Annotated in this window: 106 protein-coding genes and 7 pseudogenes; 49 read left to right on the top strand and 64 right to left on the bottom strand. The window is 63.6% G+C overall.

All coding sequences use genetic code 11. The annotated features are described in order from the left end of the window. Positions 1-83: 83 nt before the first annotated feature. Positions 84-355: pseudogene (locus tag AC0L3L_RS22510) on the bottom strand (GIY-YIG nuclease family protein). A gap of 608 nt (positions 356-963) precedes the next feature. Between AC0L3L_RS22510 and deoC the strand changes: the two are divergent. From deoC to AC0L3L_RS22490, 4 genes are all read left to right on the top strand, one after another. Beyond that, the gene (gene deoC / locus AC0L3L_RS22505) at positions 964-2028 is read left to right on the top strand and encodes a deoxyribose-phosphate aldolase (protein ID WP_473639139.1); all 1065 of its coding nucleotides are present in this window, start codon (positions 964-966) and stop codon (positions 2026-2028) included. A 232-nt stretch (positions 2029-2260) separates the two neighbouring features. Continuing rightward, positions 2261-4633 carry an aldehyde dehydrogenase family protein gene (locus AC0L3L_RS22500; RefSeq protein WP_473639138.1) on the top strand — a complete coding sequence of 791 codons (2373 nt, stop codon included), beginning with the start codon at positions 2261-2263 and terminating at the stop codon, positions 4631-4633. A gap of 352 nt (positions 4634-4985) precedes the next feature. After that, positions 4986-5717 carry an SDR family oxidoreductase gene (locus tag AC0L3L_RS22495; RefSeq protein WP_473529319.1) on the top strand — a complete coding sequence of 244 codons (732 nt, stop codon included), beginning with the start codon at positions 4986-4988 and terminating at the stop codon, positions 5715-5717. Positions 5718-5884: 167 nt separating this feature from the next. Continuing rightward, a complete protein-coding gene (locus AC0L3L_RS22490; RefSeq protein ID WP_473639137.1) occupies positions 5885-6730 on the top strand; it encodes a fumarylacetoacetate hydrolase family protein in 846 nt (281 codons plus the stop codon). A gap of 167 nt (positions 6731-6897) precedes the next feature. On the opposite strand, the gene AC0L3L_RS22485 is transcribed toward AC0L3L_RS22490, so the two are convergent. The 6 genes from AC0L3L_RS22485 to AC0L3L_RS22460 form a co-directional block, all read right to left on the bottom strand. Then, positions 6898-7896 carry an ABC transporter ATP-binding protein gene (locus AC0L3L_RS22485; protein ID WP_123146060.1) on the bottom strand — a complete coding sequence of 333 codons (999 nt, stop codon included), beginning with the start codon at positions 7894-7896 and terminating at the stop codon, positions 6898-6900. A 31-nt stretch (positions 7897-7927) separates the two neighbouring features. Then, positions 7928-8989, bottom strand: coding sequence for a Gfo/Idh/MocA family protein (locus AC0L3L_RS22480; RefSeq protein WP_473639136.1), 1062 nt, complete (start codon positions 8987-8989; stop codon positions 7928-7930). Next, positions 8986-9825, bottom strand: coding sequence for a carbohydrate ABC transporter permease (locus AC0L3L_RS22475; protein WP_254017701.1), 840 nt, complete (start codon positions 9823-9825; stop codon positions 8986-8988). Before AC0L3L_RS22475 ends, AC0L3L_RS22480 begins: the two co-directional genes overlap by 4 nt. An 8-nt stretch (positions 9826-9833) precedes the next feature. Beyond that, on the bottom strand, positions 9834-10757 hold the full coding sequence (locus AC0L3L_RS22470) for a carbohydrate ABC transporter permease (RefSeq protein WP_473485651.1): 924 nt from the start codon (positions 10755-10757) through the stop codon (positions 9834-9836). A gap of 241 nt (positions 10758-10998) precedes the next feature. Further along, positions 10999-12258: an ABC transporter substrate-binding protein gene (locus tag AC0L3L_RS22465; protein ID WP_473639135.1), complete on the bottom strand. Its 1260-nt coding sequence runs from the start codon at positions 12256-12258 to the stop codon at positions 10999-11001. Positions 12259-12260: 2 nt separating this feature from the next. Further along, complete coding sequence (locus AC0L3L_RS22460; RefSeq protein WP_473639134.1) at positions 12261-13217, bottom strand: N-acetylmuramic acid 6-phosphate etherase; 957 nt, start codon at positions 13215-13217, stop codon at positions 12261-12263. 200 nt (positions 13218-13417) lie between these two features. On the opposite strand from AC0L3L_RS22460, the gene AC0L3L_RS22455 reads away from it, so the two are divergent. From AC0L3L_RS22455 to nagA, 4 genes are read left to right on the top strand one after another with little or no spacing between them, the layout of a single operon-like run. After that, entirely contained in the window at positions 13418-14299 is an 882-nt protein-coding gene (locus AC0L3L_RS22455; RefSeq protein ID WP_473639133.1) for a glucosamine kinase nucleotide-binding domain-containing protein, read from the top strand. Beyond that, on the top strand, positions 14296-15078 hold the full coding sequence (locus AC0L3L_RS22450) for a GntR family transcriptional regulator (protein ID WP_473639132.1): 783 nt from the start codon (positions 14296-14298) through the stop codon (positions 15076-15078). The genes AC0L3L_RS22455 and AC0L3L_RS22450 overlap by 4 nt, the downstream gene beginning before the upstream one ends. Then, positions 15075-16106, top strand: a complete 1032-nt coding sequence (locus AC0L3L_RS22445) for an SIS domain-containing protein (protein WP_473639131.1) — start codon at positions 15075-15077, stop codon at positions 16104-16106. The genes AC0L3L_RS22450 and AC0L3L_RS22445 overlap by 4 nt, the downstream gene beginning before the upstream one ends. Next, entirely contained in the window at positions 16103-17281 is a 1179-nt protein-coding gene (gene nagA, locus AC0L3L_RS22440) for an N-acetylglucosamine-6-phosphate deacetylase (protein ID WP_473529326.1), read from the top strand. The genes AC0L3L_RS22445 and nagA overlap by 4 nt, the downstream gene beginning before the upstream one ends. A gap of 42 nt (positions 17282-17323) precedes the next feature. Here the strand turns inward: nagA and AC0L3L_RS22435 are convergent, their stop codons facing one another. The 5 genes from AC0L3L_RS22435 to AC0L3L_RS22415 form a co-directional block, all read right to left on the bottom strand. Next, positions 17324-18703 (bottom strand): malonyl-CoA decarboxylase, encoded by a 1380-nt coding sequence (locus AC0L3L_RS22435; RefSeq protein ID WP_473639130.1) that lies wholly within the window; start codon positions 18701-18703, stop codon positions 17324-17326. A gap of 163 nt (positions 18704-18866) precedes the next feature. Further along, on the bottom strand, positions 18867-19544 hold the full coding sequence (rpe, locus tag AC0L3L_RS22430; protein WP_473485658.1) for a ribulose-phosphate 3-epimerase: 678 nt from the start codon (positions 19542-19544) through the stop codon (positions 18867-18869). Positions 19545-19789: 245 nt separating this feature from the next. Next, entirely contained in the window at positions 19790-21748 is a 1959-nt protein-coding gene (locus AC0L3L_RS22425; protein WP_473639129.1) for an EB domain-containing protein, read from the bottom strand. A gap of 165 nt (positions 21749-21913) precedes the next feature. Then, a complete protein-coding gene (locus tag AC0L3L_RS22420; RefSeq protein WP_473639128.1) occupies positions 21914-25297 on the bottom strand; it encodes a DUF7929 domain-containing protein in 3384 nt (1127 codons plus the stop codon). Between the two features lie 45 nt (positions 25298-25342). After that, positions 25343-27286: a hypothetical protein gene (locus AC0L3L_RS22415; protein WP_473639127.1), complete on the bottom strand. Its 1944-nt coding sequence runs from the start codon at positions 27284-27286 to the stop codon at positions 25343-25345. 587 nt (positions 27287-27873) lie between these two features. On the opposite strand from AC0L3L_RS22415, the gene dnaK reads away from it, so the two are divergent. From dnaK to AC0L3L_RS22385, 6 genes are all read left to right on the top strand, one after another. Then, on the top strand, positions 27874-29790 hold the full coding sequence (dnaK, locus tag AC0L3L_RS22410) for a molecular chaperone DnaK (RefSeq protein ID WP_123147317.1): 1917 nt from the start codon (positions 27874-27876) through the stop codon (positions 29788-29790). A gap of 211 nt (positions 29791-30001) precedes the next feature. Then, positions 30002-31132, top strand: a complete 1131-nt coding sequence (gene dnaJ, locus AC0L3L_RS22405; protein WP_473639126.1) for a molecular chaperone DnaJ — start codon at positions 30002-30004, stop codon at positions 31130-31132. A 143-nt stretch (positions 31133-31275) separates the two neighbouring features. Beyond that, positions 31276-31881 carry a phospholipid N-methyltransferase PmtA gene (pmtA, locus tag AC0L3L_RS22400; protein WP_473639125.1) on the top strand — a complete coding sequence of 202 codons (606 nt, stop codon included), beginning with the start codon at positions 31276-31278 and terminating at the stop codon, positions 31879-31881. A 264-nt stretch (positions 31882-32145) separates the two neighbouring features. Then, on the top strand, positions 32146-32742 hold the full coding sequence (locus tag AC0L3L_RS22395; protein WP_473639124.1) for an NADPH-dependent FMN reductase: 597 nt from the start codon (positions 32146-32148) through the stop codon (positions 32740-32742). Between the two features lie 20 nt (positions 32743-32762). Continuing rightward, complete coding sequence (gene pyrF, locus AC0L3L_RS22390; protein ID WP_473639162.1) at positions 32763-33446, top strand: orotidine-5'-phosphate decarboxylase; 684 nt, start codon at positions 32763-32765, stop codon at positions 33444-33446. Between the two features lie 269 nt (positions 33447-33715). After that, positions 33716-34003 carry a DUF1330 domain-containing protein gene (locus tag AC0L3L_RS22385; protein WP_095491289.1) on the top strand — a complete coding sequence of 96 codons (288 nt, stop codon included), beginning with the start codon at positions 33716-33718 and terminating at the stop codon, positions 34001-34003. A 23-nt stretch (positions 34004-34026) separates the two neighbouring features. Here AC0L3L_RS22385 and AC0L3L_RS22380 read toward each other — a convergent pair whose 3' ends face one another. From AC0L3L_RS22380 to AC0L3L_RS22350, 7 genes and pseudogenes are all read right to left on the bottom strand, one after another. Beyond that, a complete protein-coding gene (locus tag AC0L3L_RS22380) occupies positions 34027-34308 on the bottom strand; it encodes a cupin domain-containing protein (RefSeq protein WP_473639123.1) in 282 nt (93 codons plus the stop codon). 96 nt (positions 34309-34404) lie between these two features. Continuing rightward, positions 34405-34828: pseudogene (locus AC0L3L_RS22375) on the bottom strand (FAD-dependent oxidoreductase); the annotation flags it as partial. 44 nt (positions 34829-34872) lie between these two features. Continuing rightward, entirely contained in the window at positions 34873-35943 is a 1071-nt protein-coding gene (locus AC0L3L_RS22370) for a D-alanine--D-alanine ligase family protein (protein ID WP_473639122.1), read from the bottom strand. A 178-nt stretch (positions 35944-36121) separates the two neighbouring features. Then, positions 36122-37003, bottom strand: a complete 882-nt coding sequence (locus tag AC0L3L_RS22365) for an SMP-30/gluconolactonase/LRE family protein (protein ID WP_473639121.1) — start codon at positions 37001-37003, stop codon at positions 36122-36124. Further along, on the bottom strand, positions 37000-37641 hold the full coding sequence (locus AC0L3L_RS22360) for a 2-dehydro-3-deoxy-6-phosphogalactonate aldolase (RefSeq protein ID WP_473639120.1): 642 nt from the start codon (positions 37639-37641) through the stop codon (positions 37000-37002). The genes AC0L3L_RS22365 and AC0L3L_RS22360 overlap by 4 nt, the downstream gene beginning before the upstream one ends. Next, positions 37638-38570, bottom strand: coding sequence for a 2-dehydro-3-deoxygalactonokinase (locus tag AC0L3L_RS22355; RefSeq protein WP_473639119.1), 933 nt, complete (start codon positions 38568-38570; stop codon positions 37638-37640). Before AC0L3L_RS22355 ends, AC0L3L_RS22360 begins: the two co-directional genes overlap by 4 nt. A 14-nt stretch (positions 38571-38584) precedes the next feature. After that, on the bottom strand, positions 38585-39352 hold the full coding sequence (locus tag AC0L3L_RS22350; RefSeq protein ID WP_473639118.1) for an SDR family NAD(P)-dependent oxidoreductase: 768 nt from the start codon (positions 39350-39352) through the stop codon (positions 38585-38587). A gap of 400 nt (positions 39353-39752) precedes the next feature. On the opposite strand from AC0L3L_RS22350, the gene gshB reads away from it, so the two are divergent. The 3 genes and pseudogenes from gshB to AC0L3L_RS22335 all read left to right on the top strand — a co-directional run bounded on the left by gshB (position 39753) and on the right by AC0L3L_RS22335 (position 42560). Beyond that, entirely contained in the window at positions 39753-40694 is a 942-nt protein-coding gene (gene gshB, locus AC0L3L_RS22345; RefSeq protein WP_473639117.1) for a glutathione synthase, read from the top strand. Between the two features lie 180 nt (positions 40695-40874). Continuing rightward, positions 40875-41516: pseudogene (locus AC0L3L_RS22340) on the top strand (magnesium chelatase domain-containing protein); the annotation flags it as partial. Between the two features lie 93 nt (positions 41517-41609). Beyond that, the gene (locus AC0L3L_RS22335) at positions 41610-42560 is read left to right on the top strand and encodes an HNH endonuclease family protein (protein WP_473639116.1); all 951 of its coding nucleotides are present in this window, start codon (positions 41610-41612) and stop codon (positions 42558-42560) included. Positions 42561-42706: 146 nt separating this feature from the next. On the opposite strand, the gene AC0L3L_RS22330 is transcribed toward AC0L3L_RS22335, so the two are convergent. From AC0L3L_RS22330 to AC0L3L_RS22320, 3 genes are all read right to left on the bottom strand, one after another. Further along, positions 42707-43480 carry a ParB N-terminal domain-containing protein gene (locus AC0L3L_RS22330; RefSeq protein ID WP_473639115.1) on the bottom strand — a complete coding sequence of 258 codons (774 nt, stop codon included), beginning with the start codon at positions 43478-43480 and terminating at the stop codon, positions 42707-42709. Next, positions 43477-44055: a hypothetical protein gene (locus AC0L3L_RS22325; RefSeq protein WP_473639114.1), complete on the bottom strand. Its 579-nt coding sequence runs from the start codon at positions 44053-44055 to the stop codon at positions 43477-43479. The genes AC0L3L_RS22330 and AC0L3L_RS22325 overlap by 4 nt, the downstream gene beginning before the upstream one ends. 231 nt (positions 44056-44286) lie before the next feature. Next, positions 44287-44934, bottom strand: a complete 648-nt coding sequence (locus AC0L3L_RS22320; protein WP_473639113.1) for a recombinase family protein — start codon at positions 44932-44934, stop codon at positions 44287-44289. Positions 44935-45407: 473 nt separating this feature from the next. Here AC0L3L_RS22320 and AC0L3L_RS22315 point away from each other — a divergent pair, with 473 nt between their 5' ends. Beyond that, entirely contained in the window at positions 45408-45953 is a 546-nt protein-coding gene (locus AC0L3L_RS22315) for a hypothetical protein (RefSeq protein ID WP_473639112.1), read from the top strand. Positions 45954-45975: 22 nt separating this feature from the next. Here AC0L3L_RS22315 and AC0L3L_RS22310 read toward each other — a convergent pair whose 3' ends face one another. The 3 genes from AC0L3L_RS22310 to AC0L3L_RS22300 are packed head-to-tail and all read right to left on the bottom strand — an operon-like array spanning position 45976 to position 48028. Beyond that, the gene (locus tag AC0L3L_RS22310; protein ID WP_473639111.1) at positions 45976-46692 is read right to left on the bottom strand and encodes a nickel/cobalt transporter; all 717 of its coding nucleotides are present in this window, start codon (positions 46690-46692) and stop codon (positions 45976-45978) included. Positions 46693-46697: 5 nt separating this feature from the next. Next, entirely contained in the window at positions 46698-47744 is a 1047-nt protein-coding gene (locus AC0L3L_RS22305) for a cation diffusion facilitator family transporter (protein ID WP_473639110.1), read from the bottom strand. Between the two features lie 23 nt (positions 47745-47767). After that, positions 47768-48028 (bottom strand): metal-sensing transcriptional repressor, encoded by a 261-nt coding sequence (locus AC0L3L_RS22300; protein WP_473639109.1) that lies wholly within the window; start codon positions 48026-48028, stop codon positions 47768-47770. Between the two features lie 176 nt (positions 48029-48204). On the opposite strand from AC0L3L_RS22300, the gene AC0L3L_RS22295 reads away from it, so the two are divergent. Next, entirely contained in the window at positions 48205-49017 is an 813-nt protein-coding gene (locus AC0L3L_RS22295; protein WP_473639108.1) for a thermonuclease family protein, read from the top strand. Positions 49018-49032: 15 nt separating this feature from the next. Beyond that, a complete protein-coding gene (locus AC0L3L_RS22290) occupies positions 49033-50343 on the top strand; it encodes a hypothetical protein (protein ID WP_473639107.1) in 1311 nt (436 codons plus the stop codon). A gap of 18 nt (positions 50344-50361) precedes the next feature. Here AC0L3L_RS22290 and AC0L3L_RS22285 read toward each other — a convergent pair whose 3' ends face one another. Beyond that, the gene (locus tag AC0L3L_RS22285; protein ID WP_473639106.1) at positions 50362-51924 is read right to left on the bottom strand and encodes a recombinase family protein; all 1563 of its coding nucleotides are present in this window, start codon (positions 51922-51924) and stop codon (positions 50362-50364) included. Between the two features lie 4 nt (positions 51925-51928). Between AC0L3L_RS22285 and AC0L3L_RS22280 the strand changes: the two are divergent. After that, a pseudogene (locus AC0L3L_RS22280) lies at positions 51929-52861 on the top strand (YifB family Mg chelatase-like AAA ATPase); the annotation flags it as partial. 266 nt (positions 52862-53127) lie between these two features. Here AC0L3L_RS22280 and AC0L3L_RS22275 read toward each other — a convergent pair. The 7 genes from AC0L3L_RS22275 to lepA form a co-directional block, all read right to left on the bottom strand. Then, positions 53128-55299 carry a malate synthase G gene (locus AC0L3L_RS22275; protein ID WP_473639105.1) on the bottom strand — a complete coding sequence of 724 codons (2172 nt, stop codon included), beginning with the start codon at positions 55297-55299 and terminating at the stop codon, positions 53128-53130. 256 nt (positions 55300-55555) lie between these two features. Next, entirely contained in the window at positions 55556-57577 is a 2022-nt protein-coding gene (locus tag AC0L3L_RS22270; protein ID WP_473639104.1) for a hydantoinase/oxoprolinase N-terminal domain-containing protein, read from the bottom strand. A 254-nt stretch (positions 57578-57831) separates the two neighbouring features. Continuing rightward, on the bottom strand, positions 57832-58203 hold the full coding sequence (locus AC0L3L_RS22265; protein WP_473529343.1) for a hypothetical protein: 372 nt from the start codon (positions 58201-58203) through the stop codon (positions 57832-57834). 275 nt (positions 58204-58478) lie between these two features. Beyond that, complete coding sequence (locus AC0L3L_RS22260; RefSeq protein ID WP_473485673.1) at positions 58479-58988, bottom strand: hypothetical protein; 510 nt, start codon at positions 58986-58988, stop codon at positions 58479-58481. Positions 58989-58995: 7 nt separating this feature from the next. Beyond that, positions 58996-59520 carry a hypothetical protein gene (locus AC0L3L_RS22255; RefSeq protein ID WP_473639103.1) on the bottom strand — a complete coding sequence of 175 codons (525 nt, stop codon included), beginning with the start codon at positions 59518-59520 and terminating at the stop codon, positions 58996-58998. Positions 59521-59702: 182 nt separating this feature from the next. Then, a complete protein-coding gene (locus AC0L3L_RS22250; protein WP_473639102.1) occupies positions 59703-60386 on the bottom strand; it encodes a hypothetical protein in 684 nt (227 codons plus the stop codon). 211 nt (positions 60387-60597) lie between these two features. Then, positions 60598-62403 carry a translation elongation factor 4 gene (lepA, locus tag AC0L3L_RS22245; RefSeq protein WP_473485676.1) on the bottom strand — a complete coding sequence of 602 codons (1806 nt, stop codon included), beginning with the start codon at positions 62401-62403 and terminating at the stop codon, positions 60598-60600. Positions 62404-62633: 230 nt separating this feature from the next. Between lepA and AC0L3L_RS22240 the strand changes: the two genes are divergently transcribed. The 4 genes from AC0L3L_RS22240 (at position 62634) to msrA (ending at position 64910) form a co-directional block, all read left to right on the top strand. Then, positions 62634-62795, top strand: coding sequence for a hypothetical protein (locus AC0L3L_RS22240; protein ID WP_473639101.1), 162 nt, complete (start codon positions 62634-62636; stop codon positions 62793-62795). 134 nt (positions 62796-62929) lie between these two features. Then, the gene (locus AC0L3L_RS22235) at positions 62930-63655 is read left to right on the top strand and encodes a DUF1223 domain-containing protein (RefSeq protein WP_473639100.1); all 726 of its coding nucleotides are present in this window, start codon (positions 62930-62932) and stop codon (positions 63653-63655) included. 80 nt (positions 63656-63735) lie between these two features. Then, positions 63736-64017 carry a hypothetical protein gene (locus AC0L3L_RS22230; protein WP_473485679.1) on the top strand — a complete coding sequence of 94 codons (282 nt, stop codon included), beginning with the start codon at positions 63736-63738 and terminating at the stop codon, positions 64015-64017. Between the two features lie 152 nt (positions 64018-64169). After that, positions 64170-64910, top strand: a complete 741-nt coding sequence (gene msrA, locus AC0L3L_RS22225) for a peptide-methionine (S)-S-oxide reductase MsrA (protein ID WP_473485680.1) — start codon at positions 64170-64172, stop codon at positions 64908-64910. Between the two features lie 45 nt (positions 64911-64955). Here msrA and AC0L3L_RS22220 read toward each other — a convergent pair whose 3' ends face one another. The 7 genes from AC0L3L_RS22220 to AC0L3L_RS22190 all read right to left on the bottom strand — a co-directional run bounded on the left by AC0L3L_RS22220 (position 64956) and on the right by AC0L3L_RS22190 (position 70634). After that, on the bottom strand, positions 64956-65681 hold the full coding sequence (locus AC0L3L_RS22220; RefSeq protein ID WP_473485681.1) for an amino acid ABC transporter ATP-binding protein: 726 nt from the start codon (positions 65679-65681) through the stop codon (positions 64956-64958). Then, the gene (locus tag AC0L3L_RS22215) at positions 65659-66318 is read right to left on the bottom strand and encodes an amino acid ABC transporter permease (protein WP_473639099.1); all 660 of its coding nucleotides are present in this window, start codon (positions 66316-66318) and stop codon (positions 65659-65661) included. The genes AC0L3L_RS22220 and AC0L3L_RS22215 overlap by 23 nt, the downstream gene beginning before the upstream one ends. Positions 66319-66328: 10 nt before the next feature. Next, on the bottom strand, positions 66329-67000 hold the full coding sequence (locus tag AC0L3L_RS22210; protein WP_123146027.1) for an amino acid ABC transporter permease: 672 nt from the start codon (positions 66998-67000) through the stop codon (positions 66329-66331). A gap of 40 nt (positions 67001-67040) precedes the next feature. Continuing rightward, positions 67041-67835 carry a transporter substrate-binding domain-containing protein gene (locus tag AC0L3L_RS22205; protein ID WP_473485817.1) on the bottom strand — a complete coding sequence of 265 codons (795 nt, stop codon included), beginning with the start codon at positions 67833-67835 and terminating at the stop codon, positions 67041-67043. A 180-nt stretch (positions 67836-68015) separates the two neighbouring features. Further along, entirely contained in the window at positions 68016-69020 is a 1005-nt protein-coding gene (locus AC0L3L_RS22200) for a cytochrome d ubiquinol oxidase subunit II (RefSeq protein WP_473485683.1), read from the bottom strand. A gap of 11 nt (positions 69021-69031) precedes the next feature. Beyond that, complete coding sequence (locus AC0L3L_RS22195; RefSeq protein WP_473485684.1) at positions 69032-70390, bottom strand: cytochrome ubiquinol oxidase subunit I; 1359 nt, start codon at positions 70388-70390, stop codon at positions 69032-69034. Between the two features lie 118 nt (positions 70391-70508). Beyond that, on the bottom strand, positions 70509-70634 hold the full coding sequence (locus tag AC0L3L_RS22190; RefSeq protein WP_473528337.1) for a hypothetical protein: 126 nt from the start codon (positions 70632-70634) through the stop codon (positions 70509-70511). Between AC0L3L_RS22190 and AC0L3L_RS22185 the strand changes: the two genes are divergently transcribed. The 4 genes from AC0L3L_RS22185 (at position 70621) to AC0L3L_RS22170 (ending at position 73636) form a co-directional block, all read left to right on the top strand. Continuing rightward, the gene (locus tag AC0L3L_RS22185) at positions 70621-71547 is read left to right on the top strand and encodes an ABC transporter ATP-binding protein (protein WP_123146025.1); all 927 of its coding nucleotides are present in this window, start codon (positions 70621-70623) and stop codon (positions 71545-71547) included. The genes AC0L3L_RS22190 and AC0L3L_RS22185 overlap by 14 nt on opposite strands. Beyond that, positions 71544-72305, top strand: coding sequence for an ABC transporter permease (locus AC0L3L_RS22180; RefSeq protein WP_473528336.1), 762 nt, complete (start codon positions 71544-71546; stop codon positions 72303-72305). The genes AC0L3L_RS22185 and AC0L3L_RS22180 overlap by 4 nt, the downstream gene beginning before the upstream one ends. A 162-nt stretch (positions 72306-72467) precedes the next feature. Next, positions 72468-72959 carry a MarR family winged helix-turn-helix transcriptional regulator gene (locus AC0L3L_RS22175; RefSeq protein ID WP_473485687.1) on the top strand — a complete coding sequence of 164 codons (492 nt, stop codon included), beginning with the start codon at positions 72468-72470 and terminating at the stop codon, positions 72957-72959. Beyond that, positions 72956-73636: a GNAT family N-acetyltransferase gene (locus AC0L3L_RS22170; RefSeq protein ID WP_473639098.1), complete on the top strand. Its 681-nt coding sequence runs from the start codon at positions 72956-72958 to the stop codon at positions 73634-73636. The genes AC0L3L_RS22175 and AC0L3L_RS22170 overlap by 4 nt, the downstream gene beginning before the upstream one ends. Positions 73637-73726: 90 nt before the next feature. Here the strand turns inward: AC0L3L_RS22170 and AC0L3L_RS22165 are convergent, their stop codons facing one another. Then, positions 73727-75745 (bottom strand): PhoX family protein, encoded by a 2019-nt coding sequence (locus tag AC0L3L_RS22165; RefSeq protein ID WP_473639097.1) that lies wholly within the window; start codon positions 75743-75745, stop codon positions 73727-73729. 205 nt (positions 75746-75950) lie between these two features. Here AC0L3L_RS22165 and AC0L3L_RS22160 point away from each other — a divergent pair, with 205 nt between their 5' ends. The 3 genes from AC0L3L_RS22160 (at position 75951) to AC0L3L_RS22150 (ending at position 77719) form a co-directional block, all read left to right on the top strand. Then, positions 75951-76289 carry a hypothetical protein gene (locus tag AC0L3L_RS22160; RefSeq protein ID WP_473485690.1) on the top strand — a complete coding sequence of 113 codons (339 nt, stop codon included), beginning with the start codon at positions 75951-75953 and terminating at the stop codon, positions 76287-76289. 117 nt (positions 76290-76406) lie between these two features. Beyond that, positions 76407-77108 carry a phosphatase PAP2 family protein gene (locus tag AC0L3L_RS22155; RefSeq protein WP_473485691.1) on the top strand — a complete coding sequence of 234 codons (702 nt, stop codon included), beginning with the start codon at positions 76407-76409 and terminating at the stop codon, positions 77106-77108. Between the two features lie 341 nt (positions 77109-77449). Further along, a complete protein-coding gene (locus AC0L3L_RS22150; RefSeq protein WP_473485692.1) occupies positions 77450-77719 on the top strand; it encodes a helix-turn-helix domain-containing protein in 270 nt (89 codons plus the stop codon). Between the two features lie 183 nt (positions 77720-77902). Here AC0L3L_RS22150 and AC0L3L_RS22145 read toward each other — a convergent pair whose 3' ends face one another. Both AC0L3L_RS22145 and AC0L3L_RS22140 read right to left on the bottom strand, forming a co-directional pair. After that, positions 77903-78850 (bottom strand): CHAD domain-containing protein, encoded by a 948-nt coding sequence (locus AC0L3L_RS22145; protein ID WP_473639096.1) that lies wholly within the window; start codon positions 78848-78850, stop codon positions 77903-77905. Continuing rightward, positions 78847-79320 (bottom strand): CYTH domain-containing protein, encoded by a 474-nt coding sequence (locus tag AC0L3L_RS22140; RefSeq protein ID WP_473485694.1) that lies wholly within the window; start codon positions 79318-79320, stop codon positions 78847-78849. The genes AC0L3L_RS22145 and AC0L3L_RS22140 overlap by 4 nt, the downstream gene beginning before the upstream one ends. A gap of 89 nt (positions 79321-79409) precedes the next feature. Between AC0L3L_RS22140 and AC0L3L_RS22135 the strand changes: the two genes are divergently transcribed. The 4 genes from AC0L3L_RS22135 to AC0L3L_RS22120 are packed head-to-tail and all read left to right on the top strand — an operon-like array spanning position 79410 to position 83105. After that, complete coding sequence (locus AC0L3L_RS22135; protein ID WP_473528333.1) at positions 79410-80093, top strand: CerR family C-terminal domain-containing protein; 684 nt, start codon at positions 79410-79412, stop codon at positions 80091-80093. Next, complete coding sequence (locus AC0L3L_RS22130; protein ID WP_473528332.1) at positions 80090-81043, top strand: HlyD family secretion protein; 954 nt, start codon at positions 80090-80092, stop codon at positions 81041-81043. The genes AC0L3L_RS22135 and AC0L3L_RS22130 overlap by 4 nt, the downstream gene beginning before the upstream one ends. Continuing rightward, positions 81040-81960 carry an ABC transporter ATP-binding protein gene (locus AC0L3L_RS22125; protein ID WP_473485697.1) on the top strand — a complete coding sequence of 307 codons (921 nt, stop codon included), beginning with the start codon at positions 81040-81042 and terminating at the stop codon, positions 81958-81960. The genes AC0L3L_RS22130 and AC0L3L_RS22125 overlap by 4 nt, the downstream gene beginning before the upstream one ends. An 8-nt stretch (positions 81961-81968) precedes the next feature. Beyond that, positions 81969-83105: an ABC transporter permease gene (locus AC0L3L_RS22120; protein ID WP_473528340.1), complete on the top strand. Its 1137-nt coding sequence runs from the start codon at positions 81969-81971 to the stop codon at positions 83103-83105. A 113-nt stretch (positions 83106-83218) separates the two neighbouring features. Here the strand turns inward: AC0L3L_RS22120 and AC0L3L_RS22115 are convergent, their stop codons facing one another. The 6 genes and pseudogenes from AC0L3L_RS22115 to AC0L3L_RS22090 form a co-directional block, all read right to left on the bottom strand. After that, complete coding sequence (locus AC0L3L_RS22115; protein WP_473639095.1) at positions 83219-83473, bottom strand: hypothetical protein; 255 nt, start codon at positions 83471-83473, stop codon at positions 83219-83221. Then, on the bottom strand, positions 83431-84273 hold the full coding sequence (locus tag AC0L3L_RS22110) for an NAD(P)/FAD-dependent oxidoreductase (protein ID WP_473639094.1): 843 nt from the start codon (positions 84271-84273) through the stop codon (positions 83431-83433). The genes AC0L3L_RS22115 and AC0L3L_RS22110 overlap by 43 nt, the downstream gene beginning before the upstream one ends. Positions 84274-84611: 338 nt before the next feature. Beyond that, positions 84612-84887: pseudogene (locus AC0L3L_RS22105) on the bottom strand (cyclic nucleotide-binding domain-containing protein); the annotation flags it as partial. Between the two features lie 132 nt (positions 84888-85019). Beyond that, the gene (locus tag AC0L3L_RS22100; RefSeq protein ID WP_473639093.1) at positions 85020-85682 is read right to left on the bottom strand and encodes a glutathione S-transferase family protein; all 663 of its coding nucleotides are present in this window, start codon (positions 85680-85682) and stop codon (positions 85020-85022) included. Between the two features lie 41 nt (positions 85683-85723). Then, a complete protein-coding gene (locus AC0L3L_RS22095; RefSeq protein ID WP_473485700.1) occupies positions 85724-86701 on the bottom strand; it encodes a threonine/serine dehydratase in 978 nt (325 codons plus the stop codon). A gap of 228 nt (positions 86702-86929) precedes the next feature. Then, entirely contained in the window at positions 86930-87253 is a 324-nt protein-coding gene (locus tag AC0L3L_RS22090; protein ID WP_123146013.1) for a hypothetical protein, read from the bottom strand. Between the two features lie 178 nt (positions 87254-87431). Here AC0L3L_RS22090 and mbfA point away from each other — a divergent pair, with 178 nt between their 5' ends. Further along, positions 87432-88415 (top strand): iron exporter MbfA, encoded by a 984-nt coding sequence (gene mbfA / locus AC0L3L_RS22085; RefSeq protein ID WP_473485701.1) that lies wholly within the window; start codon positions 87432-87434, stop codon positions 88413-88415. 6 nt (positions 88416-88421) lie between these two features. Here mbfA and AC0L3L_RS22080 read toward each other — a convergent pair whose 3' ends face one another. From AC0L3L_RS22080 to AC0L3L_RS22070, 3 genes are all read right to left on the bottom strand, one after another. Beyond that, entirely contained in the window at positions 88422-88766 is a 345-nt protein-coding gene (locus tag AC0L3L_RS22080; protein WP_473485702.1) for an antibiotic biosynthesis monooxygenase family protein, read from the bottom strand. After that, a complete protein-coding gene (locus tag AC0L3L_RS22075) occupies positions 88763-89095 on the bottom strand; it encodes an NIPSNAP family protein (RefSeq protein ID WP_473639092.1) in 333 nt (110 codons plus the stop codon). The genes AC0L3L_RS22080 and AC0L3L_RS22075 overlap by 4 nt, the downstream gene beginning before the upstream one ends. A gap of 97 nt (positions 89096-89192) precedes the next feature. Next, positions 89193-89405: a DUF1127 domain-containing protein gene (locus AC0L3L_RS22070; protein WP_473639091.1), complete on the bottom strand. Its 213-nt coding sequence runs from the start codon at positions 89403-89405 to the stop codon at positions 89193-89195. Between the two features lie 68 nt (positions 89406-89473). Between AC0L3L_RS22070 and AC0L3L_RS22065 the strand changes: the two genes are divergently transcribed. After that, positions 89474-90148 (top strand): ArsR/SmtB family transcription factor, encoded by a 675-nt coding sequence (locus AC0L3L_RS22065; protein ID WP_473639090.1) that lies wholly within the window; start codon positions 89474-89476, stop codon positions 90146-90148. Positions 90149-90156: 8 nt separating this feature from the next. Here the strand turns inward: AC0L3L_RS22065 and ligD are convergent. The 3 genes and pseudogenes from ligD to AC0L3L_RS22050 form a co-directional block, all read right to left on the bottom strand. After that, positions 90157-92721: pseudogene (ligD, locus tag AC0L3L_RS22060) on the bottom strand (DNA ligase D). Positions 92722-92884: 163 nt separating this feature from the next. Then, complete coding sequence (locus tag AC0L3L_RS22055; protein WP_473485707.1) at positions 92885-93391, bottom strand: YciE/YciF ferroxidase family protein; 507 nt, start codon at positions 93389-93391, stop codon at positions 92885-92887. 100 nt (positions 93392-93491) lie between these two features. Beyond that, the gene (locus AC0L3L_RS22050; protein WP_473639089.1) at positions 93492-93650 is read right to left on the bottom strand and encodes a hypothetical protein; all 159 of its coding nucleotides are present in this window, start codon (positions 93648-93650) and stop codon (positions 93492-93494) included. Between the two features lie 149 nt (positions 93651-93799). Between AC0L3L_RS22050 and AC0L3L_RS22045 the strand changes: the two genes are divergently transcribed. From AC0L3L_RS22045 to AC0L3L_RS22035, 3 genes and pseudogenes are all read left to right on the top strand, one after another. Then, positions 93800-93946, top strand: coding sequence for a hypothetical protein (locus AC0L3L_RS22045; protein WP_123146006.1), 147 nt, complete (start codon positions 93800-93802; stop codon positions 93944-93946). 302 nt (positions 93947-94248) lie between these two features. Continuing rightward, positions 94249-94586, top strand: a pseudogene (locus AC0L3L_RS22040) (thiol-disulfide oxidoreductase DCC family protein). A 69-nt stretch (positions 94587-94655) separates the two neighbouring features. Then, a complete protein-coding gene (locus AC0L3L_RS22035; protein WP_473639088.1) occupies positions 94656-96377 on the top strand; it encodes a DUF4166 domain-containing protein in 1722 nt (573 codons plus the stop codon). On the opposite strand, the gene AC0L3L_RS22030 is transcribed toward AC0L3L_RS22035, so the two are convergent. The 3 genes from AC0L3L_RS22030 to AC0L3L_RS22020 form a co-directional block, all read right to left on the bottom strand. Continuing rightward, a complete protein-coding gene (locus AC0L3L_RS22030; RefSeq protein ID WP_473639087.1) occupies positions 96296-96673 on the bottom strand; it encodes a DUF1850 domain-containing protein in 378 nt (125 codons plus the stop codon). The genes AC0L3L_RS22035 and AC0L3L_RS22030 overlap by 82 nt on opposite strands. Beyond that, on the bottom strand, positions 96670-98760 hold the full coding sequence (locus AC0L3L_RS22025; RefSeq protein ID WP_473528325.1) for a TRAP transporter permease: 2091 nt from the start codon (positions 98758-98760) through the stop codon (positions 96670-96672). The genes AC0L3L_RS22030 and AC0L3L_RS22025 overlap by 4 nt, the downstream gene beginning before the upstream one ends. Positions 98761-98920: 160 nt before the next feature. Next, positions 98921-99880 carry a TAXI family TRAP transporter solute-binding subunit gene (locus tag AC0L3L_RS22020; protein WP_473528324.1) on the bottom strand — a complete coding sequence of 320 codons (960 nt, stop codon included), beginning with the start codon at positions 99878-99880 and terminating at the stop codon, positions 98921-98923. 241 nt (positions 99881-100121) lie between these two features. Here AC0L3L_RS22020 and AC0L3L_RS22015 point away from each other — a divergent pair, with 241 nt between their 5' ends. Next, positions 100122-100475 carry a YciI family protein gene (locus AC0L3L_RS22015; RefSeq protein ID WP_473528323.1) on the top strand — a complete coding sequence of 118 codons (354 nt, stop codon included), beginning with the start codon at positions 100122-100124 and terminating at the stop codon, positions 100473-100475. After that, entirely contained in the window at positions 100475-101725 is a 1251-nt protein-coding gene (locus AC0L3L_RS22010; protein ID WP_473639161.1) for an RNA polymerase sigma factor, read from the top strand. The genes AC0L3L_RS22015 and AC0L3L_RS22010 overlap by 1 nt, the downstream gene beginning before the upstream one ends. Positions 101726-101977: 252 nt before the next feature. Here the strand turns inward: AC0L3L_RS22010 and cysK are convergent, their stop codons facing one another. The 4 genes from cysK to hrcA all read right to left on the bottom strand — a co-directional run bounded on the left by cysK (position 101978) and on the right by hrcA (position 105418). Then, positions 101978-102958 (bottom strand): cysteine synthase A, encoded by a 981-nt coding sequence (cysK, locus tag AC0L3L_RS22005; protein WP_473528322.1) that lies wholly within the window; start codon positions 102956-102958, stop codon positions 101978-101980. 186 nt (positions 102959-103144) lie between these two features. Further along, complete coding sequence (locus AC0L3L_RS22000; protein WP_473639086.1) at positions 103145-103762, bottom strand: LysE family translocator; 618 nt, start codon at positions 103760-103762, stop codon at positions 103145-103147. Positions 103763-103968: 206 nt separating this feature from the next. Next, positions 103969-104166 carry a hypothetical protein gene (locus AC0L3L_RS21995; RefSeq protein ID WP_029347942.1) on the bottom strand — a complete coding sequence of 66 codons (198 nt, stop codon included), beginning with the start codon at positions 104164-104166 and terminating at the stop codon, positions 103969-103971. A gap of 136 nt (positions 104167-104302) precedes the next feature. Beyond that, a complete protein-coding gene (gene hrcA, locus AC0L3L_RS21990) occupies positions 104303-105418 on the bottom strand; it encodes a heat-inducible transcriptional repressor HrcA (RefSeq protein WP_095495919.1) in 1116 nt (371 codons plus the stop codon). A gap of 134 nt (positions 105419-105552) precedes the next feature. Between hrcA and rph the strand changes: the two genes are divergently transcribed. The 4 genes from rph to hemW are packed head-to-tail and all read left to right on the top strand — an operon-like array spanning position 105553 to position 108523. Further along, positions 105553-106269, top strand: coding sequence for a ribonuclease PH (gene rph / locus AC0L3L_RS21985; RefSeq protein ID WP_292183601.1), 717 nt, complete (start codon positions 105553-105555; stop codon positions 106267-106269). Positions 106270-106305: 36 nt separating this feature from the next. Beyond that, entirely contained in the window at positions 106306-106701 is a 396-nt protein-coding gene (locus tag AC0L3L_RS21980) for a VOC family protein (protein ID WP_473639160.1), read from the top strand. Then, the gene (rdgB, locus tag AC0L3L_RS21975) at positions 106701-107363 is read left to right on the top strand and encodes an RdgB/HAM1 family non-canonical purine NTP pyrophosphatase (RefSeq protein ID WP_473485715.1); all 663 of its coding nucleotides are present in this window, start codon (positions 106701-106703) and stop codon (positions 107361-107363) included. The genes AC0L3L_RS21980 and rdgB overlap by 1 nt, the downstream gene beginning before the upstream one ends. Further along, on the top strand, positions 107360-108523 hold the full coding sequence (gene hemW, locus AC0L3L_RS21970) for a radical SAM family heme chaperone HemW (RefSeq protein ID WP_473528320.1): 1164 nt from the start codon (positions 107360-107362) through the stop codon (positions 108521-108523). The genes rdgB and hemW overlap by 4 nt, the downstream gene beginning before the upstream one ends. A 283-nt stretch (positions 108524-108806) precedes the next feature. Here the strand turns inward: hemW and AC0L3L_RS21965 are convergent, their stop codons facing one another. Continuing rightward, positions 108807-109004, bottom strand: coding sequence for a hypothetical protein (locus AC0L3L_RS21965; protein ID WP_123145992.1), 198 nt, complete (start codon positions 109002-109004; stop codon positions 108807-108809). A gap of 187 nt (positions 109005-109191) precedes the next feature. Here AC0L3L_RS21965 and rsmI point away from each other — a divergent pair, with 187 nt between their 5' ends. Continuing rightward, positions 109192-110121, top strand: a complete 930-nt coding sequence (gene rsmI / locus AC0L3L_RS21960) for a 16S rRNA (cytidine(1402)-2'-O)-methyltransferase (protein WP_473639085.1) — start codon at positions 109192-109194, stop codon at positions 110119-110121. Further along, positions 110114-110491 carry a YraN family protein gene (locus AC0L3L_RS21955; protein ID WP_123145990.1) on the top strand — a complete coding sequence of 126 codons (378 nt, stop codon included), beginning with the start codon at positions 110114-110116 and terminating at the stop codon, positions 110489-110491. Before rsmI ends, AC0L3L_RS21955 begins: the two co-directional genes overlap by 8 nt. Positions 110492-110546: 55 nt before the next feature. Here AC0L3L_RS21955 and AC0L3L_RS21950 read toward each other — a convergent pair whose 3' ends face one another. Then, positions 110547-111485, bottom strand: a complete 939-nt coding sequence (locus AC0L3L_RS21950) for a LysR family transcriptional regulator (protein ID WP_473485718.1) — start codon at positions 111483-111485, stop codon at positions 110547-110549. Positions 111486-111738 lie beyond the last annotated feature (253 nt).

Here is a 111738-nt window from a genome sequence, read left to right as displayed (position 1 = left end):
GCAAGGAGCGAAGCGACGCGGCGCAGACCCTGGGATCCATGCCGTGACATCAGCCGAAGAATGCAGCGGACCAGACCCGAACGCTACCACCCCGTTCCGCGAAAAAGCTCGAACCACTCTGGATTGCACTTCTCGATCAGCTCGATCTTCCACTGGCGCGGCCAGCGCTTCAGCGACTTCTCGCGCTGGATGGCGTCTCGAATGTCGAAGTGCTCCTCGTACCAGACCAGACGCTGCACGCCGTAGCGGCTGGTGAAGCGCGAGCCTTCGCCAGATTTGTGCTCCGGCATGCGGCGGTGCCAAGATCATTGGTGACGCCGATGGAGATCGTGCCGCGCTTCTGGCGCGCGGTCATCTAGGCATAGCCGATCATGGTTGAAGGGTAGCTGGCAGCGTTGCGGATACAAGCGCCATTCTGAGCCGCTGCATTCTTCGGCCTGGGTAACGGCATGGATCCTAGGGTCTGCGCCGCGTCGCTTCGCTCCTTGCTCCGCCCTAGGATGACGAAGTGGAGGGGTGTTTCGGCCAATCTCCAACCTCTGCGATATGCCACTGAGATTCGCTGCTGAAAGGGGCTGTGGACCTTCGCTGCCGGCCGGTCGGCAGCCAAATCTCCAACGCTGGCGATTGGCCAAATCCCACCACGCCTTCGTCATCCTAGGGCAAGCAAGGAGCGGAGCGACGCGGCGCAGACCCTAGGATCCATGCCGTTACCCAGGCCGAAGAATGCTACGGCTCAGAATGGCGCTTGCACGCGCAACCGTGCTCGTTACGCTTCCGCGTCGCTTCGCTCCTGCTCCGCCCTGGGATGACGAAGGCATGGTGGCCTGTGGCTAATCTCCAGCGCCGCGCTCTTCGGCTGATGTCACAGCAGGCTTTTTCCGCTATGACCGCCTGAAGGACTCGTGAAGCGCTGCTTCACGGTCTATCTTCGGCATAAGTCGTCGAACGAAAGGGCAGGAGATGAGCAGCACAATCCGCGAAGCCGATCTTAGTGCCGACAGATTGGGACCTTCCAAGATCACGCCGCTGCCGGCGCGCTCCGCCGCCAACGCGCCGGCGCCGCAAGCGCACGGCATTGCCCGCAACCCCGGCATGAAGCTCGATCTCGGCTTCATGGAATCGATGCGCAGCGTCAACCGCTCGGCGCTGGAACGGCGTGTCGCCAGCCTGACCAAGCGGCGCTCGATCAAGGCCGACAACCAGGCAGCCTGGCTGCTGCGCGCCGTCGCCTGCATGGACCTGACCACGCTCAACTCGAACGATACCGAGGAGCGCGTCCGCCGGCTCTGCGCCAAGGCGGTCAATCCGTTCCGCCGCGACATCGTCGAAGGCCTCGGCATTACGGGTGAAAAGATCCGCCCGGCGGCGGTCTGCGTCTATCATCCCTTCGTCGCCACCGCCGTCGATGCGCTGCGCGGCAGCGGCATCCATGTCGCCGCCGTATCCACCGCTTTCCCGCACGGCCTCACTCCGCTTTCGACGCGCCTGCAGGAGATCGAAGCCTCGGTGAAGGACGGCGCCGACGAGATCGACGTCGTCATTCCGCGCGGGCTGGTTTTCGCCGCGAAATGGCAGGAACTCTATAACGAGATCGTCTCGATGCGCGCCGCCTGCGGCGAGGCGCATCTCAAGGTCATCCTCGGCACCGGCGACCTCGCCACGCTGCGCAACGTCATGCTGGCGTCGATAGTGGCGATGATGGCGGGCGCCGATTTCATCAAGACCTCGACCGGCAAGGAAAGCGTCAATGCGACGCTGCCGGTCGGCCTCGCCATGGTGCGCGCCATCCGCGCCTATTTCGAGGAGACCGGCTACCTCATCGGCTTCAAGCCGGCCGGCGGCATTTCGACCGCCAAGGCTTCGCTCGACTGGCTGGTGCTGATGAAGGAAGAGCTCGGCCGGCGGTGGCTGGAGCCAGATCTGTTCCGCTTCGGCGCGTCGAGCCTTTTGACCGACATCGAGCGCCAGCTCGAACACCATCTGACCGGTCACTATTCGGCCAACCATCGCCACGCGATGGCGTGAGGCGGGTGAAGGCCGTGAACGTCGAGTTCCGTGGCGCCCCCCTCTGTCCTGCCGGACATCTCCCCCACTTGTGGGGAGATTGGCTGTCATCGGCGATTTCGCCAACCATCAACGTTGCAGAATGGCCGCAGCCAAACATGAAGTCCGATCTCCCCCCTTGTGGGGGAGATGTCCGGCAGGACAGAGGGGGGCGCGACGGAACGCCCACCAAGACGACTATCGGGAGCGCTCCATGAACATTCTCGAACGCTATCATGCCATGGATTACGGCCCGGCGCCGGAGGCCCGCAACGAGGCCGATGCCTGGCTTGCCGCGCGCGATTTTTCGAAAGCCCTGTTCATCGGCGGCGACTGGAAGGCAGCCGCCGGCGGCAGGACCTTCGACACCAGCGATCCATCTTCGGGAAAATTGCTGGCCAAGGTGTCGGATGCCGGAGCTGCCGATATCGACGCCGCGGTTTCGGCCGCGACAAAGGCGTTGCCGAAATGGAGCGCCAGCTCCGGCTACAGCCGGGCCAAGGTGCTCTACGCCATCGGCCGTGCCATGCAGCGCCACCAGCGCCTGTTCGCGGTGCTGGAATCGATCGACAACGGCAAGCCGATCCGCGAAAGCCGCGACATCGACGTGCCGCTGGCCATCCGCCATTTCATCCATCATGCCGGCTGGGCGCAGGCGCTGGACAAGGATTTTCCGGATCAGAAGGGTGTCGGCGTCGTCGGCCAGATCATCCCGTGGAACTTTCCGCTTTTGATGCTGGCCTGGAAGATCGCGCCGGCGCTCGCCGCCGGCTGCGCGATAGTGCTCAAGCCGGCCGAGTTCACGCCGCTCACCGCCATCCTGTTCGCCGAGATCTGCGAACGATCAGGCGTGCCGAAGGGTGTCGTCAACATCGTCCAGGGCGGGCCGGAGGCGGGCGCGGCAATCGTCAATCATTCCGGCGTCCAGAAGATCGCCTTCACCGGTTCGTCCGAGGTCGGCAAGATCATCCGCAAAGCCACCGCCGGCTCGGGCAAGAAACTGTCGCTGGAACTTGGCGGCAAATCGGCCTTCGTCGTCTTCGAGGACGCCGATCTCGACAGCGCCGTCGAGGGTCTGGTCGACGGCATCTGGTTCAACCAGGGCCAGGTCTGCTGTGCCGGCTCGCGGCTGCTGGTGCAGGAAGGCGTCGCCGAAGCCTTTATCGCCAAGGTCAAGACACGGATGAGCCGGCTGCGCGTCGGCAGCCCGCTCGACAAGAACACCGATATCGGCCCGCTGGTCGACCTGACCCAGCTCGATCGCGTCAGGGGTCTGGTCGCCGCAGGCGCCAAACAGGGCGCCATCTGCTGGCAGCCTGATGTGGCGCTGCCGGCTTCCGGCTATTATCACCTGCCGACGCTGGCGACAGGCGTTTCGCCGGCCAACATCCTGGCGCAGGAGGAGGTGTTCGGGCCGGTGTTGGCGACCATGACCTTCCGCAACACCGAAGAAGCGATCGAGCTCGCCAACAACACGCGCTACGGCCTGGCCGCTTCGGTGTGGAGCGAGAACGTCAACCTCGCCCTGCACGTGGCGCCGCAATTGAAGGCCGGCGTCGTCTGGGTCAACGGCACCAACATGTTCGACGCCGCCTGCGGCTTCGGCGGCTACCGCGAGAGCGGTTTTGGCCGCGAAGGCGGGCGCGAGGGCATGTTCGAATATCTCTCGGCGAAACTGCCGCTCGGCCCGGTCGTCAAGCCGGCACCGGCTTCGACACAACCCGTCGAGCAGGCCGAAGGCGACGCCATCGATCGCACGGCAAAACTGTTCATCGGCGGCAAGCAGGTGCGGCCGGACGGCAATTATTCGCTTGCCGTCGCCACCGCCAAGGGCAAGCTTGCCGGCGAGGTCGGTCTCGGCAGCCGCAAGGATATCCGCGACGCCGTTGCGGCCGCACGTGCCTGCAAAGGCTGGCCGGAGGCCACCGCCTATAATCGCAGCCAGGTGCTCTACTATCTGGCCGAGAACCTGTCCGGCCGTGCCGACGAATTTGCCGCCCGCCTCACGGAGCTGACCGGCGCCACCGCCAAGGCCGCGCGCGAAGAGGTCGAGCTGTCGATCGAGCGGCTGTTTCTCTATGCCGGCTTGGCCGACAAGTTCGAGGGCCGCGTCCATCAGCCGCCGGCCCGCGCCGTCACGCTGGCACTGCACGAGCCGGTCGGCGTCGTCGGCGTCGTCGCATCCGACAATGCGCCGCTGCTCGGCCTGATCTCGCTGGTGGCGCCGGCGCTGGCCATGGGCAACACCGTGGTCGCGGTGCCTTCCGAAAAATATCCGCTGCTCGCCACCGACCTCTACCAGGTCATCGAATATTCGGACGTTCCGGCCGGCGCCATCAACATCGTCACCGGGCGCACTGCCGAGCTCACCGGCGTGCTGGCCAAACACGACGATGTCGACGGGCTCTGGGTGTTTGCCGATGCCGAGACCTGCGCCAAGGCGGAAGCCGAGTCCATCGGCAATCTCAAGCGCGTCTGGACCGGCAACGGCCGCAGCCTGGACTGGGCGTCGGCGGGGGCCGCCGGCGATGCCTTCCTGCGCCGTGCCGTCGAGGTCAAGAACGTCTGGGTGCCTTACGGCGACTGAGCCCGTGTGTAGATTGCAATTGTCGACGTCGGCGTCGCCCCTCATTGCCCTGCCCGTCCTCCGCAGCAGCTGCGGAGGGTGGACCGGGCATTTCTCCCCGTATAGTGACGGGGAGAAAGAAGCTGGCCGCAGCCTCGGCGCACATACTGCAATGTTGGAGGGGCAGCGCCAAGGCCCGGGTGAGGGATACCCAAGAGATCTCCGGGCTTGACGGGCCAAAAGATGTTCTTTACCGAGAAAAAACATTTGCCCCTAAGCGAACAGCAATACAGGAGGCATGATAGTGCCTATCTGGCACATTGCGCCTTGGCCGCGGGCCGGTAAAAGCCGGGCGGCCACAGAGGAGAAAAGCATGGCGGATCTGGCAGGCAAGATCGTTGTCGTCACGGCGGCGGCGCAGGGCATCGGCCGGGCGAGCGCCCTGGCTTTCGCCAGGGCGGGCGCTGTTGTCCACGCCACCGACATCAACGAGGTGATGCTCGCCGAACTTGGCAAGACTGCTGGCATCAAGACCCGCAAGCTCGACGTGCTGAACGACGAGGCGGTTGAAACCGCCTTCGCCGAGATCGGCGCCGTCGATGTGCTGTTCAACTGCGCCGGCTTCGTCCACTCCGGCTCGATCCTCGAGATGAAGGACGCCGATCTCGACTTTGCCTATGACCTCAACGTCCGCTCGATGATCCGTACCATCCGCGCCGTGCTGCCCGGCATGCTGGAGCGCGGCGACGGCTCGATCATCAACATGGCGTCGCTGGCCGGCTCGACCAAGGGCGTGCCCAACCGCTTCGTCTATGGGCTGACCAAGGCTGCGGTCATCGGCCTGACCAAATCTGTTGCCGCCGACTATGTCGGCAAGGGCATACGCTGCAATGCCATCTGCCCGGGCACGGTCGAAAGCCCGTCGCTGGAGGACCGCATGCATGCGCAGGGCGACTACGAGGCTGCCCGCGCCGCCTTCATCGCCCGCCAGCCGATGGGCCGCCTCGGCACGCCCGAGGAAATCGCCGATCTCGCCGTCTATCTGGCCGGTGCGACCTATACGTCGGGACAGGCTTATAATATCGACGGTGGCTGGTCGATCTAAGAGGCCATTTGAAAACTCTGATCCATCGGGCGCTGACGCGGTTTTCTGCGCTTGCCCAGGCTCTCGTACTTTAAGTACGCTCCGCTCCGGTTTCTCGAAACCACGCCATTCGCCTCAGCGGAGCGAATTTGCAAACGGCCTCTGGTCGCAACTGGGAGAAAAATTCTATGAAACTGCTGCGCTATGGCGAGGCGGGGAGCGAACGCCCCGGCCTGCTCGATGCGGATGGGACAATCCGAGACCTCTCCGCCCATGTCACCGACATTGCCGGCAAGGCGCTCGACCCGGCATCGCTCGAGACGTTGGCAAAGCTCGATCCGAAATCGCTGCCGGCAGTTTCCGGCAAGCCGCGCATCGGCGCCTGCGTCGCCGGCACCGGCAAATTCATCTGCATCGGCCTGAACTATTCCGACCATGCCGCCGAGACCGGCGCGATCGTGCCGCCGGAGCCGATCATCTTCATGAAGGCAAGCTCGGCCATCGTCGGGCCTGATGACGACGTGCTGATCCCGCGCGGCTCGGTCAAGACCGACTGGGAGGTCGAGCTTGGCGTGGTCATCGGCAGAAAAGCCAAATACGTCACCGAGGCCGAGGCGCTGGATTATGTCGCCGGCTATTGCGTCGCGCACGACGTTTCCGAGCGCGCCTTCCAGGCAGAGCGGCAAGGCCAGTGGACCAAGGGCAAGTCCTGCGACACGTTCGGGCCGATCGGCCCGTGGCTGGTCACCAAGGACGAGGTCAAGGACCCGCAAAACATTCCGATGTGGCTGAAGGTCAACGGCAAGACGATGCAGAACGGCTCGACCAAGACCATGGTCTATGGCGTCGCCTACCTCGTCTCCTATCTCAGCCAGTTCATGTCGCTGCATCCGGGCGACATCATCTCGACCGGCACGCCGCCCGGCGTCGGCCTCGGCATGAAGCCGCCGGTGTTCCTGAAGCCCGGCGACGTCGTCGAGCTCGGCATCGAAGGGCTGGGCATGCAGAGGCAGACGTTCAAGGCGGACGAGTAGGCGCTTCACTTTGGCAAGTTTGCGCCGCCCCTCATCTGCCTGCCGGCATCTTCTCCCCGTATAGTGGCGGGGAGAAGGACGAAGCTGCAGCGCTGACGCCCCCCTCTCCCCGTCTCTATACGGGGAGAGGGTAAGGGTGAGGGGCAGCGCCAACCTTTGCCGCAACCCTACTTCAGCACCTTGCCATCCGCTCCGAACCGATAAGTCCTTGCCGGATCCGGCGTTGCGTAGAGCGTGGCACCGGGTTCGGCATTGTAGACGCCGAAGATGCGCACGGTGATCAGCCCGGCCTTCTCGCAGTCGAGATAGAGGTTGGTGTCGGCGCCGAGATGCTCGGCATGGACGACCGTGCCTTTCCAGGCGCCGGATTTCGCATCGACGGTCAGGTGCTCGGGACGGACGCCGATGGTCCTGGCCGTCTCGCCAAGCCTGGCGCCATCGACGAAATTCATCTTCGGCGAGCCGATGAAGCCGGCGACGAATTCATTCGCCGGCGAATTGTAGAGTTCCATCGGCCCACCGATCTGTTCGATCTTTCCCGCGTTGAGCACGACGATCTTGTCGGCCAGCGTCATCGCCTCGACCTGGTCGTGGGTGACATAGATCATCGTCGCCTTCAGCCGGCGATGCAGTTGCGCGATCTCCAGCCTGGTGTTGACGCGCAGCGCGGCATCGAGATTGGACAGCGGCTCGTCGAACAGAAAAAGCTTGGGTTCACGCACCACGGCGCGGCCGATGGCGACGCGCTGGCGCTGGCCGCCGGAGAGCTCGGCCGGGCGCCTGGCGAGATAGGGCTCCAGCGACAGCATCGACGAGGCGATGCCGATGCGGCGGTCGATCTCGGCCGCCGGCGTGCCCGCCTGCTTGAGGCCGAGGCCCATATTGTTCTTCACCGTCAGATGCGGGTAGAGCGCATAGGTCTGGAACACCATGGCGATGCCGCGTTTGGCCGGCGGCGTTGCGGAGACGTCCGCTCCGTCGATGACCACACGCCCCGAGGTCGAATCCTCCAATCCGGCGATGACCCTGAGCAAGGTCGACTTGCCGCAGCCGGAGGGGCCGACGAAGACGACGAATTCGCCGTCGGTCACTTCGAGGTTGATGCCCTTCAGCACCTCGACCGGCCCGAAGGCTTTTTTCACATTCTCGATGTTCAGCGAGCCCACGGCTTCGTTCCTGTTCTAGAGTTTGACTGGTCTAGAGTCTGATTGGGGCGCCGCTGCGCACGCTCTCATCGGCGGCAAGGCAGACGGCGAGCGACTTCACCGCGTCGTCCATGTGGCGGGAAAGATCAATATCCTCGCGGACCGCCTTGAGCAGAAAAACCTGTTCGCGGTCGCAGAGATCCTGATGGCCGGGTTCGCCTTCCATCGACAGCATCTCATCCGCTTTGGCGAACTTGCCGTCCGCGCCGGTCGCCGCGCTGTGCAGGCGGAGGGTCGAGGTCTTGGTATGGGTGTCGATGTCGTCGGATCTGACACCCTCTTTCATGACGATCGACACGCAGCCCTTGGGCGAGATCACGTCCTTCACGAAGAACGCCGTCTCCGAGATCATCGGCCCCCAGCCGGCCTCGTACCAGCCGACCGAACCGTCATCGAACAGCACCTGCAGATGACCGTAATTGTACATCGAGGGCGCGATTTCCTCGGTCAGCCTCAGCCCTATGCCGCGCACCTCGACCGGCCTGGCATCGGTGATCTGCAGCATCACGTCGAGATAATGCACGCCGCAATCGACGATCGGCGACGTCGTCTGCATCAACTGCTTGTGCGTCTCCCAGTTATGGCCTGAGGATTGCTGGTTGAGGTTCATGCGGAACACGTACGGACCGCCCAGTTTTCGCGCCTCGGCGATCAGCCTGATCCAGGACGGGTGATGGCGCAGGATGTAGCCGATCACCAGTTTTTTGCCGTTGGCCTTGGCCGCAGCGACGACGCGTTCCGCATCCGCCACCGTCGTCGCCAGCGGCTTTTCGACAAAGACGTGGCAGCCGGCCTCGAACGCCTTGACCGCATAGTCTGCATGGCTGTCGGAATAGGTGGCGATGCAGGCGACATCGGGTTTTTCGTCGCGCAGCGCCTCGTCGAAGGAACGCCTGATGCCATAGCCGGAAAGCCCGGCCGGCAACGGCACATCCGAGCGGTTGACAAGTGCGGCGATCTGGAAGCCCGGGTTGGTGTGATAGGCCAGCGCATGGCTACGGCCCATATTGCCGAGGCCGGCGACGACGACGCGAAGGGGTTTTTGCGAGCTCACTTGACCGCTCCCGAGGTGATGCCGCGGATCAGTTGCCGCGAGAAGATGACGTAGAGGATCAGCACCGGCATGATCGCCAGCGACAGCGCCGCCAGAATCGCGTTCCAGTTGGTGACGAACTGGCCGAGGAACAGCTGGGCGCCGAGCGTCACCGTCTTGGTTTCCTCCGACGGCGCCAGGATCAGCGGAAACCACAGATCGTTCCAGATCGGGATCATGGTGAAGACGGCGACAGTCGCCATTGATGGCCTGACCAGCGGCAGCACCAGCCGGAAGAAGATGGTGTATTCGGACAGGCCGTCGATGCGTCCGGCATTCTTCAGATCGTCGGACACCTGTTTCATGAATTCCGACAGGATGAAGACGGCGAGTGGCAGGCCTTGCGCCGTATAAACCAGGATCAGCGCCGTCAGCGTGTTGACCAGTCCGCTCGCCACCATCAGCTGCAGGATGGCGACGGTGCCGAGGCGGATCGGGATCATGATGCCGAGCGCCAGATAAAGCCCCATCAGCGAATTGCCGCGAAAGCGGTATTCCGACAGCGCGAAGGCGGCCATCGCACCGAACAGCAGCACGAAGAACAGCGAGGCGACGGTGACGACAAGGCTGTTCTGGAAATAGTGGATGAAGTCGCCCTGGCCGATGACGGTGGTGTAGCCGATCAGGTCGAAGGTTTTCGGGGTTGGCGGCGTCAGCGGCGCGCCGAAGATGCCCGCGCGGGACTTAAACGAATTCATGATGACGATGATCACCGGAAACAGCGCGATCACCGTGTAGGTCAACAGCACCGCATGGGCGCCGATGGTGCGGGGCAGGGAGCGGGTAGCCGTGCTCATCTCGGGCCTCAGAACTGGTAGCGACGCAGGCGCGTCTGGACGAGGAAGAGATAGACGCAGACGCCGCCAAGGATGATCAGGAACATCATCGTGGCGATCGCCGCGCCCATGTTGGGATCGCCGATTTGCAGCTGGAAACCGAAGAAGGCGCGGTAAAGGAAGGTGCCGAGGATATCGGTCGAATAATTCGGCCCGGCCAGCGCGCCTTGCGCGGTGTAGATCAGGTCGAAGGCGTTGAAATTGCCGACGAAGGTCAGGATCGAGATGATGCCGATCGACGGCAGGATCAGCGGCAGCTTGATCTTCCAGAACTGCGACATGCCGGTGATGCCGTCGCATTCGGCCGCTTCGATCACCTCGTCGGGGATCGACAGCAGCGCCGCATAGATCAGCATCATCGGAATGCCGATGAACTGCCACACCGAGATCAGGCTGAGTGTGGTCAGCGCATATTGCTCCTTGCCCAGCCACGGTGTGAACAGACTTTTCAGGCCGACAAGATCCATAAGGTTTGGCGCCACGCCCCATAGCGGCGACAGGATCAGCTTCCAGGCGAAGCCGACGATGACGAAGGACAGGATCGTCGGCACGAAGATGGCTGTCCGGTAGAAGGCGGAGAATCTCAACCGCGGGCTTGAGAGAAGCGCCGCCAAAAGGACGCCGATCGGGTTCTGCACCAGCATATGAATGATGAAGAACCAGACATTGTTCCTCAGCGCATTCCAGAAACCCACGGACCAGTTAGGATCGCCGAACAGCGTGCGGAAGTTTGCCAGTCCCACGAAGACTTGGGACTGGTCTATGTTGCGGAACAAGGAGAGCTGCAGCGTGCCGGCCAGCGGCAGGATCATGATCGCCGTATAGACCAGCACTGCCGGCGCCAGAAAGACGCCGATGTGCCAGCGGAACGGTCGTTTCGGTGCTGCGGCCATGCGTTCGGTCCCCGCCGATCAGGTTCTTGCAATTGCCGCCAAAGGGCGCGGCGCCTCCCTCCCCCTCGAGGGGAGGGTGCCTCGCGAAGCGAGGCGGGTGGGGTCGCCCGAGCAGTGCGCCATCGTGTTTTCGATCGCGCCTTCCGGCAACGACGAAGCCGCGGCCTCCCTCAACCGACCCCCTCTGTCGCCTCCGGCGACATCTCCCCCTCGAGGGGGGAGATAGCTGTCCGCCGCGCTCTTACTTCGCCGGCTTATACCAGCTGTCGAGGCCGTCCTGCAGCTTCTTTGCGGCAGCTTCCGGCGTGACGGTGCCGTTGATGACGTTGGCCGATTCAACCCAGGTCTCGTTCTCGAGGTTCGGCGTGCCGCGCCCCAGGATCTGGTAGGTCGAGCGGATCGTCGACTTGCACTTGTCGCGCCAGGAGACGAATTCCTGGGCCAGCGGGTCTTCCATCTTCACCGGCGTGTTGTTCAGGCTGAAGAAGCCCGGCAGCGCGTTGGCGTAGATAGTGGCGAAGTCCGGCGAGGCGACCCAGGACAGGAAGGTCTTGGCTGCATCGGCATTCTTCGACGCCGCATTCAGACCCATGCCGATATCGGTGTGGTCGGAGATGTAGCAGGTGTCGCCGGCCTTCTGCACCGGCGGCGGGAAGGCGCCCATCTTGAACTGGGCTTGGGTGTTGAACAGCGCGATCTCCCACGAGCCGGCAGGGTAGATGGCGGCGCGGCCAAGCGTGAACAGGTTCTGGCTGTCCGGATAGGTCTGTGCCTCAAAGCCGTCGCCGAGATAGGGCTTCCATTTGGCGAGTTCGGCAAAGGGCGCGACCCACTGCGGGTCGGTCAGTTTTTGCTCGCCCTTGATCAGCGCGGTGCGGCCTTCCTCGCCCTTCCAATAGTTCGGGCCGATGTTCTGGTAGCCCATGGTCGCGGCTTCCCAGAGGTCCTTGGTGCCCATCGCCATCGGGATGTAGGTGCCGTCGGCCTTGATCTTGTCGAGCGCGGCGTAGAACTCCTCATTGGTGGTCGGCACCTTGATGCCGAGCTGGTCGAAGGCGTCCTTGTTGTAGATGAAGCCGTGGATGACCGAAGCCATCGGCACGCAGAAGGTCGCCTTGCCGTCGTCGGTCTGCCAGGCGGCCTTGGCGACGTCGGAAAAATTCTCCATGCCCGGCAGCGCCGACAGATTGGCGAGGTTGCCCTTCTTGAAAAGTTCCAGCGACTTGTCGAACGGGCGGCAGGTGATCAGGTCGCCGGCCGAGCCGGCGGCGAGCTTGGCGCCGAGTGCGGCGTCATATTCGGTCGGTGCCGACGGCGCGAACACCACCTTGATGCCGGGGTTCTTGGCTTCAAAAGCCGGGATCAGCTTGTCCTTCCAGATGGCAAGGTCGTCGCCGCGCCAGCTTTCGATGTTGAGCGTTACGTCCTGGGCATAGGCCATTCCGGCGGAGCCGAGAATGCTGGTGCCGAGAAGCAGTGCCGTCAGTAGTTTCGTTGTCATGCTCAGTCTCCCTGTTGACCTTTTTCAGGTTCGGTTTTGAGAACAGAGGCTTTCTGCCTCATGCTCCCCTCAATCGCGGAAAGGGCCGGGCGCAGCTTCTGGCCGGTCCCTTCCAGTATCTTCTCGGCCGCATCGGCATTGGCGGCGCCGGCGGCGAGGAGAATGGCGGTCTTGACGGCGCCGCCGCTCTTTTCGAGCAGGCGCGCCGCATCCTCCTTGTCGCGTCCGCTGATGACGGCGACGATGCGTGTTGCGCGGTCGCGCAGCTTGATGTTGTCAGCCATGAGGTTGACCATATAGCCGTCATGGACATGGCCAAGATGGATGGCGGCCAGCGTCGACAGCATGTTGAGCGCGATCTTCTGGGCGGTCCCGGCGCCCATGCGCGTCGAGCCGGCGATCAGCTCCGGCGGCGTTTCGAGCAATATGGCGATATCGGCCAGCCGAAGCAGCGGCGCATCCTTGTTGTTGGCGATGGCGATGGTCGCCGCACCCCGGCGCCTGGCGTCCTCGATCGCCGTGACCGCATAGGGCGTCGAGCCGCTGGCCGAGACCGCGATCAGGCAGTCGCCCTCGCCGATGCCGGCAGCGGCAACCGCCGCCGAGGCTTCTTCGGTGTCGTCCTCCGGCCCTCCGGCCAGTGTCTTGAAGGCATCGTCGCCGCCGGCGATCAGGATGGCGATACGGTCGCGCTGAATGCCGAAGGTACCCGGCAGTTCCAGCGCATCGGCCAGCGCCATCAGGCCCGAGCTGCCGGCCGCCGCGTAAGCGAGCTTGCCGCCGCTGTTCAGCCGGCTGGCGATGATTTCGGCTGCCTTGGCAATGGCGGGAATGGCGCCGCGCACCGCCTTGGCGGCCTCGATCTGCGCGCTGGCCAAAGAGGAAAGGATTGCGTCCGGAGCCTGGATGTCCAGCCCCTCGGCATTCTGGTGAAGCGCTTCGGTGCGCGTTTCGGCCATCCGCTTTCCCTCCAATCCAGAAAACAATACCAAAAAAATACCACTTGTCCACACGCATTAGCGACTTCCCTGCCCTGAAATCGCCGTTCAGGCAAAATATGGTGGTTTTTCAATCAACTACGCCTTAATCTTTTTGAAACGGAAATTAATCCTTGGCTATTGGTATTTTATTGGTATTATCCGCCCGGAGGAGAAATCGTGTGAAATTCGTGCTTGGCATCGATGGCGGCGGCACCAGCTGCAGGGCGGCCCTTGCAACAGCGGACGGCACCGTCATTGGCCGCGCCAAGAGCGGCGCCGCCAACATCCGCACCGATCTAACCGGCGCCAGGGCCAACATCGTCGACGCGGCGCGGCAGGCCTTTGTCGCCGCCGGACAAGACCCCGAACTGATCCCGCAGACCCCGGCCATCCTCGGCCTCGCCGGCGCCAATGTCGGCACCTACAGGCAGCAGCTCGAAGCGATCCTGCCGTTCAGCATCAGCCGCGTCGAGACCGACGCCGAGATCGCGCTGGAAGGCGCGGTCGGCTCCGGTGACGGTGCCATGGCCATCCTCGGCACCGGCACCGCCTATATGGCGCGCAGACAAGGCAAGTCGCGCGCCATCGGCGGCTGGGGTTTCCAGGTCGGCGACCAGGGCAGCGGCGCCCGCATCGGCCGCGACCTGCTCGAACAGACGCTGCTTGCCTATGACGGCATCCGCCAGGGGTCGCCGCTGACGCAGGCCATGCTCGCCATCTTCCGCGACAATCCCGAGGATTTGGTCGAGTTCACCACCAACGCAAAACCCGGCGATTTCGGCGGCTTCGCGCCAAAGGTGTTCGACCATGCCGAAAAGGGCGACGCCGTCGCCAACTGGATCCTCGACAAGGCGGTCGCCGACGTCGAGGCAGCACTTGGCGTGCTCGATCTCGGCGACGACGATCCGCTCTGCCTGCTTGGCGGGCTGGCGCCGTTTTACGCGCCGCGCCTGTCGTCGCGCTACCGGGCGCTGCTGAAGCCGCCGCTCGACGATGCGCTGGGCGGCGCGGTGCAGATGGCGGTCCGTGTCTTCGCCAAAGCGGCGGAGGCAACGCGATGAGCGAGGCCGCCGACCAGATTTTCGCCACGCTGAAACAGTCGTCGCAAAGCGGCGCGCCACTCTATCTGCAGCTCAGGAAGAGCATCGAGGACGCGGTCAATCGCGGCCTGATCGGGCCGGGCGACGCGCTGCCGTCCGAGCGCGACATCGCCAGCAAAGCCGACATTTCGCGCGTCACCGTGCGCAAGGCGGTGCAGGATCTGGTCAAGGGCGGCATCCTCGTCCAACGCCACGGCTCCGGCACCTTCGTCGCGCCGCGAATGGAACGCGTCGAGCAGTCGCTGTCGCGGCTGACATCCTTCACTGAGGACATGGCGCGGCGCGGCATGGCTGTGCGTTCGGCCTGGCTCGACCGCGGCCTCTACGCGCCCTCGCCGGACGAGATGATGGTGCTCGGCCTGTCGTCGAACGAACTGGTGGCGCGGGTGGCGCGCCTGCGCATTGCCAACGACACGCCGCTGGCGATCGAGCGCGCCGCCCTCTCGGCCAGCGTGCTGCCCGACCCGGCGGCGATCGGTTCGTCGCTCTACGCGGCGCTGGAAACGACGGGGCTGCGGCCGGTGCGGGCGGTGCAGCGCATTTCCGCCGCCAATCTCGGTGACGACGACGCGCGCCTGCTCGAAGTGCCGCCTGGCATTGCCGCCCTGCACATCGAGCGTATTTCCTATCTGGCGAGCGGCAAGGTGATCGAATTCACCCGCTCGATCTACAGGGGCGACGCCTATGATTTCGTCGCCGAACTCCGGCTGAGCGGGCCGGGCGAAGAGGGCCGGCCATGAGCGCGACAATTACCCATATGCGGCGCGAGATCGAGGAGATCCCGGAGGCGACCGCACGCCTGCTCGACGGCTCGGCAGCGGTGCTGACCGAGGCCGGGCGCGGCATCCGCGAGCGCGATCCGCAGTTCGTCGTCACCGTGGCGCGCGGCTCGTCCGACCATGCCGCCACCTTCATGAAATATGCCGTCGAGCTGACCGCCGGCCTTGCTGTTGCGTCGGTCGGCCCGTCGATCGCTTCGATCTACGGCGCCAAGCTCAAGCTGGCCGGCTCAGCCTGCCTGGCGATCTCGCAATCGGGCAAGAGCCCGGACATTGTCGCCATGGCGCAAACCGCGAGAGCCGGCGGTGCCCTGACCGTCGCCATCACCAACACCGCCGATTCGCCGCTGGCGCGCGCCTCCGATTATGCGATCGACATCCTGGCCGGCCCGGAACGCAGCGTTGCGGCGACCAAGACCTTCGTCAATTCGGCTGTCGCCGGCCTCGGCTTGATGGCGCATAGCACCGGCGACGATAAGCTTCTGGCAGCACTTGCCCGCTTGCCGGAGCATTTTCGCAAGGCGATCGCCTGCGACTGGATGGCGCTGGCCGGTGCGTTGGAGACGCCGAAATCGCTGTTCATCCTCGGTCGCGGTCCGTCCGCTGCGATCGCCAATGAAGCGGCGCTGAAGTTCAAGGAAACCTGCGCCATGCATGCCGAGGCCTATAGTGCTGCCGAAGTGATGCATGGCCCGCTGGCACTGGTCGGGCCGGATTTTCCGGTGCTGGCGCTCGCCGCCCGCGATGCTTCCGAGCCATCGATCGCAGAGGCCGCCGACAGCCTGGCGGCCAAGGGTGCGGCCGTCTTCGTGACTTCGGACCAGGCGAAAAGCGCTCAGCACCTGACGCATGTCGCCACCGGCCATCCGTTGACCGACCCACTGGCGCTGATCGTGTCCTTCTATGGCTTCGTCGAGGCCTTTGCCCGTCATCGCGGTCTCGATCCGGACACGCCGCCCCATCTTCGCAAGGTGACGGAAACCATATGAGCGACCGTTTTGCCCTGACTGGCGCCCGGATTTTCGACGGCGACGACTGGCACGATAACGCCGCCCTAGTCGTCCGCGACGGTTTGGTCGAGGCCATCGTTGCCGCCGGCGCCGTTCCATCCGGCGTTGCGCGTATCGAGATCGACGGCGGCATGCTTGCGCCGGGCTTCATCGACCTGCAGGTCAATGGCGGCGGTGGCGTCATGCTCAACGATCATCCCGACGTCGCCTCGATCGAAGCCATCTGCCGGGCGCATGCGCCTTTCGGCACGACGGCACTGTTGCCGACGCTGATCACCGACACGCCTGAGATCACCGCCGCCGCGGTCGCCGCCGGAGCGGAGGCCGCGCAGCAGAAGGTGCCGGGCTTTTTGGGTCTGCATCTCGAAGGCCCGCATCTATCGGTCGCCCGCAAGGGTGCGCATGACCCGGCGCTGATCCGGCCAATGTCAGATGCCGACCAGGCGATGCTGATTGCGGCGCGGAAAAACCTGCCAGTGCTGCTGACCACGATCGCGCCGGAATCCGTCGACACCGTGCGCGTTTCGGCGCTCGTCGAGGCCGGCATCGTGGTCAGCCTCGGCCATTCCGACACCGGCTATGCCAAGGCGCGCGCGTTCGCCGATGCCGGCGCAACAATGGTCACCCATCTGTTCAACGCAATGAGCCAGATCGGCAATCGTGAGCCGGGTCTGGCGGGTGCCGCCATCGATACAGCCACATTGTTTGCCGGCATCATCGCTGACGGCATCCATGTCGATCCCGCCACCATGGCCATCGCGCTGCGCGCCAAGCAGGGCCCGGCAAAAATTTTCCTGGTCACCGACGCCATGGCGACGATCGGCACCGATATGACCTCGTTCACGCTGAACGGCCGCACCATCTATCGCAAGGACGGCAGCCTGCGGCTTGCCGACGGGACGCTGGCGGGCGCCGATCTCGACATGATCTCCGCCGTGCGCTTCGTCCACCGAGTTGTCGGACTGGAGCTTTCGGAGGCGCTGCGCATGGCTTCGCTCTATCCGGCGCAGGCGATCGGCCAGTCGCACCGGCTCGGGCGGTTCGCCAACGGCACCTCCGCCGATATCGTTGCGCTGTCGGACGAATTGGACGTCAAGGGCGTCTGGATAGAAGGCGACAGGGTTTTCGAGGCCGGTGTCGCAAGGGGCGCCTAAGGTATCAGCTGTTCGGCCCGCAGCCTGAAGCGGGTGGGTTGCTCATATGTCCCTCTTGTCCTCAATCCCCTGAGCTTGCGCCGGAAGCCGCGGCGCGGCCCGGTCTCGCCGGTTCGGCAGCAGGCGGCGCACGGCGGGCGCGGCCGCCACATCGTTCCTGGCGGCGAACAGCTCGTGGTTCTTCTCTATATCGTCAAGCTTGTAGCGATAATTGACCATCAGGCCATGCGCCTGACGCAAGGCGCGGAGCGACAGGTCGCCGAAAAGATCGATGCGCTCCAGCCGCGCGCCATTGCCGAGATGGAACCGGGCGACCGGGTCGATCACCTTGCCGGAGGCGGTGCGGGCTTCGAGGAAATACTGCGCCGCAAGAGGAAGCAGGGCCTGGCCTACGCGGTCGCGCGCGGCAGCGTCCGCATGCCAGCCCTCGTCGGCGACGAGGTCTAACACTTCGGCGGCGGAGGGTATGGTTTCAGTCTGCTCAGCCAGCCAACGGGCAAAGCCCGGCACCGGGGACAGCGTGACGAAATCGGTCAAGCCGGGAAGGTCGCGGCGCAGATCCTCGACCACCTGCTTGATCAGAAAATTGCCGAAGGAAATGCCGCGTAAGCCCTCCTGGCAGTTGGAGATGGAATAGAACACCGCTGTCGTGGCCTGCCGTGGCTGCACCAGCGGCCGCTCGTCGGCAAGCAGCTCGGCGATCGTCGTCGGCATCGCCCGGGTGAGCGCGACCTCGACGAAGATCAGCGGCTCGTCGCCGAGCTGCGGATGAAAGAACGCATAGCAGAGCCGGTCGTCGGGTTCGATCCGGCGGCGCAGATCGTCCCAGGTGTGGATGGCGTGCACCGCCTCATAGCGGATGATTTTTTCCAATATGTTGGCCGGTGTCGACCAGTCGATCCGCCGCAGCACCAGGAAGCCGCGGTTGAACCACGACGACAGGAGGTGCGTGAAATCGGCATCGACGATGGCGAGATCGGGCGATGTGGGCAGCCGGGCAAGCAGATCCTCGCGCATGCGCACCAGCGTCTCGATGCCGCCGGGCGCCAGGTTCAGGCGGCGCAGGAGCTCCTGCCTGGCCGGCTCGGCGGCGTCGTGCAGGGCAAGTGCCGAGCGATCGTCGGGCTCGGCGCGATAGGCATCCACCGCGGCGGCAAGCCTGGCGTGATCAGTGCCGAAACGATCGCGCAGCACATGCAGGAAAGCCAGCCTTCCGTCGGCGCCGAGGATGCGCCAGCGCTCCAGGATTTCCCTTGCATAGGCGACACCCGATGCCTCGCCCTGGCTGGAAAGCAGACGGGCGCACAGACGCCCCAGGCTGTCGGCCGAGACCGGCTCGTCACCGCGCACGAGGTTCAGCATCATCCGGCCGCGATCGGCGATGGTGTTCAGCAAATCAGCGAAGAAAGGGCTGCGGTTCATCAATCCGACCGTCGAAGAGGAGCCTGCGGGAGGGTCCGGAGAGGCATGAGGGTGAGACAGAGCATATGGGGCCGCATGTCACGAGCACAAGCGCACCGGCGTCGGCCAACGAATTCCTGACCGGCTGAAGAGACGGCGCGTTCTGGTAACGACGCCGGCAGCGTCAACCGGCCGCCTGGTCGGCCGCTGTCCTGATCGCCTCGATGTTCGCCCGATAGGCTTCGACGCTGCCGCCCTTGAAGATGGATGCACCGGCGACCAGCACGCTGGCGCCGGCGGCGGTGACCAAAGGTGCTGTTTGCGGCGAGATGCCGCCGTCGATCTCGATCCGGATCGGCCGATTGCCGATCAGCGCTTTCACCCGCTTCACCTTGTCGACGACCCCCGGAATGAAGGCCTGGCCGCCAAAACCCGGATTGACGGTCATGATAAGGATCAGATCGAGCCGGTCGAGCACATATTCGATCGCCGTTTCCGGCGTCGCCGGGTTGAGCGACACGCCGGCCTTCTTGCCGAGGTCCCTGATCGTCTGCAGCGAACGGTCGAGATGCGGCCCGGCCTCGGCATGCACCGTCATGCCGTCGCAGCCGGCTTCGGCGAAGGCCTCCAGATAGGGATCGGCCGGCGCGATCATCAGATGGCAGTCGAAGAAGGCCTTGGTGCGGTTGCGGATCGCCTTGATCACCGGCGGACCGAAGGTGATGTTGGGCACGAAGTGCCCGTCCATGACGTCGAGATGGATCCAGTCGGCGCCGGCCGCCGCTACCGCCTCGACCTCGTCGCCGAGCTTCGAAAAATCCGACGCCAGCAAAGATGGCGCGATCAGGATCTTGTGAGCCATGTTCGCTTCCCGTTCTTGAGCCCGCCTTCGCCTACCGCATCGGCCCGATAATCGGAATCCAATTTGCGGAAAGCACGAAGCGAAGATTCAAAGCCTTGAGACGCGTACTTTGACGTCGCTCTAATCGTCTCAGCGCCGCTTGTCGACAGGAATCCGGCGCCGGTGGCTGTTGCACAAAGATGGGTTGTTGCACAAAGGAGAGAGGCAGCGTCGGCCACCTCTCTCCCTGTTCAAGCGTCGCGATTTCAGTTCACCGGATGCCGCGGCCTGGCCAGTCGTGGCAGTAAGACCCTGCCGCTGCCTTGCTTCACTTTTTGCAGATTGGGCTTTTTCACAGGTTGCTTGGGCACGCAGTGTCCACGCACCAGTTTTTCGGTTGCCCGGCAGGCGGTGATGATCAGCGGGTTCTTAACGCATGCCTTGCCGACCAGATGATAGCCGCGCTTGCAGTCGATAATGATGGGGGTATTGCGCACGCATCTCCCGTCGATGCGTTGTTCGTTGCGCTTGCACCTGTCGGCGATCACTGCATTGCGCACGCATTTCAGGCCGACCTGATGGTAACCGGGCAGGCAGTGGATGCTGACCCCAACGCACTTGCCGTTGACACGCTTTTCGGTGCTGCGGCAGGCAGCCACGAGCGGCCTGTCGACGCATTTGCCACGGATCAGCCTCTGGCTCGGCAGGCATGTGCGGCCGGCATCGATGACGACCGGCGGAAGTTGCGGTTTGCCGGGATTGGGTCGCGTATCGACCGCCAGACCATCGCCATTCGGATCAAAATTGCGCTTGATACAGGTAAAATCCTCGCTGCTGTTGTCGACGGTGGCGATCGAACCGTTCTGCTTGATCTCCTGCAGGGTGCACTGGATCGAGCGGGTTCTGACGATGCTGAGCTCGTGTGCGGCACTCGCCTTGAACACACCGCCATCGTTGAAGGCGGCCGTCGTGCCGGTGAAGAATGCGCCGTTCGAGCAGCTGATGCGGTAGTGAAACGCACCCGGCGCATCGCGCTCAACTTGGAACGCCACCTGACCCTTGCGTGGGCAGAGTTTTTTGAAGCCAGCGCTGTCCGAGACAGTGACCTCTCCCTGCCAGTCCGAATGCGCCGGCGGGTTTTCGGGGTTGTCCTGACGTGCGTCGGTGAAGCCGCCCCCGCCCGCGCCGGTGCAATGGACGGTGATGTCCTTCCAGCCGTCAAATGGTTCGAACGGACCGATGCCGATGATCTCGGTCTTGTATTGGAAGTAGGCGGTGGCGCCGACATCCTCCCATTTCTCGTAGGTGCCGAAATAGCCATTCTTGGTAGCGTCGTATGACGCCCACGCCTGCTGCACCTCGGAGGTGATCGGCCCGTCGTTCTTCTGGCGCCAGATGCGCATCGACACAGGCCCGGCCTGGTTAGCCTGCGCCCGGCTCGTGACCTTCAACGACGGGCAGACCGTACCGAGCGTCGAGCCGGTCTGGTTCGACTGGTAGGTGGTCAGGAACAGCTTGACGTTGCCCACGTCGAATTCGCCGAAATCATTGGCGACGTCCTGAACCGGCGGCTTGATGACGGGGTCGCAGACAACCTGGACGTCGAACGATACGTGCTCGGCATAGTGCGAGTCGTACAGCGGATGGGGCCAGCTGCCGCCCTGGGCCTCGCTGACCGCATTGTCCATATCGAGCGCCGTGTCGGTCAGTGCCGAGAAGCTCGCATGGAAGCTGTGCGTGAACGAGTAAGACTTTGTCGGCCCATCGGGCTGGAGGTGCTGGTTGCACCTGGCAATGATCTGGTCGCCGTAAGGCACGACGGCGATACCGGTGTCCGACGACAGCGGTATTATGGAGGGATCGAAGTAGAAATTTTCCTGATGATCGTAGTCGCGGCTGACAGGTGACGTGCTCCAGATCGGCGGAAACGCGCCGCACTGGCCCGGTCCACAAACGCCGAGCGCCACGCCGACATCCTGCACATAACCTGGCCACCATGTGTTGAGCTTCATGTGGCCCCAGAACTGGACGTTGCCGCTCTTAAGCGTGTCCCATTTTTGCTTGTCGCTGGAGCCGACATGGATCGTCGTGTTGGCGCTTTCGGTGTTGAACGACATTGACTTGATGTTCGCCTGCTTGGCGAAGGCCGGTGTGGTGGCGAGCGCGGCTGCGATCAGGGCGACGGTCGCCGCCGTGTTGCGAAAAATATGCTTGGTTGAAGACATCTTCTCTCTCCCTGAAATGTTCCTTCAGGGAGTTTGTCGCCGACTGCAGCGATTAGGTTCACGCAGCGGCTGAAACACGTCCGACCAACGAAAAACCCTGCCGGATTGCTCCCGCGAGGTCTTGGTATTGCGGTCCAATGTGACGGACTGTTGCGCGCCGGGTCCCTACTGGAGAGCCCGCGGCCTGCGCCTCGGCTGCTGTAGGATGTTCGGGTTCAGCAACAGGTTCGGATTGATCTGCAGCGTCGGCGCCCTGCGAATCCGAGCGCAGTCCGGATACTGTCCGACTGTCCCGACCGGACAGCGCCGCTTGACGATCGGCTGGCACCGGCCGTTGATCAGCCGTGAGCCAGGCGCACACTCCACCTGCGGCCTGCGGCATGCCCCTCTGATCACCTCGGTCCCGCGCGGGCAGACACAGGCGCCGTTCTTGGTGCGGATCTGGCCGCGCAGCAGCTTGCACTGTTCCACTAGGGGCGGCTTTTTCCGGATCGGCCGGCAGGCGTCGCCCCTTAGTTCCGTCCCTCTCGGGCAGATGCAATCACCATCCTGGGTACGGATCTGGCCCTTGAGCAGCAGGCAGCGCTCCTTCGGCTTCGGTATGATGACCGTGCCGCCACCGGACGAGCACTGGCCATTGCGGAAGGTTGTGCCTTCCGGGCAGACACACCGGCCGGCGTCGTTCATGACGAGGCCTGCCGAGCACCCCTTCTTCACCTCATGCCTGATGGTGAAGGGATGGCAGGCATAGGCCTTGCCGCGATCGCCCTGCATGCTGGTCAGGTCGCGGGAGAGCACGTCGCCCGCACCTCGCACCGGCGTTTCGGGAGACAGCACGCCGACGCAGTTCTGGCCGCTGACGGTGCCCTGCAGATCGGCCAGGTGGCCGTCGTCGGGAATGATCACGGTTACACGGTGAACGTGGCTTTCCTCGGCGCCGAGCGTCAGGTTGGCGATGCAGGACGCAGGCAAGGTCGCCGGTTCCGGCGCGCAGCCGAAGGGCGGGTCGATCGAGGTGATCGCAACGCCTTCCAGCCGGCCAAGGCCTTCGACGCCGATCGCATCACCGATGCGAACCGGACCGGACAAGGCGTTTTGCCCATCATTCGCGATGGTGATCTCGAATGAGCAAGGCTGGCCCATCCGGCACTCGGCATCGCCGGTCTTCTCGACACGGATGGTCGATGCGCCGCCACCCTTGGCGCAGGCCCTACCGATCGGATAGACGATGTCGTCTCCTGGCGCCGGGCCGTAGAAGCCGCGCGCGCAGTTCTCGAACACGCCATTGCCGGCAATCGTCACATCGAAGTGGCGGCTGGTTCCGGGCGTCATGATGGCGCCGGGAATCTGGCACGACAGCGCATTGGCTGGAACCGGTCCGCACGCCCATTCCGCGCCGTCAGGGGTGATAGTCTGGATCGGGACGGGGGCGCCTCCGACCACCAGCGTGGCGGCATCGCTGACCCGCACCGGACCGGTGGGAGCAGTGGTGCCGGTGCTGATGACGGTGATGCGGCAGGTGATGGCCGCAGCGCCGGCCAGCGAGCCGCTGCACAGCTTGGTGATGCGCAGGGCCGGCTTGCCGCCATCACGGATGCGTTGCTTGGCGCAGGCGCGGTTGTTCGTGAGGTCGCTCTCGCCGGGGATGGCCTTCACCTCGGCGCAGTTCTCGACGGTGTCCGGGCGATAGCCGGCCGGCATCACCGCCTTGACGAAAATCGGCGTCGAGGCGCCCGGCGAGAGCACGATGCCGGCATTGTCGCAACGGAACTGGCCGGGGCCGTTCGGTCCGCATGTCCAGGGCGGGGTTGGGCCGAAGCTCGACGATGCCGGCGCGCCGCCCGGATAGGTGTCGGTGACCGTCAGCGGCCCGTCATAGAGGACGCTGCCGTTGTTGATGATGTCGATCACGAAGGTGCAGACGCCATCGGCCGTGCAGACCGGGGTGCGGGCACGTTTCTTCAGGATCAGATCGACATTCTTTTCCACCGGCGGCCGGCAGTCGCGGTCACGGTCGCCACGCCGGCAGATCGGGATCGAGGCGCAGCCGCGGTCGTTTTGCTGGCTGCCGAACAGCGGCTTGCCGCTGGCCCCATAATTATAGGCGGCGCAGTTGCGCAAGATGCGGCCCTTCCAACCTCCGGCCGGCTTGAAGCCGAGCTTGAGGTCGACGGAGGCACCCGGGTTGAGCGTGGTCACTGGATGGGTGCACATCATCGGGGTGGCCGCCGGCGCACAGGCCCAGGGCGCATTCGGTCCTGAATCGAGAGTGCAGCCGGCCGGCAGCGTTACTTCGTCGATAACGATCTTGCCGTGATACGGCCCGTCGCCGACATTGGTGACCCTGATGGTGAAGTCGCAGTCGCCACCCATCGTGCAACGCGGAACGTCGGCGCGTTTTTCGACTTTCAGATCCGGCTCCCTGTCCTTGGGCGGACACCTCTGGTCGCGCGGAATGACGATTTCGATCGTCTGCGTGCAGCACAGGCCCCAGCCCTCTTCCGGGCCGGCATAGGTTTCGATTCCGGTGACGATGAGGTGGATGACCTCGCCAGGTGAGGCACCGACGATCTCCCAGTCGAGCACACCGCCGCCCGCCGGCACCAATTGCGTGTCGGGGATGACGGTGATGCCGGGTGTCGTCGTCGAAAGTTGCACCCATTTGCCGCCCATCTCGGCGCCGACCGGCATGTGGTAGATGAAGGCGCCGCCGCCGGGTACGCAATCGACCGTGCCGCGTTCCACCTTGAAGCATTCCCGGTCGCCGGGAGGTGGAGGCGGCGGGTTGCATTTGGTCAAGTCGATCTTGATCGAGGTTTTTTCGCCGGTGAGGAAATTGCCGTCGTCCGGCTTGGCCGGATCCTGCGACGGGATGATGGTCCCGGTGCCGGGTCCGACCGTCAGCTTGATCATGCCCTGATTGTCGACGATCGCCGGCGAGGCAAACGCCGCATGGTCGATCCTGGCGGTGATCTGCAAGGCAATGACGCGCTCGTTCGGAGCGCCGACGCCATCAAGATCGGAGGCGGAGAGCCGGAAATCGGAAACATCAGCCGTGTCGTTGGGATTTGCCGCCGTGCTGATCGAGGCCCCGGGCAGCGGTCCGCCGGACGCATCCGTGCCGTCGCCGGACACATGCACGCCGACGATCCGCAGGCCATTCGGAAGCTGGTCCTTGAAGTCGATCTTGACCTTTTCCAGCGCGGCCGCGAGGCTCGGGCTGGCAAAAGCTTGCGGGTTGCCGCGCAGGCCAAAGCTCAGCGAATATACGACAAAGTCGCAGCCTCGTTGCCTGCCTTTCTTGGTGAAGAAAGGCACAACCCGGCCGGGCCGCGGATTGACGATGCGCGGATTGTCCAGGTCGAGTCCGAAATCCGGACTGGCGGTTACGAGCGGACCGGGATCGGCGGGCTTGTCGAGGTCGACCTGGCTGGTCTGGGCCGGAACAAGGTCCTGGGCGAAGCCTTGCGCCGGGGCCAGCATGGCAACCGCGATCCCGGCCGCCATCAGCCAGCGCGCGCTGCGCCTGGCGAGTGACAGCGGTTTCATGCTCGTCGCAAGCGGGGAAATGCTGAAATGCTCACCTTCCCCTCCTCAACGTTCGCAGCTGACGGCTGGGGTTCTGAGCGACACGGTCATCTTGCAGCAAGGGAAGTAGCCGCCCTTCTCGCGGTCGGACTGCCTGTAGAAGCAGAGCCCGACATCGATCGTGTCGCCAGGATAATGGCCGGTGATGCCGATCGTGTGGCGCGCGCCGGGAGCATGCGAGAGGGGTGAAGTCACGCCGACGCCTGATGTCCTGGACAGAGCCTTGATCGAATCGCCGCCAAAGCCGGCAGGGTCGCGGAGATAGAGTTCGGCCTCGAGACCGGAGGGCGTGCAGAAATACCTGACATCCTCAAGGTCGAGGCAAGGAGGCACGCCGCCGGGCGGCGGAAAATCAGGCGGATAGAAAGGTGGCAGGTAACCGCCGCCCGGTATCTGCTCGTAGTAGCCGGCACGGCCTTCGCAGGGGTGCCAGACCTCGACGTCGCCGACATGACCTTCAACCTCGGGGTCCTCGAAATAACCGTCGAAGTCGACGAACCACGAGCCGAAGGGGGGCACGTTGGCCGGCTTGACCAATGCCGCCGGCGTGATTTGCACGCCGTGCAAGGCGAGCGGCCCGCCGCCGGCGAGCTGTTCGGCAAGCGCCGGATTGTTGCGCAATTTGTCGCCGGTCTTGACCAGCGTTTCGGTGCAGACGCTCGCGTCGAGATTGCCGTCGGCGCCATAGCCATATTGCAGGTCGAGGCCGCCGGCCGACTGCCGGTTGTCTTGCGGGAAACCGACCGGATAGTCCTGCGGCATTTCCACCCAGATTGATTCCGTCGCCGGATCGTCCGGGTTTTCGCGCCAATAGCGGATGACCTCTCCTTTGCCGGAATCGGCGAACTGGCTGTAGTCGTAGCGGCTTTCCACCGGGCCGCGCTGGGCCAGGTACATGAAGCCGCTGATATCGAAAGCGATGTCGGTGACGGCGTGGTCCTTGTCGGCCTTGACCGTCAGCTCCCAGCGCGGGTCGCCGGCAAATCTGCCGTCGCGGGCAACGCCCACCGACCAGATCTCGGCCTTTTCACCAACCGAATAATAGAGTCGGCCGCCATGATAGGCGACGGACCAGACGCGGCGCTCATCCTGCGTGTAGCCCCAGCTGTCGGGGTCTTCGCTGTCGAAGGCAGCGTCTTCGATGTCCATCCCCGTCCCATCGTCGGCAAGCGGGGCCAACTGGTGCGCCGGACGCCCGGCAATGCCGTGGTCGAACATGTCGACCAGGGCGCCGTTGGCATCGATGCGATGGATGAGACCGGTGTCGAGGTCGCTGGCGAAGAGCTGGCGGTGGATGGTGTCGAAGGTGACGTCGCCGATGCCGGGACCGCTGTTGGTGTCGATGTCGGCGAATTTGCTCACTTGGCCGGTGATGCCGTCGATCTTCCAGATCGTGCCCGGTCCGCCACCGTTCTCGGTGCCGAATTGGCCGTCCATGAAGGTGGCGCCGGCAGCACCGCGACGCTGCCGCTCGGGACGACCGTCCGCATCTTCGTCTGACGTGACGATGCGGATGCCGTGCAACGAGGTGGCGCCGGCATAGAGGTTCGGAATGCCTGAGGGAGCGCCGTCGCGGACACCGTCGTCATAGGTGATGGCGAACACCTGGCCGATCTGCCCGGCCGCCACTTCGAAGGGCGGCGGCGTGAAGATGAGCTGGCCGGAGGCCGGCCCGCCTAGGCTTGAAACATCGAAAACGCGCAAGGTTGCGCGCGTCGTGTCGATGAAGGTTTCGTCGACAGGGTCGACGCCGGGCGGGAGGCCCTCTTCGAATTTGGGGCCTTCTTCGAGAGTGGGATCCTGTTCGAAATCGGGAATGACGGTGCCGGAAAATCCGGTCACCGCCATCGAGCCTGGATAGATGATCTGCGTTTGCTGCGCCTGGGCGGCACCGCCAAACCACAGGGTGGTGGCGAGCGCCAGCGCCAGAAAGCCACTGGTTTGTTGCATCGCACAACGCGAACGGCCAGCACGAGTGCGCACGAACGCGCCGTGGTCGCCAGACATGGAGTTCCCCCCGCGGGCTACGGGAGAAACATCCGGCATTTCCGCGCAAATCAGGGCAAGACGCGGCGTTCCGGCACGTTTTTCCCTGATCGAATTGTCTGCTTTCCTCGTAGTCACGATATGCCGGCACCTACGCGGGGTCAACGGAATCAGCGGAAGGCCTGGCATATCGGCTCCATCCCACAAATGGTGGTCGCGCTGAGTTCCCGGAGACTGCGGAGGCTCTGGATTTCCAGTCATGGGGCTTTCCTTTCCAGGGCCGCACCATGCGGCGCACCTTGGTGTCAGTCGCGAACGGACGCGGAAAGGTTCAGGGGAGCCATGGCCGGAGAACAACCGGCCGGCCCGAGAAAAGGATGTTGGACGCCTTGCGCAGAATGCTTGCGCGCCGCGCAGCCTGTTCTTATATACGCGCCAAGCCGTTCGACGCCGGAATGCCGGTTGCCGAAGCGGAATTTCTTGTGAACAGGGGCTTTCGCCGGAACGCCTGTACGGGTCCTGAGAGCCTGCTTAGCGGAGAGATTAGAAAAATGGCAAAAGTAATCGGTATCGATCTGGGGACCACCAACTCTTGTGTCGCCATCATGGATGGCAAGGAATCGAAGGTGATCGAGAATGCGGAAGGCGCGCGCACGACCCCTTCCATCGTCGCCATAAACAGCGATGGCGAGCGCCTCGTCGGCCAGCCGGCCAAGCGCCAGGCAGTCACCAATCCTGAAAATACCATCTTCGCGGTCAAGCGCCTGATCGGCCGCCGCTATGACGATCCGGTGACGGAAAAAGACAAGAAGCTTGTCCCCTACAAGATCGTCAAGGGCGACAATGGCGACGCCTGGGTCGAGGCCGGCGGCAAGAAGCAGTCACCCAGCCAGATCTCGGCGATGATCCTGCAGAAGATGAAGGAAACGGCGGAAGCCTATCTCGGCGAGAAGGTCGAGAAGGCGGTCATCACCGTTCCAGCCTATTTTAACGACGCCCAGCGCCAGGCAACCAAGGATGCCGGCAAGATCGCCGGCCTCGAAGTGCTGCGCATCATCAACGAGCCGACCGCGGCCGCGCTTGCCTATGGCCTCGACAAGAAGGAAGGCAAGACCATTGCCGTCTATGACCTTGGCGGCGGCACCTTCGACATTTCGGTGCTCGAAATCGGCGACGGCGTCTTCGAGGTGAAGTCGACCAATGGCGACACCTTCCTCGGCGGCGAGGACTTCGACATGCGTCTGGTCGAATATCTGGCGGCCGAGTTCAAGAAGGAACAGGGCATCGACCTGCGGAGCGACAAGCTCGCCCTTCAGCGCCTCAAGGAAGCGGCCGAAAAGGCCAAGATCGAGCTGTCGTCGACGACGCAGACCGAGATCAACCTGCCCTTCATCACCGCCGATGCCACCGGTCCCAAGCACCTGACGCTGAAGCTGACGCGGGCGAAGTTCGAGAGCCTGGTCGAGGATCTCGTCCAGCGCACGATCGATCCCTGCAAGGCGGCGCTCAAGGATGCCGGTCTGAAAGCCGGCGAAATCGACGAGGTCGTCCTGGTCGGCGGCATGACCCGCATGCCCAAGATCCAGGAGATCGTGAAGCAGTTCTTCGGCAAGGAGCCGCACAAGGGCGTCAACCCGGATGAGGTCGTCGCATTGGGCGCCGCCATCCAGGCCGGCGTGCTGCAGGGCGACGTCAAGGACGTGCTGCTGCTCGACGTGACGCCGCTGTCGCTCGGCATCGAGACGCTGGGTGGTGTGTTCACGCGGCTGATCGAGCGCAACACGACGATCCCGACCAAGAAGAGCCAGGTGTTCTCGACGGCCGAGGATTCACAGTCGGCCGTGACTATCCGCGTCTTCCAGGGCGAGCGTGAAATGGCCGCCGACAACAAGGCGCTCGGCCAGTTCGACCTGGTCGGCATTCCGCCGGCGCCGCGTGGCGTGCCGCAGATCGAGGTCACTTTCGACATCGACGCCAACGGCATCGTCAATGTCTCGGCCAAGGACAAGGGCACCGGCAAGGAGCACCAGATCCGCATCCAGGCGTCTGGCGGCCTTTCGGACGCCGACATCGAGAAGATGGTGAAGGACGCCGAAGCCAATGCCGAGGCCGACAAGAAGCGGCGCGCGCTGGTCGAGGCCCGCAACCAGGCCGAGGCGCTGGTGCATTCCTCGGAGAAGTCGCTGAAGGAATATGGCGAGAAGGTTTCCGAGGCCGATCGCACGGCGATCGCCGATGCGATCGCGGCGCTGAAGACCGCTGCCGAAGGCGACGACACGGCCGAGATCGAAGCCAAGACCCAGGCGCTCGCAGAAACCTCGATGAAGCTCGGCCAGGCCATGTACGAGGCTTCGCAGAAGGAAGCCGCGGAGGCTGACGCCAAGGCGGATGCCGCCAAGGACAGCGACGTGGTCGATGCCGATTTCGAGGAAATCAACGAGGACGACGACAAGAAGAAGTCGGCCTGAGCGGCCGGATGGCAGGTTTAGGCAGAAAGCCCGGCGCAAAGCCGGGCTTTTTTGCAACTCTGGCCGAAAAAGTGCGGGCCTGATCGAAAAAGTGCGAGCAAGCCCGTGTCAACACTGGCATCCCGGCTCCATCGCACCTAAATCGGAACAGCGTGCCGGCAAACGACGCAACAAGGCTTCAAGACGTTGAATATCCGGACTGCAGGAAAAGATGAAAGCTGATTTCTACGAAACGTTGGGCGTGCAAAAGGGGGCCGACGAGAAGGAGCTCAAGAGCGCTTTCCGCAAGCTCGCCATGCAGTTCCATCCCGATCGCAATCCCGGCGATCATGCCTGCGAGCACAAATTCAAGGAAATCAACGAAGCCTACGAGACGCTGAAGGACCCGCAGAAACGCGCGGCCTACGACCGTTTCGGCCACGCCGCCTTTGAACAGGGCGGCATGAACGGCGGCGCACACGGCTTCGGCGCCGGCGGCTTCGCCGACATCTTCGAGGATATTTTCGGCGACATGATGGGCGGGCGCCAGCGCCGCTCCTCAGGTGGCCGCGAGCGCGGCGCCGACCTGCGCTACAATATGGAAATCACGCTTGAGGAGGCGTTTACCGGCAAGACAGCGCAGATCCACGTGCCGGCCTCGATCTCCTGCGCGGAATGCTCCGGCAGCGGCGCCAAGCCCGGCACCCAGCCCGTCACCTGCTCGATGTGCAATGGCCACGGCAAGGTACGCGCCACGCAAGGGTTCTTTTCGATCGAGCGCACCTGCCCGCAATGTCAGGGGCGTGGCCAGACCATCAAGGAGCCGTGCCCGAAATGCGCCGGCCAGGGCCGCGTCACCGAGGAGCGCTCGCTGTCGGTCAACATCCCGGCCGGCATCGAGGACGGCACCCGCATCCGCCTTGCCAATGAGGGCGAGGCCGGCCTGCGCGGCGGCCCGTCGGGCGACCTCTATATTTTCCTCGCGGTCAAGCCGCACGAATTCTTCCAGCGCGACGGGGCCGATCTCTACTGCAAGGTGCCGATCTCGATGACGACGGCAGCACTTGGCGGCTCCTTCGAGGTGGCGACGCTGGACGGCACCCAGACGAAAGTGAAAGTGCCGGAAGGCACCCAGAACGGCCGCCAATTCCGCCTTAAGGGCAAGGGTATGCCGGTGCTACGCCAGCACAATGTCGGCGATCTCTATATCCAGACCGCGGTCGAAACGCCGCAAAACCTTTCCCGCCGCCAGCGCGAGTTGCTGGAGGAGTTCGAGCAGCTTTCCTCGAAGGATAATTCGCCGCAGTCGAGCGGCTTTTTCGCCCGCATGAAGGACTTTTTCGAAGCCTTCGGCGAGCGCTGATGCCGATTCCCGCCAATCGGGTGTAGAGTACAACTGAGCGGAAGCTTCCCTAGCGTCATCAACATCTTATGCCGGCATCCGCCTTGCCTTGGACCGCGTAGCTGCTAAGTAGCCTCTCGGGGGGAACGTTCAGGAGAACTTGCATGGCACATGGTCCCGGACTGCGAAAGGCGCTGGCGGAAAAGTTCGACGACGAACTGAAGTTCTTCAAGGGCTGGATCGACAAGCCGAAGGCGGTCGGTTCGATCGTGCCGACCAGTTCCATTACGGCCCGCAAGATGGCCTCCGTCGTCAACCCGAACTCGGGCCTGCCGGTGCTCGAAGTCGGGCCCGGCACCGGCGTCATCACCCGAGCCATCCTCGCCCAGGGCGTAAAGCCTGAAAATCTCTACGCAGTCGAATACTCCCCCGATTTCGTGCGCCATCTGCGCCAGCTCTATCCCGGCGTCGACGTCATCGAGGGCGACGCCTTCAATCTCGATGCGACACTCGGCGACAAGAGCGGCCTGACCTTCGATTCGGTCGTCTCCGGCGTGCCATTGCTCAATTTCCCGGTCGCCCAGCGCATCGCCTATGTCGAAAGCCTTCTCGACCGCATACCGACAGGCCGCCCGATCGTGCAGCTGACCTACGGTCCGCTGTCGCCGATCCCGCCCGGCCGCGGCGACTACACGGTCGAGCACTTCCATTTCGTCATCCGCAACATCCCGCCGACGCAGCTGTGGATCTACCGGCGCGGGGCGCATTAGCGTGTGCCGATATTCAGGTGGGGCCGGCCTGCAAATGGCAGCTTCCTGCGCTTCCGGTGCTCACGTACTTCAAGTACGCTCCGCTCCGGTTCTCGGAACCAACCTGTTTGGTCGCTTCGCGCCCGTCTTCGACTCCGGCTCGGCCTGACCTGAATCTCAACACATCCTTCACGCATGTGCCCAAAAGATCGCTTTTCGATTTTTGGGCCGGTGCGTTGATTTGACCGATCCTTGGCTGTACCTGTCCGGGAACAAGGGTGGCCAATGGCAGTGATCCCGAAAATTCTCATCTTCGCGGGCTCGATTCGCACTGGCGCCTACAGCGGCAGGACGGCCGATGTGGCGCAGAAGGAACTCGCCCTGCAGGGTGCCGAGGTGACCCGCATCTCGCTTGCCGACTATCCGCTGCCGATCCTCGACGAGGACCTGGAAAAGGAGAAAGGCATTCCTGAAAACGCCATCAAGCTTGCCCGGCAGATCGCCGCCCATGACGGGCTGCTGATCGCGACGCCCGAATATAACGGCTCGATCCCGCCGCTGCTCAAGAACACCATCGATTGGGTGAGCCGGGTGCGCATGGATGGCGGGCGGTCGTTCAGGCCGTTCACCGGCAAGCCCGCTGGTCTTTGCTCGTCTTCCAAAGGACGCTTCGCCGGGGTACGCTGCATCAACCATCTGCGCGCCGTGCTGGTGCGCTGCCAGATGGAGGTGGTGACGCCGGAGTGCTCGGTGCCGGAGGGCGGCAACGCCTTCGATGAGGACGGGAATTTTAGGGACGAGAGACTGCACAGATCGATGGAGCACCTATGCCGCACGCTGATCGAAACCTCGCGCATGCTGTCGACGCGGATCGAGGCGTGATCCAGCAGCGCGCCGAAACCATGCAAGACAGGCTGATCGTCGGCCTCGACGTGCCGACGCTGAACGAAGCCGAGAAGGCGGTGCGCGAGCTCGACGGGGTCGTCACCTTCTACAAGATTGGCTACCAGCTCGCCTTCGCCGGCGGCCTCGACTTCGCCCGCGAGCTCGCCAGCGGCGGCACCCGGATCTTCCTCGACATGAAGCTGCTCGACATCGACAACACGGTGGCCAAGGGCGTCGAGGCCATTGCCAGGATGGGCATGACCATGCTGACGCTGCACGCCTATCCGAAGACGATGAAAGCAGCAGTCGAGGCCGCCAGGGGCAGCGATCTCTGCCTGCTTGGCGTCACCGTGCTGACCTCGATGGACGAGCAGGACGTGATCGACGCCGGCTATGAGCATGACCCGCATACGCTGGTGCTGAGGCGCTCCGAACAGGCGCTGCATGCCGGCATGGGGGGCATCGTCTGCTCGGCCGAGGAAGCGGAAGCCGTGCGCCGGATCGTCGGGCCCAACATGGCCGTCGTCACGCCGGGGATACGGCCCAAGGGCAGCGACCATGGCGACCAGAAACGCGTGGTCACGCCGGCGCAGGCGATCCGCAACGGCTCCAGCCATCTCGTCGTCGGCCGGCCGATCGTCGGCGCCGCCGACAGGCGAGCGGTCGCGGAAGCAATTCTTGACGAAATGCGCTCGGCCTAAAGCGCGTCGCGTTTGACCGGCCTCATGCGCCGCGCTTTAGGTTGTTTTATGCATGTCGTTATCGCAAAACCGCTGCACACTTTTGCGCGACATGCATTAGGGACCGATTCCGAAACTCTACTCCGGCGGCCGTCTGGCCGGCGTTTTCTCCGCTTCGGTTGCTCATATACTTTAAGTACGCTCCGCTCCGGTTCTCGAAAACACCCCCAGCCGTCTCGCCGTAGCGACTTTCAAAATCGGTCCGCACGGCCAAAACGAGGAGAAAAAGCATGTCCAAGGGATACTGGATCGCCCGCGTCGATGTGCGCGATGCGGAAGGCTACAAGGACTATGTCACTGCAGCCAAACCGGCTTTCGATCGTTTCGGCGCCGTTTTCCTGGCACGAGGCGGTGCGCATGAAAAGGCAGAAGGGCCGGGCCGCGACCGCAACGTGATCATCGAGTTTCCGTCATTGGCGGCGGCGCACGATTGCTATCACTCGCCGGAGTATCAACGCGCCGTGGCGATCCGCCAGAAGGTAGCCGACGGCGAGATCGTGCTGGTCGAAGGGGTTTAGTTCAGCGGCAACCGCTGCGGCGGTCAGATCGAATGCAGGATGTAAAGCTTGCGCGTTTTCTCATGGATGGTCCATTCGCCCTCCCAGCCAAGCGGCAGGACAAGCAATTCGCCAGGCCCGACATCTTTGGCGGCGCCGTCGGGACCGTGCAGCGTCACGCGGCCGGAGACGATGTGGCAAATCTCGGAATTCGTGTCTCGGCGCGCGGTGAACCGGCCCTGCGAACATTCCCAGACACCGACTTCGATCTTGCCATCTTCCGAAGTCCAGAGGGTGTTGGCTGCTTCCAGCTGATCGCCTTCCACCGAAGTGGGTTCGGCTGGGGCTCACCGAGGTCGATATGCGCCAGGTGGGCGAAGGTCTTGAAGTCGATCATTCCTAAATCCTCGAGATGATGCGGTTCAATGCCCAGTGATGCGATCGGCCAGGGCGGCCAGCCGCGATGTGCGCGGCAGCCCCTTTGCTTCGCGCTCGTCGGCGATTCGATAGAGCTGATAGATCGAATGGAGGCCGAGCCAGCGCAGCGGCTCCGGCTCCCATTTGCGCACGGTTCGATTGACCCAGGGAAGCCGCGTCAGCTCGGTGTCGTTGTCCAGCAGCAGGTCCCTCAATGTACGTCCCGAGAGGTTCGACGTGGAAACGCCGAGGCCGACATAGCCGCCGGCCCAGCCTATTCCGGTCTGCCTGTCAAAAGCCCACCGTCGTGCGCCAGTCACGCGGCACGCCCAGCGTTCCACACCACGCATGGTCGAGCCTGAGCCCCTTGGTCTGCGGCAGAAGCGTCGTCAGGATCTTGTGCAGCTTGTCGACCGTCGCCTGCCGGGTGACTTGGCTGCAGGGTTCCGGGCAGCTTCACGCAGGATTTCTGCTCAACACGCCGCCAATCGACCAAAACGACTCGCAGCGGTCTCGGCCATTGCGTCGGCGAGGCCCATCTCCCATTGCGTGCGGCAATAGGCGCGGAAATCGAAGCAGGGCAGGCCGGGGCAGACCTCGAACTCGATGAGATGGACGCTGTCGTCGGCTTCGACCCGGAAATCGATGGAAAACACATCCCGCAGGCCGAGCCCGACCATCAGGCTTTGCGCGATCCGTCGGATCCTTGCATCGGCTCGCAGCTGGCTGGCGGCGACCGGCAGCAGTACCGGCTCGGCATATGTTCCCGCCGCCCTGGCAGCCTCACCGGTGTCGCCGTAAAGTGCCAGGCTGTCCGCCATGGTCTGGAAATCACCGCCGGCATCGACAAAAGCGATGCCGAGCGCCTCGACGCCGGTGTCCGGCTTCAGGCCGAGAAAACTCGCGCGCGCATTGCGCCCGGCGACATAGGTCTGCACGACGACGTCGTCGCGATAGGCGGCGAAGACGCGCCGGCTAAGCTCCAGCGCGTGGCCGAGATCGCTGCTGCGCGAATCCGGCCAGATGCCGATTTTGGCGCCGAGCCGGTTCGGCTTTACGAACCAGCCGGCTGGCGAAGCCGGTGGCTCGACCAGCCAGCGGCCGTCGCGGGCCAAACCGGATTGCGGCACCGGCAGGCCGAGTGCGCCGAGCACGGCGCCGGAGCGGAATTTGTCCTGGCACAGTGCAAACAGCGCATCATCGGCGCCGAGCGCCTTCAGGCTGTTCAGCCTCGCCAAAGCCGGTGCCGCGCCACCGCGGAAATAGGCGACGCCGTCGGTCAGCGTCCAGACGAGCGTCGTGTCCGGGTCCTCACCGGCAAGCACGCTTGCGGCATCGTCGAGTTCCACCGGCATGAAGGACAGGCCGCGCATCTGGCAGGCTGCCGCCAGCGCGTCGAACTCAGGGGCGATGTCGGTCGACTGCGCCAGATAGGAGGCGATTTCGGCGGCGCGCGCCGGCACGTGGCCATCGGCAACCAGCCGCTCGAAGCAGGCCTTTTCCGGCTCGTAGACAAGGATCAGCTTCGGCCTGCGGCTTGACATGAGATGAACGATCCCCCGGGGATAAACGGGTCCTGGCGGCGCGATTGCCTACCATCGCACGGCGGATGTATCAGGCTTTCGCGGAAAACCGACGTCAGCTGGACGCCTGCGCGACAGTGCAGGCGCGATCTTCCTGTTTGACCATGATCTTTCCGAACCGAAGGTTCGGGATCATGGTCTAGGCGATCAGCACGCGCGGCTCGAAGCGGCCGTTGACCGGAATATCGACCAGAAACGTCATGCCGGCTTGCGGATCCAGCAGGCGCTGTTTCTCATCCTTGCCCGACCAGGCAGAGGTGACCGCCAGCCGGTCGGCATCCCTGCCGACAAAGGCCGGGCAGGAGGGCTGCGTCACCGGCATCGCGACCGATCGGATGAGCTTGCCGTCAGGCCCGTACGCTTCGATGACGCTGCCGCCCCAGCAGGCGTTCCAAAGAACACCGTCGCGATCGAGCACCGAACCGTCGATATAGCCCTTGGCCTTGCGGTGATCGACGAAGATCTTTGGTTCGCCGACCGGCAGGCCGGTCGCTGGATCGCAGGCGACGCGCATCAACAGGCCGGTGCTGGTGTCGGTATAACAGGCGACCGTTCCATCTTCGGAAAAGCAGATCGAGTTCGACACCGTGGTGTCGGAATAAAGCCGGCGCAACTCTCCCCTAGAGAACCAGTAGATCGAGCCGGCGGCCTTTTCCTCACCCTTGCCCATCGTGCCGATCCAGAAGGCGCCGCAGGGGTGGACGCGCGAATCGTTCGAGCGTGTCGCCGGATTGTCGGCCTCGATCGCCGTGTGCAGTGTCATCTTGCCGGTCGCCACGTCGCGGACATGCAGGCCGGTTTCGGTGGCGATCAACTGTCTCTCTTCATCGATGATGGCGATGGCGCTGGCCATCTGGCCAAGCTCGTGGATTTTGACCGCACCGCCGGAAAGGCGCTTTTCCAGAAGCTGGCCGTTGACGATGTCGAACCAGTAGAGCGTATCGGTGGCGGGGTCATAGCTCGGACCTTCGCCGAGCTGGCAGACATGGTCGGAAAAAACCGAAACGTTGGCTTTACTCATCCTGCCGCTCCAAACGCCGCATCCCAGGCCGCGACTGCGGCCTGCGCCCGCGTTGCCACCTCGTCGACGCTCATACCAGGCTTGAACAGGCTGGAGCCGAGGCCGAAGACGCTGACGCCGGCCGCCTTGTAGCCGGCAAAGTCCTTTTCCGAAACACCGCCGACGGCGCCGACCAGCGTCTCAGCCGGCAAAACCGCGCGCATCGCCGCGATGCCGGCCGCGCCAAGCACGCTCGCCGGGAAGAATTTCAGCGTCGAGGCGCCGAGCCGGATGGCCTGGAAGGCCTCGGTCGGCGTGAACACGCCGGGCATCGTCACCATGCCGTAATGCATCGCCCGGCCCATGACATCGGCATCGACGTTGGGGCTGACCAGCAGCCGCCCGCCGGCCTTGTGCAAGCGATCGACATCGGTCGCGGTCAGCACAGTCCCGGCGCCGACCAGTGCCGTCGCCGGCAGCGCGTCAACAATCCTCGCGATCGAGGCAAAAGGGTCCGGCGAATTGAGCGGCACTTCGATCGCTTCGACGCCGGCCTCGAAGATCGCCCGGCCAACGGCCACCGCCTCGTCCGGCTTGAGGCCGCGCAGGATGGCGACAAGGCCGCGCCCGAGCTTCGGAAACGGTGCGGTCTCGGTCATGCTACAACTCCGCTTCCGGCCATCATGCCATTTTCACGCGCCGCCTCGATCAAGCCGGCACGCACTGCCTCGTCGGCATCGACGGCTCTCACCGCAAGTCCGGCAAGACCGAGCGCCTCAGTATAGAGCGTGCCGAGCGCGCCGGAAGCGACCAGCACGACCGACCCGCCTTTGCCATAACGGCGGCTGGCCGACGCGATCTCGCCGCCGATCAGCAGGCCGGACAGGCAAGCAGCGGCATCGTCGGGGTTCAGGTCCTGCAGCAGGCCCGCGGCGCGGATCGAGAACAGCCTCGACGTGACATCGCCGCCCTCGGCCAGCGCTTGCTCGCACCAGCGCCGGAAAAACGGATTGCCTGCTGCAACCGGCTGGGGCTGCTCGCCAAGCGAATGGCGCAGGATCGAATGCGCCGCCAGCACCGAAAACAGCTCGCCGGTCGGCCATGTGCAGAAACCGGTAACGGCGCTGTCCTCGACCAGCACCCATTTCGAATGGGTGCCGGGCATGCAGACGAGATGGCGGCCTTTTGACGGCAAACCGGCGCCGGCAAGCTGCGTTTCCTCGCCGCGCATGACGTCAGGCGCGTCGGCCTGGCGCTGGGCCAGGCCCGGCACGATGCGGATGTCGCGGCGCTGGCCGGGGACGCGCGCAGCGCCGGCAAGGATGGCACCGATCGGCGCCGGCACGGTGACATAGGGCGCCTCGAGCCAGCCCTGGCGCGATCCGGCCATGCCGCAGATGATGACGGGCATCGCTTCCGGCGCGCCCATCGCCGCCAGATGGCCTTCGAGGATGGTCGAAAACCCGGCGGCTTGCGCGGTGATCAGCCCGTCGTCGCCGCGACGCTCGGCAAGGATTTTTCCGGCCTCATCGACCAGCCAGACCCTGAGACGGGTCGTGCCCCAGTCGACAGCGGCCACAGAAGGCATGTTGCTCGCTGAGTTCACAGGAAGCCCCCATCGACGATCAGCATCTGCGCGGTCAGCATGCGCGAAGCATCCGACGCCAGGAACAGCACCGTGCCAACAATGTCTTCCGGCTGCATCACCTGCTTGATGCATTGCTTGGCAATATGGGCGGCGAGCGCCTGTTCGGTGACCCAGAGCTCCTTCTGCCGCTCAGTGATCACCCAGCCGGGTGCGATCGCATTGACGCGAATGCCGTCGGCGCCGAGCTTGCCGGCAAGCCCCTTGGTCAGGCCGACGATGCCGGCCTTGGCCGCGGTATAGGCCGGCATATCGGGGTGGTTGATCAGAAACGATGTCGACGTGAAGTTGATGATCGAGCCGCCGCCGGCGCGCTTCATGCCCGGTGCCACCGCCTGTGCGGAGAAGAAATGCGGACGCAGATTAACCGCTTGGTTGTTGTCCCAGAACTCCACGGTGACATCTTCCACCGCGTGGCGATCGTCAACTGCTGCATTGTTGACCAGCACGGTGACGTCGCCATGGGCTTCGGCCGCCTTGGCGGCTGAAGCCCGCAGCGCCTCGATGTCGCGTATGTCCGTCTTAAGATAGAGGGGCCGCCGGCCAAGATCCTTCTCGATGCGGTCGGCCAGCGCCAGGCTCGGGCCATCGGCGATGTCGATGAAGGCGACCCTCGCTCCCTGGCGGGCAAAACCCTCGGTCAGCGCCGCGCCGATGCCGGAACCGCCGCCGGTGATCAGCACCGAAGCACCTTCAAGGTCGGCAAAGCGCGCCGATGGCATCATCTTTTTCTCCCTGCGCATGACCCCAAAAATCGGTTTCGATTTTCGGAAAGGATCATGCGCAAAATCAAAGTGCTATAGCGTCCTTTGCGCGTCCAAAAAGGAAGCTCGGCGCTGTAGGCTCAATCGGCGCGCATCCTAGCCAGCCCGGTCGGGGGAGCAAGGGAGAAAAACGGATTCCGGAGGCTTATGTCAGACAAAAAGACGATCACGCCCCACTACGCGTCCTCGCAGCGCGGCCAACCCACGAAGGCATCGAGCGCACGCACAGCCTCGCTTTGTCTGCAACTGACCGACAGACGCCCGCTTGCAGCAGGCAATCCTCAAAATGTCGCGATTGGCAGATGACCAGCGAGGTTGTACAGGCAAGCAAGCAGCCCATACGATCCGCCGGAGATCCGCCATGCCTTTGAAAATCGCCGTCCAGATGGACCACATCTCCACCGTCTCGATTGCCGGCGACACGTCTTTCGCGCTGTCGCTGGAAGCGCAGCGGCGCGGCCATCAGCTCTTCCATTATACGCCCGATCGACTGTTGCTGCGCGGCGGCAAGGTGTTTGCCCGCATCGAGGCAATGCAGGTCCGCGATGAGAAGGGCAATCACTATTCGCTCGGCGAAGAAGTCCGCACCGACCTGTCGGAGATGGACGTCATCCTGCTCAGGCAGGATCCGCCGTTCGACATGAACTACATCACCACGACGCATATCCTCGAGCGTATCCATCCCAAGACGCTGGTGGTCAACGACCCAGCCTGGGTGCGCAACAGCCCGGAAAAGATCTTCGTCACCGAATTTCCCGATCTGATGCCGGAAACCCTGATCACCAAGGACCCGCTGGAGGTCGCCGCCTTCCGCAAGGAGTTCGGCGACATCATCGTCAAGCCGCTCTACGGCAATGGCGGCGCCGGCATCTTCCACCTGCACGAGGCCGACCGCAACCTTGCCTCGCTGCTCGAGATGTTCGGGCAGTTGTTCCGCGAGCCTTACATCGTGCAGCGCTATCTCAAGGAGGTGCGCGCCGGCGATAAGCGCATCATCCTGATCGACGGTGAGCCGGTCGGCGCCATCAACCGGGTGCCGGCCGAGACTGATTCACGCTCCAACATGCATGTCGGCGGCCGCGCCGAAAAAACCGAACTGACAGCGCGCGAGCGCGAGATCTGCGCGCGCATCGGCCCGTCGCTGAAGGAGCGCGGCTTTATCCTCGTCGGCATCGACGTGATCGGCGACTACATGACCGAGATCAACGTGACGTCGCCGACCGGCTTGCGCGAGGTGCAGCGTTTTGGTGGCGCCGATATTGCGAGCCTGTTCTGGGATGCGGTCGAGGACAAACGCAAGTAAGCGCATGCTTAGCGGAACAGCGGTTTTCCGACCCGTAGCCGACGCAACGCCATCGGAGCTTAGCGTTCAATTGTTCCCGTAATGTTCTTGCCTCAGCCGTAAATCTGTGGTTGTCTGCGGCGAAGCCGTTCGCGGCATGATCGCAGAGGCTTGGGCAAGCCTGCATCCGGGGGTGAAAAAATGGTTGCGCGGGTCCGTACGGTCGCTTTCCAGGGCATCGAGGCCGTACCGGTCGACGTGCAGGTGATGATCGCGCCCGGCAAGGTCAACATGCACATCGTCGGCCTCGGCGACAAGGCGGTGGCCGAAAGCCGCGAGCGGGTGCAGGCGGCGCTGCACGCGTCGGGCCTGTCGATGCCGTCGAAGAAGGTCACGGTCAATCTGGCGCCGGCCGACCTGCCCAAGGAAGGCAGCCATTACGATTTGCCGATCGCGCTCGGCCTGATGGCGGCATTGGGCGCCATTCCGGGCGACATGCTGTCCGGCTATGTCGTGCTTGGTGAGCTGTCGCTTGACGGCACCATCGCCGCTGTGGCCGGCGCGCTGCCGGCGGCGATCGGCGCCAATGCCGAAGGCAAGGGCCTGATCTGTCCTTTCGCCTGCGGCCCGGAAGCGGCGTGGGCCGGCAAGGATTTCGACATCCTGGCGCCACGCAGCCTGATCTCCATCGCCAATCATTTTCGCGGCACGCAGGTGCTGTCGCGGCCGGAGGCCGGCATCCATGCCTCGGCGCGTGACCTGCCGGATCTCGCCGACATCAAGGGCCAGGAGACCGCCAAGCGGGCACTCGAAGTGGCGGCGGCCGGCGGCCACAATCTGCTCAAGCTGTGGACGAAAGACCCCTATTTCGGGCCTTGGACGCCATTGATGTAGACAGTAGCGTCATTCAGGTGGCGAGGGACGGGGAGATCAGCGATGTTGTACCTTGAGATGTCGCGCGACGACACTCATGGAGGGGGCTCTTGGGGCTTCACAAAGTGTGTGTGGGCGCCGGTCCAAAAGGAAAATGGGAGCTCTTGGCCCTTCTGGAACAAGGTCGCAGAGATCGAAGCGGGCGATGTGGTTCTCCACCTGCGGGGCGTTCCGCCGCACGCGGAGTTCGTGGGGTATTCGATCGCTGCATCAGACGGTTATTCAACCGCTGACCGGCCTCCGGAACCCAAGGGATGGTCATTCTCCGAGGCTTTTTTTCGGGCAGAACTTGAGCAGTTCACCCCATTTGAAGTGCCCATCAACCTCAGCGAGGTATTCAGGGCAAGGCGAGAGCCCCTTGAGACTTACTTCGAGCGGAACAGGGCGAAGGGCGCCGACAGACGCAATGTCTTCTTCGTGCGGCAGGCTGGGAGGCTTCAATGCCTCAACGGCGCATACCTCAGCGAGGTCGACGATGGCTTGTTCGAGGCGCTGTTCGACGACTTGCTGCAGACGTCACCAGCCAAAGGCGTCGCCGTTGTCAAAACGGCTTCGGTGTTGTCCGAAATAAAGCGGCGCGTAGGCCAACGGGAGTTTGCCCAGGCAGTCAGAGCGTTGTACGGCGGCAGATGTTGCTTCCCCGGTTGCTCGGTGGACGATGATCGGTTCTTGGTAGCGTCCCACATAGCGAGGTGGAGCGACAACCCTTCGCTCAGGGGTCACACTGGTAACGGTCTGTACCTGTGCCTCACTCACGACAGGGCATTCGAGCTCGGTCTCTACACGCTCGACGCAGAGTTCCGTATTCACGTGAACGTGGCGAAGAGGGGTTCAACAGTAGTGGCGGACATCGCTCAATGGCATGGTCAGCAGGTACGCCTTGGAACAGTTTTGCCGCTCCAAGAAGCGCTGTTAGAGCACTGGATTAGAGTAGCTGCCGACCCGATCAGTTGACCCGCCGCCGCATACGAGGCGGGCGCGACTAACGCCTTGTGCAGCAGGCGTTCAAGCTCACTTTGCTCCCCCCGCACCGCGCATTTGCGCACTTCGTGCCCCAACCGCTTGCCGTATAAGGGTTTGCTCAGCGTCGCATGCTTCGCTCAGAAATCGTCTGGCAAGACTGCCGGCATTTCCGCCGTGCCAGTGGCTATTCGAGCTGCCTCGGCTGCGGCCTTCGCGATGGCCTGCAGTAGGTTCCTTTGAACATCGGCAGCTTTGACCGCTCGAAAGTTCGCGATGACCTGCTGGAGAGCCAGCTCCGTGTTCGCGGCGAAGTAGTCGTCTGGGTTGGGCTTGCCGAACTCGGCCCCGGTCTCCACCACCTCCCTCGCTTCGTTCATGAGCTTCCAGATCGATGGGAACTCCTGCCTCATCCATGCGGGCACAGTGCGGGCAGAGATAAGACCTCCAAGCTCGCGTGCCATCTCACGCGCGGACTTCACCCGGACCGCATGGCTCTTCCTGCCCGGCTTCTTATGCCTGCCAGCTTTGACATAGGCTTTGAAGACTTCGCGCCTTTCGCTGGGCTTCAGACGCTTGCCATGGGTCATGTTGTTCTGAGCAGCGATCCAGCGGTATTCATCGGGGCTCGCACCTGTGACGACTGTGGCGTCAATGGAGGCATTCCCGGCTGCCTCTGCGGCCTTTGTTCGGTGCCAGCCGTCCACCAGCACAAAGCCCCGCTGGTGGTCATCATCATCAACAGGCGCGACTGTTATGGGCGGAAAGATCGCGCCGGCTTGCATGTGCCGCCGGTATTCCTCGACCAGCTTCCAGTCGATCCCTTCCCTGATCTGGGTCGCTTCGTCTTGGATGAGGGCCGATAGGCTGACCCGGGCGGAGTTGGCCTGCGCTTTGGATGTCTGATCTGTCATGCTGTTTCCTTCTTAGGAGCTTCCAAGGTGGGCAGCCGGTGCTTCTCGACCAGCAACTCACACGCCTTCTCCAATGCCTCGCCCATGTGCCTCAGGACCCTTCCACGCGGCCTTGGGTAGATGTGCAACTCTTTCGCGGCTGGCCCCTCGCCCCATCGCTTGTGCGTTCCTGAGGCCATCCTGTGGACGAGCTTGGCGGCTTGCACCTGCTTGAACTCAGCTTTGCGCTCCGCCTGTGGGTCGTCCCTTATGATCATCTCGACCGCCAGCCACGCGGCGATGACACGACGCGGGTCGATGCCGGCCTTCCTGAGCCTCGCCCAGGCGGCCTTCGCGCGTTCCTCTGGTGATAGCCCCCGCAACCTGAACGCCTCCACATGAGGCCCTGCGGTCCGCAGAAGTGTCTCCACCCGGTCGACTGCATTAGCCACGTAGGTGTCGTTCTGGTTCGCCTCCAGCCACGCCAGAGCAGAGCCCCGGTAAGGGTTGATCTCTCGTGCCCCATAGGACGGCCTGTAGGGGCTCCCGTGGCGAGCGTAGCGATCAGCATGGGAACGGCAGAAGCGCGTATCCAAGCCGTCTCCTGTGCCCGCACGGGCCGGCCTGCCGCAGCCGACCACGCGGCATCGGGTAAACATCGCGCTGGGCTCATTCGCCCGGCCCTTCACTTCGGCCTTCCGCTCGCGCTTAGCCATCCAGTTGGTCAATGGTCATCATCCTCAAAGTAGCCACCCCGCATTGGCGGGAGGGCAAGCGTCTACTGCGGGGCGAGTGACAGGGACAACCGCAAATGTGTCCCAGCCTCATTACTCAGCGTCAGGGGTCGCCACGGAGGCGTCGGGAGGAGCAAGGCGCTTTGCCAGCTTGGCGAGGGTCGAGCGAGAGCAGTTGGTCGCCCTGACGATGGTGTTCCAGCTCTGCTTGTTCCGGAGCATGTCCAAGATGGCCTCGTTGCGTTCGGCATCCTCTGGCCGCCCCTTCATGCGCCCCTCCGCCTTCGCCTTCGCGATCCCCTGAGCCTGCCTGCGGCGTCGGTCGTCATAGTCCTTGCGGGCGATGGCGGCGAGCATGTCGAGCAGCATCCCATTGATCGCGTCGAACATCCGCCCGGTGAAGGCGTCCTCGGTCTTCAGCATCATGTGCGAGGTCGGCAAGTCCAGTGCCACGACCTTGACCTCTCGGTCCTTGATCTCTCTCTTGAGCTGGTCCCAGTCCTTGTCCGACAGGCGGCTCAGGCGGTCGACCTGTTCGGTGAGCAAGATGTCGCCGGGCTTGCTGTCCCTGAGCAGCCGGAACAGCTCTGGCCTGTGCAGCGAAGCCCCGCTCTCGTTCTCCTCGTAGCTTGCGGCGATGGTCAGCCCCCGCTCCCGGCAGAACGCTTCAAGGTCCTCTCGCGAGCGGCCGGCGTCCTGTTCCTTGGTCGACGCCCTCAGATACGCTCGAATGAATGTCACAATGCCCTCCAGTTCGTTTTGACTGGTTCGCTAATAAGCGGTTCGCTTTGAGTGGTCAAGGGGTATTTCTCGAACCAGACCGAAGCCGGTTCGGAAAGGGCACACCCAAGTGAACCTCCCGCCACGCCGCTCCTGCCAATGCCACAGCGCCGAATGGGTCGGCCGGTGCCCCGCGACATTGGGTTTGGTGTGCCCCATTCCCAGCACCGTGTGTCGTAGGCTCGCCGAGGGGCACGTTGGGCAGTTGACCGGGGGCAGGGGGGAACCGACGCGCGGCGATGATCTGATCGGGGGGCGCGCATTTTTTTCCCAAATACTTGGCAAACCGTCGAAGCGACCAGAAGATACGTGTCTTGACCATGTGTACAGCAGCGCTACCTGCTGCCATGAGGCAACGAGGGGCGCAGGCTGATCCGGTGTTCCTGTGGCAAGGCAGGTTTGCTGCGCTTCGCTCGGTGAGAGAAGATTGTCCAATGTTGCGCCGTACCGCATTGGCAGCGACGGCAGTCCTCGGGCTGATGGCAGCCCCAGCGCGATCCGACGTTGTTGTCGATCAAGCCGTCGAACAATTCCATCGTACCTGTTTGGCCGAGGGGCCCAACTTCGAGCGCATGATAGTGACCGCGCACGAACACAGGTGGACACTTATTGCCGAAGGAGGTTTCGCCGAACTCGCGCCGGTCGCTGATCCAACCTCGGTGGAGGCATGGCTGGTTGCCGAGCCGGAGGAAGGGTTGCCAGCAGGAACCATCATCGGCACTACGAAGGCAACGCTGAACGGCAAACCCGTGCAGACATGCACGCTGGCATTTCCCGATGTCGATCCTGAGACATTTCGGCAGAGTTTCTTCACCCGCACGGATGCCGAGAAGATTGCCGAAGATCGTGATACGGAGGAGTTCTCGCGTCTCTACATCCTCATTGCCGGCGGACGTAAGCAATTTGTACGGCTGGTAGTCCTGCCTTCAGCGACGTCAGGAAACCCGCGCGTCGTTGCCAGTTCGATCATGGCCGACTGACACGTCGTTCTTCCCGCGCGACTTAGCGCAGGAAGATTTCGTGCAGCGCAAGGGCAACAAGAGCCGCGCCAGCCAAACCTTCCATCGAGCGGGTAATGGCGTCGAACAATTCCGGTCGGCCCTCGACGAAGCGGACAAGGCGCTCGCGCAAAAGGATCGAGAGGACAGCGACACACGACAGGGTGATCGCCACGCCGATCATCATTGTCCCAGCGAACAAAAGCCCTGCCGCTGGAACTCCTCTGGTAATCGCGAAGGTCATCGCGAACAGTGTCAACGGGCATGGGACCAACCCAGCCATGACGCCCACTGCCCCACCTTCGAGGTCTTGGTGGTCATGTCGATGACGTACAGCGCGCCAAAGCATCCAGGCGCCGATCAAGCCAAGCAGCCCGCGACTGATGTCTTCGAGCAACGGCGCTCGGCCCACACTTCCAAGAGTGACGGAAACGAGCGGCAGGGACAAAGCCGCGATCAGCACCGCGATGGCCACGTGCGTGAACGACAGGGTGAGCGATACCATAAGGCCCCGCATGACCTTCGCCTCCGAGCCGGCAAGATAGGTAGCCAGGACGGCCTTGCTGTGCCCAGGGGTCAGGGCATGGATTGCCCCGAAGGCGACCCCCATCGGCAAGAACGCAAGGAACCCCAGCCAGTCGCTGCCCGTGGACAGGACCTTAATCTGCTCAGCAAGCGCCAGATAGATGGTGCGCTGGATTTCGACGAGCGTGTAGAACATGGGCCTCAGTGATGATGGCCATGGTGATCATGGTCGTGACGATGATGATCATGATCATGGTGACCATGGCCGTGACTGGTCTGCACATCCGACGAAGCAAACCGAACGTTCGCGACTGCCAGCGCCGGCATGTGGGCGAACAGTTCGCTCTCCAGCGCCGTGGCCACCTTGCCAGCTTGGACTACCGACAGGTGGTCGTCGACCGCTATGGCAACGTCCGCATGGAGCTTGTGGCCGATCCACCGAGCCTTGGCGTCCACCACCTTGTTGATGCCGGGGACATGGTCGGCCGCATGATGGATTTCATCGAGGACACCGGGCTCAAGACCGTCGAGCATCCGGGTAAGCACAGAGCGCGCCGACTGCCAGACGATGCCGAAGATGGTAACAGTGATGATCAAGCCAATGATCGGGTCTGCTAACGGGAAGCCCAGCCAGACACCTATCGCGCCAACCACGACAGCGAGGCTGGTAAGTCCATCGGTGCGAGCGTGGTAGCCATCCGCGATCAGCGCCGTGCTGTTGATCTCGCGACCGACCCGAATGCGAAATACCGCGACGATCTCATTGCCCAAGAAGCCCACGATGCCTGCCGCAATGAGCCAGCCAAGATGTGACACCACTTGGGGCCTGATAAGCCTGTCGATGGCCTCGTAGCCAGCCACGACTGCACTGATGAGGATGATGAGGACGATGAGGATGCCAGCCAAGTCCTCGACGCGACCGAGACCATAGGGGAACCTGTCCGTCGGCTTCCTGCGCGCGAGCCTGAACGCAATCCAAAGGGGGATCGCTGTGGTGGCATCGCCAATGTTGTGGATCGTGTCTGCGAGGAGCGCCACGCTGCCCGAAAGCAGCACAACCCCGATCTGCAGAGCCGCAGTGATCGCAAGGATGATGAACGACCATTTGATCGCCCAGATGCCCCGGTCGGTCGTCGCGATGGTTGCGTCGATCACACCATGCGTGTGGCCGTGTCCTCCTCCTCCGCCGTGGTCATGTCTGTAGGAACCGTCCTCGTGTCCACGAGGGCCGAAGCCGAACCAGTCCAACACCTTCGCCCACATCGTCGACCTCACAGGTATTTCGTCAGCACTTTGAGTTCCGCGAGCGCACCGACCGAGCCGGAACCTTCAGCTTCGTCCTGAAGGCAATGCTCTATGTGATCGTGGATCAACTCACGCTTGGCGTTCGCAACCGCGCTTTCGACGGCGTGGAGTTGTTGGGCTAAGTCAACACATGGGCGACCCTCCTCGAACATTGTGAGGATCGACGCTAAGTGGCCATTGGCTCGCTTCAGCCGGGCGATGATCTTGGGATGGGACTGGTGCTTCATCCAACGGTGGGTATCCTCCCCCGGAGGATAATGCAAGAGGCGGGCAAGTGGAGGTCGGTGAGCCCTGCTGTGCCTGTTTTGACCGAAAGGCATCCTTCAAAGGAGCCAGCGGCTCCACACCTATTCACACCCAGCCGGCTGTCCAGTATTGTGATGAGGGGAGCGGGGCAATCGGAATGGAGCCCGAGGACGATCTGAAGTCCCGTATCGAGGCTGCTCTTGCTCGCGGCCGCCTTAGCCAATGGCAGCGGCATTTCCTGCTCGACATGCGCGAACGGCTGGTGAAGTACGGTGCGCGCACACGCCTGAGCGCGAAACAGTGGGCGAAGCTCCATGAGATCATAGGTCCGACATCGCCGAGCCACTCTACACCATCACGTTCGCCCCTGAACAAGGCTCCATCGTCGTCGCGCTGGCGACCACGCCGCTCGCGAAGCCTCCTCGCTCGCGAGGCACGATATCTGGCATCCCGGTTCGCGAGAACTTTTGGGGTCGCGCTGGCACTGGTCGTCGGGTCCCTGATCTACTCGTTCGTCGTCAAAGGCGGCCACGTCACATGGCCGAGCATACCGTCCTTCGCGAGAACAAGCACAGGCGACAGAGAGCCGCTCGCCAGAACGCAGTTCATCATTACGGACGGCGACACTATCCGGCTCGACGGGGCTGCAAAGGGAACCCGGCTGGTCGGCTTCAATGCTCCTGAGAGCATCGACCCAAGGTGTGCTGTTGAAGCTGACCTTGGGCATCGGGCAAAGGCCCGCCTCACGGAGCTGGTTGCATCGGCAAAGCTGGAACTGAAGATGGTCCCATGTTCTTGCCCGGCAGGCAGTGAGGGGACTGATCGCTGCGACTACGGGCGAAGTTGCGGCTCGCTCTTCGCCAATGGGCAAGACGTTGGCGACGTGCTGATCTCCGAAGGACTGGCGGTGCCGTTTGTTTGCGGCGCGACGGACTGCCCGCCGACGCCTCGTCCGTGGTGCGCATCCTGAGGGCTGGGGAAACTCATGGTCAAAACCGTTGGACCATCTTGGCAACGACGGAGACGCACCGCTACCGCCGTCCTAAGGAAGAGACGCTATCGCGGCCAACTCTTGGCAGGCGGGCAGGCGATTGATGTTCGGTTCTCGCTGTCCGCCAAGGCCGACTGCCGCCTGCGCTTCAAGTTCGACGCATTGAACGGGCGGAGCTTCCTGCTACTCGCGCAGACAATGGGTAAGCCGGGACAACCCAGTGAGCGCCTTAGCCTCGAGGCATACACCAAGTCAGGAGACCGCATTGCGTCCGACACATTGTCGCTGACGGGATACCGGGTGAACGATGAGGGCCACTTCATAGACGTGAGCTATCTGACCGCGAATGTCTCGCAAATCATGAAGGAGAAGGCACCTAAGCCCGTCCTGAGGCTCTGGTTTCGTGGGTTCTCGTCCTTTCGGAACTCACCTATCAAAACGCCTCTGGGGACCTTGGCTGTCTGGGGTTCCTCTGACGGCTCCCATGCGGACGAAATGTCCGGGTGCGTGAGGCTTATGGCACCGAGCGAGGCGCCCGGAGCAGACTGGGTCACCGAGGCAGATCAGTTCCTGCGTCACATGCATCAGGGCCTCGCGTTCGCTCATGGCGCGCGCCTCCAGACCCCCAGGTTGGACTACTTCGAGGGCAATACATTCACCGCCACGTTCTACAGCGGTGCGGGCTACCGGCAGGAGTTCTCTGTCCAGCACTTCTTGAACCATGACCCATTCATCGCAGCATTGGCGCGCCGCTACTTCGAGCAAGGTCCGGTTCCTGAAGTCATCTGGATAGGGCTGCGGTGGATGCAAAGCGGCTCGACAGTCAATGAAGTTCGCTTCTTGACCGCCATGACCGCACTGGAAACGATCATCGAAACGGTGCTCCCCGCGAAGAGGGGAAGCGCAGCCCCCAAGTCAACCTTCAACGGGCTTCGACAGAAGCTCTTGGACGTGGTCGATCAGCACGCCGACCTTACCGCCAGTCAAAAGGAAATCTTCAAGGAGAGGATCAAGGCCATCAACCAAAAGCCCCTGTCGGCCAAGATCGATGCTTTGTTCGATCACTATGGGATGTCACGGCGAGATTTCGGCATGGGGACGATAGTGTCGCTCGTGAAGTTACGGAACACGCTTGTGCATACCGGCGTGCTACCTGACGAGATCGACATCTGGGACAGCATCATTCTCGTCCGCGAACTCATCACGCGGATTTTGTTGAGCGAGATCGGGTTCGAGGGACGTTATTGTTGCTACATCGGAGGACAGCACGACCGAGACTTCCCCGAGTTATCCCTGCCACCCTGACGTCACGCGAAGAGCAGATCAGGCGTCCTCTTTCGGCCACGCATACATGATCCCAGTGGTCTCTCCCGGAGCGTGCTTCCAGTGGAGCCAGAGACGCCCGCTCGGCCAGTCCACCTCGACCTTAGTGAAGAGCTGCCGAAGGATGGCGTTGATCAGTGCCACGTCTCGCGGCTCCTCGGCCTCCGCCGCGTCGACAAACTGCGCCGCAGTGACCTGAACTCGGTTCGTCAAGGTGTCCGCTATGTGCCGCTCAAGGTCAGCGATGGTGCGTCGGATGTCATCCTGTGCCGCTTGGTTCAGCCTCAGGCGGTCCAGCAACGCGGGTGAGTGCCCTGCCTGCGCGATTGCATCGACCACGTTCTCAATCTCATCGCCGATTGCCATCTCTGCGGCGGTCGCCCGCTCCAATTCCGTTTGCAATGCTTCGTCCGTCGCCGGAAGCGATGCGTTCAGCCAGCCGGCGTTATTGATGATCGCTTCTTCGACGTCACCGACGCGGACCTGACGGTATTCGCAGCCGGCTCCGGCCTTGGCGGTGGTGCAGACCAAGTATGGCTTGCCGCCCTTCTTGCCGCCCTTGTTCACGCGCGTCATAGTCGCGCCGCACTTGGGGCACTTCGCGAGGCCCGCGAGGATGTTCGCCATGCCCCCGCCGTTGCTCTCCCTGACGCCTCGCCCGTTGGAAAGAGCGCTGACCCTGTCGAACACCTCACGGTCGATCACCGCCGGGAAATACCCCTCCACCGTCTCGGTCGGAACCCGTCGCTTCTTTCCGTCCACTATCTCAATGCGGTGGGGCGTGAACGAGCCGATCGTAGCGGCCTCTGAGAGCATCTTCTTGATGTAGGTTCGATGCCAGTGAGTACCCCGACCAAACACCGCGATCCCCTCCCTGTTGAAGGTTTCGGCGATCGTATGCTGGCCCTTGCCCGCCAGCGTCATGTCAAACACGCGGCGCACGATGTCATCTCTTCCCGGTATCAGGTCAAAGCCTGTCCGATCTTCCCTGAGGCGCAGCCATCCGGGGCAGAGTGCCGACAGTGGCTTGATGGCCGCGTTGCGCCGCTTGTTGGCCCACGCCTCGCCGACACGCCGACCCTTGGTGGCGCTCTCGTCGTTCGCCCGCATGAACATCAGCAGCGCAAGCATCATGTCCATTGGGTTTTGCCGGAGGCTGTCGTAGCTGTACTGCTTGCCATCGCTCAGAGTGGCCACGGTCACCCCTGCCTTCGCGATGTCCCTGAGCGCGTCCAGTGCGTCCCAAACGTTCTCTCGGGAAACCCGGTCCAGGTTCTCCACCAGAAGGAACGACCCCTTCGGAATGTCCCCTGATCGGACGTACGCCAAGAACTCCCCCAGCATCCCGTCGACCGTGTTGCGGCCGCGATAAGCCGACATGCCGAGGTCATGGAACGTGAACTTCCGGTCGATGTCCAAGCCGTGTAGCGCTGCGTACCTCTCTGCCGCCTCAGTCTGGCGTCGGAAACTGTCACCCTTGGCTTGCTCCGGGGTGGAGAACCGCACGTAGGAGTAGGCTTTCGGTCTGCTGGGAAGGGCGGAGTGGGCAGCGTGTTTAGTCATCGGCAGGGCCTTACAGGTTAGGAGGTCTTCTGTCCATAACATGCTGATGGTCGGACCGCCGGGATCGGGAAAATCGATGCTGGCGCAGCGGCTGCCGTCGATCCTGCCACCGCTGGCGCCCAGGGAATTGCTCGAAGTCTCGATGATCGCATCGGTGGCCGGCGAACTCGGCGAGGGAAAACTGACCGACCGGCGGCCGTTCCGCGCCCCGCACCATTCGGCCTCGATGGCGGCGATGGTCGGCGGCGGCCTGCGCGTGCGGCCGGGCGAGGCCTCGCTAGCCCATCACGGCGTGCTGTTCCTCGATGAATTCCCCGAATTCTCGCCGCAGGCGCTCGACGCACTGCGCCAGCCGCTGGAGACCGGCGACTGCATGATCGCCCGCGCCAATCATCGCGTCACCTATCCGGCGCGCATCCAACTGGTCGCGGCGATGAACCCGTGCCGCTGCGGCATGGCCGGTGAGCCGGGCTATCGCTGCCTGCGCGGCGACCGTTGCCGCACCGACTACCAGGCGCGCATTTCCGGCCCGCTGCTCGATCGCATCGATCTCCGGATCGAAGTGCCGGCGGTCTCGGCCAGCGATCTGATCCGGCCGGACCGGGCGGAGAAAAGCGCCGCGGTGGCATTGCGCGTGGCACGCGCCCGGACGATCCAGCGCGAGCGTTTCGAACGGCTCGGCGCGACATCCGCCACCACCAACGCGCATTGCTCGCCCGCCGTCATCGAAGAGATCGCCATGCCGGATGCATCAGGCCTGTCGCTGCTCCGGGATGCCAGCGAAAAGCTCGGCTTTTCCGCGCGGGCCTATCATCGGGTGCTGAAAGTGGCGCGAACGCTGGCCGATCTCGAGGCCAGCGAGACGGTCGGCCGCATCCATCTGGCGGAAGCGATTTCCTACCGCATGAGTTCGGAGCGGATGGCGCAGGCGGCGTAGGGGCGCTCCCCTCCCCCTTGAGGGGAGGGTGGCCGCGAAGCGGCCGGGAGGGGTCGTCGAAGAGACGCTCGGCCTCGCCGCATTTCGAATATTACGACGATCCTACCTCCCGAGGGATGTCATCCAGAGTTGGGTTGGCGCACTGCCTTTGCGACCCCTCTCGGCCCTTCGGGCTACCCTCCCCTCAAGGGACCCTCAAGGGGAGGGGACGCCGGCTCCCGCGCCGTCCCATTTGGAGTTCGCGTTGCGGGCCTGAGCCCTTCGCCTCAGGCGCCCTGCTTCGCCTTCAGCTCCAGCCGCCGCGCGTGCAGCACCGGTTCGGTGTAGCCGTTGGGCTGGACCCGGCCCTTGAAGACGAGGTCGCAGGCGGCGAGGAAGGCGATCGATTTGTCGAAGTCGGGCGCCATCGGCCGATAGAGCGGATCGCCTGCGTTCTGGCGGTCGACGACGCCAGCCATGCGCTTCATTGTCTCCATCACCTGGTCTGACGTGCAGACGCCATGATAAAGCCAGTTGGCGATATGCTGTGAGGAGATACGCAGCGTGGCGCGATCCTCCATCAGGCCTATGTCATTGATGTCTGGCACTTTCGAGCAGCCGACGCCCTGGTCGATCCAGCGCACGACATAGCCCAGAATGCCCTGCGCGTTGTTGTCGAGTTCCTTCTGGACCTCCTCCGGCGACCAGTTCGGCCGCACCGCTACCGGCACCGACAGGATGTCGTCGAGCTTGGCCTTCGGCCGGCTCTTCAGCGCCGCCTGCACGGCCTGAACGTCGACCTTGTGATAATGGGTGGCGTGCAGCGTCGCCGCAGTCGGCGACGGCACCCAGGCTGTGTTGGCGCCGGCCTTGGGATGGGCGATCTTCTCGGCCAGCATCGCGGCCATCAGATCGGGCATCGCCCACATGCCCTTGCCGATCTGGGCACGGCCGGCCAGCCCGCATTCCAGCCCGGTGTCGACGTTCCAGGCCTCATAGGCGGCAATCCAGGCGGCCTGCTTCATGTCGCCCTTGCGGATCATCGGGCCGGCCTCCATCGAGGTGTGGATCTCGTCGCCGGTGCGATCGAGGAACCCGGTGTTGATGAAGACGACGCGCTCTTTCGCGGCGCGGATCGCCTCCTTGAGGTTGACGGTGGTGCGCCGCTCCTCGTCCATGATGCCCATCTTGATGGTGTTTTTCGCCATGCCGAGCAGCGCTTCGACCCGGTCGAAGATCTCGACGGCGAAAGCGACCTCCTCCGGCCCGTGCATCTTGGGTTTTACGACGTATATTGAGCCGGCGCGGGAATTGGCGCGTCGTCCGTTCGGCCCGACATCATGTAGCGCGATCAGCGCCGTCATCGCCGCATCCATGATGCCTTCCGGCACCTCGTTGCCGTCGCGGTCTGTTATCGCCGGATTGGTCATCAGGTGACCGACGTTGCGGATCAGCATCAGCGAGCGACCGGGCAGCGTCAGCGCGCCGCCATCGGGCGCCGTGTACGACCGGTCGGGATTGAGTTTTCGTGTAAACGTCCTGCCGCCCTTGGTGATCTCCTCGGCAAGGTCGCCCTTCATCAGGCCGAGCCAGTTGCGGTAGACCAGGACCTTGTCCTGCGCATCGACCGCCGCGACCGAATCCTCGCAGTCCTGGATGGTGGTCAGCGCCGATTCCAAGATGACATCAGCGATGCCGGCTGGATCGGTCTTGCCGATCTGGTTGCTATGGTCGATGACGATCTCGATGTGCAGACCATTCCTTGTGAGCAGGACGGCTTCGGGATTGGCGGCATCGCCGCGATAGCCGGCAAACTGTCTGGGGTCGGCAAGCGTTGTGGCGCCGGCGCCCTCGCCCAGCCGCAACATGCCGTTGGCAACCGAAAGCCCGTTCACCCCTGCCCATTTGCCCGAGGTGACCGGCACCGACTCGTCGAGAAAATCCTTCGCCCAGACAATGACCTTGGCGCCGCGCACGGGATTGAATCTGCCGCCCTTCTCGGCGCCGCCGGTCTCGGGAATGGCGTCGGTGCCGTAGAGCGCGTCATAGAGCGAGCCCCAGCGCGCATTGGCGGCATTCAGCGCGTAGCGCGCGTTCATCACTGGCACCACCAACTGCGGCCCGGCGACCACCGAAATCTCCGGGTCGACATTTTCGGTCGCGACTGAGAAGGCAGGCCCTTCCGGCACGAGATAGCCGATCTCCTTGAGGAAATCCTTGTAGGCTTCCATGTCGCTGGGTGCGCCATTGTCGCGATACCAGCGGTCGATCTGGTCCTGCAACGTGTCGCGCTTTTCGAGCAGCGCCCAGTTCTTCGGCGAAAGATCGTGAACGACGGACGCAAAGCCGGTCCAGAAGGCGTCGGCCGCAATGCCCGTGCCCCGCAGCGCCTCGTTCACGACGAAATCATAAAGCTCGCGGGCAATCCGCAATCCGGCGATTTCGACGCGATCGGTCATCGGGGCTTCTCCAGACGAAAGGCATTGGCCGGGCCTTTTACATGTCAGGGTGGCACGGTCAATTCAGCTTAGAAGTGAAGGGGACGTATTTTGCAGCCGATCTCCCCCTGGAGGAGGAGATGGCCGGCAGGCCAGAGGGGGTCGCCTCGCATGGAGCGCGACCCCTTTTTGCACCAAATCGCGTCGCGCTTTATGCGCTGCGACCCTCTCTGTCGCCTTCGGCGACATCTCCCCCTCGAGGGGGGAGATTACGCGCTCACACCGCAATCCTTGGCCTGCCGGACGCCACCGCCACCACATGCGCCTCGATGAACATGCGTTGGCCCTCGACGGTCGAGACGCGGAATTCGCTGGCGACCTCGATCTCGGCGCTGTCGGTGCCGGCGTCCTTTGCCCGCCCGGCGGCGATTGTCCGCACATCGATTTCCGCCGCGGCGATCGCCGCAGCCTCGTCTAGAAAATCGCGCACGCTTTCGCCCGAGGCGACTCGAAACAGCCCTTCCTTGGGCTGGCTGACCCGCGCTTCCGCCGAAACCCTGACCTGACCGACGACGGCGCCGAGCGCATTGGCGACGTCGGTATCCTCGGGCACCACGCAGCCATTGCCGACCAGCGGTGGCAGCCCGCCATAATGCAGCGGCGCCGAGGCGCCGAGGCCGATGACCGGGCGGTCGAGCGCGACGCTGAGGCGGGCGATGCCGGGATGCGCGTCGACAGCGCGCTGCACCAGCGCGTGCGCCACGGTCGCCGCGCCATCGAGCCCGTCCTCGGCAAAGGCGGTTTCGAGGATGACTTCCGCCGACAGGCGGGTCAGCGTGGTCAGCACCCGTTCCGATATCTCCTCCGGCGAGGCGGCGATCGCCTGCCCGCGCCCGTCGCGCTTGCGGGCGAACAGCTCCGCACCCAGACGGGCCGAGGCGGCGTCCCAATTGGCCTGCTTGCCCAGCACATGGGCGGCATCCGACGGCGTGAAGCCGGCGACATGCACCAGGCCGCGCGACACCAGCCGGTTCAAAGTGGCGTTCTGGGCATTCGAGGTCAAAAGCCTGTCGACGGTGAGCGGAGTCGCGCGGATCATTTCATAAAGCTTGGCTTCGGCGCCGGTCAGGCCGGCCGCCAGCCGCTCCGGCACGCCGGTCCTGACCGCCAAGCGGCCATCCATGCGGCCGGGGTTGGGCGCCCGGATTTGGCGTTCCAGTTCGACAGTCACCGCCTCGCCATGCACCATGCCGGCCAACGCCAGCGGCACCAGGCGGCGCGGCCCAAGCAGGATTTTCGGGTTGAGCGCGCCGTCCTCCAGCGCCACTTCGGAATCGCCGCCGAGCCCAAAAGTGCGCATGGCGACGGCCTCGACCATGGTGCGGAAGCCGCCGACGGTGGCGCCTTCCGGGTCGAGCCTGGGACGACCGCCGTCGAGCACGGCGACATCGGTGGTGGTGCCGCCGATATCGGACACGACAGCATCGTCGAGGCCGGTCATGTGGCGGGCGCCGACAAGGCTGGCGGCGGGGCCGGAAAGGATCGTTTCGATCGGCCGCTGGCGGGCGAAGGCGGCCGAGACCAAAGCGCCATCGCCGCGCACCACCATCAGCGGGGCTGCGATCTTGCGGGCGGCCAAAAACCCTTCGGTCGCCGCCACCAGCCGGTCGATCATCGAGATCAGCCGGGCATTGAGCAACGTGGTGAGCGCCCGGCGCGGGCCGCCGAGCTTGGCCGAAAGCTCGTGGCTGGCGGTGACCGGCAGGCCGGTCTTTTCGCGGATGAGGTCGCGAGCGGCAAGCTCATGCGCCGGATTGCGGGTGGCGAAATAGGCGCAGACGGCAAAGCCGGACACCGAGGCGCCGAGTTCCGGCAGCGCCGCCTCCAGCCCGGACAGGTCGAGTTTTGCCGCATTGCCATGGACATCGTGGCCGCCGGGGCAGAACACCACAGGGTCGGTGCCGAGCGCCGCCTTCAGCCCGTCGCGGGCAAGATCGCCTTCGGAAAAACCGATCATCACCAGCGCCACGCGGCCACCCTGGCCTTCGACCAGTGCGTTGGTGGCGAGCGTCGTCGACATCGATACCAGTTTTATCGCTGCAGGATCGGTGCCGGCTTTTTGCAGCACCGCATCGACCGCGCCTGATATGCCGACCGCCAGATCGTGGCGGGTGGTCAGCGCCTTGGCTTTGGCGTGCACTTTTCCGCTTGGCCCGCCGGCTTCCGACCACAGCACGGCGTCGGTATAGGTGCCGCCGGTGTCGATGCCGAGGAACAGGGGGGAGGATTTGGCGGTCATATTTTAGCAGCGGTCCGGGGCGGCGAGGTTTTTGCTGTGAAGCCCTTAGCCGATATGGCCCGGCCGATAAAGCCGCGAGCGCTGGGCCAGGCGCGCGTAATCTCCCCCCTTGAGGGGGAGATGGCCGGCAGGCCAGAGGGGGTCGTCTCGCGTGGAGCGCCGGCATCCTTTGTCCGCGATCGAGTCGCGTCCGGACGTACCGACCCCCTCTGTCGCCTTTGGCGACATCTCCCCCTCGAGGGGGAGATTCCTGCTCACGGAACCAGATCGATCTCTTCGGTCTCGCCGCCGCTGCAGGTGTAGCAGCAATCGTCGCATTTTTCGGTGTTGCCGGGGCCGACGCCCCAATAGGTGCCCTCGTCGCCGTCGACCCAGGCGCCGTAGCAGATCGATTCACCGTCATCGCAGGACAGCGGGATCGACTTGGTCTCGCCGTCGCTGAGATAATAGTCCTGATTGTTGCCCGGCCAGATATGGTCGCGGTCCTGGCTGTAGAGCTCGACGCGCATGGCGTTGGGATGGCTGTTTTTGATGGCGAAGGTGACATCGCCGGCATAAGCCGCCGATGCAAACGATGCGGCAAGACAGAGCGCGACGGCGATGCGCCGCGCGAAAGCGTAAGACAACATGATGATTCCCCCCGGAATGAAACGGCCTGCCCGGCCGCGAGGAGACCATGGCATAGAGGCTGGAGGGGTGGAAGGGGGTGGCGGTAAATCTGCGCGTCGCGAAAGGCGCGACCTTTCCTTCTCCCCCTTTGTTTGGACTGGGGACATCGCGCTTCTGTCCTTGAACGGCATCCCGAACCCCCTCGCGCACAACGCGCAAAACTGTTCGCGATGTCCTCGCACACCTGTTCGCGATGTCCCCAGTCCAAACAAAGGGGGAGAAGGGGGAGCGCTTACCTCAACACCGCCACATGCGGCGCGAGCCGCCGGATCGCCGCGATCATGTCGGCGCCGGTGATGTCGAGCGAGGATATCTCCATATGGACGATGTTTTTGCCGAAGGGCAGCAAGCGGCCGAGCGCGTTGGCCGGCGCATATCTGATCGCATCGGGAGGCGGCTCGGTCAGTTCGAAGCTGATCATCGCCGCGCCTTCGCCGGAGGTGAGGTGCGCGCTGCGCACCTTCTCCCAGGGCACCAGCACGTCGCCACCGCGCCGGTCGCGAAAGCCACTGGCGTCGAGCACCACCTGGACGCCGGTGTCGAACGCGCCGCGCGCCAGGAACAGACCAAGCCCCAGGCAGCCAAGCGCCAGCACCACCACCAGGAACAGCCCTTGGCCCGGGGCGCCTGACGCAAGCCCCTTCAGCGCGAAGAAGCCGAAGATCGCAGCGATCAGGAGCGGCCCGAGCGCGGGAAAGATTTTTCCGGTGGGGCTGTTGCGGATTTCGACGGGCGAAGACATGGGCCACTCATCGGCCTGATTTCAGCAGGGTCCAGATCCAGCCGATGAATGTGAGGACCAGAAACGGATATCCGGCAGCGGGCAGCGGCGCCGAAGTCGGCAGCAAAGGGGCGCCCCAGAGGATCAGGCCTGCCGACACGACAAACAGCACAGCGGCCACGACAGCGGTCAGGCGCATCCACAGTGCGAAGGTTTTCGGCGCGCTGACCATGACAAGGGCGGCCGCCCAAAGCGAGATGCCCCCGACATAGGAGGGAACGCTGGCCTCGAGGCCTGCGGCATTGCCTGACAGCAGCAGGCTCTCGCCGGCGACGAAGGTGAGGAACCCGGCCGCGACGCAGTCATTGCCCAGCCGCTGGTACTTCATCGTCAAGAGGGCGGCTGCCACCACGAGTGCGACGCCGTCGATCGTCCAAAGTGTTTCGCGCAGCTCGGCGCTCGCCACGAAGGTGCCGGCAAGCCCAAAGGCGCCACCGATCGCCAGGCCAATCGCGGCGACGATATCGGAGATGGCAGGGTTGGCGGAACGCATTGAGATCCCCCTTCCAAGCCCAAGGATACTTCAGGAAAGGGCGTTCTCCAATCGTTGGTTTTCGTGGCGCAGCTCGCTCAGTCCCCATTTTCAGCGTGGATAACGCCTCCTGCGGCATATCTACCTTGCCGAACTGCCGCGCGTTCCTTTGCCCTCTTTCTGCTTGTCGAGCAGCTTGCCGGTCACCGGGCTGCCGGGCGCTCCCGGCAAAAGTACAGGATCGCGGCCGTGACAGCCAACACAACTGCGAGATAGTATGGCGAGAACGCCACGACTTGTTCTGCCGCTTCCCAGGTGATTGGCCTGCCTTGATCTTCGTTGCGCGCGATGATTGCTTCAACCATTGCGTCATGGCTGAACAGCATGTTGATCGCAAGGATCACGGCGCCGCTCGCTAATAAGGCGGCGTTGAGCAGTTTCGCACCTGTTGCAAACCTCAGCAACATGATGCCCCCCAAACCATAGAGCGCTCCGTAGACCATGAGCGAGACCATCTTGAGCCGTGTTTCCTCCACCATGAAAAGGAACGGCACTCCGGTGCCAGGCTCGGTCCCGCGCACCAGCTCGTTTACGCCGGACAGGACTCCGACCGTCCCAAGGAGGAGGTTTGGCCATTGGCGAAGCCGCACGCCGGCTTCCCATTCAGCGACAGCGTAGGATAGCAGATACTCACCGAGCGAGAGGTTCAGCAGGCGATTAATCGAGAGCAAGACCAGGGAAATGACGATTTGCGCCGACCACGGCAAAGGTCCGCCAAACGCAGTTTCCGGTAGTGATGGCGCTAGATAGATAGCCAGACCTACAACGGCATTGATCCAGATGAAATCAAGAAAAAGCGAAAGGAACGGAACAACATATTTGCGCATGAAAGGCGATTTTCCCCAAAGACCCCGAGGCAAAGATACAATCGGGGGTAGAAAACGCAATGGCGACTGGGTCGTTACACTCGCTCTCTACCGGGCAGCTTCAACGCCGCGCTGGCGGGGGGCCCGCTGCCTCCGGCAGCTCCCCCGCTTTCGAAGCCTGTCATCGATCCACCGGATCGATGACTTGGCGCGCTGCGCGCCAACCGGCTTCTCAGTCCCCCATCTTCAGCGCCTGGATAAACGCCTCCTGCGGGATATCGACCTTGCCGAACTGGCGCATCCGCTTCTTGCCCTCTTTCTGCTTGTCGAGCAGCTTGCGCTTGCGTGAGACGTCGCCGCCGTAGCATTTGGCGGTGACGTCCTTGCGCAGCGCCGAGATCGTTTCGCGGGCGATGACCTTGCCGCCGATGGCCGCCTGGATCGGGATCTTGAACAGATGGTGCGGGATAAGTTCCTTCAGCTTCTCGCACATCAGCCGGCCGCGCTTTTCCGCCGCCGTGCGGTGGACCAGCATCGACAGCGCGTCGACCGGCTCCTCATTGACCAGGATCGACATTTTGACCAGGTCGCCCTCGCGATAATCGGTCAAATGATAGTCGAAGGAGGCGTAGCCCTTGGAGATCGACTTCAGCCGGTCGTAGAAGTCGAAGACAACCTCGTTGAGCGGCAGATCGTAGGTCAGCATGGCGCGCTTGCCGACATAGGACAGATCGGCCTGGATGCCGCGCCGGTCCTGGCAGAGTTTTAGGATGCCGCCGAGATACTCGTCGGGCGTCAGGATGGTGGCGCGAATCCACGGCTCTTCGATCGCCTGGATTTTGACCACGTCGGGCATGTCGGCCGGGTTGTGCAATTCCTTCGTCGTGCCGTCGTTCAACAGCAGCCGGTAGACGACCGAGGGCGCAGTGGCGATGAGGTTGAGGTTGAACTCGCGCTCCAGCCGCTCCTGGATGATTTCGAGGTGCAAAAGGCCAAGGAAGCCGCAGCGATAGCCGAAGCCGAGGGCCGCGCTGGTTTCCATTTCGAAGGAGAAGGAAGCATCGTTGAGGCGCAGTTTGCCGACCGCGGCGCGAAGATCCTCGAAATCGGCGGCGTCGACCGGGAACAGGCCGCAGAACACCACCGGCTGCGCCGGCTTGAAGCCGGGCAGGGCCTGGGCCGTCTGGCGCTTGTCCTCGGTGATGGTGTCGCCGACGCGGGTATCGGCGACTTCCTTGATCGAGCCGGTGAAGAAGCCGAATTCGCCGGGGCCGAGCTCGTCGACATTGATGCGGGCCGGCGTGAAGACGCCGGTGCGCTCGACAAGGTACTTGGCGCCGGTGCCCATCATGCGGATGGTCTGGCCCTTCTTCAGCACGCCGTCGATGATGCGGACCAGCACGATGACGCCGAGATAGGCGTCGTACCAGCTGTCGACCAGCATCGCCTTCAGCGGTGCTGTGATGTCGCCCTCGCGCGGCGGCGGCAAATCGTTGACGATCGCCTCCAGCACGTCGGGAATGCCGAGCCCGGTCTTGGCCGAGATCAGCACGGCGTTGGAGGCATCGATGCCGATCACCTCCTCGACCTGCTCGCGGATGCGCTCGGGCTCGGCGGCGGGCAGATCGACCTTGTTCAGCACCACGACGATCTCGTGGTTGTTGTCGATGGCCTGGTAGACATTGGCCAGCGTCTGCGCCTCGACGCCTTGAGAGGCATCGACGACCAGCAGCGAGCCTTCGCAGGCGGCGAGCGACCGCGACACTTCGTAGGCGAAGTCGACATGGCCGGGCGTATCGATCAGGTTGAGGATATAGTCCTCGCCATTGTTGGCGCGGTATTTCAGCCGGACCGTCTGCGCCTTGATGGTGATGCCGCGCTCACGCTCGATATCCATCGAGTCCAGCACCTGCTCCTTCATGTCGCGCAGCTCCAGCCCGCCGGTGGACTGGATCAGCCGGTCGGCAAGCGTGGATTTGCCATGGTCGATATGGGCGACGATGGAGAAATTGCGAATGTTTTTGATCGGCGTGGTCATGATGGGGCGGCTTTAGCAGGGGCAGCTTGCCCGGGCAAGCGGCCGGGCGCGGCGCCAGGGCAATCGCGTCAGGTTTGCGCTCACCCCGCCTGTGTTCCAGCATTAGTGGCTGGCGAAAGCCGAAGCGGCATCCATCGGTGCCGGCCATTTTCCGGTCTCCGTCCGGTGTCGAAATGACCACACAGCTATGCAAGGCTCTTATCCTTCCGAACTCACGAAAGGACAAACCAATGGCGAGCAAGTTGGTTTGGGGCATTCTCGGTGGGGTGGTGCTGGGCGCCGCGTTCGGCAATGTGGGCGGCAATACCGGGATCTGGATCGCCGTTTGTATTGCGGCCGGTGCCGTCGCGGTCGGCCTATGGCACTACATGGAAACGCGGCGCCAGGGCTGAGTTATTCGCGGCATCGCGCCGGCAGCAAACAAAGGTAAACGATCACGAAGCGGTGATGGCTGTAACGAACCGCACTGCGGCGCCGAAGTGTGAACATGACGGCGCTTCACGCCCGTCGCAAAGGAGGACAGCCGATGACTGGATCACAAGCCAAACGCAGCGGGAGCGCGACGCAATCAAGCGCAGGCGCGGTCCTTGTAGGGCTCGCCGCTGTTCTGTTTTCAGCAACCGGCGCCGCCGGCCAGCCGCTCACCGTGGTCGAGCTGTTCACCAGCCAGGGCTGCTCATCCTGCCCACCGGCCAACGCCAATCTCATCAAGGTCAAGGACCGGCCTGATGTGCTGGCGCTCTCCTTCAACGTCACCTACTGGGACTATCTCGGCTGGAAGGACACTTTCGGCAGGGAGGAATTCACCCAGCGCCAGGTCCGCTACGAGCCGTCGCTCGGCCGTTCGGGTCCGTTCACGCCGCAAGTGGTGGTCAATGGCAATGCCGATGCGGTCGGCGCCCGGCCCGGCGAGATCGAGCAGCTGATTTCGATCAGTGGCCGCGCGAAAGGACCCTCGCTATCGCTCGACGGCGGCAAGATCGCCATCGGCGCCGGCCCGGTGCCGGGCGGCAAGGCCGATATCTGGCTGGTGCGCTACCGGCAGGGCGTCATCGAAGTTCCGGTGGCGCGCGGCGAAAACACCGGACGCACGCTGCCGCATGCCAACGTCGTGCATTCCCTCTCCAGGCTTGGCGCCTGGACCGGCGAGGCCATCGCGCTGCCGCTGCCGGCACCGCCGAGCGGGCTAAGCACCGCGGTGCTGGTGCAAGTGCCGGATGGCGGACCGATCCTGGCCGCCGTGACGAACTAGAATCCAAAGATCTGCGCAACGCCGCATGAGCGGCGCCGCACATGCCGGCCGCATCAGCGCGCCACCCAGAGGAGACCACCATGACCAACTTTACCCGACTGACGCTGCCGGCGCTCGCCTTCGCGCTTTGCTCGACGGCGCTTTTCGCCGGCGGCATTGCCCGCGCCGAAGATGCGATGAAGCCGATGGCCACGGATGCCATGAAGCCCGCCGATGCGATGGCCACCGACGCGATGAAGCCGGCCGATCCGATGGCCGCCGAAAAGATGAAGGAGTGCATAGACAAAGCAGCCATGGAGACCGACGCGATGAAGAAGGATGAGGCAACCAAGGCCTGCGACGCCATGGGCATGGCCAAGTAGGTCCGGCAAGCCCTCGCGGCACCGGCGGGGGTTTTAAACCCCGCGCGGGTGCACCATTCCAAATACGCACGGCCCGAAAGTACGCACGGCAATGTGAGACGCCGGCGGACCCAAATGTTCTATAGTCACAACACCATCAAGGGAGATCAGACATGACTGGCATTCGAGAACCCATTGCGAGGCGCTCGACGAGCTTCGCCAGGGGCGCGCTTGCGGCGCTGATGCTCGCGGCGGCCGGCGCCGCCTTGTGGCAGACGCCGGCAAGCTCGGCCGAGGAGGCGGTGGTGATCCCGCCGCCGGCGATGGACGAGAAACCCGCCGCCGGCACCGCGAAGGCGGTCTTCGCCGGTGGCTGCTTCTGGGGCGTGCAAGGCGTGTTCCAGCACGTCAAGGGCGTGACCAGCGCCGTCTCCGGCTACGCCGGCGGCGACAAGGACACTGCCGTCTACGAGACGGTCGGCACCGGCCGGACCGGGCACGCCGAAGCCGTCGAGATCACCTACGAGCCGACAGAGGTGAGCTACGGCCAGTTGCTGCAGGTGTATTTCTCGGTCGCGCACAACCCGACGCAGCTGAACTATCAGGGTCCGGACCGCGGCCCGCAATACCGTTCGACGATCTTTGCCGAAAACGATGCCCAGAAGAAGATCGCCGAGAGCTACATCGCCCAGCTCGACAAGGCCAAGGTGTTTCCAGAGCCGATCGTGACCACGCTGGAGACCGGAAAGACGTTCTATCCGGCCGAAGACTATCACCAGGACTTTTTGACGCTGAACCCGACCTACCCCTACATCGTCTACAACGACCTGCCCAAGGTCGAGAATTTGAAGACGCTATTCCCCAGCCTTTACAGCGACAAGCCGGTGCTGGTGCTGGTCGCCAACAAGAGCTGATCTTTTGCGACGCGCTTAGGGCAGCGAGCGGGCAGCAATGCCCGCTTAGTGCACGCCCAGAAACTGCCTGAGCTCCGGCGTCCTGGGGTTGGCGAAGACGTCCTCGGGGGCGCCGATCTCGTGGACGCGGCCCTGATGCATGAAGACGACGCGCGAGCAGACGTCGCGGGCGAAGCGCATCTCGTGGGTGACCATCACCAGCGTCATGCCTTCCGCGGCCAATTCCTTGACGACCGCCAGCACCTCGGCAACGAGTTCGGGGTCGAGCGCCGAGGTGATCTCGTCGCATAGCAGCGCGATGGGCTGCATGGCTAGCGCCCGGGCGATCGCCACGCGCTGCTGCTGGCCGCCGGACAGTTCATCCGGCAAGGCGTCGAACTTGTGGGCGAGACCGACGCGGTCGAGCATTTTTCGCGCGACCGCTTCGGCGGCTTTTTTCGGCGTCTTCTTTACCACCATCTGCGACAGCATGACATTGCCGCCGGCCGTGAGATGCGGAAACAGGTTGAATTGCTGAAAGATCATGCCGACCTTCAGGCGCAGCGCCTTGAGATGCACCTCGTCGGGCAGGAACTGGGCGCCGGCGACAACGATCGAACCTTCATCGATGGTCTCCAGCCCGTTGATGCAGCGCAGCAGCGTCGACTTGCCGGACCCGCTCTTGCCGATGATGGCGACGACCTCGCCCGGCGCGATGTCGATGGAAATCCCCTTCAGCACCTCGTTGTCGCCGAAGCGCTTCTTCACCTCAGTGATTGCGATGAGCGACATTGAGCTTCCTTTCCAGGAGCTGGCTCGATTTCGACAGCGGCCAGCACAAAGCAAAGTAGATGAGCGCAACCAGACCATAGACCGTGAACGGCTGGAACGTCGCGTTGGTGACGATCGAACCGGCCTTCGACAATTCGACGAAGCCGATGATGGAAGTGAGCGCGGTGCCCTTCACCACCTGCACCGAGAAGCCGACGGTCGGCGGCACCGCCACTTTCAGCGCCTGCGGCAGGATGACGTAGCGCATCTGCTGGAGGTAACCCATGCCGAGGCTGGCGGACGCCTCCCATTGACCCTTGGCGATGCTCTCGACGCAGCCGCGCCAGATTTCAGCGAGGAAGGCGGCGGTCCACAGGACGAGCGCGACACAAGCGGCAAGCCAGGCGGGAACGTCGACGCCGAACAGGCCAAGGCCGAAGAAGGCGAGAAAGAGCTGCATCAAGAGCGGTGTGCCCTGGAACAGCTGGATGTAGCCGCGTGACAGAAGCCGCAGCCAATGCCGGCCGCCGATGCGCAGGAAAAGCAGGGCCGCACCGACGATGCCGCCGCCGATGAAGGAGACCAGCGCAAGCACAACGGTCCAGCGGGCGGCCAAAAGCAGGTTACGCAGGATGTCCCAGAAGCTGAACTCGATCATGGCGCTTGTCTCATCGCGACGCCTTCCTTGGAAACAGCATCCAGCCCAGGCCGGCCAGCAGCTGGCGCAGCAGGATGGCGAGGGCCAGGTAGATCAAGGTGGAGACGATGTAGGTTTCGAAGGCCCTGAAATTGCGCGACTGGATAAAGTTGGCGGCGAAGGTCAGGTCCTCGGCGGCGATCTGCGAAACGACGGCCGAACCTAGCATGACGATGACGATCTGCGACGACAGCGCAGGCCAGATGCGCTGCAGCGCCGGGACCAGAACCACATACCAGAAGGCCTGGAACGGGGTCATGGCGAGACTCGCGCCGGCCTCGAACTGGCCACGTGGCGTGGCCTGAATGCCGGCGCGGATGATCTCGCAGCTGTAGGCGCCGAGGTTAACGATCATAGCGAGGTTGGCGGCGGTCAGTTCCGACATCCTGATGCCAAGCGACGGCAGGCCGAAGAAGATGAAGAACAGCTGGATCAGAAACGGCGTGTTGCGGATCAGCTCGACATAGGTCGCGACGACAGGTTTTAGCCATTTCGGCCCCAGCGCCCGCACCCAGGCGCAGGCAATGCCCAATGCCACGCCGAACACCGCACCGATCAGGATGAGCTGCACGGTAATCCGGATGCCCTTGAGCAGCACCGGCAGAGAATCGATCAGCCAGCCGAAATCGAAATGATAGGTCATGGCTTGCTATCTGACCTCAGCCACACGCGGCGGGCGGCGATCACAGGTCAGCCGGCAGGTCCACCTTCAGCCATTTTTGCGAAATCGCGTTGAGGGCGCCGTCGGACCTGGCAGCGGCGATGATACCGTTGATCTTGGCCATCAATGCCGGCTGCTCCTTATTCATGCCGATGTAGCAGGGCGAGTTCTTGATCAGGAACTTGAGCTCGGGCCGCTTGGGCGGGTTCTTTTCGAGGATGGCGGCGGCGACGACATTCCCGGTTGCGATCACCTCGACCTGCCCCGAAAGGAAAGCGGAAATAGTGCCGTTGTTGTCCTCGTACCGCTTGATCTCGACGCTCGCCGGCACGACCTTGGTCAGTTCGAGGTCTTCGATCGCGCCGCGGGTGACGCCAACGGTCTTGCCAGCGAGGTCTTCCGCCTTCGCGACCGCGACGTCCGCCGGAGCGAACACGCCATTGTAGAAGGGGGCGTAGGCTTCGGAAAAGTCGATGACCTTCTCGCGATCGGGATTCTTGCCGAGGCTGGAGATGACCAGGTCGACCTTGTTGGTCTGGAGATAGGGAATGCGGTTGGCGCTGGTGACCGGGACGATCTCGACCTTGGCGCCGAGCTTTTCGCCAATCAGATTGGCGATATCGATGTCATAGCCTTGCGGCGTCATGTCGGCGCCGACACTGCCGAAGGGTGGGAAATCCTGTGGGACGGCGATGCGGATGGTGCCCCGCGCGCCGATGTCGCTCAAGGCGTCAGCCCGCGCCTGCGGAAACGGAGCCATGGCGATTCCAGCCACGGCGGCGAAGGCCAGCATGAATACATTGCGACGGTTCATTATTTTTCCCTTTGACTGAACAAAACCGATTGGTCGTCAGGGCAAAGCAACAGACATGCCAAACCATCGAAATCAGGGCGAATCGGCGTTTCCCAGTAGGATTGGGAAGGCCGTCTTCACGATCCAATACCCGCCCGACCGGCAGGCTGCCTACATATTGTGCAGTGCGGCGGCTGCTGCCTGTCAGTCGTAGGTCAGATCCGTCGCCTTGCCGCCGAACACGCGGTAGGCATAAAACGAATAGAAAATGATGATCGGCAGCACGACCACCGTGCCGGCCAGGATGATGGCGAGGCTTTCAGGCGCGGACGCCGCCTGCCAGATGGTCAGCCTGTCGGGAACGACGAAGGGATAGAACGACCAGGCGAGCCCGGCAAAGCCCAGCGTGAAGATGGCGGCCAGCGTCAAGAACGGCGTCAGTGCATGGCGATCGTCCGTCTTAGGCAGATGGAAGGTCTGCCGCCACAGCCACGCGAACAGCACCGCCGACAGGATCGGCAGCGGCGACAAATAGAGCATGGCGGGCCAGACGAACCATTTGTCGAAGATGCGCGGACTGGCGAGCGGCGTGGCCAGCGAGACGGCGACCATGCCGAGCGCGGTCAGCACCAGCGCCCGGCGCAGCCAGAGCACCGCCTTCTTCTGCAATTCGCCGTCCGTCTTGTAGATGACCCAGGCCGCGCCCATCGCCGCATAGGCGGCGGCAAGGCAGAGCGCCACCAGCGCGCCGAAGGCCATGCCGCCGAGGCCGACATCCAGGCCGAGCACATAGATCCCCAGCATGTAGCCCTGCGCCAGCGAGGCGATGACCGAACCCAGGAAGAAGATGCGGTTCCAGCGATGCTTCCGGCCGGCCGGCACCTTGGCACGGAAATCGAAGGCAACGCCGCGCAGGATCAAGCCGACAAGGAGCAGGAAGACCGGGATGTAGAGCGCGGTGAGGATGGTGCCGTGCGCCAGCGGAAAGGCGACCAGCAGCAGGCCGACGGCCAGCACCAGCCAGGTCTCGTTGGCGTCCCAGAACGGGCCTATTGCCGCGATCATCGTGTCCTGCTCGGCGTCCTCGGAGGCCGCGAACAGGATGCCGATGCCGAGATCGAAGCCGTCGAGGATGACGTAGATCAGGATGGCAAGGCCCATCAGGCCGGCGAAGATGAGGGGGAGCAATGTCGGCCAGTCGAGGGTCATCACCATTCCTCCTATTTCGCCGCCGGCTGCGACAGCGGCGCGTCGAGAACGCCCGGCAGCGGCGAGGTATCGCCGTCCTTCGCCGCCTTCAGCGCCAGATAGACCAGCACGCCGAGATAGGCGGTCAGAAGCAGCGCATAGAGGATGAGATAGACCGCAAGCGACAGCGCGACCTGGCTGCCGGCGACCGGGCCGACGGCATCGACGGTCCTGAGCACGCCGGTGACCAGCCAGGGCTGGCGGCCGATCTCGGTGGTGTACCAGCCGGCCAGCGTCGCTAGCCAGCCGGACAGCGCCATCGGCACCATCACCAGCGCCAGCGGTTTCGGCAGGCTGTGGCGGCGCTTGAGGAAAAAGGCGGCCGACCAGGAGACGACGAGCATCAGGACGCCGGTGCCGACCATGATGCGGAAAGCCCAGAACACCGGGAACACCGGCGGGTGGTTGCCGGCATAGTCGTTCAGCCCCGGCACGACGCCACTGGCGCTGTGCCTGAGGATGAGGCTGGCGCCGTCGGGGATGGTGACTTCGAATTTGTTCTCCCTTGCCGCCTCGTCGGGAAGCGCGAAAAGGACCAGCGGCACATTGGGGCCGGTGTTCCAGTTGGCCTCCATGGCGGCGATCTTCTGCGGCTGATGCTCCAGCGTGTTGAGGCCATGCTGGTCGCCGGCGAAGATCTGGATGGGGATCAGGATCGCCGCGGTGAAGACACCGGTGCGCAAGGCCTTCCACATCGATTCCGAGCGGTCGCCATAGAGATAGCGCAGCGCCGACAGGCCGGCGATCAGGAACGAGACCGTCAGGCCGGAGGCAAGCAGCATGTGGACGAGCCGGTAGGGCATGGACGGGTTGAAGACGATCGCCCACCAGTCGATAGCGTGCGCTACGCCGTTGCGCATCTCGAAGCCGACCGGCGTCTGCATCCAGGAATTGAGCGCGATGATCCAGAAGGCGGACAGGGTGGTGCCGCCGGCCACCAGCACGGTTGCCAGCGTGTGGATGCGGTTGGAGACGCGGCGGAAGCCGAACAGCATGATGCCGAGGAAAGCCGCCTCGAGAAAGAAGGCGGTGAGGATCTCATATGCGAGCAGCGGGCCGGCGATGTTGCCGACGGTCTCCATGTAACCCGGCCAGTTGGTGCCGAACTGGAAGCTCATGGTGACGCCTGAAACCACGCCCATGGCAAAGGACAGCGCGAACACCTTCACCCAGGTAAAATAGGCGCGCATCCAGGCGGAATCGCCTGTGGCGTTGTAGCGAAGCTTGAAGAACAGCAGCACCCAGCCAAGCGCAATGGTGATAGCCGGAAACAGGATATGGAACGAGATGTTCGCGCCGAATTGGATGCGCGAAAGGATGAGCGGGTCCATGGTGGGCTCCGGCTGCTGCTATGTCAGGGAAGATAGGCCGGATGCGCCGACCGGTCAAAGCGGCGTGGCGTCACGCGAGGCGGAACGCCGCAGGACCGCGGCAGCGGTGGATGCGTCCTCACATGTCGATGTCCAGAACTGTCAGGAGAGCCATTGACTTCCAGCTGCGCGCACCGACATTCAGCGGACTAAAATCAACAGACCTCCTTTCAAGCAGCCGTTTTTCAGCCATGCCATCCATCATTTCCATTTCCGGGGTCACCAAGACCTACGCCACCGGTTTCAAGGCGCTGAAGGAGATCAACCTCGATATCGAGCGCGGCGAGATCTTTGCGCTGCTCGGGCCGAACGGCGCCGGCAAGACGACGCTGATCTCGATCGTCTGCGGTATCGTCAACCGCTCGTCGGGCACGGTCACCGTGGACGGCAACGACATCAGCCGGAATTATCGCACCGCGCGCAGCCTGATCGGGCTGGTGCCGCAGGAACTGACCATCGACGCGTTCGAGAGCGTATGGGCGACGGTCAACTACAGCCGCGGCCTGTTCGGCAAGCCGGCCGACCACGCCTTCGTCGAGAAGGTGCTGCGTGATCTGTCGTTGTGGGACAAGAAGGACGCCAAGGCGATCACCCTGTCCGGCGGCATGAAGCGGCGGCTGATGATCGCCAAGGCGCTGTCGCACGAACCACGGGTGCTGTTCCTCGACGAACCGACAGCCGGCGTCGACGTCGAGCTGCGCCAGGACATGTGGGCGATGGTGCGCCGGCTGCGCGAGGATGGCGTCACCATCATCCTGACGACGCACTATATCGAGGAGGCCGAGGCGATGGCCGACCGCGTCGGTGTTATCAATCGCGGCGAGATCGTGCTGGTCGAGGACAAGGCCGAACTGATGCGCACGCTCGGCCGCAAAAGGCTGTTGCTGGAATTGCGCAGTCCGCTTGTCACCATACCCGAGACGTTTTCGCGCTATGCGCTGGAGCTTTCGCCGGACGGCAATCAACTGACTTACACCTATGACAACCAGAGCGAACGGCCAGGCGTCGCCTCGCTGCTGCGCGACCTTGAGACGGCCGGCATCCAGTTCCGCGATATCGACACGCAAAACAGCTCGCTCGAGGAGATCTTCGTTAATCTGGTGAGGAGGGACGCATGAACCTGCGAGCCGTCTGGGCGATCTACAAGATGGAAATGGCGCGCGCCTTTCGGACCGTGCTGCAGAGCATTGTTTCGCCGGTCATCTCGACATCGCTCTATTTCGTCGTCTTCGGCTCGGCCATCGGCTCGCGCATCACCGAGATCGACGGCATCAGCTACGGCGCCTTCATCGTGCCGGGGCTGATCATGCTGTCGCTGCTGACGCAGTCGATCTCCAACGCCTCTTTCGCCATCTATTTCCCGAAATTTGTCGGCTCGATCTACGAATTGCTGTCGGCGCCGGTGTCCTATCTGGAGATCATCATTGCCTATGTCGGGGGTGCGGCGACCAAGTCGATCATACTCGGCCTGATCATACTGGCGACCGCAGCGCTGTTCGTGCCGTTGACCATCGAGCATCCGTTCTGGATGCTTGCCTTCCTGGTGCTGACGGCGGTGACCTTCAGCCTGTTCGGTTTCATCATCGGCATCTGGGCGAGAAGCTTCGAGCAGCTGCAGCTGGTGCCGCTGCTGATCATCACGCCGCTGACCTTCCTTGGCGGCAGCTTCTATTCGATCGACATGCTGCCCGGCGTCTGGCGCTCGGTGACGCTGTTCAACCCCGTCCTCTATCTGGTCAGCGGCTTTCGCTGGAGCTTCTACGGCAAGTCCGACGTCTCGATCGGCATCAGCCTCGGCATGACCGTCGTTTTCCTGTTTATCTGCATAGCGATCGTCGCGTGGATCTTCAGGACCGGGTACCGGCTGCGGACCTGACCGAACGGCCTGCCCAGGCGACGCAGCGCCAGCATCCGAGCGATGTTCCCGACCCAAGGCGACCTAATCTGGTGACGACGCTTGAAAGCGGCCGTGCGATGGCGGCGCTTGATTTCCATATAATGTTATATATGATGTTATCAATGTGCTGGCGGGTCGATTATGGAAGACGTCATAAGGTCCCTTGGCTTCCTGTGCCTGGGCAGCAGGCTGAAGCGTATTGGCGAGCAATTGCAGGCGGATACGCAGCGCCTGCTCGACTGCCTCGATGTGCCGGTTCAGTCGAGCCAGTACCCGCTGCTGGCTGCGCTCGACAGGCTGGGCCCGCTGCCAGTCGGGGAACTGGCGAAATCCCTCGGGGTCGCGCAGCCAGGTGTAACGCGGAGCGTGTCGCTTCTGGCCGAATTGGGACTGGTCGAGGTCAGTCCATCGGATGATGACCAGCGGCGCAGGATTGTCTGCCTCACCCTGCACGGCCAGCGGCTGGTCGATGTTGCAAAGCACGACGTCTGGCCGCGCATCGAGAATGCCGTCGCGAATCTGTGCGCGGATCTTTCTGGGCCGCTTCTTGATCAGCTGGCCGCCATCGAGGACGGCCTCGCCGCGGCGCCTCTCGACCGTCGTGTAAGGAAGCCGGAAGGTGCCGCGCGATGAAATACCTGCTTGACCGTCCCGTGTGGAGCGCGCTTCGGACGCGACACCAAGCCTTCGCGCAAGGTGACGACCTCGCCATGCGGTATCGGCCCTCGATAGCTCCCTTCGCCGCCAGTGCCGCGGACGATGCGGAAAGCCTGCAGGCGCTCGGAAAACTTGTGTCCCCAGGCGAGAGTGCGATCCTGCTTCAGGTGGACGCCATTGCTCTGCCCGCGGAACTTTCGGCGACTTCGACCGCGCCCGGGGTTCAGATGATTGCCGAGCGGCCATTGCAGATGGTCTCCGACAAGCGCGTGCAACGTCTGACGCGAGACGATGCAGCTGAGATGCTCGCCTTGGCATTGGTCACCAAGCCTGGCCCATTCACGCTCGAAGCCTTGAGCCTCGGCGATTTTTGGGGTGTGAAGATCGAGGGCCGACTTGCGGCGATGGCCGGCGAACGCATGAAGCAACCCGGCTATACCGAAATTAGCGGGGTGTGCTCACATCCGGAATTTCGGGGCGGTGGCCTGGGCAAGCTGCTGTCGCTGTTCGTGGCAAACCAGATAGCGGCGCGCGGCGAAGTTCCCTATCTCCACGCCTATGCCAGCAACACCACGGCCATAGGATTATACGAGTCCATTGGCTTCAGGTTGAGAAGCATGATGAACGTGGCCGTGGTTCAGCGCGCCGAATGAGCCCATCAGGCGCATTCCCGCGCATCAGGAAAAGGAAGGATTTCGTATCGACGAAATCCTTCCTTGGCGCTGCTAGCACCTTGCGGCGATTCAGACCGCGATCTTGCCGCCGCCCTGCTTGGTGATGGCGACGACCGATGGCCGCACCGGCATGTCAGGCTTGAAGTCGGGCCAGCGGGTCGACAGGTCCTCATAGTAAGAGGGACGGCCAAAAGGCTCCCAGTCTTCGCCGCCATCGGCCGGATGCTGAACCGCGACGAAGGCGGTCTGGTCGTCGGGCGTGAATAGCGGACCGCACATTTCGGCGCCGATCGGCACGCGGAAGAACAGCTTCGAGGTCGCTCGCGCCTCGCCTTCGGTGTCGACCGCCCACAGGCCATCGGTGCGGCCGGTCGCCTTCGGGCCCTGTCCATCGGTCGAGACCCAGAGCCGGCCGGCCGAATCGATGGCGCAATTGTCCGGCATGCCGAACCAGCCATTGGCGGTGGTTGCGGTCGAGAAGGTGGCGCCGACTTCGGCCACCGAGGGATCGCCGCATTTCAGCAGCACTTCCCACTTGCCCTTGGCAGCAGTGAAATCGCCACCGTCCTCGACGATCTCGATGATGTGGCCGAAGGCGTTTTCGGCGCGCGGGTTGGCGGCATCGACCTGATCCGTCTTGCGCTTCGAATTGTTGGTCAGCATGACGTAGACTTTGCCGGTCGTCGGATTGGGCTGGATATCCTCGGGGCGATCCATCTTGGTGGCGCCGAGCAGGTCGGCGGCGCGGCGCGTCTCGATCAGCACGTCGGCCTGGCTGGCAAAGCCGTTCTCCGCCGTCAGCGGGCCCTGGCCGAAGACGATGGGCAGCCATTCGATCGACCGGTCCTCGGCGAATTTGGCGACGTAGAGCGAGCCGTCGTCGAGAAGATCCATGTTGGCGGCGCGGTCCTCGGCGTTGAACTTGCCGGCGGTGACGAATTTGTAGACATAGTCGAAGCGCTCGTCGTCGCCGAGATAAAAGACGACACGGCCATCCTTGGCGACGATTGATTCAGCGCCCTCATGCTTGAAGCGGCCCATCGCAGTGCGCTTCCTTGGCACCGACGTCGGGTCGTTGACGTCGACCTCAACGATCCAGCCGAAGCGGTTGGGCTCGTTCGGCTCCTTGCCGATGTCGAAGCGGTCATAATGCGCCGCCCATTCATAGGCGCCTTCGGGAATGCCCAAGCGCTTGTAGTTGGCGGCTTCCGCGTGACCGGCCGGCAGTTCGCCCGAGAAATAGCCGTGGATGTTTTCCTCGGCCATGACGTAGGTGCCCCAGGGCGTGACACCGCCGGCACAATTGTTGGCGGTGCCGAAGACCTTCGTGCCGGTCGGATCGGCACTGGTCTTGACGCGGTCATGTCCGGCGACCGGGCCGGACAGTGCCATCTCGGTGTTGGAGGTGATGCGGCGATTGAGCTTGCCGTCGCGCACCACCTGCCATTTGCCCGACTCCTTGCGGATCTCGACGATGGTGCCGCCGTGTGCTGCCATCTCGACATCGACCTGTTCCTTGCTCAAGGGCGCTATTTCGAGCGCTTTTTTGCCGTCCTTCTCGCCGACTTTCACGATGCCCGGGAACATCAGATGCGAATTGGTGTATTCGTGGTTGACCACCAGCAGGCCATGCTCGGCCGAGCCGTCGATCGGGATATAGCCGACATAGTCGTTGTTGTAGCCAAACTGTCTTTCCTGGGCCTGCGCCGACTGTTTTGTCGGATCGAAGTCCGGCGAATCGGCGAACAGCGGATCGCCCCAACGCAGCAGCACGTCGGCGTCGTAGCCGGCGGCGACATGATGCTTGTCGTCGACGCCGGCCTCGACCTCGTTGAAGCTGAAGGCCGAGCCGCCGGCGGCGCGGGCATCGTCGGCGAGGATCAGCGCGAGCGGGCTGACGGTGACGGCGATGGCGGTTGCCGCGAGCGATCCCTGCAGGAAACCACGGCGCGAGAAACGCGCGGCGATGATCTCGCCCATCGTCTGGTTGTCAGTGGGATTGGCTCCTGGCCCATCGTTTTCCTCAAGCAGACTGGTGCGGAAATGGGCATTTGGGGAAAGATGTCCGGTGGAGCGATGTTCAGTCATGGGGGCTTGCCTCTGGCTTCTTTGGGATGGCTGGAGCGTGTTGCTTGACTGACCGCCTATCGCCAGCAGATCACAGTTTGATGACGTTGCCGGCCAATTCCAGCCCCGATTTCATGTCCATGATCAGCTCCGCTTGACCGCGACCCGAGCTTCGGAAACAACATCTGCGGCAGGCGCGGAAGATCGCATCGAGAGGGACAAAAAAGTGAGTTTCTGGGGACTGGGGCAGCTTGGCATTTCGACGGTGATCTTCCTGCTGGCGGCGACGGCGGCCAAGCAATGGGGAATGGCGCCGAGCCTCGGCAAGATCGTTTTGACCCTGGCGCTCTATTCGGCGGGCAATCTTATCATGCTGAGGCTGATCCGTGAATTCGGCATGTCGGTGTCGTTCAGCCTGTCGGCGGTGATCCAGCTGGTATCGGTGAACGTGGTGGCACTGGTGTTCTTCGGCGAGCGCGTCGATGCCTTGCAGGCGACCGGCATCGCGCTCGCCGTCGCAGCGGTGGCGCTGATCACGCTCGGGCCCTATCTGCAAAAACTGTAACCGCGCATGACCCCGAAAATCGGAATCGATTTCGCTGGGGATCATGCGCCAGTCAAAATGCTACAGCGTACTTTGCGCGTCTAAAAGGACGCTCGGCGCTGTAGGACGATCGGGCCGATGAAGAATACCGCAAGCAAGCTGCTCAACTGGATCGAATTCCCGGTGCTGCTGGCCGGACTGGTCATCGCCGGCGGACTGTGGGGGTTCGAGGAGCTGATGGAGGTGGCGCGAGACACCACGCCGCACGCCTTCGACACGGAAATCCTGCTCGCCTTTCGTGAAGCGGGCCAGCCCGACAATCCGATCGGACCGCCATGGCTGGAAGGGGCGATGCGCGACATCACCAGCCTCGGCAGCGCCATCGTGCTCGGGCTGATCACGGCGGCGGTGATTGTCTATCTGCTGCTGATCCACAGGCCGGGACCAGCATTTCTCGTCTTCGTAGCGGTGGCGGGCGGACAGGTCCTGTCAAGCACGCTGAAACTCGGAATCGACCGGCCGCGCCCCGATCTGGTCTCGCATCTCGCCGACGTGGCGTCGCTTTCGTTTCCGAGCGGCCATGCGATGCTGTCGGCGGTGACATATTTGACGCTGGGCAGCATGGCGTCGCGCTTCCTGCCTGGGCGAACGACGAAGATTTACGTGCTGTCGCTGGCGGTGCTGACGGCACTGCTGGTCGGTATCAGCCGCGTCTATCTCGGCGTCCACTGGCCGTCCGACGTGCTGGCTGGCTGGTGCGCCGGCTTCGCCTGGGCGATGCTGTGCTGGCTGGCCGCATGGGCGTTACAGCGCTGGCGCGGGCAGACCGACGGCGCCTGAACCGGCTGGTCAGAACGACGCTGCGTCGGTCAGCGTGCGGTCAAATCAGCGTGTTGGCGAGCTCATGCCCGCAACCTGCCAGCTGGAAAACCGTCGACACTAAGAACGTCGACCACATCAAAAGCCCTGAAAACTCTCAACTGTTAATCCCTTTGAATTTCGATTGCTGAAAATTGAAGACCGCCGTGGCTATTTCCGCCAGACGACGCGAAACGCGCGAGCTCTGCAAGACCCAGGCGGTTTTGGTGTGTGCATGCGTGACATGTGCATCATGATGGTTGAACCATCATAATGATGGTATTACACATGGAAATGCAGACTCAGACGGGGGTTCTTAGCCGATGATCACTGCCGCGCAGATGCGCGCCGCAAGGGCGCTGGCCGGCATCGATCAGAAGATGCTCGCCGAGCGCGCCGGGGTTTCGCTTCCAACCATTCAGCGCATGGAAGCAAGCGACGGCGTGGTCAGGGGCGTGGTCGATACGCTGATGAAGGTCATCCAGGCTCTCGATGAGGCCGGCGTGGAACAGATCGGCGAGAACCAGGCCAGCGAGCGCGGCGGCAGGGGCGTGCGCCTCAAGCCGGTCGTGCCGCAGAAGCCGCCAGGCTGAGCCGATAAAAGTCGCGACGGCGACCGCCGACAGTCCTGCCGACGATCCCGCCGCCTCCTTGGTTTTTATGCGTGCCCCAAACCGCTGTGCGCGGGCGCAACTGAAAAAAGCCCCCCGGGAGAGGTCTAAACCTCCTCCTTATTTGTCAACGATCTCGGGACGGATACCAATGCAAGCACCGCGTCAGCCGGCGGCGCCGGGCGCGCTGGCATCTTCGCGCGGCGCAGCGGCCAGATCGTCACGCACTTTGCGCGCGAGTTTCCTTGTCGAGCGCCTGGGGCTGTCGCCGAACAGATCGGCTGCCGCGGCGAGACAGGTCTTTTTCAGGCTTTTCTCCGAGCGCTTCAACAGCTTGCTCAGAAGCCGCATTTCCTGAGGAGAGCCGAGCGGCCGGTCGTCGGCATCGAGAAGCGTACGCAGGACGAACACATCATGCAGTTCGCCCAGTCTTTCGCCGAGTTCGTCGACCGCCTTGCGCCGGGCCTTGATCGGCGTCGGCCACAGCCTTCCGAGCAGCGACAGATGCATGCCGTGGGTCTTGGCCGCCTTGCGCAGATCATGGAAATCATCGGCCTCACCGCGGGAGCCTGCCTTGTCCAGCGCCTTTCTGGCACGACGCAGAGTGATGCGGGCGCCTTCGGCAAGCACATCGGCGGCCTGTTCGGGCTGGTCGGGCAAGGCCAGCGTATCGATCCGGCTGATACCCTCCTCGCAAGCGGCAATCGCGGCAGCTATCGCTGCGCCGAGGCCGGCTCCACCATGCAATTGGTGCTGGCGTGCGACGAGCGTGTCGCGAACGGCATCGAGACCGCCGCCGGCGCTTTGCTCGGGAAAGCTTGCCGCCAGCCGATCGATGGTTTCAACCAGCGCGGTTGCCTCGCGCGGACCGGCAAGCAGGGCAGCCACCTGTCGGTAACACTGATTCTCGGTCCCGCAAAATGTTTCGTCTCCGGAACGGACCAGGCGCAGCAAGGCGCGCACGTTCTTCAGCCGCTTGCGGCATTTGTGCAGCGCCTGCTCCGGCCTGTCATGCGCCGCGTCCAGATGGACGAGCGCCTTGCCGATCTCCTCGGCGAGGATGCTCCTGACCTCGCCGGTTAACGGCAGGCGCGGATCGATGCGATAGCTCATGCGGCGATCTCCGGAACCCCCTCGATGGCGAGCGACGCGTTGTAGAACCTCTGCTCGCCGGTGACTTCGCGGCCGAGCCAATCTGGCAGCATTTCGTCCTGCACGTCCTCGGGCGTCTCAAGCTCGGCGACCACCAGACCGCTAAGCGTCCCGCCGAAGACATCGACTTCATAGAGATGGCCGCGATGCCTAACATGGTGGCGTGTCTTCTCGATGACACGTCCGATGGCGAAGGCCAGCATCTCTTCCGCCTCCGCCAGCGGGATCGGATACTCGAATTCGTCACGTTCGCGGGCCTTGCTGCCGAATTTGAGCGTCAGCTTTGCCAAGGCGCCGTCGCTGATGCGCACGCGGACCGAGCGGTCGGGTGCGGCGGCGAGATAGAACTGGCGAATGCGGATGTCCGCCTCGACCAGATCCCGCCACTGCGCGCCGGAGACCAGGAACTTGCGCTCGATTTCCTTGACCATGGCTTCGCACTAAAGCGCGTGCGGCTGGAGATGGCAAGATGGAGATAGGCGAGGTTGACTTTAATCATTCGATTGATTAAATACTTGATATGAGCAAGCCGACAAACGCCAAAATTCCGCGTCGCGAGGTATCGCCCGCCGACATGACGCGCGCAGCACTTGTCCAGGCAGCGCTGACGCTGTTCGGACGGCAGGGTTTCGACGGCACCTCGACGCGCGAGATCGCGGCTGAGGCCAAGGCCAATATCGGCTCGATCGCCTATCATTTCGGCGGCAAGGAAGGACTTCGCGCGGCAGCGGCCGACTATATCGTCGACACCATCCAGGCCATTGCCGGCCAGGCGATCGGCGATCTGCAGGCGCCAAACGACCCTGAAGCGGCGCGGGCACAACTCTTCACCGCATTGGAGCGGATGGTGGCCTTCATCGTGGCCAGGCCGGAGGCCGGTGAAATCGTGCAGTTCGTCCTGCGCGAACTTTCGCATCCTACGGCGGCACTCGACCGCATCTATGACGGCGTGTTCGAGCCGACGCATCGTAGGCTCTGCCTGATCTGGGAGCAGGCAACTGGCGAGCCGGCCGAAAGCGAGGCTACCCGACTCACCGTGTTCACGCTGATCGGCCAGGTCGTCTATTTTCGCATCGGCCGCGAAGCGGTGATGCGCCGCATGGGCTGGCGAGGGATCGGCGATGCCGAGGCCACCAAGATTGCGGCGGCGGTGACGGATAATCTTGGGGCGATATTGGCAGCCCGGAAGGATCGTAGGTCATGAGTTTCCTCTGCTCTTTGCCGCTCGCCGCCCTGCTTTTCAGTGCCTGCGCACCGGCGCCGCCGCTCGCCGTCGGCTATGTCGAAGGCGACTATGTGCTGCTCGCGCCGATCGAGGTGGCGCAGGTAGAGACGATTTCGGTAAGGCGCGGCGACAGCGTCGCGCCGGGTACGCCTGTGGTGACGCTGGAAAGCGCCGACGCAAAAATAGCCGTCGCACAGGCCGAGGCGGCTCTTGCCCAGGCCCAGGCGCAACTTGCCGACCTGCAGGTCGGCAAACGGCCGGAAGAGATTGAGGTGCTCAAGGCGCAGGTTGACATGGCCAAGGCGCAGGCCGCCGACGCCAAACGCAGATACACCCGCGCCAGTGATCTGTTCAAACGCGGCACCGGCACCCAGGCCGATTTTGACACCGCCTCGGCGACGCTGGAGACAGCCAACGCGCAGCTCGGCCAGGCGGAAGCCAATCTCGCTGTCGGCGGCCTGCCGGCACGGCCCGAGACGATCAAGGCCGCCGACAATAAGGTCAGGCAGGCGCAATCGGCGCTGGAGCAAGCGCGCTGGCGGCTGTCGAAGCGTGTGCTTGCGGCGCCGTCGCCGGGCCGTGTCAACGACGTGATCCGCAATCCGGGCGATACCGCCGGTCCGACCGCGCCTGTCATTTCGATGCTGCCGGACGGCGCCGTGAAGCTCAGCGTCTATGTTCCGGAAAACGCGTTCTCGTCGATAAAGGTCGGAACGCTGCTTAACGTCCATTGCGACGGCTGCGGGCCTGACGTGAAGGCGCGCGTCAGCTACGTGTCGCCGGACCCGGAATTCACGCCGCCGGTGATCTACTCGCTCGAGACCCGGCAGAAGCTGGTCTATCTGGTCGAGGCGCGGCCGGAGGGCGATGCCGGCGCGCTGCAACCGGGGCAGATCGTCGATGTCGATCTGGCGGATATCGGCAAATGAACGCCATCGATGTCCATGGCCTGGTCAAGCGTTTTGGTGACAAGACCGTCGTCGACCATGTGACGATGACGGTGGCCGAGGGCGAGATCGTCGGCTTCCTCGGCCCGAACGGCTCGGGCAAGACGACGACCATCCGCATCATGTGCGGCCTGCTGACGCCGGACGAGGGCGAAGGCACGGTGCTCGGCTTCGACATCCGCACCGACAGTCTGAGGATCAAGCGCGAAGTCGGCTACATGACGCAGAAATTCTCGTTCTATGAGGATCTGACCATAGCCGAGAATCTCGAATTCGTGGCGCGGCTTTATGGGTTGAAGCCGCTTAACGAGCATGTCGGCAGGACGCTGGAGGATCTTGGCCTCACCTCGCGCAAGGACCAGCTGGCCGGTACGCTGTCCGGTGGCTGGAAGCAGCGGCTGGCACTGGCCGCCTGCATCATGCATCAGCCGAAATTGCTGCTGCTCGACGAGCCGACGGCGGGGGTCGATCCGAAAGCCAGGCGTGAATTCTGGGACGAGATCCATCGCCTGGCCAGCGGCGGGCTGACCGTGCTGGTCTCCACCCACTACATGGACGAGGCCGAGCGCTGCCACCGCATCGGCTACATCTCGTACGGCAAGATGCTGGCCACCGGCACGGTCGACGAGGTGGTCAGGAATGCCGGGCTGACGACCTTTGTGGTGCAAGGCCCGCAGCTTGACCAGGTTGCTGCCGCACTCAGCGGCCGCCCCGGCGTCGACCAGGTGGCGCCGTTCGGCGCGACGCTGCATGTCGTCGGCTCCGACAAGAAAGCGCTTCAGGCAGCACTCGCCGACGTCGAGAAGGAGCACAGGGGCGTGACGGTGACGCCGGGCGAGACCAGCCTGGAGGATGTGTTCATCCAGTTCATGTCCGGTTCGAAGGACAATATGGGATGAGAAACCGGATAGACAGCGTCTTTTCCTTCGCTAGGCTCGGCGCGCTGCTGATCAAGGAGTTCATCCAGATGCGGCGCGACCGCATCACCTTCGCCATGATGCTGGGCGTGCCGCTGATGCAGCTGGTGCTGTTCGGCTATGCCATCAACAACGATCCGAAGAGCCTGCCGGCAGCCCTGGTGGCGATGAGCAGCGATCCTTACACGCGGGCCATGGTTTCGGCGCTGCAAACCACCGGCTATTACAGGTTCGACCGTGTCGTGCAAAGTGCCGCCGAGGCGGAATTCCTGATGGCGCGCGGCGATGTCGCCTTCGTTGTCACCATCCCCGCGGATTTTGCCCGGCGGGTCGAGCGCGGCGACCAGCCCCAGATCCTGATCGAGGCTGACGCGACAGACCCAGCCGTCGCCAGCGGCGCCATCTCGACGCTCGGCACTGTCGCCAACCAGGCGCTGCTCCGGGCACGCGGCATGCAGGAGACGGCCGCCGAAGCTGCCCGGGGCCAGCTCGAAGTGGTGGTGCACCGGCGCTACAATCCGGAAGGCATCTCGCAATACAACATCGTGCCCGGCCTGCTCGGCGTCATCCTGCAGATGACGATGGTAATGATGACCTCGATCGCGCTAACGCGCGAGACCGAGCGCGGCACGATGGAAAACCTTCTGGCGATGCCGTCCAGTCCACTCGAGATCATGCTGGGCAAGGTGCTGCCCTATCTGGTGGTCGGCGCGGTACAAGTGGTGGTGGTGCTCGCGGCGGCGAAACTGCTGTTTGCCATTCCGTTCACCGGGTCGATGCCGCTGCTGCTGACGGCGGTCCTGATCTTCGTGCTGGCGCTGGTGCTGCTCGGCTATACCATTTCGACGATGGCGCGCACGCAGATGCAGGCGCTGCAGCTCACCTTCTTCTTCTTCCTGCCGTCGATCATGCTGTCCGGTTTCATGTTCCCCTATCGCGGCATGCCAGGCTGGGCCCAGACTTTCGGCGAAATCCTGCCGTTGACGCATTTCCTGCGCATCATCCGCGCGGTGATGCTGAAGGGTGCCGAACTGCCGGCGGTCGCGACGGAAATCGGCTGGCTCGTCATGTTCGTAGCGCTGTTTGCCGGCGTCGCACTGGTGCGGTTCCGCCGAACGCTGGACTAGGATCAAAACTCAGTCAGGCCGGCTGCCGTCAATAGCCGACGCGTGGGACCATGCCGTTTGAAGTGGTCGGCGGAGCCGAGCACGCAACATGAGCGGACGTTGCCGGCCCCTGTCTAGCTTCGGCTGCGGTGGGCCTTTCCTTCATTCGCCAGATACTGGTGAACGAACGCGATCGCCATGCTGCCCTCTCCGACCGCTGACGCAACCCGCTTGACAGGACTCAAGCGTACGTCGCCGCAGGCAAAGACGCCGGGCGCACTGGTTTCGAGCAGATAGGGGTCGCGGTCGTGCGACCAGCCGCCGGCCTTCTTCACATCGTCCCCGGTCAGCACGTATCCGCGGGCATCGCGCACGACGTCGGCCGGCAACCACTCGGTCTCTGCGTTGCGCCAATGAAAACGAAGAGCCCGCCGCAATCGTGCCGGCTCACCTCATTGCCGGCCTTGTCGAGAGTGTCGATCGCCGTCAGGTGAGTCTCGCCGTGCACAGCCTGGACTTCGGACCGAAGCTGGACTTTTACGTTCGATTTCGCCCTGAGCTGCTCGATAAGGTAGTGAGACATGCTGTCTGCAAGCGCCGGGCCGCGCACGAGCAGTGTCACGCTGCGCGCATGGCCCGAAAAATGCAGCGCTGCCTGGCCGGCCGAGTTGCCGGCGCCGATCAGGAAGACGTCCAGTCCATGTGTGGTGCTTGCCTCGCTGCGCGCGGCTCCATAATAGACGCCCTTGCCAATAAGGCGGTCGAACCCGTCGATGGCGAGACGACGCCATGTCACGCCTGTCGCAAGAATGAGGCTGCGCGCCCGCACGGCATCGGTACCGTCGAGAAACAGCTGGTGCGTCGCCGGATCGATGCCGGCGACGGAGCGGGTGACCAGGATTTCGGCGCCCAGCCGCCTCGCCTGCTGCAGCGCGCGGCTGGCCAGTTCGTCGCCGGAGATTCCGCTGGGAAAGCCGAGATAGTTTTCGATCCGCGACGATGTCCCCGCCTGTCCGCCGGGCGCCTCGCGCTCGACGACGATGGTGCGCAGTCCCTCGGATGCGCCGTAGACCGCCGCGGCAAGGCCGGCCGGCCCGCCGCCAATGATCGCGACATCGTATTCGGCGCCGCGCGGGCGCGTCTGCAGCCCGAGGCGCATGGCAAGATCGCGCACGGCGGGACTTTCCATGATCTCTCCGTCCGCCAGCCGGGCAACGGGACCATCGAGAGCCGGCTTGCCCATGGCAGACCAGAAAGCCTCGGCATCTGAGGACCGGGCAACAGCCAGGTGAATGAGATCTGGTTGCGGGCCAGAAACCGGCGCAGATCACCGCACGCCGTGTCCCAGCGATGGCCGACCAATGTCACGCGCGGCTTCTGCGGCTCGGCAGTGACGCTCTGCAGCCCGCCCATCCGCTCGCGGGCAAGCGCGCTGACCTTCTGGGCGACGTCCTTTGAAACCGCGGCGATGGAGTAGTACTGCTGAACCTCGATCCGCATCACGCGGGACGGCTCAGTGGCGCGGTACCCGCCCGGGAAACCCGAGCCCAGGGCAATCGGCACCTCACCGAATATCGTTCCCGGCAGCCGCCAGCCGAGCGTCCGCTCGACGCCGTCGAAGGTTTTTACGACTTCGATCCTGCCGGCGAGAACCGCAAACAGCGCTGCCTCTCCGCCCTCGTGAACTGCGAACTCTCCAGGGCTGAGATGGAGGTCGGCCGCTGTCCGCGCCAGCCGCTCCAGTTCGGCCGGCGGCAAACCCGAAAACAACGGGATTGCTCGCACTTCATCAACTGTCAGCATGGTCCCTCGCGGGAGCCAGTTAGCGTTGTTTTCCCGTTTTGATCAACAGAAAAAGGGGGGACTCTCGCCATGGCGGATAGGTCGTGAAACACCGCGCTTTAATAGCGCATCGGGTTGTGCCGATAGGCATGATCATTCGGATCGAGGTTCATGCGGGCTTCCCGGGACCGGCGGCAATTCAGGCGCTTCCAGTCCTTGGAAAGGATCGCGCCAGGCGTCGATTTCTTCAAGCTGACGATACCAGCGGCTGACAGAAGGATAATCATCGAGCGGCAATCTGGCGACATCGTTGAAGGGCAGAAACGTCGCCATTCGAAAGTCGGCATAGGAAACCGAATTTTCAACCAGCCATTCTGGCTCGGAAAGCTCGGCCTCAAGTGTTGCAGCGGCCGTGCGGAAGTCTCTCAACCCCTCCTCAACCCGGCCCTGATCGATCGGGCCGAGCCCATACCGCTGTTTGGTCCCGCGTTCGAAATGCACGACGTCGCAAGCTCTTGCGAAGTTCTCTTTCCCCCAACTGAGCCATCGGATCATCTCGGGTTCGTCATCGCCGGTGCGCCAGAGATCCGAATGCGCGTCGCGTGACAGCCGGCAGGCTATGGCATCGGTCTCCCAGAGGCTTTTTCCCGAGCCTACAAGTATGGGCAATGAAAGATTTGGATTCAGTGGGCGAAATCGCTCAGCCTGCCCCGGAGCGAAGGGGGAGGCGAATTTAAACTCGACCTTTGCGTCGAGATAACGTGCCACCGCGACCGCGAGGCGAGGATTGGGATTGCGGCTGAAGAACAGTTTCATTCCATGTCAGCCTTTTTGAATGGTGCTGGTTCGGTCGCCACCTAAGCCGCCGCCATGATCTCAGCGTAGGTGCCGAAATCGACATTACCGCCGGACAGCACCACGGCAATGCATTTGCCTGATAGCTCGATCTCGCCTGATGACAGTGCGGCCAGCCCGACGCTGCCGCCGGGCTCGACCACCAGCTTGAGATGGGCCATGGCGTCACGCATAGCCTGTGCCGCGGCCTTGTCGGAGACGGCAATGCCGCCGGCGAGATTCCTGCGGTTGATCTCGAAGGTGATCGCGCCCGGCTCGGCGGTGAGGAGCGCGTCGCAGATCGAAGTGTGGCCGGGTTCGATCGAAACCCGGGCACCTCTGGCCAGTGAACGACAGGTGTCGTCGAAATGTTCGGGTTCCACCGCCCAGACGGCCGTGCCCGGCGAGGCATCCTTGACCGCAATCGAGATGCCGCTGCTCAAGCCGCCGCCGCCGCAGGGAATGACGACCGCGTCGAGGCTCACGCCGAGCGCTTTCGCTTGCGCCATCAGTTCGAGGCCGATCGTGCCCTGGCCGGCGATGATGGCCGGATCGTCGAAAGGTGGGACCAGGACCATGCCGCGTTCGACGTACGGGCGAACCACCGTCATGCGGTCATCGCGGAAACGGTCGAACGGCACCACTTCCGCGCCCATTTTCCTGACATTGCCGACCTTCATCGCCGGCGCATCGGTGGGCATGGCGATGACCGCATTGACGCCAAACATCGCCGCCGAGGCGGCGACGCCTTGCGCGTGATTGCCCGACGAGAAGGCTACGACGCCACGGCTGCGCTCCTCATCGCCCAGCGACGACAGCTTGTTGTAGGCGCCGCGGAACTTGAACGAGCCGGTACGCTGCAGCGTCTCCGGCTTGAACAGGATCCTGGCGCCGAAGCGCTTGTTCAGCTCAGGCGATTCGATCAGCGGCGTTTCGACGATCAGGCCGGACAATCGCGCTGCTGCGGCGCGGATGTCGGCGATGCCGGGAAGGGTGGTCATGGCGAGGTCCTGCAGAAGTGAGATCGCCCATGGTGCACGGAAAACCAGGCCGCGCACCACTGGAAAAATGTGACCGTTACAATTCGTGGATTGCGAAAAGAGCGTGGTGCCTTCATCAGCGCCCCGACGTTTGGCCGAAGCCTCCCTAACTTCGTTATCCTAGGGCTCCGCTTCGCGTTCGCTCCGCCCTAGGGTGACGAAGTCAGGAGATCTTCGCCCGGCCGCTTCTTATCCCAAAAGCGTCCTTTTCCGTTTGGCGCCGCCCATCTTGCGCCAGGTGTTGAAGCGATGGGTGGCGGCGGCGAAGGAGATCTTCATCTGCTGGGCAACCGAATAGCGCGACTTGCCCTCGTCGAACATGCGGTAGCAACACTCGACGCCCTCCTCGGTCAGCTTGCCGTCGGGGGCCTTGTTGTGCGGGTTGGCCGGATCGAATTTTTCGACCTGCTGCTCGACCAGGCCTTTGAGGCGCTGCAAATCGGCCTCGATACCGGCGATCAGGTCGAGAACGGGTTTCGGGTCGAATGCATGCGTGGACTGTTTGGCCGGCATCTACGGATTCCTTTTTCTTGGCTTAGGTTCAGCTATATAGGTGAACATTCGCCAATAATTAAGGGGCAGAGAAGGATTCCCGGAGCTCCTAATTTTGGACGTTCGGCAGACGGGCGCGATTGACCAATGGCGCGCCAAACCCTAGTTTAGAATTATTCTAAACTAGGGTGAATTTCTCATGCTTTCCCGTGTTTTCGGTTTTGGCCGCCGTCCGTTCGAATCGCTCTCGGAGCAAGAGATCCTGGCGCTCGCCATTTCTTCCGAGGAAGACGACGGGCGTATCTATCGTGCCTATGCCGACGGGCTGGCGGATAGCTTTCCGCATTCGGCCAAAGTGTTCGAGGAGATGGCCGAGGAGGAGGACGGCCATCGCGACTCGCTGATCGAACTTCACCGCGAGCGTTTCGGCGAGCGCATTCCGCTGATCCGGCGCGAGCATGTGAGGGGCTATTACGATCGCAAGCCCGACTGGCTGGTCAGGCCACTCGGCATCGAGCATGTACGCAGCCAAGCCGAGGCGATGGAGCGGCAGGCGTACCTGTTCTACGTCGAGGCGGCGAAACGCACCAGCGACGCCTCGACACGAAAGCTGCTCGACGATCTGGCGGTGGCCGAACAGGGCCACGAGACGCTGGCGCAGCGGCTGGAGCAAAAGCATGTGCCGGGCGCGGTGAAGAACGAGGAAGAAGCGGCCGAGCAACGCCAGTTCATCCTGACCTATGTGCAGCCGGGCCTGGCCGGGCTGATGGACGGATCGGTGTCGACGCTGGCGCCGATCTTCGCCGCCGCGTTTGCCACGCATGACACATTCCAGACCTTCTTGGTCGGGCTTGCCGCCTCGATCGGCGCCGGCATCTCGATGGGCTTCACCGAGGTGGCTTCCGACGACGGCAAGCTGTCGGGCCGCGGCTCGCCGGTAAAACGCGGCATCACCACGGGCGTCATGACCGCGCTGGGCGGTCTCGGTCACGCCTTGCCCTACCTAATTCCGTATTTCTGGACCGCGACAATTCTCGCGGTGGTGGTGGTGTTCTTCGAACTATGGGCGATCGCCTTTGTGCAGAACCGTTATATGCAGACGCCGTTCTGGCGCGCCGCCTTTCAGGTGGTGCTGGGCGGCGGATTGGTGTTCGCGGCGGGCGTGCTGATAGGGAATGCTTAGAAAGCCCTACCCATGCAGCGCCCGGCTGTCCTCAGGCGCCTCTGCACGTTCGGTCAGGCCATAGTCGCGCACGACGTGGGCGATACGCAGACGGTAGCCGGCAAAGATGCCGCCACGGCCGGCCTTCTGAGCCCGCCTATGTTCCCCCGTGTTGCGCCAGGCCTTCACCGCCTCCTCGTCTCGCCAGAACGACAGCGACAGGATGCGGTTCGGGTCGGTGAGGCTCTGAAAGCGCTCGATCGACAGAAAACCGTCTATGCCGTCGAGCAGCGGGCGCAGGTCGGCGGCGAGGCCGAGATATGCGTCGCGCTTGCCCGCTGCCGGCTCGACCTCGAAGATGACGGCGATCATAGTTTCACCAGAGAGGCATGCGGCCCGGAGGCGAGTTTCAGGAACATGCGATCTTCCTTGAGGATAAATTTTTCACGCCGGGCGAATTCATAATTCGCCTTGCCGGCCGGGTCGGCGGCGAGCCTGGCACGGTAGGCTTCGTAAGCGGCGAGGCTGTCGATGTTGTAGGCGGCGTAGGCGGTGGTGGCCGAGCCTTCATGCGGCGCAAAATAGCCGATCAGATCGGCGCCGCAGCGCGGGATCGCCTGGCCCCAATTGCGGGCATACTCCTCGAATGCCGCCTTGCCGAACGGGTCGATCTCGTAGCGGATGAAGCAGGTGATGGTCATATTTTGTCTCCTTGCTGAATTTGGCTTCTTGCGCCGACAGTTCGAGCGGTGTCGAAACATTCTGTGGTTCCAGTGTGCTAGGCAATTTCCACGCTGGTCACGCTTGCCAGAAGGACTTCGCGCATTCGCGGCGAACGTCTTCTGGCGTCAGGCCAAGATCGCGCAAAAGATGCTCGTCAATCTCGGCGAGGTCGAGGCGCTGCAGATGGCGGTCGTACCACCGCGCCAGGAGCCACAGATGCAACTGGTGTAAGATGATGAACGGAAACGGCCGACGGCCGAAGCGGCGGGGAACGGTTCTTGCGGTCATCGTCGTCTCCTTGATCTCAGCGGAGGATAGTGGTTATCTGACGACAATGCTTCGATGAAGGACGAACTATGCGTGAAGGACCTGACATAGCCCGCATCGCCAGCCTGGTCGGCGATCCGGCGCGGGCAAACATGCTGGCCGCGCTGATGGGTGGCACGGCGCTGACAGCGAGCGAACTGGCGCTCGAGGCCGGCGTGTCGCTGCCGACCGCCAGCTCGCATCTGTCGAAACTGATGGAGGGTGGGCTGCTGACGCTGGCAAGCCAGGGGCGGCATCGCTACTACGGTCTCGCCGGGCCGCAGGTGGCTGGCATGATCGAGGCGATTACCGGCGTCGCCGCTGCGGTCGGGCCGCAGCGGGTGCGGCCGGGCCCGCGCGACGCCGCCATGCGCGTGGCGCGGGTCTGCTACGACCACCTCGCCGGCGAGCAGGCCGTGGCGATGCTCGACCGTCTTGTCGCTAGACAAGTGCTCCTGCGCCACGACAAGGAGATCCGGCTCGGGCCGTCGGCCGCCTCGCATTTCGCCGCGATCGGCATCGACGTCGAGAGCAAGGCGCGACGACCGGTGTGCCGGGCCTGCCTCGACTGGAGCGTGCGGCGCTCACATCTGGCCGGCACGCTGGGTGCGGCCATTCTCGACAAGATTATCGCCGAGAAATGGGCGCGACGCGAGAAAGACAGCCGCGCTGTGATCTTTTCGCCAATGGGCAAGCAGGCGTTCGAGAAGGTGTTTCTCGGCTGAAAAACTGATCAGCCGCGCTTGAGCGGCTTGCCCTGCTTGAAAAAATCCGCCCAGGGATCGGCTTTCGCCAACTGCTTCAGCGTCGTCTTGTCGCCGATCGGAAAGGCGTTCGGCGCCAACCCGGCCTCGATCTCCGCCCAGGTCGCCGGCATTGAGACCGTAGCGCCTTTCTTGGCGCGCGACGAATAGGGTGCCACCGTGGTCGACCCGCGGCCATTGCGCAGATAGTCGACGAAGATCTTGCCGGTGCGCGCCTTCTTCGACAGCGTCGCTGTATACCGATCAGGGGCGGCCTGCTCGAGGGCGCGGGCGAAATCATGGGCGAAGTCCTTCACCTCATCCCAATCCGCCGACGGTTTCAGCGGCACGACGACATGGTAGCCCTTGCCGCCCGACGTCTTGACGAAATTCGGCAATGACAGCGCATCGAGCCGGCCGTGAATTTCGAGCGCCGCCGCGCGCACCGCTTTCACGTCGACGCCTTCGTCGGGATCGAGATCGAAGATGATCTGGTCCGGCTTGTCCAGTTCATCGATGGTGCAGCCCCAGATATGGATCTCGACCACGCCGAGCTGGACCAAGGCAGCGACACCGTCGATGTCGCGGATGAACAGTATCTCCTCGCCGTCCGTCGGATCCTTCATCTTGGCGATCTTGTCATGCATGCCGGCCGAGGCATGCTTCTGGAAGAAGCGTTGGCCGCCGACGCCGTCCGGCGCCCGCACAAGGCTGAGCGGCCGATCGATGACGAATTGTTGCATGCGCGGCCAGACCAAAGCGTAGTGATCGAGCAGGCCCTGCTTCGATACCTTCTCCTGCGGCCACAGAAGCTTGTCCGGATGAGAAAGTTTTACGACGGTGTTTGCCGCCTCCGTGGATTTGACAGAGGTGGATTTCTCGCCCTTGCCCCCAGCAGGCTTTGCCTTGGTGTCGGCAGGCTTTGCCTTGGCGTCGGCCTTGCCAGCGGGTGCCTTCGGTTTTTCCTCCACGACTTCCTCCGCCGGCTTGTCCTCGCGCAATCCCTGGAACGAGGCGTGGCGTATTATACGGTCGGACGTCCAGGTACGGAACTCCACTTCGCCGACAAGTTTGGGCTTCACCCAAACCACTCTTTTGCCCAGCCCTTTGCCCCTCGGTACCGCCCTGTCGAAGGGCGAGGTTTTCGCCTTGAGCGCATCCAGCTTTTTCTTCAGGTCGTTGGTACTCTGCATCGAAAAGCCGGTGCCGACACGGCCGGCATAGTGCAGCTTGCCGCCCTCATGGTAGCCGACCAGCAAGGAGCGCAATCCACGCCCGGTCTTCTCCGACGGCAGGTAGCCGCCGATGACGAATTCCTGGCGCAGCGTGCATTTCGACTTCACCCAGGACAGACCGCGGCCGCTGCGATAGGGCGCGTCGGCGCGCTTGGAAACGATGCCTTCCAGCCCCATGCGGCAGGCATGCTCCAGCATGACCTTGCCCGGTTCGGCAAAATGGTCGCTGAAGCGGACTGCCGAACTGTCTGGCTGTTTGCCGAGCAAGTCCTGCAAAGCCTGCTTGCGCTCGACCAGCGGCTCTTTGCGCAGGTCTTGGCCGTCGAGACGGATCAGGTCGAAGACGTAATAGAGAAAACGATCCGTGCGGCCGGCCGACAGGTCAGCCTGCAGCAGCGCGAAAGACGAGACGCCGCTGTCTGCCAGCACGACGATCTCGCCGTCAATGATGGCGTCGGTACATTTCAGACGCCCGAGTTCTGCAACAATCGCGCCGCCGAATTTGTCCGTCCAGTCGAGGCCGGTGCGCGTCAACAGCCGCACCTTTGTGCCGGCAAGCTGCGCCTGCATGCGGTAGCCGTCGAATTTCACCTCATGCAGCCATTCCTTGCCGGGAGGGGCATCCCTCTGCAGTGTGGCGAGGCATGGTTCGATGAACTCGAGCTGCTTTGCCGCCTTGGCCTTCGCCTTGCTGGTGGATCGTTTGCTCGAATGCCAGACCCTTGGCTTCTTGCCATCGGCGGTCTTGCCTTCGCCAACCTCCTCGATCGTAAGGCCCGACTTCACCGACTCGGGCGCCTCCTGCAAGATGTCCTCACCTGGCCGCGCGGCGGCATCGTCGGATTTGATCAGCAGCCAATTGTCGCGCGTTTTGCCCGGACGCGGCTTCAGCCGCACCAGATGCCAGAGACCGTTCAGCTTGTGGCCGTGCAATTCGAAGCTGATATGGCCCTTTTTCATCGCGTGGGCCGGATCGGTCACCGGTTACCATTTGCCTTCGTCCCAGACGATGACCGAGCCGCCGCCATATTCGCCCTTGGGAATGGTGCCCTCGAAGGACGCGTAGTCGATCGGGTGGTCCTCGACATGCACGGCGAACCGCTTTTCATGCGGATCGAGGCTCGGACCCCGTGTTATCGCCCAGCTCCACAGCACGCCGCCATGCTCTAGCCGAAGGTCGTAATGCAGCCGTGTCGCGGCGTGCTTGTGGACGACAAAGATGCCGCCAGCCTCACCTTTCCTGTTGCGAACGACCTTGCCGGCCGGCTCGGCGGTCTTCTTGAAATCGCGCTTGGCATGATACTGCTCAAGGCTGGCCATAACACGCGATCCTATAACGGTTTGGTGTGGCGCCGATTTGCTGTGACGGCTTCGGCTTGGCGACGCCGACACGAGGCCTTGAACGGATAGAAACAGTTTCAGTTCCGGCCCCGCGAAAAAGCGAGGCAAGCCGGGTTGCCCGGCATTGCCTGGATCGAGACTGCTATTCGGCGGCCTGAAGGTTGACCTTGGCTTCCGCAATCTCGGTAAGCTTGCGGTCGATCGCCTGCTCTTCCTTGATATTGTTGGCCAGGACATTGGCGCAGTCGGTGCGGCCAAGCTGCTTGGCCCAGGCGATCAACGTGCCGTAACGGGTTATTTCATAGTGCTCGACCGCCTGCGCGGATGCGATCAGGGCGGCGTCGAGAACGTCCTTGTCATCGATGTCGCCGCTGACTTCATCGGCTTCCTCGAGAATGCCGTCGATGGCCGGACAGTTGACCGTCTTGGCCTTCACGCCATGCAGTTCGAACACCTTCTCGACGCGCTCGATATGGCCCTTGGTCTGGCCGAGGTGCTTTTCAAGGCCGGCTTTCAGCTGCGGGTCGGTCGCCTTGTCGATCATCTTCGGCAGCGACTTCTCGATCTGTTTTTCGGCGTAATAGATATCGCGCAGCGTGTGGACGAAGAGGTCGTCCAGCGTCTTGATGTCTTTCGAAAAGAAACCCATCGCTTTTGCCTTTCCATTGTTCTTGCTGGTTTGGGGTTCCGGCGGCGGTTTCGCTCGGAAGCCGCAGCCTGCTGGGCCGGGTGGGTCCCGGCTCTGGGCGTCAACGTCCGGCGTTCGGACGGGTTCCTGACTTTCCCCAAGCAAGCAAGGAAATTTCGCGGCGCTGGCCAAGGCTGAAACAGAAACGCGTCCGAGCGACATCCAAACGAAACATATGTGATGCAAAAGTCACATCGACCGAAATGTCGACGAACTGCATGGAAAGATCCCGAATCAGCCGCATTGCGGCCACGAACCAAGGCCTTTTCGACCAGATATTAACATCGTGTTCACCGACTATTCACGCCTAGACGCTATGATCTCCGCAATTCGGAAGGGACATCCGAAATCGGGACAGGGACAGGTAAAATGAGCTTCTTGACGCACCTCATCGGCTACGCTGCCGCCATCCGCGAATTTGTCGCGCCGACCTACCGGCCGGAGCGCTATTACATGCGCGGCCCTGGCCCCGCTTGCGCACGCCGCAGCCATACGCTCGGCATCAGCGCACACTGATGACGACCATGGAAAGCCGTCACGACAGCCGGATCTGCAGGCCGGCCGCCGATCACCGTGCGACGACCTATCGCGTGGAACGTCGTGCGCTCGCCGACAGGCGGCGTGCGACAACACCAAGGTTCTGAGATTCTAGGGACTTTGATCTCGCAGCCGGCAAGCTTAGTGTCGTTTGACACCAAGCAGCCGGGACTCGCGTGACCACCCAGCCAGACAATCCTCCTGAAAAACCCGCCTTCGATGCAAGCCAGCCGTTGATCGTGTTCGACGGCGTTTGCGTGCTGTGCTCGGGCTTCGTGCGCATGGTGGTGGGGCTCGACCGCAAAAGCCGCTTCCGCTTCGCCACGGCGCAGTCACCGCTCGGTGAAGCACTGTTTCGAAATATGGACTGCGGACGGACAGCTACGAGACCAATCTGGCCCTCATCGACGGCGCCGCCTTCACCCGCCTGGACAGGTTCGTTGCCGCCATGGCCGAACGGGGCTGGCGGTGGCGGGCGGCGAAGTCGTTGCTCCTGCTGCCGCGCCCGCTCCGCAACTGGCTCTACGATCGCATTGCCAAGAACCGTTACGCGCTGTTCGGCAGGAAAGCGAGTTGCGAGATCCCTTCCGCCGAGTTGGAGGGGCGGCTGATTGGCTAGGCGCCGAGCTCCAGCAGGTTTTCGCTTTGCCCGATATAACGGGACCCTTAGCTTTTTGGGGGAGCCGCGATGAAGATCCTCATCGTCGGCGGCTATGGCAGCTTTGGCGGCCGGATCGTCGAACTGCTTGAAAACGAGCCGCGCCTAACCCTGATCGTCGCCGGGCGCTCGCTGGCTAGGGCCGATGCCTACTGCAAGAGCCGCGATCGTGCCGTCGCCCGGATCGTTCCTGCGCTGTTCGACCGCGACGGCGATATCGTCGAGCAACTTTCACCGCTGCGGCCCGATATACTGATCGATGCCAGCGGCCCGTTCCAGGCCTATGGCGAGGGCCGGTACCGCCTGATCGAGGCCTGCATGGACCAGGGCGTCAACTATCTCGACCTCGCCGACGGCTCGGATTTCGTCGCCGGCGTGTCTGCGTTCAATGAGGCGGCGCGAGAGGCTGGTCTTTTCGTGCTGTCCGGGGTCTCCAGTTTTCCGGTGCTGACGGCGGCGGCAGTGCGTCGCCTGTCTGCGGACATGGCTCGGGTCGACCGCATCCGCGGCGGCATCGCGCCGTCGCCGTTTGCCGGTGTCGGCGAAAACGTGATCCGCGCCATAGCCGGCTATGCCGGCCAGCCGGTCACGCTCGTGCGGAACGGTCGTTCAGCGCTAGGCCATCCGTTCACCGACCAGACGCGCTACACCATCGCGCCGCCGGGCCGCCTGCCACTGAGAAATACGCTGTTCTCGCTGGTCGACGTCCCCGACCTGCGCGCACTGGCAGAGCTTTGGCCGGAAGCGAAAACCATCTGGATGGGAGCTGGGCCGGTTCCCGAAGTGCTTCACCGCGCCTTGATCGGGCTTGCCTGGCTGGTGCGCGCGCGAACAGTCCGCTCGCTTTCGCCGCTGGCCCCGCTCATGCAGATGGCGACGAACCGGCTGCGCTGGGGCGAGCACCGCGGCGGCATGTTCGTCGAGGTGGCGGGATCGGACCAGACGGGCGTAGCGGTCACACGATCGTGGCACCTGCTGGCGGAGGGCAATGACGGGCCGCTGATCCCGTCGATGGCGGTCGAGGCGCTGGTCCGCAAGGCGCTGGATGGACATGAGGCGCCGCCTGGCGCGCGGGCTGCCGTGCACGATTTGGAGCTTGAGGATTATGAAGCGCTGTTTGCCAGCAAGACGATCTACACAGGTTTCAGAAACGAACCCGTTGATTTGGACACGCCGCTTTATGCCGCCTTGCTCGGCGACGCCTGGCTAAGCCTGCCGGACGAGATCCGCGCCATGCATGATGGCACGACGACAGCGGAAGGACGGGCGCGGGTCGAGCAGGGAGGTAATATCCTTGGCCGGCTAACGGCCTGGCTGGTCGGGTTTCCGAAGCCGTGCGCCGATATCCCTGTCCGTGTCCGGTTTGAACCCGGCAAGGATGGCGAAACCTGGACCCGGACATTCGGCGCGCACAGTTTTTCAAGCCGACAGTGCGCTGGCCGGGACCGGTCGCAGCGGCTGCTGTGCGAACGCTTCGGCCCGTTGACCTTCGCGATGGCGCTGGTCGCCGAAGATGGACGGCTGACGCTCGCCCTGCGTCGATGGAGCATTTGGGGTCTGCCGCTGCCGCTGTGGCTGTGCCCGCGCTCGACATCCTACGAAACCGTGGAAGACGGCCGGTTCCGCTTCCATGTCGAGATTTCACACCGCTTCACTGGAATCATCGTCCGTTATCGCGGCTGGCTCGAACCTTCGCAGGGCTCCAGCACGGTCGCATCGCCTGCCGCCTTGGCGAGTTCGCGGCAGCCCTGAACCGTGCACAGCGTCCAGCCTTCACCTGTCGCGCCAGAGGCCGCGAGCACAAGGCGCCGCTGCGGCGCCATCTTTGGTTTATAGATCCACCAACCGTCTCGCAGCACCGAGCCTTCCGGCGGTTCCATGCCGGCGCCCGAGCCCTTGATCCGTGCCTCGACGATTTGCAAGCCGGACGGCATCACCTTCCAGTCTTCCTGCCAATGCGTCTTTTCCACCGAATGCGTCCAGGCGAGCGTGAAGGCGGCGACAGTGAGCGTCAGCGTCTTGCCGGCGGCGAGGATACAGAGGCTCATGCGGTGCCGGTGGCTTGCCGCGCACGCCAGCAGTGCCAGCCGATCCAGGCGACAGAGAGCGCCCAGCCGGCTTCGTCGGTGACAGGCAGTGCGGCAACCAGCAGCACGCCGGCGGCGAAGGCGACGAGACGTTCCCACCAGGCCATGCGCCGGGCGAGGAACCCGACGGCGGCTGCGCCCCACAGGGCAATGCCCATGCAGGCCTTGGCGACGATATAGGCGACCTCGACCGGATAACTGAACTGGGCGGCGATCGGACCGGGGTCCTGCAGCATCAGCGCCGGGGTATAGACCGCCATGAACGGCACGACGAAGCCGGCGACGGCAAGCTTGGTGGCCTGGATGCCGATCTTGAGGCCGCTCTCCTTGGCCATCGGCGCGGCGGCGAAGGCGGCCAGCGCCACCGGCGGAGTGAGGTCGGCCATGATGCCGAAATAGAAGACGAACATATGGCTGACCACCAGCGGCACGCCAAGCGACAGCAATGCCGGCCCGGCCAGCGACGAGGTGATGATGTAATTGGGGATCGTCGGGATGCCCATGCCGAGCACCAGGCAGGTCAGCATGGTCAGTACCAGCGACAGGAACAGATTGTTCTCGCCGATGGAGATGATCAAGCCGATGAAGGTGGAGGCGATGCCGGTGAGCGTCAAAGTGCCGATGACGATGCCGACGATGGCGCAGGCGATGCCGACCGGCAGCGCGTTCTTTGCTCCCTCGGCAAGCGAGTCTATGCATATCTGCAGCGTCTCGCGTCCGCCCCTGAATGTGACGCAGGCGACAATTAGCCCAGCGATCACAAAGCTGAGGATATTGACGCCGAACCTCATGAAAGAGGCGGCGGCAAGCCCGAGCGCCAGCCAGAAGACGATGCGGAACGCAAGCGGCCCGATCAGCGCCGCCAGCGGCGTGCCGAGGATGAGCACGATGGTCAGCGCCAGCCCCATGGTGCCGGCGAAGATCGGCGTATAGCCGGCAAACAGCAGATAGATAAGTGCGGCCAGCGGCAGCACCAGCGGCCAATGTCTTCTCACCGCGTCCCACGGATTGGGCAGGTCCGCCTTGGCCATGCCCTGCAGGCCGGCCTTGCCGGCCTCCAGGTAGACCTGCCAGAAGCAGGCGCCAAAATAGAGCAGCGCCGGGATTATCGCCGCCTTGACCACCTCGGCATAGGGAATGTTCAGTGTCTCAGCCATGATGAAGGCGACCGCGCCCATCACCGGCGGCATGATCTGGCCGCCCATCGACGAGGTCGCCTCGACGGCGCCGGCGAAGGCCGAACGAAAGCCGAAGCGCTTCATCAGCGGGATAGTGAACTGGCCGGAGGCAACCACATTGGCGACGCCGGAGCCGGAAATGGTGCCCATCAGCGCCGAGGACAGAACGCAGACCTGGGCCGGGCCGCCGCGCCAAGAGCCGACCAGGCCAAGGGCGAAATCGTTGAACAGCGCGATCATGCCGGCGCGTTCGAGAAAGGCGGCGAAGACGACGAAGATGAAGATATAGGCGGCCGAGACGTAGACCGGCGTGCCGTATATGCCTTCGGTGCCAAAGGCGAAGGTGTCGATGAGCTGGGCGAAATCATAGCCGCGATGGATGAAGGGCGGCGGCAGATGATTGCCGGCGAATGCGTAGGCGAAGAAGATCAAGGCGATCAGAGCAAGCGGCAGCCCCATCAGCCGCCGCGCTGCCTCGAAAACCAGCACGATCAGCACCGCGCCGACGATCAGGTCCGGCGTGGTGAGGAAGCCGGAGCGCCGGATGAGATCGGCATAGAACACCCAATTGTAGAGGCCGGTGGCGAAGCCGAGCAAGCCGAGCGTCCAGAACGCTGCTTTGGCCGGTGTGCTTGTGGCGCGCAGATTGGCGATCAGGCCAAAGCCGAGCAGCAGCAGAAAACCGACATGCATGGCGCGCACCACCTGGCTCGGCAGGCTGCCATAGGCGGCGATGTAGATCTGGAAGATGGAGAAGGCGATGGCGATGAGAAAGGCGGCCTTGCCGGCGAGCCCTTCGCCGAAACCCGGCGGCAGGCCTTCGACCGGGGCTTCGGCGGTGGGGGAAAGAACGGTCGGGGTTTCGGTCATTGGCGGGGTTCCTGGCGGGCGCCCTCCCCCTCGAGGGGAGAGTGCCGAGCGAAGCGAGGCGGGTGGGGTCGGTTCAGGGCCGCGCACTGCCGCAACGACCCCGCCCGTCCATCCGCCTTCGGCGGCTGTCCACCCTCCCCTCAAGGGGGAGGGAGCGGCCCTACTTCACCAGCCCCTTTTCCTTGTAATACCGCTCGGCGCCGGGATGCAGCGGCACCGGCATGCCGTCGAGCGCCTTGGCGATGTCGATCGTCTTGGCGGCTGCATGGGCGGCGGCGAGCTGGTCGAGATTTTCGAACAACAGCTTGGTCATCTGATAGGCGGTCTCGTCGGAGACGTCGGCGTGGGTGATGAGGAAATTGCCGACGGCGGCGGTCGCGACATCCTCGGTCTGGCCCTCATAGGTGCCCTTGGGAATGGCCACCGAAAGATAGGGCGAGCCGATCTTGGCGACGTCCTCCGCCGGGACGGCGACGACGTTGATCGGCACCGACGTGGCGAGGTCGCGGATCGAGGCGACGCCGAGTCCGGCCGATTGCAGCGTGGCGTCGAGCTGGCGGTTCTTGATCAGCTCGACCGATTCGGCGAAGGGCAGATACTCGACCCGTCCGAGATCCTCGTATTTCAGCCCGGCGGCGGCGAAGATAGCGCGGGCGTTGAGCTCGGTGCCGGAGGCCGGCGCGCCGACCGACAGGCTCTTGCCCTTGAGGTCGGCGAGTGTCTTGATGCCGGACTCTTTGCTGGCAACGATCTGGATGTAGTTGGGATAGATCGCGGCGATGCCGCGCAGCTTGTCGAGCTTGCCCGGATAGCCGGCTTCGGTATTGCCCTCGGCGGCCAGTTTGACGGCATCGCCGAGCGCGAAGGCGATCTCGCCCTTGCCCTGCTGCAGCAGGTTGAGGTTCTCGACCGAAGCTTTCGTCGCCTGCACCTGGGTGCGGGCGCCTTCGATGCCCTTGCCGTAGATTTCCGACAGCGCGACGCCGAGTGGATAATAGACGCCCGAGGTGCCGCCGGTCAGCACGTTGATGAATTCCTGCGCCGTGGCCGACACCGCGCCAAGGCCCAGCGACAGCGCCAGCGCGCCGGCGGCAATAAACTTCGTCCTGAAATTGTACATGTGATTTCCTCCCTGAAATATTTGCCACCGCACGACCCGAGGCGAGTTTAGACAGCGGGCAGGAAATGCCAACCCGCAATTGCGCCGATTAGACCAACGGTCGATGCCGTGGATATGCAGGCTTGCGCGAGATGCCACCCGGGCCGAAAAGATTTTCGCAGCGCCTGTCGAAATCGGGCAACGATGCGCGACATTGGTGCGGCCGGCAACGACGCGGCCTTCGAAACCACGGGAGAAGACCATGCGATACATGCTTTTGATCTACGCAAACGAAGCCGGGATGGCGGCAGCGCCGGCGGATGCGGTGACCCAGATGTCGAGCGCCTATGTCAGCTACACGGAAGCGTTGAAGAAATCCGGAACCTGGCTCGCAGGCGACCGGCTGAAGCCGACGCAATCCGCCACCTCGGTGCGGATAGCCGACGGCAAGACCAACGTGCTCGACGGCCCCTATGCCGACACCAAGGAACAGCTTGCCGGTTTCTACATGATCGAGGCGGAGGACGTCGACGCGGCGATTGCCTGGGCGGCGCGCTGCCCAGGTGCCAGCACCGGCACCGTGGAGGTGCGGCCGATCTGGGAACTGACCATGTGATATCGGAACAGCCCGACATAGCACGGGCGGCGGCGGATGCAGCCGCCCGCCAAAGCTACGGCAAGCTGGTCGCCTATCTCGCCGCGCGCATGCGTGACGTGGCCGGCGCTGAGGACGCGCTGGCCGATGCCTTTGCGGCGGCGCTGGAACGCTGGCCGCAAGCCGGCGTGCCGCAGAAGCCGGAAGCCTGGCTGCTGGCGGTGGCACGCAGACGTAGCGTCGACGCGATCCGGCGGCGGCTGACCAGCGAGGCGGGCCACGACCATCTCAGGTTGATCGCCGAGGAAATCGAGGCCCGCATGGCCGATGAAGACCTGCCCGACGAGCGGCTGCGGCTGATGTTTGCCTGCGCCCATCCGGCGATCGAGGCTGGCGTGCGCGCGCCTCTGATCCTGCAGACCATTTTAGGCTTCGACGCAGCGACGATCGCCTCGGCCTTCCTGGTGTCGCCGGCAACGATGGGCCAGCGCCTGGTGCGCGCCAAAAGCCGCATCCGCGAGACCGGCATTCCGTTCCGGGTGCCGGAGCGGGCCGAGCTCGGCGAGCGGCTGGATGCGGTGCTGGAAGCGATCTACACCGCGTTTGCCGAAGGCTGGTCCGATCCGGCCGGCACCGAGACACGGCGCCGCAATCTCGCGACCGAAGGCATCTGGCTCGGCCGGCTGGTGGCGTCGTTGATGCCGGATGAGCCGGAAGCGCTCGGCCTGCTGGCGCTGATGCTGTTTGCCGAGGCGCGGCGTGCGGCGCGGCGCAACGCCGCCGGAGACTATGTGCCTTTGGCCGAGCAGGAGCTTGCGCTGTGGGACGGGGCCTTGATTGACGAAGCGGAGACATTGCTGAAGCACGCCGCGGCCAAGGGCGTCGTCGGCCGCTATCAGCTCGAGGCAGCCGTGCAATCCGCCCATACGACAAGGCGGCTGACCGGCCGGACCGACTGGGCCGCGATCAAACAGCTCTATGATGCGCTGTCGGTGATTGCCGGCTCGCCGGTGGTATCGATCAACCGCGCGGTGGCCATCGCCGAGGCCGACGGCGCCGCGGCGGGATTGAGCGCACTTGATGGGCTTGGCGACGACAAACGGCTGCATGATTATCAGCCTTATTGGGCCGCCCGCGCGGGCCTCCTGGCCAGGCTCGGCAAAACCCGGGAAGCGGCCGAGGCCTATAGCCGGGCGATCGGCCTCGAACGCGATCCGGCCGTGCGCCGGTTCCTGCAGGAACGGCGGGCGGGACTCGCAGCCGAAGAATGAGGTCCGGGAAAGGCCGGAGGTCAGACAAGATCCGATGTTTGGGAGCTAAGGCCGAGCGCAGGCGCCGCCCCTCATTGCCCTGTTCTGCAACGCTGGCGATTGGCGAGGCCGTCTATGAGAGCGCCCCTCGCCCCGTTTACGGGGAGAGGATGCCGGCAGGCAGGTGAGGGGCCGCGCCGGCTTCGACAATTAGCGGGCGATACGGAAGCGCAGGAAACCGCAACCGCAGACCGGCACAAATACCAATATGCCCTAAGCCCCCAGCCCTTCGAACAGGATCGTCGACAGATAGCGCTCGGCGAAGGATGGGATGACGACGACGAGGTTCTTGCCCTTGTTCTCCGGCCGTGAGCCGACGACGATCGCCGCCTGCAGGGCAGCACCCGACGAGATGCCGACCGGGACGCCTTCGAGGCGGGCGACGAGCCGCGCATTGGCAACCGAATCCTCGTTGGAGACCTTGACGATCTCGTCATAGATCGTCGTGTCGAGGATCTTCGGCGCGAAGCCGGCGCCAATGCCTTGGATCTTGTGCGGGCCGGGCTGGCCGCCCGACAGCACCGGCGAGGCTTCCGGCTCGACGGCGACGACATGCACGGAGGGCTTGCGCTGCTTCAGCACCTGGCCGACGCCGGTGATGGTGCCGCCGGTGCCGATGCCGGCGACGAAGATGTCGACCTCTCCATGAGTGTCGTTCCAGATTTCCTCGGCGGTGGTACGGCGGTGGATTTCCGGATTGGCCGGATTCTCGAACTGCTGCGGAATAATGGCGTCGGGCAGCGTCGCGGCCAACTCATCGGCCTTGGCGATGGCGCCCTTCATGCCTTTCGGCCCTTCGGTCAGCACCAGTTCGGCGCCGAGCAGCGCCAGCATCTTGCGGCGTTCCACCGACATCGTTTCCGGCATGGTCAGGATCAGTTTGTAGCCCTTGGCGGCGGCGGCGAAGGCGAGCGCGATGCCGGTGTTGCCCGAGGTCGGCTCGATCAGCGTGGTCCTGCCGGGCGCAATCCTGCCCGATGCCTCAAGCGCCTCGATCATCGAGACGCCGATGCGATCCTTGACCGAGGCGATCGGATTGAAGAATTCGAGCTTGGCCAGCAGATTGGCAACGACGCCCTTTTCATTGGCGAACTTGTCGAGCCGCACCAGCGGCGTGTCGCCGATCGTCTCGGTGATCGAATTGTAGATGCGGCCGCGGCCGGGCACATGCGCGGTGGTGGCGGGCTTGTTCATTGGTTTCGCTCCCAAGAGTTAGGCGGGCAAGAGTCAGACGGGCAAGAGTCAGGCAGCTAATTCTCGACCAGGCAGGATAAAGCCTTCGGCCGCGCAAGATAGTCTGCCGTTTGAAAATATCCGAGTGGGTCGCATGCTGAAAACACACTCGCCCCGGAAAAGCATTCCAGCCGAGGCCAAAGTGACCTATTGCCGGGCGGCGATCGCAGCCGCCGCGCCGGCCATGAAACCGGCGGCGGTGCGGTTCAGCGCCCTCAGCGCGCGCGGCGACTTCAGGAACCCGCGCGCTTTGGCCGCCAGCACCAGATAGGGCACCAGCACCACCAGGAGCACGACGAGCGTGAGCGCCACGAGGATGCCGTAGTCGGCGAGTGTGATGGTCTTCAGATCAACGATGGTCGGCGTGATGGCGAGATAGAAGATCATGGTCTTCGGATTGCCGAGCGTGACGGCGAGGCCCGCAATAAAGCTGGACACCAACCCGCCCCTGCCCTTCTTCGCCTCCACCGTTTCGGACGTGATGCCGCTCGTCCAGAAGCGCCAGCCAAGGAAGGCGAGATAGGCGACGCCCAGCCATTTGATCGCCAGGAAGGCCATGCCGAAGGTCTGCGCGACGAGAGCGAGGCCGAGCACCACGGCGGTGAGATAGGCGAAATCGCCGAGCATCAGTCCGAAGGACATGGCGAGCGCCGAACGAAAGCCGGACCCGAGCGCACGCGCAATAAGCGCGGTCAGCCCCGGGCCAGGGATGGCGGCGGCGATACCGAGGGCCACGCTATAAGCGAGGAATCCGGTGAGGGTCATGGTTTCGGCCTTAGCGCATGACCCCGAAAATCGGAATCGACCTTTTAAGACTGACCTTGTCGCACAAAGGCGGGCAGGCGTGTACTCTCTGAGAGTCGGATTCGATTGCACCAGCGCCGCCGGCCAGGCGAACCCACCGATCAAGTTCCGCTTTGACTGGTCCAGCACACGGAGAGTTGAAGCAATCGACCGTTTGTCTTTCGGGCTCAGTTTCCGGCCGCGTAAAAATCATCATCCAGACGCTTTTCGAGCGCGACGAGATCGGCCGGCAACGGCAGGCCCATGGCGCGCATTTCCCTCAGCTTTTCGCGCAGCTGCTCCTGCACTTCATGCTGATCCTCAGGCTGGTTGATCATCTGCTCGAGCAACAGGCTGATCTGAGCCTTGAATGATTCCAGCGCCATTTTTTTCTCCTTGAGGTCCACCCAAAGCGCGTCGCGGTTGAGGGATTCCTGCGACTCGCTTTGCTTTCTTGTTTTCATGCATGTCGTTATTCCAAAACCGCTGCTCAACCGAGGGCAGGCTTTTGGGCGACATGCATTACCGCAGCATGCGGGAAATAAGCTGCGCGGTATAGTCGACCATCGGCACGATGCGGGCGTAGTTCAGCCGGGTCGGGCCGATGACGCCGAGCGCGCCGATGACGCGGGCGTCCTTGTCGCGATAGGGCGCCACGACCAGCGACGAGCCGGACAGCGAAAACAGCTTGTTTTCCGAGCCGATGAAGATGCGCACACCGGAGCCTTCCTCGGCAAGGTCGAGAAGCTGGATCAGCCCGTCCTGCGTCTCCAGATCCTCAAACAAATGCCGCAGGAGCTCGATGTCGGCCTGCGCGGTGACATTTTCCAGCAGGTTGGCGCGGCCGCGCACGATGAGACGCGCCGGCAGGCCGCTCTCGGCGCCTGCCCAGACCGCAAGGCCCTTCTCGACCAGATCCTGAGACAGCGTGTCGAGGGCGGCCTTGGTCTCTTCCTTGATGCGGGCGATCTCGATCCGCGCCTCGGCCAGCGTGCGGCCACGGATATGGGCATTGAGGAAGTTTGACGCTTCATGCAATTGCGAGACGGTGATGCCGGCGGGCAGGTCGACGACGCGATTTTCGACGTCGCCGTTCTGCGACACCAGCACGGCCAGCGCCTTGTTCGGCTCGAGCTGGATGAACTCGATGTGCTTTAGCGGCACCTCGTTCTTGGCGGCAAGCACGAGGCCGGCGCCGCGCGACATCCCGGACAGCATCTGGCTGGCTTCGGTGAGCAGATGTTCCAGCGTCGCGCCCGAGCCGGAGGCGCGTACCTGCGCCTCGATGGTGCGGCGCTCCTCGTCGGAGAGGTCGCCAAGCTCCATAAAAGCATCGACGAAGAAGCGCAGGCCGGCCTGGGTCGGCAATCGGCCGGCCGAGATATGCGGCGCATAAATCAGGCCGAGATGCTCGAGATCGCTCATCACGTTGCGGATGGTGGCGGGCGACAGCGACGACGGCAGGATACGCGACAGGCTGCGTGAGCCGACCGGCTCGCCGTCCTTCAGATAAGAATCGACAATGCGCCGAAAGATGTCGCGCGAGCGCATGTCGAGCGACTGGAGTGCGGGCGATTGAAGCGCGGGCGACTGGAGCACTGCCGCCGACTGGGAACCGGGATCGACTGCCTTGGTCATTCGAGCCAAATACCTCCGGCCCAAAGATATAGACTTCGGCCACACCCGCGCAACCGGCCATTTTCCTTTGCGCCCTGCGCCCCATGCGGCTACAAGCCGGCCACGATTCCGAAAAAGATAGGAAAAAAGCCTGAATGCGCCCTTCTAAACGCCAATTCGACGAAATGCGCGCCATCTCCTTCGAGCGCGGCGTCTCCAAGCACGCGGAAGGTTCGTGCCTGGTGAAGTTCGGCGACACCCATGTGCTGTGCACGGCCAGCCTCGAGGAAAAAGTGCCGGGCTGGATGCGCAATTCCGGAAAGGGCTGGGTGACGGCGGAATACGGCATGCTGCCGCGCTCGACCGGCGAGCGCATGCGCCGCGAAGCTTCGGCCGGCAAGCAAGGCGGCCGCACACTCGAAATCCAGCGGCTGATCGGCCGTTCGCTGCGCGCCGTGGTCGATCTGCAGGCGCTCGGCGAGCAGCAGATCACCGTCGACTGCGACGTGATCCAGGCCGATGGCGGCACGCGCACCGCGTCGATCACCGGCGGCTGGGTGGCGCTCCATGACTGCCTGCGCTGGATGGAAGCCCGGCAGATGGCCAGCGTCGCCAAGGTGCTGAAGGACCATGTCGCGGCTATCTCCTGCGGCATCCATGACGGCCAGCCGGTCATCGACCTCGATTATCTCGAAGACTCCTCGGCCGGCACCGACGCCAACTTCGTCATGACCGGCAAGGGCGGCATCGTCGAGATCCAAGGCACGGCCGAGGGCGAGCCTTTCTCGGAAGAGCAGTTCACGGCGCTGATGGAATTGGCCAAGAAGGGCATTGCGCGACTGGTCAGCCTGCAGCAGATGGCCGTGGCGTAGCCCTAAAAATGCCGAGCTTGTCCGCCCCCCTCTGCAATCCTGGAATCGGCACTATACGTCACAGACCTCGCTGCTGCGGAAACCTTCTACACCGGCGTGCTCGGGCTCGATCTGCTGGGCAAGGTCGACGGCAGGCATCTTTTCTTCCGTTGCGGGGACGGCGTGCTGCTCATCTTCAACGCCGAGGCGACCAAGGTGCCGCCGGCGCCCGATGCCAGACTGAAGGTGCCGCCGCACGGCACTGTCGGCGACGGCCATCTCTGCTTTGCGGCGAGTGCGGACGAGATCGTGCGCTGGAAGGCACATCTTGAGCAGAAGAAAATCGCCATCGAAAGCGAGTTCGAATGGCCGCAAGGCGGCCGCTCGATCTATATTCGCGACCCTTCCGGCAATTCGATCGAATTCGCCGAACCAAGAATCTGGGGCTTCTGATGCATTCGCTTGATGGGCACAGAATTGTCGTTGCTAGCCATAATGCCGGCAAATTGCGCGAATTCGCCGATCTGATGGCGCCATTCGGCATAGAAGCGAAGTCGGCCAAGGAATACGGCCTGCCGGAGCCGGACGAGACCGGCACCACCTTCGAGGAGAACGCCTATATCAAGGCTCTTGCCGCCGCCAAGGCGACAGGCCTGCCGGCATTATCGGACGACTCCGGCCTGTGTGTCGATGCGCTGGGCGGAGCGCCCGGCGTCTACACCGCCGATTGGGCCGAGGCGCCGGACGGTTCGCGCGATTTCGGCATGGCGATGCAGCGAGCGGAAGTGGCGTTGCAGGAAGTCGGCGCGGTCGCGCCTGCGCAGCGCAAGGGCCGCTTCGTCGCCGTCATCTGCCTGGCCTTTCCCGACGGCGCGGCCGAATATTTCCGAGGTGAGGTCGAGGGCACGCTGGTGTGGCCGCCGCGCGGCGAACTCGGCTTCGGCTACGACCCGGTGTTCGTGCCGGACGGTTTCGAAAAGACCTTCGGCGAGATGACCGCAGAGGAAAAACATGGCTGGAAGCCCGGCCAGCCGACGGCATTGTCGCATCGCGCCCGCGCCTTCCAGAAATTCGCGCAAGCCAGACTGGATTTGGCACGATCGGCTGTGAAATGACCATGCTGCTTGACCGCAGCCCCGGCTTCGGCGTCTACATCCACTGGCCGTTCTGCGCGGCCAAGTGCCCCTATTGCGACTTCAACAGCCATGTCCGCCACCAGCCGGTCGACCAGGAGCGTTTTGCGCGCGCCTTCGAGGCCGAGCTTGCGACGATGCGCCACCGCACCGGACCGCGCGAGGTGACCAGCATTTTTCTCGGCGGCGGCACACCGTCGCTGATGAAGCCGGAAACCGTGGCGACGGTGCTGGACGCGGTGGCGAAGAACTGGACGGTGCCCGCCGGCATCGAGGTGACGCTGGAAGCCAACCCCTCCTCGGTCGAGGCCGAGCGCTTTCGCGGCTACCGGGCGGCGGGCGTCAACCGCGTGTCGCTCGGCGTGCAGGCGCTGAACGACAAGGATCTGCGCTTCCTCGGCCGCCTGCACAATGTCGACGAAGCGCTGCATGCGATCGGCCTAGCACGTGAGATCTTTCCGCGGCTGTCGTTCGACCTGATCTACGCACGGCCCGGCCAGACACCTGAAGCGTGGCAGGCGGAGCTCGAACAGGCTATCAGCCACGCCGCCGACCATCTGTCGCTCTATCAGCTGACCATCGAGGAAGGCACGCCGTTCCACGCGCTGCATGCGGCCAAGAAATTCGCCGTTCCCGACAATGATCTTGCCGCCGATCTCTACGCGTTGACGCAGGAGATCACCGCCGCGCATGGACTTCCGGCCTACGAGATTTCCAACCACGCCAGGCCTGGTGCGGAAAGTCGGCACAATCTGACCTATTGGCGCTATGGCGAATATGTCGGCATCGGTCCCGGCGCGCATGGCCGCTTCGTCGAAAACGGCCGCCGCGTGGTGACGATCGCCGAAAGAATGCCGGAAACCTGGGCCAATCTGGTCGAGGCCAAGGGCCATGGCATCACTGGCGGCGAGACCCTGACGCGCTCGGAAGAGGCCGACGAGTTCCTGCTGATGGGGCTGAGGCTGACTGAGGGCATCGACCTCTCCCGTTACGAAGCGTTTTCCGGCCGCGGCCTCTCGACGGCACGGCTGTCAGTGCTGCAGGGCGAGGGGCTGGTCGCGCCGATCGGCAATGCCCGCCTGCGCGCCACTCCGGCCGGCATGATCGTGCTCGACGCCGTGGTGGCGGATCTGGCGCGGTAGAGCGCCATGCCTTCGTCATTAAGGGGCGGAGCAGGAGTGCAGACCCTTTGATGGGGAAGGGGACAGCGCGCCCTCTGGGCCGAGGAATTAGGCGTCGTGTTTGTGGCGGCCCTTGGCGTGGTCTTTCTCGGCGTCCGCCTCACCGGAGCGTGCCGGCTTGGCGTCGCCCTTGTCGCGGCGGGCGCGGTGTTGATCGCTCATCGGGTGTGGGGGCGCTCCGTTGCGGGAGCTTTTCGTTTCAAGGCGGGTGATGAAAATGTCGAAGCGATTGGGCATCGTCTGGTCAGTGCTCCATCGTGCTGCCGGTGCCGGTCGAAGGCTTGATTTCCAGGTCGGTTGCCTTTGAAGGACGACGCTTTCGCGGCTTTTTGGCCAAGCCGGCGCCGGTTTTGGCAGGCTGACCCTTGTCCTTTCGCGCGGCAAAGCGCTTGCGCCCTGCATAGTAGGGTTCGAAAACGTCCTGTATCTTAAGACTGTCCATCCTGCTCCTCCCGAGATCAGGGGTAAATCCGCCGGGCATGGTTTCGTTCCGTACTGTGGCGAAGGCATGGCGAGTGCTTCACTTCGGCACGGGTTTTGCAACCGAGCGTGAGCCGTGCCAAACAGGGCCGAATGCATTCAAAGTGTCAGAGCCTATTCAAAGTGTCAGAGCCTGACGGGGGACACCGGTGACCGGCGAGTTGGCAAGACGCAGCTATGTGATCGGCCAGACCGAAATACCAGCCCGGCCGCTCGCGCCGGCGCTCTATCTGGTGGCGACGCCGATCGGCAATCTCGCCGATATCACATTACGCGCGCTTGAAACGCTCGCCGCCGCCGATATCGTTGCCTGCGAGGACACGCGTGTCAGCCGCGTGCTGCTCGACCGCTACGGCATCCGCCGCCGCACCACTGCCTATCACGAGCACAATGCCGCAGAGGCCGGCCCAAAACTGATCGCAGCCTTGCTGGCCGGGCAGAGCGTGGCGCTGATCTCGGACGCCGGCACGCCGCTGATCTCCGATCCCGGCTACCGGCTGGTCGGCGAAGCGCTCGACCAAGGCATTCGTGTCGTGCCGATCCCCGGCCCGTCGGCGCCGCTTGCGGCGCTGACGGCATCAGGCCTGCCCTCCGACGCCTTTCTGTTTGCCGGCTTCCTGCCGGTGAAGACTGGACAGCGGCTGGCGCGGCTGGAGGCGCTTAAAACCGTGCCGGCGACGCTGATCTTCTTCGAATCGCCGCGCCGGCTGGCCGAGACGCTCAGTGCCATGGTCGTGGCGCTAGGCGGTGAGCGCAGGGCCGCGATCGGCCGCGAGCTGACCAAGACCTTCGAGGAAATGCGGACTGGCACCTTGCAGTCGCTCGCCGATCATTACGCGGCGGCCGACACGCCGAAGGGCGAGATCGTCATCTGCGTCGGCCCGTCGGAAGCGACCGCCGACGAACCGGCCGACATCGACCGGCTGCTGCTTTCGCTTGCCGCCGAAATGCCGGCCTCCAAGGCGGCGGCGGAAGCCGCCAAGATGACCGGCGGCCAAAAGCAGGCGCTTTACCGGCGGCTGCTCGAACTCAAGGACACAGGGAAGAACCGGGACGCCGGGAAGGACGGCGATGGCTGAACGCCCGGTCGCCAGCCGCCAGCGGGCCTATCGGCGCGGCCATCGCAGTGAGTGGCTGGCGGCGGCGGCATTGATGGTAAAAGGCTACCGGATCCTGGCGCGCCGCCACCGCACGCGGTTCGGCGAGATCGACCTGATCGCGCGGCGCGGCGACCTGGTGCTGATCGTCGAGGTGAAAGCGCGCCGCACACTGATGGAAGCGATGGAGGCTATCGCTTACGAATCGGAGCGCCGCATCGAAAGCGCCGCCGATCTCTGGCTGTCGCGCCAATCCGACTATGGAAGATTGTCGGTTCGCTTCGATATGGTCGCGGTGCTGCCGTGGCGCTGGCCGGTGCATGTTGAGAATGTTTTTTACGGGCGGAATTAGGTGCGCCGTCCCCCAACGAACAGCGCTGCCAGGCCGACGGTGCCGACGGGGGCACCTATTGGGCCGTTTGCCAGTCGTGCTCCTTCACCGCCTTGGCAAAAGCCGAGACGACAGGTGAAGGCAAGCGGTCGGCCACTGAAACGAGCGACACCTCGCGTATGATTTCAGGGTCGACGACGGGCCTGTGACAGACACCGGGATGGCTGGCCGAGTACTCCGCGATGAAGCAGACGCCCATGCCCGCAGCGATCATCGCCAGAATCCAATCCTCGCGCTCGCTGCGGAAGGCGCTGCGGATATCGAAGCCGATATTCCGGCATAGCCCGTCTATGTGATCGCCATATTCGCAATTGATGCGCTCAAGATAGGCTTCGCCGCGGACGTCGGTAAGATGAAGCGTATTGCGCATCTCGAAAGGATGGCCGGTCGAGAAGGCGAGCCCGAAGCGCTCCCGGTAAACAGGATCCGCCTTCAGACCATGGCCGAAGGGTTCGGGCCTGGCCAGCAGGGCGACGTCAAGCTTGCCCTCCATCAGAAGGTCGGTGAGATGGCTTGCCGGGCCCTCGATCACTGTCACTTCTATGCCTGGATAGCGCTCTCGAAAGATATTGAGGAAGCCGATGAAGCGCAGCGGGCCTATGGTGCACATCACACCGAGCGTCAGCGACGCGGTTTCCAGAGAGAGGAAGCTCCTGGCTGTCCTCTTCGCAGTCTCCGAACGCCGGAAAACTTCGTCCAGATGGGTCCGCATCAGACAGCCAAAATCGGTGAGCCGGACGCGAGTTTTCTCGCGGTGGAAAAGATGGCCGCCAAGTTCCGCCTCCAGCTTCTGTATGGCCCGCGTCAGCGCAGGCTGGCCGACGTGAACGAGGTCCGCCGCGCGATGAAAGTTGAGAGTCTCGCTGGCCGCCAGAAAATAGCGGATTTCGTGCATCTCCATGAAACGCCCCCTCGCCGATGTCTCGTGTGCATCGTCGCGATGATAATTCGGCATTATCCGCCGCCCTCACGCTCAAGTAAACTTCACCAGCCTTTATGGCAGCTTGGCCGCTGCTGGAGCCGATCTGAACCAGGATCGGGCGTCACCGAACGCGGTTGGAGAGCCCAAAGGGAGATTCCGATGCCTGAAGCGAGTCAGGAAAAGTTGGACGCATTCTTGGGGAAAATGGTCGGCGATCTCGGTGCGATCGCTACGGGCGCGGGGGTCTTGCTGGGCGACAGACTCGGCCTGTTCAAGGCATTGCGCG

Source organism: Mesorhizobium sp. WSM4849 (genome assembly GCF_055811385.1).
This window is presented reverse-complemented; position numbering and strand designations above follow the sequence as displayed.

Bases quoted from the DNA above. Each gene is read 5' to 3' on its own strand.
- deoC (WP_473639139.1), top strand. From the start codon at position 964: ATGAGCAGCACAATCCGCGAAGCCGATCTTAGTGCCGACAGATTGGGA.
- AC0L3L_RS22500 (WP_473639138.1), top strand. From the start codon at position 2,261: ATGAACATTCTCGAACGCTATCATGCCATGGATTACGGCCCGGCGCCG.
- AC0L3L_RS22495 (WP_473529319.1), top strand. From the start codon at position 4,986: ATGGCGGATCTGGCAGGCAAGATCGTTGTCGTCACGGCGGCGGCGCAG.
- AC0L3L_RS22490 (WP_473639137.1), top strand. From the start codon at position 5,885: ATGAAACTGCTGCGCTATGGCGAGGCGGGGAGCGAACGCCCCGGCCTG.
- AC0L3L_RS22475 (WP_254017701.1), bottom strand. From the start codon at position 9,825: ATGAGCACGGCTACCCGCTCCCTGCCCCGCACCATCGGCGCCCATGCG.
- AC0L3L_RS22470 (WP_473485651.1), bottom strand. From the start codon at position 10,757: ATGGCCGCAGCACCGAAACGACCGTTCCGCTGGCACATCGGCGTCTTT.
- AC0L3L_RS22465 (WP_473639135.1), bottom strand. From the start codon at position 12,258: ATGACAACGAAACTACTGACGGCACTGCTTCTCGGCACCAGCATTCTC.
- AC0L3L_RS22460 (WP_473639134.1), bottom strand. From the start codon at position 13,217: ATGGCCGAAACGCGCACCGAAGCGCTTCACCAGAATGCCGAGGGGCTG.
- AC0L3L_RS22450 (WP_473639132.1), top strand. From the start codon at position 14,296: ATGAGCGAGGCCGCCGACCAGATTTTCGCCACGCTGAAACAGTCGTCG.
- AC0L3L_RS22445 (WP_473639131.1), top strand. From the start codon at position 15,075: ATGAGCGCGACAATTACCCATATGCGGCGCGAGATCGAGGAGATCCCG.
- nagA (WP_473529326.1), top strand. From the start codon at position 16,103: ATGAGCGACCGTTTTGCCCTGACTGGCGCCCGGATTTTCGACGGCGAC.
- AC0L3L_RS22435 (WP_473639130.1), bottom strand. From the start codon at position 18,703: ATGAACCGCAGCCCTTTCTTCGCTGATTTGCTGAACACCATCGCCGAT.
- rpe (WP_473485658.1), bottom strand. From the start codon at position 19,544: ATGGCTCACAAGATCCTGATCGCGCCATCTTTGCTGGCGTCGGATTTT.
- AC0L3L_RS22425 (WP_473639129.1), bottom strand. From the start codon at position 21,748: ATGTCTTCAACCAAGCATATTTTTCGCAACACGGCGGCGACCGTCGCC.
- AC0L3L_RS22420 (WP_473639128.1), bottom strand. From the start codon at position 25,297: ATGAAACCGCTGTCACTCGCCAGGCGCAGCGCGCGCTGGCTGATGGCG.
- AC0L3L_RS22415 (WP_473639127.1), bottom strand. From the start codon at position 27,286: ATGCAACAAACCAGTGGCTTTCTGGCGCTGGCGCTCGCCACCACCCTG.
- dnaK (WP_123147317.1), top strand. From the start codon at position 27,874: ATGGCAAAAGTAATCGGTATCGATCTGGGGACCACCAACTCTTGTGTC.
- dnaJ (WP_473639126.1), top strand. From the start codon at position 30,002: ATGAAAGCTGATTTCTACGAAACGTTGGGCGTGCAAAAGGGGGCCGAC.
- pmtA (WP_473639125.1), top strand. From the start codon at position 31,276: ATGGCACATGGTCCCGGACTGCGAAAGGCGCTGGCGGAAAAGTTCGAC.
- AC0L3L_RS22395 (WP_473639124.1), top strand. From the start codon at position 32,146: ATGGCAGTGATCCCGAAAATTCTCATCTTCGCGGGCTCGATTCGCACT.
- pyrF (WP_473639162.1), top strand. From the start codon at position 32,763: ATGCAAGACAGGCTGATCGTCGGCCTCGACGTGCCGACGCTGAACGAA.
- AC0L3L_RS22385 (WP_095491289.1), top strand. From the start codon at position 33,716: ATGTCCAAGGGATACTGGATCGCCCGCGTCGATGTGCGCGATGCGGAA.
- AC0L3L_RS22370 (WP_473639122.1), bottom strand. From the start codon at position 35,943: ATGTCAAGCCGCAGGCCGAAGCTGATCCTTGTCTACGAGCCGGAAAAG.
- AC0L3L_RS22365 (WP_473639121.1), bottom strand. From the start codon at position 37,003: ATGAGTAAAGCCAACGTTTCGGTTTTTTCCGACCATGTCTGCCAGCTC.
- AC0L3L_RS22360 (WP_473639120.1), bottom strand. From the start codon at position 37,641: ATGACCGAGACCGCACCGTTTCCGAAGCTCGGGCGCGGCCTTGTCGCC.
- AC0L3L_RS22355 (WP_473639119.1), bottom strand. From the start codon at position 38,570: ATGCCTTCTGTGGCCGCTGTCGACTGGGGCACGACCCGTCTCAGGGTC.
- AC0L3L_RS22350 (WP_473639118.1), bottom strand. From the start codon at position 39,352: ATGATGCCATCGGCGCGCTTTGCCGACCTTGAAGGTGCTTCGGTGCTG.
- gshB (WP_473639117.1), top strand. From the start codon at position 39,753: ATGCCTTTGAAAATCGCCGTCCAGATGGACCACATCTCCACCGTCTCG.
- AC0L3L_RS22335 (WP_473639116.1), top strand. From the start codon at position 41,610: ATGTTGTACCTTGAGATGTCGCGCGACGACACTCATGGAGGGGGCTCT.
- AC0L3L_RS22330 (WP_473639115.1), bottom strand. From the start codon at position 43,480: ATGACAGATCAGACATCCAAAGCGCAGGCCAACTCCGCCCGGGTCAGC.
- AC0L3L_RS22315 (WP_473639112.1), top strand. From the start codon at position 45,408: ATGTTGCGCCGTACCGCATTGGCAGCGACGGCAGTCCTCGGGCTGATG.
- AC0L3L_RS22310 (WP_473639111.1), bottom strand. From the start codon at position 46,692: ATGTTCTACACGCTCGTCGAAATCCAGCGCACCATCTATCTGGCGCTT.
- AC0L3L_RS22300 (WP_473639109.1), bottom strand. From the start codon at position 48,028: ATGAAGCACCAGTCCCATCCCAAGATCATCGCCCGGCTGAAGCGAGCC.
- AC0L3L_RS22295 (WP_473639108.1), top strand. From the start codon at position 48,205: ATGGAGCCCGAGGACGATCTGAAGTCCCGTATCGAGGCTGCTCTTGCT.
- AC0L3L_RS22290 (WP_473639107.1), top strand. From the start codon at position 49,033: ATGGTCAAAACCGTTGGACCATCTTGGCAACGACGGAGACGCACCGCT.
- AC0L3L_RS22285 (WP_473639106.1), bottom strand. From the start codon at position 51,924: ATGACTAAACACGCTGCCCACTCCGCCCTTCCCAGCAGACCGAAAGCC.
- AC0L3L_RS22275 (WP_473639105.1), bottom strand. From the start codon at position 55,299: ATGACCGATCGCGTCGAAATCGCCGGATTGCGGATTGCCCGCGAGCTT.
- AC0L3L_RS22270 (WP_473639104.1), bottom strand. From the start codon at position 57,577: ATGACCGCCAAATCCTCCCCCCTGTTCCTCGGCATCGACACCGGCGGC.
- AC0L3L_RS22260 (WP_473485673.1), bottom strand. From the start codon at position 58,988: ATGTCTTCGCCCGTCGAAATCCGCAACAGCCCCACCGGAAAAATCTTT.
- AC0L3L_RS22255 (WP_473639103.1), bottom strand. From the start codon at position 59,520: ATGCGTTCCGCCAACCCTGCCATCTCCGATATCGTCGCCGCGATTGGC.
- AC0L3L_RS22250 (WP_473639102.1), bottom strand. From the start codon at position 60,386: ATGCGCAAATATGTTGTTCCGTTCCTTTCGCTTTTTCTTGATTTCATC.
- lepA (WP_473485676.1), bottom strand. From the start codon at position 62,403: ATGACCACGCCGATCAAAAACATTCGCAATTTCTCCATCGTCGCCCAT.
- AC0L3L_RS22240 (WP_473639101.1), top strand. From the start codon at position 62,634: ATGGCGAGCAAGTTGGTTTGGGGCATTCTCGGTGGGGTGGTGCTGGGC.
- AC0L3L_RS22235 (WP_473639100.1), top strand. From the start codon at position 62,930: ATGACTGGATCACAAGCCAAACGCAGCGGGAGCGCGACGCAATCAAGC.
- AC0L3L_RS22230 (WP_473485679.1), top strand. From the start codon at position 63,736: ATGACCAACTTTACCCGACTGACGCTGCCGGCGCTCGCCTTCGCGCTT.
- msrA (WP_473485680.1), top strand. From the start codon at position 64,170: ATGACTGGCATTCGAGAACCCATTGCGAGGCGCTCGACGAGCTTCGCC.
- AC0L3L_RS22220 (WP_473485681.1), bottom strand. From the start codon at position 65,681: ATGTCGCTCATCGCAATCACTGAGGTGAAGAAGCGCTTCGGCGACAAC.
- AC0L3L_RS22215 (WP_473639099.1), bottom strand. From the start codon at position 66,318: ATGATCGAGTTCAGCTTCTGGGACATCCTGCGTAACCTGCTTTTGGCC.
- AC0L3L_RS22210 (WP_123146027.1), bottom strand. From the start codon at position 67,000: ATGACCTATCATTTCGATTTCGGCTGGCTGATCGATTCTCTGCCGGTG.
- AC0L3L_RS22200 (WP_473485683.1), bottom strand. From the start codon at position 69,020: ATGACCCTCGACTGGCCGACATTGCTCCCCCTCATCTTCGCCGGCCTG.
- AC0L3L_RS22195 (WP_473485684.1), bottom strand. From the start codon at position 70,390: ATGGACCCGCTCATCCTTTCGCGCATCCAATTCGGCGCGAACATCTCG.
- AC0L3L_RS22185 (WP_123146025.1), top strand. From the start codon at position 70,621: ATGCCATCCATCATTTCCATTTCCGGGGTCACCAAGACCTACGCCACC.
- AC0L3L_RS22190 (WP_473528337.1), bottom strand. From the start codon at position 70,634: ATGATGGATGGCATGGCTGAAAAACGGCTGCTTGAAAGGAGGTCTGTT.
- AC0L3L_RS22180 (WP_473528336.1), top strand. From the start codon at position 71,544: ATGAACCTGCGAGCCGTCTGGGCGATCTACAAGATGGAAATGGCGCGC.
- AC0L3L_RS22175 (WP_473485687.1), top strand. From the start codon at position 72,468: ATGGAAGACGTCATAAGGTCCCTTGGCTTCCTGTGCCTGGGCAGCAGG.
- AC0L3L_RS22170 (WP_473639098.1), top strand. From the start codon at position 72,956: ATGAAATACCTGCTTGACCGTCCCGTGTGGAGCGCGCTTCGGACGCGA.
- AC0L3L_RS22165 (WP_473639097.1), bottom strand. From the start codon at position 75,745: ATGACTGAACATCGCTCCACCGGACATCTTTCCCCAAATGCCCATTTC.
- AC0L3L_RS22155 (WP_473485691.1), top strand. From the start codon at position 76,407: ATGAAGAATACCGCAAGCAAGCTGCTCAACTGGATCGAATTCCCGGTG.
- AC0L3L_RS22150 (WP_473485692.1), top strand. From the start codon at position 77,450: ATGATCACTGCCGCGCAGATGCGCGCCGCAAGGGCGCTGGCCGGCATC.
- AC0L3L_RS22145 (WP_473639096.1), bottom strand. From the start codon at position 78,850: ATGAGCTATCGCATCGATCCGCGCCTGCCGTTAACCGGCGAGGTCAGG.
- AC0L3L_RS22140 (WP_473485694.1), bottom strand. From the start codon at position 79,320: ATGGTCAAGGAAATCGAGCGCAAGTTCCTGGTCTCCGGCGCGCAGTGG.
- AC0L3L_RS22135 (WP_473528333.1), top strand. From the start codon at position 79,410: ATGAGCAAGCCGACAAACGCCAAAATTCCGCGTCGCGAGGTATCGCCC.
- AC0L3L_RS22130 (WP_473528332.1), top strand. From the start codon at position 80,090: ATGAGTTTCCTCTGCTCTTTGCCGCTCGCCGCCCTGCTTTTCAGTGCC.
- AC0L3L_RS22125 (WP_473485697.1), top strand. From the start codon at position 81,040: ATGAACGCCATCGATGTCCATGGCCTGGTCAAGCGTTTTGGTGACAAG.
- AC0L3L_RS22110 (WP_473639094.1), bottom strand. From the start codon at position 84,273: ATGGAAAGTCCCGCCGTGCGCGATCTTGCCATGCGCCTCGGGCTGCAG.
- AC0L3L_RS22100 (WP_473639093.1), bottom strand. From the start codon at position 85,682: ATGAAACTGTTCTTCAGCCGCAATCCCAATCCTCGCCTCGCGGTCGCG.
- AC0L3L_RS22095 (WP_473485700.1), bottom strand. From the start codon at position 86,701: ATGACCACCCTTCCCGGCATCGCCGACATCCGCGCCGCAGCAGCGCGA.
- AC0L3L_RS22090 (WP_123146013.1), bottom strand. From the start codon at position 87,253: ATGCCGGCCAAACAGTCCACGCATGCATTCGACCCGAAACCCGTTCTC.
- mbfA (WP_473485701.1), top strand. From the start codon at position 87,432: ATGCTTTCCCGTGTTTTCGGTTTTGGCCGCCGTCCGTTCGAATCGCTC.
- AC0L3L_RS22080 (WP_473485702.1), bottom strand. From the start codon at position 88,766: ATGATCGCCGTCATCTTCGAGGTCGAGCCGGCAGCGGGCAAGCGCGAC.
- AC0L3L_RS22075 (WP_473639092.1), bottom strand. From the start codon at position 89,095: ATGACCATCACCTGCTTCATCCGCTACGAGATCGACCCGTTCGGCAAG.
- AC0L3L_RS22070 (WP_473639091.1), bottom strand. From the start codon at position 89,405: ATGACCGCAAGAACCGTTCCCCGCCGCTTCGGCCGTCGGCCGTTTCCG.
- AC0L3L_RS22065 (WP_473639090.1), top strand. From the start codon at position 89,474: ATGCGTGAAGGACCTGACATAGCCCGCATCGCCAGCCTGGTCGGCGAT.
- AC0L3L_RS22055 (WP_473485707.1), bottom strand. From the start codon at position 93,391: ATGGGTTTCTTTTCGAAAGACATCAAGACGCTGGACGACCTCTTCGTC.
- AC0L3L_RS22050 (WP_473639089.1), bottom strand. From the start codon at position 93,650: ATGCAGTTCGTCGACATTTCGGTCGATGTGACTTTTGCATCACATATG.
- AC0L3L_RS22045 (WP_123146006.1), top strand. From the start codon at position 93,800: ATGAGCTTCTTGACGCACCTCATCGGCTACGCTGCCGCCATCCGCGAA.
- AC0L3L_RS22035 (WP_473639088.1), top strand. From the start codon at position 94,656: ATGAAGATCCTCATCGTCGGCGGCTATGGCAGCTTTGGCGGCCGGATC.
- AC0L3L_RS22030 (WP_473639087.1), bottom strand. From the start codon at position 96,673: ATGAGCCTCTGTATCCTCGCCGCCGGCAAGACGCTGACGCTCACTGTC.
- AC0L3L_RS22025 (WP_473528325.1), bottom strand. From the start codon at position 98,760: ATGACCGAAACCCCGACCGTTCTTTCCCCCACCGCCGAAGCCCCGGTC.
- AC0L3L_RS22020 (WP_473528324.1), bottom strand. From the start codon at position 99,880: ATGTACAATTTCAGGACGAAGTTTATTGCCGCCGGCGCGCTGGCGCTG.
- AC0L3L_RS22015 (WP_473528323.1), top strand. From the start codon at position 100,122: ATGCGATACATGCTTTTGATCTACGCAAACGAAGCCGGGATGGCGGCA.
- cysK (WP_473528322.1), bottom strand. From the start codon at position 102,958: ATGAACAAGCCCGCCACCACCGCGCATGTGCCCGGCCGCGGCCGCATC.
- AC0L3L_RS22000 (WP_473639086.1), bottom strand. From the start codon at position 103,762: ATGACCCTCACCGGATTCCTCGCTTATAGCGTGGCCCTCGGTATCGCC.
- AC0L3L_RS21995 (WP_029347942.1), bottom strand. From the start codon at position 104,166: ATGGCGCTGGAATCATTCAAGGCTCAGATCAGCCTGTTGCTCGAGCAG.
- hrcA (WP_095495919.1), bottom strand. From the start codon at position 105,418: ATGACCAAGGCAGTCGATCCCGGTTCCCAGTCGGCGGCAGTGCTCCAG.
- rph (WP_292183601.1), top strand. From the start codon at position 105,553: ATGCGCCCTTCTAAACGCCAATTCGACGAAATGCGCGCCATCTCCTTC.
- rdgB (WP_473485715.1), top strand. From the start codon at position 106,701: ATGCATTCGCTTGATGGGCACAGAATTGTCGTTGCTAGCCATAATGCC.
- hemW (WP_473528320.1), top strand. From the start codon at position 107,360: ATGACCATGCTGCTTGACCGCAGCCCCGGCTTCGGCGTCTACATCCAC.
- AC0L3L_RS21965 (WP_123145992.1), bottom strand. From the start codon at position 109,004: ATGGACAGTCTTAAGATACAGGACGTTTTCGAACCCTACTATGCAGGG.
- AC0L3L_RS21955 (WP_123145990.1), top strand. From the start codon at position 110,114: ATGGCTGAACGCCCGGTCGCCAGCCGCCAGCGGGCCTATCGGCGCGGC.
- AC0L3L_RS21950 (WP_473485718.1), bottom strand. From the start codon at position 111,485: ATGCCGAATTATCATCGCGACGATGCACACGAGACATCGGCGAGGGGG.